This window comes from Mycoplasma sp. 06067-C1-B144P-99-0482-3 (assembly GCF_051053925.1).
GTDB classification, from domain to species: Bacteria; Bacillota_I; Bacilli_A; order Mycoplasmatales; family Mycoplasmataceae; genus Mycoplasma; species Mycoplasma leachii.
Genome location: NZ_CP144017.1, coordinates 980,414 through 1,095,756, shown reverse-complemented (window position 1 = coordinate 1,095,756; position 115,343 = coordinate 980,414). Strand labels below are relative to the sequence as shown.

The window sequence follows — 115,343 nt, the reverse complement described above, 5'->3', positions numbered from 1 at the left end:
AAAATAATCCTTATAAGATTTATTATTATTTAATTTAATTGCATAATAATGATCAAATAGAAAACTTAAATAATTATATTGAAACTCTTTAAGTTCTTTTGGGATTTCATTTTTGTTGTTAGCATCAGACCTTTTAAGATTTACTTGACTTATAATATTACTAATTGATTCAGAAAATCTAAAAATATTAACATCTTGTTGATTAAAATACACTTGGATATTAGATTCATTTAAAAAGATTTGGTTTAGTAAAACAATAGGTAAATAAACATCACTTTGATCTTTTAACATCTCAATGTTATAGTTTTTTAAATGATATTTAAATTCCTTGTTTAAGTTTTTATTCTCTAATCCTTTAAATTCTAATTGTAATTGTTCTTCACCACGCTCTTTGTTTTTTAAAATTTCAATAAAGATTTTATAATCTGAAACAGTTATGATCTGAGTTTTATAATCAAATTCTATATTGTAGATATTTTTTGAACTTTTTAAAGTTATAGTTGTTTTATCATCATTAAATTTATTTTCTATATTTTCATATTTTATTATAGGTTCAATACTTTTTAGAAACTCAACAACAGAAACATATCCAATATTTTTATATAAAAATAGCTTGATTTTATTATTTGTATTTTTAAGATCTTTTGCTAATGTATATAGTTTATGATCTGTTAAAATAATTTTTGGTTTTTCATTTTGATAAGAACTTAAACTAGCTAAATTACCACTTAAATTATTAGAGAATAAAAAAGAACTAAATAACCTTATTAAAAATAATTTCATAATAATTCCTTTCTATTTGTTTTGATCATTATTGATAACTGTTTGAATATAATCTAGATCAAAAAGTTTTTTAAAATCATAATCATTAGTTTTATCAAACTCTATATCTGGAGTTACTCCATATTCATAAGAGTTTCACTTTTGATCTGTTAAAGTATAAATTGAACTTTTTCTAATTATAGAACCAGTTGGCAGAATACTAATTCTAACTTCACTAGCTCCCCCACCAGAATTAAATCCAATAATTTTTGCTAATTTATTAGTTTTACTAATAGCTGCAAAAGAATTACCAGCTGAATAATTAATTGGTGAACTTAATATATAGTAATTAAAATCAAACTTTCCAACTTTTGATTGAATTTGTAAGATTTGTTTATCATTTGTAGTTGGATATAATTTATGATAATTATATTTTTGATCTGTTAAATATCCTAGTATCTGATAAACAGCTACAATACTACCGCCACGATTTAAGCTAAGATCAAAAACAACATTTTTTACAGTTTTTTTATTTTTAATTTCTTCAAGTTGTTTTTTAACTCCATCTACTGTATATCATTTATTAAAAATATCTATTTTAATAATTGCTGTTTTATTATCATTTGTATATCTAATATCTTTTTCATTTAAATTAGAAGCTAACTTAACAATATCTCGTTCATATTTTCTAAATTTAGCTACCCTATCAGTTCTTTGTTCATCATTATTAATTTCTAATTCAGAATCATTTGTATTTAAATCATAAATTGGTGATTGTAATAAGATCTTAGTATGAATATCATTTAAATCTCTTATTAAAAGATTAGTGGTCTTAAAATGTTTTAAGTCATCTGATAATAAATCATTTTTATATTTTTCTAAATAAGCTTGATATGATTTATCTAGTTTCATAGGATAAAAATTATCCAATAAAAAATATAAATAGTTATATTGAAATTTTTTTAGATGAGTTGATATTTTTAAGTTCTTTTTATTAGAAACTAGTGCTTTTTTAGTTTCATTATTTGAAGCATTTAAAAGTTCAAAGATTTCAAAAACTAAAACTTCCTTGTTATTAAAAAATATTTGTTTTTCAGATTCAGCCAAAAAGATTTGATTTAAAACTAATAAAGGTAAATATAATTTATTTTCTTTATTAAAAATAAAAATATCATATTTATTTAAATTTATAATTAAAGGTTTTTTTTCAAGTAATTTAAAATGATCAAAATATTCTAAATTAGACTCATTTTGATAAGGACTTAATAAATTATAAAAATTAACATTAGAAATAGTTATTTGTTGGGTTAAATAGTCAAATTTAATATATTCAGTTAAACTAAAATCTTTATGTTTATTTTTATTTTTTACTTGATATTTATTAGTTAGACTAATTGTTATTTGATTATTATTTGTTTTAGTTTCTAATAATTGAGTTAGACTGTATAAGTTATCATTATAAATTGTTTGATTTAAAATATCTTTTAAAAGATCTACATATTGTTCAAGATCAACATAATCAATATCTTGATGTTTAGTTAAATTAATTTGTTTATTCAAAAAATACACAGAACTAATTAAACTATTGATTTTATAAGATGAATTTAGAACTTGAAATTGGTTATTTAATTCATTAGTTATTTTTATAAAATTATTATTTTTAGTATCATTATTATTATCTTGTTTTTGAGTTGTATTTCTTTGGTTTTGATCAATTTTATTATTTTTTTGATTAGTATTATTGTTTAATTTATTATCTAGATCTTTATTTAATATATTAGAATTTGGACTTTTATTTATAATATTTGAACTACAACTTACTAAAAACGAACTTAATGTTAATGTTAAAATACTAGCACTTTTAAGCATATTAATCCTATCTTTAAACTTTCTATGTGTATTATATAATAAATCAAATTTCTAAATGGTTATTTAACAGTTTTTGAGTTGGATTAAATAATAATAGAGTTATTAATTTATATTAAAATATAATCTGTTAGGTATATATTATGAAAAAAATTCTAAGTTTAATTAGTTTAACTAGTTTAATTATTAGTTATTAGTTGTAATTACAAATCTATTTCAAAACCAAATACCATAGAAAGTCCATCTGTAATTAATAAAAATAATAAAGATAATAAAAAAACCAACTGAATTAAATAATCCAATGAACAACAACAATAATAATTCAGTTAAACCAAATATGTCATCAAATAATAAAAACCAAACCAACATCAATCAACTAAATTACCAAGATAATAAGATCTATGATCCTAATAAAGATAGTGTTTATTTTAGAGATTCTCACTTATTTAGTTTAGAGTTCTTATTAAATAATTCGGCTTATACTATTAGTAGATCTACAAATAAGTTTCATACAGCAACACATAATATAAATACTTTTTTAAAGACTGGTTATTATAATAATCCAGTTGATTTTAGAAGTGTTTATGACAATGAGACTGATAATAAATTTTGAGAGCATATTAAAAATAGAGCTTGATATGGTGATCTTGGTTTAAATGATGAACAAAAGACAGCTTTTTATAATGACCATCTTTCAATTAACGGAATGGTTAAACAAGAGTATTTAAATAAAATTTAATAAGAGTGAAATTAATCCTATTATTAATTTAAAATTTGATTTTAATGAATTAATTAGTAAAAACCCTTTTGGATATTTACCATCTAATTTAAGTCAATTGTTTTATTATATGAATTTTGAATCGATTTCTAAATTATTTAATATTACTAATATTAAAGATATTAAAGCTAATTTTGATGATCAAAATGGGGAATTTGAAATTTTATTAATTACTAATGATAAAAACTATTATCAAAAAATTGATAAAAATAATACTAATATGTTAAAAAAAGATCTAGATTATTATCAATATATTTATGATAGAAGTTTTAGTATTTTAATTTGATTTAATAAATGAAAAAGAGATGAATTTAGATTAAAAACTGATGAAATCACAAAAGATTATAAAAGTGGAACAGTTTGAGTTTTAGATAGAGTTATTAACAAAGATCTTGAAAAGGATGACTATTATGAATTGTTATTAGCTACAAACGTTCATGTTTTTAGTCTAGCAGAAGCTTTTGATAAATCTATTTATTTTACAAAAGATAGTAAACATCAATTTGCTGATAGTTGAAAAGCTGATTTTTTTGATAATGAAAATATAGATAATCCAAAAAATGCCAAGTTTATGACAACAAGAGCAAAACAAGAAAAATTAACATCAAATATTATCAATAACGTTACTGGTTCAACACCTACATTTAAAGCAGAAAGTCAATATTTACAAGCTGCTTATTATACACCAAGATACAAAGTTTCTGGTTTTAAAACAAATAATATACATACTGGACTTGTTTATATTGAAAACTTCGATCAAAGTACAAGATTAAGTTCAACTAAAAATGGTGGAGCTGATTTTGTAATCTTGAAATTACAAATTCAAAAAAATAAGTTAAAAAATATCCTACCTAAACTAGATAAAGTTATTAATACTGATGATGAAAAAGATTGATACATAGGTTTAGGAAAAGATGAATTATTTACACCACTAAAAACTCAATTTTATGCAGGTTATCCAGCAACACAATTAGCTATAGATAGAAGTTTAACATATAAGTTTCAAGCAAATAAATCATTTGGTGGAGTTATAAGTACTCAAAATAGATATGTTAAAGAAGATAATTTTCAAAGTCTATGAACTAAATATGATCCAGATGAAAATAAAGATTGAAACTCACATAATGATAATTGAACTAAATATACTGAACCCTTTATAGAAAATCAACACGGAATGTTAAAACGTGTTTTAACTCAACATTCAAGTTTATATACAAGAATCGAAAATGAAAGTGATGCTTTAGATGGTGGATCTTCAGGTTCAATGGCAATTGATTCATCTTTCAATTTAATTGGAATTAATTTCTTACTTTCAAAAGATGACACACATAACACTACTTCCAATGTAATTAGTTTAATTCAAGGTCAAAGTACTTATAGTGATGATTTTGATGGTAATTTAAGAACAGATTTTGTTAAAAAACTAAAAAAAGATAATTTATTCACTGTTAAATTAAATCCAAGAAATAGCTAGTTAAATCTATTTTAAGCACAACTTATTTGTGAACTAAAACATAAACATTAAAATATCCACAACTATACAGCGCATTTTGTTTTAAATAGCACAAAAGTGTGTAAAAAACTGGGTGTTTTTATGTTTTTTTATAGATCACATAAAAAAGAGAAGATATCATGGTTGTAATATTAAAAATAAAATAAGTAATAATACAAAAATACAATCGTTAAATTAACAAAAAATAAGAGCAGTTATAAAAAGATTTATGAATATAAAAACGATAAGAATTATAAAAAAAGAACCTTGATTTACATATAATAAATAGCAAATATGTTCCAAAAATAAACACCAACTGAGATAATAAAAAAACTACTATGATTATATGCTTGTTAAAAATTGTTTTAAAAATATTTTCATAAAAACAAATTCTATATGTTTTAATGACAATAGATTTAGAAAAGAACACACCAATTATTTAAAAAATAAAAACACACAATAGAATATGAAAAATTAAAAGATAAGTTTGAGCTATTATTTAGGTTCTAATCAAAATTTATATCAATTCGCATTTATAAAATATTCAAACAAAAATTAAAAATCAAACTAGTAACGAGTTTTATTAAGATGATTTATACAAAATGTAAGGTGTACAAAGAGTGATATTTCAATTTATGAAACAGAATTTATTAAAATGCTTTCTACAATTATTGGTTATAGAATAAAAAATAAATTCGAAAAAAGAGGTATCTTAAATGAAAAAACTTTTAGTGAAGCACTAAAAGTATTTAACTCTTATAAAAAATACAAAATAAATATTATAGGTGATTCTTGAATAGTTGGTAAAATTGCAAAAAAGGATGAAGAAATGATTTTATCTTGTCTTATGTAGTGTGTATTTTTGTAATTCTTTAATTATTGTATTGAAAGGTATTTATGTTTAACAAAAAACAGGATAATTTTAAAAAATCTTTAGATTATAAAAAACAAGATTATGTAATTAAAATAGCTAATACAAATCTTAATGAGTTAAATAGTTTTTTAGATACAAAAATAGGTTTAAATAGTAAAACTAGAGAAGATAATATTTCAAAATTTGGAACTAATCAAATTGTTGTTCAAAAATTTTCAATATTTAAAAAAATATTAGAGAGTTTAGTTGAACCTTTTAATTTGTTGTTGTGATTTATTGGAATTTTAGAATTTATTATTTATTTTTTATTTCAAAAAAACTGAATTACTTTAATCTCTGCTTTAATAATAATTTTTATGATTTTTTTAGCTTCTATTGTGGATTTTATTCAAGAATATAAAGCTTATAAACTTAATTTAAAACTAACTAAAATAATAGAAAATGATGTTTTTATAGTTAATCATGAAATAAATGATTTTAATTCATTAAATTATCAAAGTATTAAAGCTGATCTTATAAAAGAAAAACAATCACAACTAACAATAGGAGATGTTGTTTATTTAACAAAAGGAGATATTGTTCCTAGTGATTGTAGAGTAATTTGAGCTGAAAATCTTTATTTAGATGAATCAACTTTAACTGGTGAATCTAAAGCTATTAAAAAGCAAATTAATAACAATAATATTTCTTTTTTAGAATTACAAAATATTTTATATAAAGAAACTTTAGTAGTTTCTGGAAATTGTTTAGCTGTTGTAATTAATCTTAATAAAGATAATTATTCTAATTCATTATTAGATTTAATAAAAGATGATTTTATTACTGATTATGAAAAAGGAATTAATAAAGTTACTAAGATTTTAATTTATTTAATCTCTATTCTAGTATTTATTATTACTTTTATTTCTTTATTAAAGAGTGGAATTAGTAATTGAACTTCAAGTTTAGTATTTGGTTTGTCAATAGCTGTTTCACTAACCCCTGAAGCTTTACCTGCTATTATTTCATCTAATTTAAAACTAGCTTCAAAAAGATTATCTAAAAATAAAGTTGTTATTAAAAAACTATCGGTTATGCAAAATATTGGATCAGTTAATGTTTTAACAACTGATAAAACTGGAACTTTAACATTAGATAAAATTAATATTTGCACTTATTTAGATATTAATAATCATAAAAATAAATTATTAAAAGATTACTTTTTTTATAATGCTTATTTTCAAAATAACTTATTTGATAGTATTGATAAAGCTATTGTTGATGAATTTAAAACCAATTTAAATAATGTCAATTTTATTGATCAATTAAGTTTTGATCATAACTTTAGAATATCTTCAGCTTTAATTAAACTTAATCAATCTAATTTATTAATTACTAAAGGTAGTTTAGAAGAAATTTTAGAAATTACTAGTTTTATTAATATAAACAATCAAATTATTAGTTTAGATGAACAATATAAAAATAAAATTACAAATCAAGTTAATAGTTATACTAAAAAAGGTTATAAAGTTTTAATTTTAAGTTATAAACATTCCGATGTTATTGATAATAAAGATTTAATTTATTTAGGAATGATAGTGTTTAATGATCTTATTAGAGATAATGTTAGACAAGTTATTAAAACTTTTAAAGATTACAATATTGATATTAAAGTACTAAGTGGAGATAGTTTATATACTTGTAAAAATGTATGTAAACAAGTTGGAATTGATACTAATAGTAGTTTAATAGGAAAAGATCTTAATAAATTAAATGAAAATAATCTAAAAAATATTAGTCAGTCAGTAAATATATTTTATAAATTATCTCCTCTAGATAAAGCTAAAATAATAGATAGTTTGATGAACAATAACGTTGTAGCTTTTTTAGGTGATGGAGTTAATGATGCTATTGGTTTGAAAAAAGCTGATGTAGGAATTTCAGTAAATAATGCTTCTAGTTTAGCAAAACAATCTGCTGATGTTATTTTATTAGAAAAAGATTTAAATGCTTTAGAACATGCTTTTATTATTGGAAGAAAAACTTTTAGTAATGCGATTAAATACATTAAAATCACAGTTGCTTCTAATTTTGGAATTTTATTAACTTTACTATTAGCTACAATTTTTTTTAAATTTGAAGTAATGTCACCAATTCAGTTACTTATTCAAAATTTAATTTTTGATTTTGCAAATTTAATTTTTGTATTTGATAATGTTGATGAATCAACTATTAAAAAGCCACAAAAATGAAATATTAAATCAATTGTTCCTTTTGCTATATTTAATGGATTAACTCAAACTATAATTAGTTTTATTAACTTTATAATTTTATATTTTGGTTTTAAAATAAATGGATCAGATAAACATTCAATAGAGTTATTTCAAATTTGTTATTTTATTGAGTGTATATTAACTCATATTATGATTATTTTAGTTTTAAGAACACAAAAAGTATCGTTTTTTAAATCACTAGCTTCTAGTCAAATGCTAATTGGTATGTTATTTTTTAGTACTGTTCCATTTTTAATCGCTTTTATTAGTAGTAATTTTTCTAATAGCTTAGGCTTTAGTGTAATGGTTGCTAATTTAAATAATACTAATTTATCTTGATGGTTTTTAGTTTTATTATCTTTAGAAATACTAGCTTGAATTATTGGTGAATTAATTAAAAAATTATATTTAAAGATTTTTAAAAATTGATTATAATAACTATTATATTTTTTAATTTTATGATATTTTTAAAGTTAAAAGAAAGGTTTAATATATGAAAAACAAGTCTAGATTTTTTGAGTTTCTAACTTTGTTTATGATGTCTGTTGGGACGATTGTTGGATCTGGTATTTATGTTAAAAATAGAGATATTTTAATTGAAACACACAATCCAATCATTGCTATTGTATTATGAGCTGCAGTTGGAATTTCTTGTATAGCTGTAGTTTATTTATTTTTAGAAATATCTTCTTCTACAGAAAATGGAACTATTGGTTCTTGATCAAGAGCTTTTTTTGGACATAAAGTTGGTTCTTTTTTTGCTAATTTTCAAACAATGTTTTATGCTCCGGTTAACCAAGCAATTTTTACTTCAGCTTTATTAGCTTATTTTTTAAATATTTTTAATCTTAAGTTATATGGCTATCAATATTTATTAATTTTTTTATTAGTTGGTGCTGTTATTATCTTATTAACTAATATATTAAATGTATTTAGTATTAAAGGATCTAAAGCAATTCAAATTTTTGGAACAGGGTTTAAATTTTTTCCACTAATTATTGCACTTATTGCTGGATTTATTTTAGCTGATCATTTTGGTGCTTTGCAAAATAATGGGGTTAATGTTAGAGGAATAACTGATTCATCAAAGCAATGATCTCGTACTGATTTTGATCCATTGCTATTTTTTAGAGGTTTTGGTGGAATTTTATTTGCCTTTGATGGTTTTATTTATATTTGTAATTCCAAAAAAAGAGCAAAACACGCTGATGTTGTACCAATTGCTTTAGTTTCAGCTATGGCATTTGCTGCAGTGTTTTATTTAATAATGTCACTTTCTTTAATTTTAGGATCTCCAGATGGTTCTATTGAACAATTATTAGAAAGAGTATTTAATAATGGTCAACCATTAAAAAATCAAGTAAATCACACTGTTAAAGTGATAGTTGCAATTATTTCAATGATTATTTGTTTTTTAGGTTTAAATGCTTATTCTTATATTGGAATGGCTGGTTTAGAATCAGATGTTATTGATAAGTTAAGTTATGTAAAATCTGTTGATGATAAACACCGTTTTAAAAAAATTGGCTTAATTCAAGGTGTAATTTCATATGCAATTTTTGCAATTTTTATTATTGTTGGTGCAAGTTCAAGTATTAGGTTAAATAAACAAATTAATGTTATTGAAGCAACTGATTCAGCTTCAGGAATGTTGTATTTAATTCAAATTATGTCTTCAACTTGTTCTTGTTTATCATTTGCTATGATGGCTAGTTTGATAGTAGCCGCTCTCATTAATAGAAAAACTAACAAAGTTGAAGTTAAAAAAATTAAAGGATTTGTACCATTAGCAATTTTTGGATTGATTACTTTTATTTTCTTTTCATTAATGGGATTGTTTACTTTTATAGTTCCTTTAGGTGTTATTAGAAACGGGCATAGCTGATGAAAAGCTCAACATTCTCAAGGATCATTATTCTTATTGCTAATGGTTTTGGGTCTAATATTTGTTGCTATTCTTTGATATAATCAAAACAAAAGACTTATAGGAGGTCTTTGTTTAAAAAATGATAGCTTACAACAAAAAACAAGAACAAGATAATAATTTTGAACTAGAAAAACAAACAAAATATAGTAAAGTTCAAATGCTAAGACAATATTTTTTACTATCTACTAACAAAATCGCACTTTTAGCAACATTACTTGCTTTACAAATATTATTAACTTTATTTTCTAAATATGCAATGGGTGCTTTAGTACTTTTTGCAAGTGCACCTTATTTAAAATTAGAAATTAATTATTGAGTATCAGCTGTTGTTTTAATATCAACTAATTTATTTTGAGGTTTAATATTTACAGTTGCTTCTGTTTGAATGAGATTATTACTAGGAAGCGAACCTGTTGGACTATTATCATTAATGTTAGTTGATGGATCAGCAATTATAGGCTTTGCAATAATTTTTTTTATTGTTAAAAAAGTGTTTATTCATTCAAATAAATTAGAAGTTTTTATAAAATTTGAGATATTATTTGTTATTTTATCTTCAATATTTGCAACACTATTTGGTAGTTTGGTTGCATATGTAAGCAATGCTACATTTATATTTGAATTATATGGACAAAAACCAAATCCTGCTATATTGGGTATAACCTTTTTATTTACTATTATAAAGTTAGTAATTAATCATACAATATTTTGTTTAATATATAAAAGAGTAAAAGTGTTAGTAAAAAAATTAGCTAGAGCCTAGCGGCTCTTTTTTATTTATTAATAAAATATCTAGTTGTAATAACTGCGTGGGTTTTTAAACAAAATGAACCTTTAAATTTTTTAAGTTATAATAATCTTATAAAAGGAAATTAGAAAATTAAACTAATCCAATAAGCCTAATTTTTCTTTGAGTTCGAATGATATGCGATAACATTCATTCTTAACACCTGAGACAAGTCCTGATAGTTCATCGATTACTTCACTGGGCAATCCACTCGGGTGTTTTTTTAATGCTGTTAAGAGTCTTATCTAATACAGTATGAATTCATCTTGTTTTATTTATTGTTCCTAGGGTTTTTAAATCATGTTTTCTTTCTTTATCTAATTGTTTTCTTTTTGCTATATCAGCTATTCCTCAATCGTGAGATCCTTTTTCTAATATTTCAGCTTTAAAACGCATAGTTTCTGTTCTAAAGTATAGGCTCTCATCTGCATCTATAACAAATTCAATACTTTTGTTTTTGTTGAATTTATATCTATTCCCATTTTCATCAAATGCAGCATAATAATTCTTTTGATATTCAACCACTCCATTCATAATTTTTCTTTTAATAGGTATGTCAAAGAATGATTCAACTGCCTCATTTTCTAGTTTTCTAAAAACGCTTTCTTTTTCACGTATTTTACATATACTGTTTAAATATTCAATCAATTCGTCTTTTATAGCATTAGCTTCTTCAATTGTTTTTATATTCTTTTGTTTGAAATAAAAAGGAACACTCTTTTGCACTGTATCTCATTTTCTTTCTATGTGTGGCTTTGCATTAGCGTTTGATGAAGAAACCTTCTATACCCCTTTTTTCAAGCTCTAAACGCGTTCTAGAGTTGTTTATTTCATCTTTCTTAAAGTTAGTTCTATTATCAGTGATTATTCTCTTAGGATAACCGTATTTTTGAAAAACGTTTTCAAATATTCTTTGATATGAATTCAGAGATTCTTCTTGACTCTCAAAATAAATGTCTAATACTTTATTAGTTCCAACATCCACAACAGCGACACATGTTGCAATTGTATCGTTTTGAAAGTAGTAGTGAGTACATCCGTCAACTTCTAAAACTTGTCCAAATTTATAGTTATTAGCCGTTGCTAATCTATGTTTTTCTACTACTTTTGGTGTGTAAAATACTAAGTCTTTGCTGTACTTAATAATTTTGCTTTCTTCATTTTGTTTTCTTATTTTTTTTACTTCTTTTCTAGTTTTTCTCTTACAGTACGCACTAGCAAAACCCTGTTTTATTAATCTTTTATCTAAATTAGAATATGAAATCTTATAACCAAATTTTTTTCTAAACAACTATGATAATTTTTCAACGTCAAAAATGAACAACTATTGTTATTGTTCTCTCCTCCTGTTATTTTCATTTCTCCTTGATAAACTTCACCTAAGTTGTATATTGGTTTCATCACTATATTTTTGTGCATTCTTGTTATTTACATTTTTATGAGAAAGTATTATCTCCTTTCCGGTATTTATAAAATCAAGATATTCTTTCTTATATCTTTTTATAGTAGAAACAGATTTATTAAATTGCTTTGCTATTGATAAACATGATCTTTTAGGATCTTTTGCAAAGATATCTAATATACGTTTTTTAATTTCTGCATATGACTTATTGTCTAAAATAGTAAACATTCTAACCTCCTTTACCAATTATATGTTTTTGATCCAAAACATATAATTGGTAAGATATCATTTTGTTTGATATTCCAGATTTATTTATTTGTTGGCATAACAAGTGTAAAACTCGGGTTATAATTTTTATGTAAGAAATGTAAGAAAAATATAAAGAAGAGGTTTAGAAATATAAATTATGAAAATGAAAGCTTTAGTTTATCACGGGAAACATAATATTTCTCTTGAATTAGTTGATAAACCAAGAATTTTAAAACCTACAGATGCAATAGTAAAAGTAACAAGAACAACAATTTGTGGAACTGATTTAGGAATTTATAAAGGAAAAAATCCTGAAGTAGCAAGTGGTAGAATCTTAGGACATGAAGGAATCGGAATTGTTGAAGAAGTTGGAGAAAGCGTATCCAATGTTAAAGTCGGTGATGAGGTCTTAATTGGATGTATTACTCCTTGCGGAAAATGTGATAATTGCAGAAAACAATTATATTCACACTGTCGCGAAACAGAGGGTGGATGAAAACTTGGTTATATGATCAATGGAACACAAGCTGAATATGTAAGAGTTCCATTTGCAGATAATAGTTTATACAAATATCCACAAACAATTAACGATGAAATTGCAGTTATGCTATCAGATGCACTTCCTACAGGTCATGAAATTGGTGTGCAATATGGACATGTTAGTCCAGGAAAATCTGTTGCAATTATAGGAGCTGGACCAGTAGGGATGGGTACCCTATTAACTGCCCAATTGTATTCACCAGGGCATCTAATCGTAATTGATTTAGATAAAAATCGTTTAGAAATGGCTAGAAAATTAGGGGCTACACATACACTAGTACCAGATGAAAAATTATTTGATAATTTAAAAGAAATTGTTGGAGAAGATGGTGTTGATGTTGCAATTGAAGCAGTAGGGATTCCTCAAACTTGAGATGTTTGTCAGCAAATTGTTAAGGCAGGCGGAAATATTTCAATTGTTGGTGTGCATGGAAAACCAGTTAATTTCAATGTTCAAAATCTATGAATTAAAAACATTACATTAACAACAGGATTAGTTAATACAAATACATTGCCAATGTTAATTAATGCTGTTTCAACTGGAAAATTACCTGTTTCAGATTTAATTACACATAGATTTAATCTTTCAGATATGATGCAAGCTTATGAAACATTTATCAATGCATCAGATAATAAGACAATGAAAATATTTATTGATGCAACTAAATAAATTAATTGAAAAAATATAAAAGTATTTTTAAACATTTATTAAAAAATTCATACGCATAAAAATGCACTTGAACTTTCATTTATGGTACCACAGAAGAGCTGCTGTGGTATTTTTTTGTCTTAATATATTATTGTCATTTTATAATATAAAAGTTATACCCCATAATACTATACAAAATGTCGAATTTTGAACAATGTAGACATTTTTTTATTTATTTTTCTGACAAAGACTTAAAAAATGTTGCTAATGTCATCATAAAAAATTAATTTTATTTATTTTTCTATTAAAATTTTGTGTTATATATAGTTATAATGCTATATATTTAGGAGGATTTGAAAATGGCAATTCCAGTTGAGATAAGACAAGTTGAAAGACCTAAAAACACAGTTGTAAAGAACTACTTTGGAAAATTTAAAGTTGTTAAAAGAACCAGCAAATATGTGAATGGAAAAGCAATTCCAAAAGATTTGGCAATCGTTGGCGAAATAGTAGATTACAAATTTGTTCCTTTTGAAACACCTATCCCAGTAGGTACAAGATCTAAGAAAAATCAAGAAAAAACTGATATAAAAGACTATGGTAACATAGCAATTTTTACAAAAAATAGCAATGATATTTTGGAAAAATTACTAACACATTTTGATTCATCAACAGCTTACAAATTATATGTAATTGCTATTCTTAGATGTGCCTATCCAAAAGTCGTTAATCGTGATTTAAAGTTTTACTATGAAACTTCATTTATGTCTGAATTATTTAAAAAGGTTGGTTTATCTGAATCATTACTACCAGACTTCTTTGAAAAAACTGGTAGGGCATATTCAAATATACATAACTTCATGTTAGACAGAATAAATGAGTTCAAAGGTAGAGTGCAAATTATTGATGGCACACTTAAATCTTATAATTCAGATGAAGTAACTTTTTCTCAATGATCAAGAAAAGGGAAGGTTAAAGGTAGCAAAGATTTTACCTTACTTTACACTTGTGACTTATATACCAAAGAGCCAATTTATCACAGACCATACCAAGGAAATATGCTGGATTCGACTATTTTTGAGGACTTTTTGGAAAATGCGCCTAGCACTGGGGAAATATTAGTTGCTGATAAAGGTTTTAGAACTAAAGCAATTACAGAGCTTTTAGAACAGAATAAAAATGTTAAGTATCTTTTGGCATTAAAGAGAAATACAACATTAATTAGAGCAGAAAAACTTGATGAAAACTTGACCCCCTGTAAAAATTAAAGATAAGCAATTACTAGGGTCTAAAAAGCAAATAGATGGAAAGTTTTTTTATCTATTTAAAGACTTAGAAATAGCTGACAAAGAAAGTGTTGGAAACTATCAAAAGCATCTAAAAAGAAATACATTTAACATTGATGAATTCAATAAAAATAATCAATTTTTTGGAGTCATTGTTTTCGAATCCAATGTTGACCTTTCATTAGAGGATGTATACACACTGTATGATCAAAGATGAGAAATTGAAGAAATGTTTAACTTTTACAAAAATATTTTGGAACTATCAAAAACAAGAGTTCATTCAGAAATGAAAGTTTACACAACAGAGTTTATAAACTACTTGTCGCTAATAATTGCGACAAAAGTTAAGAACAATTTAATAAAACTAAATCTTCATCAAAACTACTTATTCAGACAGATTATAGAATATTTGAGGAGTTACAAAGTTGAAGTAATAAATGATACAGAATGAAAAAAACGCAAGGCGTTGAAATATGTTCAAGACCTTGCGGAATTGTTAGAAATATAGCATTACACTAAAACTTTTTTATTGAAACATTAAAATATATCAAGAATTGAAGTCTATTTTAAAAATATAGTGTCCAAAATTGGGAATTTTTAATTAATTATTAAACTAAATAATCATTGTTTAGTTTTTTATTTTCTAATTGTGGTTAAATTTTATTATTTGAATTAATATTATAAGCTATCGGGTAAACACATAAAATTAGAATGTCTTATCTAAATGAGCGTGGGTTTTTAAACAAAATGAACCTTTAATTTTTAAGTTATAATAATCTTATCAAAGGAAATTAGAAAATTAAACTAATCCAATAAGCCTAATTTTTCTTTGAGTTCGAATGATATGCGATAACATTCATTCTTAACACCTGAGACAAGTCCTGATAGTTCATCGACTACTTCACTGGGCAATCCACTCGGGTGTTTTTTAATGCTGTTAAGAGTCTTATCTAATACAGTATGAATTCATCTTGTTTTATTTATTGTTCCTAGGGTTTTTAAATCATGTTTTCTTTCTTTATCTAATTGTTTTCTTTTTGCTATATCAGCTATTCCTCAATCATGAGACCCTTTTTCTAATATTTCAGCTTTAAAACGCATAGTTTCTGTTCTAAAGTAGAACTTCTCATCTGCACCTATAACAAATTCAATACTTTTGTTTTTGTTGAACTTATATCTCTTCCCATTTTCATTAAATGCAGCATAATATTTTTTTAATATTCAACCACTCCGTTCATAATTTTTCTTTTAATAGGTATGTCAAAGAAGGATTCAACCGCCTCATTTTCTAGTTTTCTAAAAACGCTTTCTTTTTCACGTATTTTACATATACTGTTTAAATATTCAATCAATTCGTCTTTTATAGCATTAGCTTCTTCAATTGTTTTTATATTCTTTTGTTTGAAATAAAAAGGAACACTCTTTTGCACTGTATCTCATTTTCTTTCTATGTGTGGCTTTGCATTAGCGTTTGATGAAGAAACAACTTCTATACCCCTTTTTTCAAGCTCTAAACGCGTTCTAGAGTTGTTTATTTCATCTTTCTTAAAGTTAGTTCTATTATCAGTGATTATTCTCATAGGATAACCGTATTTTTGAAAAACGTTTTCAAATATTCTTTGATATGAATTCAGAGATTCTTCTTGACTCTCAAAATAAATGTCTAATACTTTATTAGTTCCAACATCCACAACAGCGACACATGTTGCAATTGTATCATTTTGAAAGTAGTAGTGAGTACATCCGTCAACTTCTAAAACTTGTCCAAATTTATAGTTATTAGCCGTTGCTAATCTATGTTTTTCTACTACTTTTGGTGTGTAAAATACTAAGTCTTTGCTGTACTTAATAATTTTGCTTTCTTCATTTTGTTTTCTTATTTTTTTTACTTCTTTTCTAGTTTTTCTCTTACAGTACGCACTAGCAAAACCCTGTTTTATTAATCTTTTATCTAAATTAGAATATGAAATCTTATAACCAAATTTTTTTCTAAACAACTATGATAATTTTTCAACGTCAAAAATGAACAACTATTGTTATTGTTCTCTCCTCCTGTTATTTTCATTTCTCCTTGATAAACTTCACCTAAGTTGTATATTGGTTTCATCACTATATTTTTGTGCATTCTTGTTATTTACATTTTTATGAGAAAGTATTATCTCCTTTCCGGTATTTATAAAATCAAGATATTCTTTCTTATATCTTTTTATAGTAGAAACAGATTTATTAAATTGCTTTGCTATTGATAAACATGATCTTTTAGGATCTTTTGCAAAGATATCTAATATACGTTTTTTAATTTCTGCATATGACTTATTGTCTAAAATAGTAAACATTCTAACCTCCTTTACCAATTATATGTTTTGGATCCAAAACATATAATTGGTAAGATATCATTTTGTTTAATAATCCAACGAAACAAAATATCTAGTTGTAATAACTGCTTATAATGTGTTATTATTTTCATTAATAGACTTAAACTTATGAGTATATATAAAAATAAAGGAAGGGAAATATGAAAAATAAAGGAAAATTATTAGAATTTTTAACTTTATTTGCAATGACAATAGGTTCTGTTGTTGGTGCTGGAGTTTATTTTAAAAATAAAGAAATTCTACTTGATACAAGAAACCCTATAATTGCCATTATTTTATGAATTATAGTTGGAACTGTTTGTGTATCAATGGTTTATTTGTTTTTAGAAATAGCATCATCTACTAGAAACGGTGGAAGTGGAACTATTGGAGTTTGAACTAAACTTTTTATTAATAGAAAAGTTGGATCATTTTTTGCAATTTTAAATGCCTTTTTTTATTTACCAGTAATGCAATCAATGTTTGTTTCATTTTTTATAACATTCATTTTGATGATGTTTAGTACTGCACAATTAAAAGGTATTCACTTTTTATTAATATTTTTATCAACTGGAATCGTAATTATAATTATTAATGCCTTAATTAATATTTTTAACTTATCAATATCTAGAAAATATCAAGCATTTGGAACTATTTTCAAATTTATACCTTTAGTTATAGCTCTTATTGCTGGTGTAGTTTTATTTGATAAAAATGGTGCTTTTTTAAGTGGTGGATTTGATACAACTACTCCAACTGGAGAAATAAAAAGAGAAGAATGATCAACAACCAACTTTAATCCATTGCTATTTTTTAGAGGTTTTGGTGGAATTTTATTTGCTTTTGATGGTTTTATTTTTATATGTAATTCACAAAGAAAAGCAAAACACAAAGATGTAGTTCCCAAAGCTTTAATTTTTGGAATGATTTTTGTTTCAGTATTTTATACTTTAATAGCAATTTCTTTATTAATGGGTTCACCAGATGGATCAATTGTTAAACTTTTAGAAAGATTGTTTAATGGTGGAAAAGTTGTTAAAGCCACTGATAGTAGTGTTGTTTCAAGAATTGCTAATATTTTAACATCAGTAATTATTATAGTAATATGTTCAATTGGATCTAATAATTTATCTTATGTATCATTTGTTGTTATTGAATCAGATATTATTGATGAATTATATTTACCATCACAAAAAGATATTTCATTGAAAAAAATAGGAATTATTCAAGCGTGTCTTGCTATTACTGTTTTTTCAACATTTATTCTTGTTGGAACTTTAGCTACAGTTGGATTAACAAATACAGCAACAGTTGAACAAGCAATTAGTTCAACTAATGGAGTAATTTATCCAATTCAAATAGTTGCAACTTCTAATGCTTGTTTATCATTTGTAATGATTGTTACATTAATTATTGGGGCGTTATTTAATAGAAAAACTAATAAAGTTGAAGTTGAAAAGAAAAAAGGATTTATAGTTTTAGGATCAATTGCAGCATCATGTCTAGTTTTATTTGTAACAATGAGCTTCTTTACTATTGTTGTTCCACTAGAAGTGCTAACTAAAAATACTAGTTGATTTAAAGCTAATTTCTATCAAGGTCCATTATTTGTTCTTTTAACTTTATTAGAACTTGTCTCAGTTTCTGCTTTTTGATTCATTCAAGAAAAAAGAAGAAAAAAATATGACTTAGAGAACTCAGAAGCACAAGTTAGTAAAAAACCTACAGCTTAATTCCCCCGAACCCCATATTCCGGACTAAAAATCCAGGAAATGGGGTTTTTATATGTCCAAATTAGATTTAGAAAAAAAGTTAAAAATTGTTAAAGAAGCTAAAAAACTTAATGTAAAAAGGAGCACTTATTTAGCAAATAAGTATAATATTTCAGATTCAACTGTAAAAAATTTAATTAATAGATTTGAAGCATTCGGAATTGAAGGACTTATTAATAAGGATAAAAAACCTTATTATAGTCCAAAATTAAAACTCAAAATTGTATTATATAAACTTAAAACTAATCAGTCTTATGATGAAATTGCAAGAAAATTTAATATTGTTTATTCATCAACTATAGCTGGATGATTTAAAAAGTATAAAGAATATGGATTTTTAGGGTTAAATAATAATATAGGGAGACCTAAGAAAAATATGAAAAACCCTAATAAAAAACCAACTAAAATAAAGAAATCTCAAGTAGAAATTAACAATGAACAACAGATTAAGGAATTAAAAGAATAAGTTGAATACTATAAGTTGGAGGCTGAATTCTGAAAAAAGTTCCATACCTTGTTGACAAAACAAAAATCAACAAGGAAAAAACAAAAGTAGTTTTAGAATTACTAAAAACACACAAAAAAGTTAAAATTTCTATTCTCTTAAAAATAGCCAAGCTGCCTAAATCTTCTTTTTATGAATGAAAACATAAGTTAGAAAATACAATAGATAAAAACAAAGAATTAAAGGAAATGATTGTTGATATTTTTAACAAATCATTTGAAACATATGGGTATAGAAGGCTAAAAATAGCTTTAGAATCAAAAGGATATATTGTTAATCACAAAAAAATTTTAAGGTTAACTAAAGAGCTTGGTGTTCAGTGTATCAAATTTAGAACAAAAAATGGAAGATATAGTTCTTATAAAGGAACTGTTGGAAAAATTGCAGATAATGTTTTAAAAAGAAATTTTCATTCTTTACAAGAAAACAAAGTTTGATGCACTGATGTAACAGAGTTTAAAGTTAATGGTCAAAAGTTATATTTATCACCAATTATTGATCTTTACAATGATGAAATTATTTCGTATTCGATTCAAACTAATCCTAACTTAAACTTAACAAATTCAATGCTAGAAAAAGCACTTAAAAAGGTTAAAAATACAAATGGTTTGTTAATTCACTCTGATCAGGGATTTCATTATCAACACATTAGCTGAGTTAAAAAACTAGAAGAAAATAACATAACACAAAGTATGTCTAGAAAAGGTAATTGCTTAGATAATGCTATTATAGAAAACTTCTTTGGTTTATTAAAACAAGAAATTTATTATGGTGAAAAATATAATTCAGTAGAAGAGTTAACTAAAAGGATTCATAAATATATTTATTGATATAACAACATAAGAATAAAAGAAAAATTAAAAGGATTGTCTCCTGTATAATCCAACTAAAAGGATTGTCTCCTGTACAATTCAGAAAACAATCCTGTTATAATATTGAAAAATTTTAGTCCGTGTTTATGGTAGCGGGGGGAATGTAGGTTTTATTTTTGTAAAATTTAGGTTTTATAATATATTTAGTGCAAAATATAATCTATTTTTTTAAAATTTATATGTATATTAAAAAAGGTGATATTATGAAACAAAAAACAATTAATCTTCCAAATATTTTAACAACAATTAGAATTGCTTTAGTACCAGTTATTATAATTTTATTATTAGTTAATCATTATATAAATGGGATTGTATTTAATAATTTTAGTAAATTTGCTTGATTTTTTTCAGGAGCTATTTTCATTATCGCTTCTTTGACTGATTTTTTAGATGGATGAATTGCTAGAAAGTATAATTTAGTAACTAATTTTGGTAAGTTTTTTGATCCAATTGCAGATAAACTATTAGTAAATGCTACTTTAATTTTATTTTCTAGTTTAGGAGTTTTGCCAATTTGAATGACAGTAGTTTTAATTTTAAGAGATACTTTTATTGACTTTATTAGAATGATTTTAAGTTCAAAAGGAATTACTCTAGCTGCTGGAATTGGTGGTAAATTAAAAACCACTTTTCAAATGATTGGATTATCATTATTATTTTTTATTAATTTAAAAGTATTTGGTTGAGTTGAGTTATATTGACAAAATCAATTAGTTTTACTTCCAATGTATGTTGGAACATTTTTTAGTATTTATAGTGGAGTTATTTACTTTTTAAGTGCAAAGCATAATTTATTTTAATGTTTAGTAATTGAGATATATTTTTAAATTATAAGAACTTTACTATAAATCAAGAAATAAAAAAAAGCTTAATCTTTATTATCAAATTTTAATAGAAGAAAACCAAAAATATAACTTAACAAGAATTACTGAACTAAATGAAGTTTTTGAAAAGCATTTTTTAGATTCTTTATTATTTGTTGAGCAATTTCAAATAATAGATCAAAAAATAGCTGATATCGGAACTGGTCCTGGATTTCCTGGAGTTGTTTTAAAAATCTTTTTTCCAAATATTAAATTAACTTTAATTGAATCTAATAATAAAAAGGTTAATTTTTTAAAATACTTAGTTAAAAGACTAAATTTAAATAATGTTGAGATTTTGAATAAAAGAGCTGAAGAATTAACAAATGATTATAAAGAACAATTTGATATAGTAATTTCTCGAGCTGTTGCCTATTTAGATATTATTTTAGAATTAGGTGTGCAATTAGTTAAAGTTAATGGCTCATTTATTTTATTAAAAGGACCTAAAGCTTATAAAGAAATTAAAGATTTAAAAAATAAAGATCAAAAAATGAACTTAAAATTAATTAATATTCAAGAATTAGAAGATACTGGGTTTGGAACTAGAATTAATTTGTTTTATAAAAAAATAGATCACACCAATAATTTATATCCAAGAAAATATCAACAAATTTTAAAAGAGAGTAAATAATATGAACTATGAAGAGCTTGAAATTGGAGATATTATAGAACTAAAAAAATCACATCCAAGTAAAACAATAAGATGAGAGTTAATTAGAATTGGAGCTAAATATAAATTTAGAAGTTGTGATCAATTTGATTTGTTCATTGAGCTAAGCCGACAAACTTTAAAGATACAATTAAAAAAAATTATTAAAAAAACTGTTAAATAAATTAAATCATTATTAAAAAATAGAAAGGTAAATAATATGGGATTACAAGTTGGGATTGTAGGCTTACCAAATGTTGGAAAATCTACATTATTTAATGCAATTACTAATTCAAAAGCTGAAGCTGCAAATTATCCTTTTGCAACTATTGAGCCAAATGTAGGGATTGTTGAAGTTCCAGACTATAGACTAGATGAACTATATAGAATTTTTAACTCTAAAAAAAGAGTAGCTACAACTATTGAATTTGTTGATATTGCAGGACTTATTGCTAGAGCTAGTCAAGGAGAAGGATTAGGCAATGCTTTTTTGGCAAATATTAGACAAACTGATGCTATTTGCCAAGTTGTTAGATGTTTTGATGATAAAGACATTATGCATGTAGAAAATAGTGTTGACCCAGTTAGAGATATTGAAATTATTAATTTAGAATTAATGTTAGCAGATCAAGCAACAGTTAAAAAGCGCTTAGATAAAATTTTACCTAAATTTAAATCAGGTGATAAACTAGCTAAAATTGAATATGATTTTTTAAATTATTTATTAGATACTTTAAATAAAGGAACTTTATTAAATAGTTTAGATTTAGATGAAGAACAAGCGGATCTTTTAAAAAGTTATCAATTACTAACTTCTAAACCAATTATTTATGTATGTAATGTTAGTGATACTGAATTATTAGAAGATAATGATTATGTTAAACAAGTTAAACAATTTGCTAGTAAATCAAATTCTCAAGTAGTTAAGATTTGTGCAAAAATAGAAGAAGATCTATCTGAGGCTTCAAAAGAAGAAAAAAGTGAATTTTTAAAAGAATTAGGAATTAAAGAATCTGGTTTAGATCAATTAATTAGAGCTGCTTATGATACTTTGGGATTACAAACATTTTTTACAGCAGGAGTTCAAGAAGTAAGAAGTTGACAATTTAAAAAAGGTTGAACTGCTCCTAAATGTGCTGGAGTGATTCATACTGACTTTTTTAAAGGATTTATTAAAGCAGATATTTATTCAATTAATGACTTGTTGTTATTAGGTAGTGAAAAAGCAATTAAAGAAGCTGGGAAAATGCGCTTAGAAGGAAAGACATACATAATGCAAGACGGAGATGTATGCTTTTTTAAATTTAATGTCTAGAAAAGAAAAACACCAATTAAGTTATCAAGGTAATCTGATAACTTATTATATATATTTTAAAAATCAAAAAAATACAATTTTAAGATTAATTGATAATCAAATAGTAATTAGTGCTCCAATTAATACACCTGTATATTTAATAGAACAATTTATTTATAAACATATATCTAGACTTGTAAAAATTCAAAATAATTATGAATTTTTAAGAGCTTATGATTTTTATACCAATAAGCCTTGAATTAAGATTTTTGAAAAATCGGTTGATATAGAGTTAGTTGATCAAAATATTCATACTAAAAAGATCAATAATAAAATCATTATTAAAAATTATTATGATAATGAAATTCAGTTAGAAAAAATTTATAATTTTTTAGCTAAAGAATATAAAAATTGATTTATTAATCAGACTTTAATATGAGCTGAAAAAATGAATCTTAGTTTTGAAAACATTAGTGTTAAAGTGATGAAAGCAAAATGAGGGTTGTGCTATTCAAAAAAAAGACATATAATTTATAATACTAAGCTCTTACATTTTAATTCTGAAATTATTGACTATGTAATAGTTCACGAATTAACTCATATTTTATATCCTAATCATTCAAAAGATTTTTGAAGACATGTGACTAATTATTTACCAAATTATAGAGAACTACAACAAAGTTTAAATTCTAAGGGAATTTAATTATTTGATGTATATTATTAACATTTTTTAAATACATATTAAAACTAAAAAATAGAAAGGGTTATTATGCATATTAAAGTTGAAAATACAGAAGTTAATAATCTTAATAGTAATATTAAAAGAAAAAAAAGATTAAAGATGATTTCTTCTTTTAGTATTCTTATTTTAATTATGCTTATTTTAATGCTAGTTTCTTGAATATTATATTGATCAAAAACTAAAACAGAGTTAGTTAAAACAATTAGTTTTGATGATTGAAAATATGATTCTGTCTTAAAACCAATATATGATAGTTGAACTAGTAAACATGCTGACTTAGATGCAGGTAATTCTCAAACTTGAATTGATTTTATGAATTCAAATTTATCACTTGGCTGAATTTATAATAATCAAGGTTGAGCAAAAGAAGATTATCTTATTCAACATAGCGGAGATGCTGTTTTTAAAGGATTAGCAACAATTCAACCAATTGGTTTAATTGATGTAATTTATGCTCCAATTAAAGGATTTGTTTTAAAATCAAATATTATAATTTTTACAATTTCAATTGGTGCTTTTTTATACATTTTGGTTTCAACAAAAGCTTTAGAAGGCTTTTCACAAGCTATTATTGCTAAATTAAAAGGAAAAGAAGCTTTTGCTATAATTCCTTTAATGTTGTTCTTTTCAATTTTTGGTTCAGTTGAAGGATTTGCTGAAGAAACATTAGGATTTTATATGATTTTTATTCCTATTATGTTAATGGCAGGATTTGATGTTTTTACAGGTGTTTTAATTTTAATGGTTGGTGCTGGAACCGGAGTAATTGGATCAACAGTTAATCCATTTGCAATACCAATTGCAGTTTCTGCTATTAATAGTGGTATTGATAGCTCTACAGTTAAATTAACAATTGGAGATGGATTAATTTGAAGAATAATTTGTTGATTATTATTAACTAGCTTTTCTACTACTTTTACGCTTTTATATGCTTTAAAAGTTAAAAAAAATCCTTCTAAATCTGTGACTTTTTCAACGCTAGAAGGAGATAAGGAATTTTTCTTAGCATATGTAAGCAAAACTATTAAATTAGATTGAAAAAAGAAAGTTTCTTTAGTTATTTTTGCAATTAGTTTTTTAGTAATGATTTTTTATTTAGTTGGATGAGATTCAATTTTTAATAGTACTAAAATGGCAGAACAAGCTGTTTGAATTAAAAGAAATATTCCTTATTTAACTGCTTTTATTCCAGGGTGAGGAAATGGTGATCTAGATAATGTTGCTGCATTTTTCTTGTTATCTTCAATTATATTAGCTATTGTTAATTCAATTGGTGAAACTGCATTTATTAAAAAATGATTTGAGGGAGCTTCAGATATTTTATCAGTAGCATTTATAATAGCAACAGCTGCTGGAGTTGGTTATATTTTAGTTCAAACTAATCTACAATTTTTATTTGTTAAAGGTATTTTGAGTTCAATTGGTGGAATTAATAATCAAATAGCTAAGGTTATTATTTTGTTTATAGTATTTATTCCATTAGCATTTTTAATTCCATCTTCATCTGGATTTGCAACAACTATTTTTCCACTTTTAGCTAAATCTTTAGTTGATAGTAAAACTAATCAATTACAAGCTTATGCTTCTTCTGGATCGATTATGGCATTTACTTTTGCGATAGGTTTAGTTAATTTGATTACTCCAACTTCAGGAGTTGTAATGGGAGTTTGTTCATTATCTAGAATGAGCTATGCTAAATATTTAAAAGCAATGTTACCAATAATTTCATACTTATTTATTTTATGTTTTATTCTTTTATTGATTGGTGGAACACTACCAAACTCAATATCTTAAAAAAGACTTACAAAAAAATGTAAGTCTTTTTTGTTCTTGCTTGGATTTTGTTATAATTTTATTTATAATTTTTATAAATAAGATTTTTAATTTTTAGAAAGATATTTTATGAAACTGAATGCTTTTAAATACTCACAATTTGCTTTTTATACTATTTTAAAGAAAAAAAGTTCAACACTTTTACCTGCTTTTACTTTAATTAGTTCATTAATTATTGGAATTATTTTAAAGTTTGTAGTTAATAATAAATACGTAGAGTTATTAAGTTTTTTATATGTTTTTATTTTAGTTACTTTAACTGTTGTTTTTAGTTGTATTAAAGCTTTAAATATTTTTAAAGACCTTGAGCAAGAAGGATTAGAAATAATTAGTTTATCAAAACCATTAACTAGAGAATCTTTAATTATTGGTAAATTATTATGCTTGACTTTTTTTGGATTAATTTGATCTTTAACTTTATTAATTAGTGGTTTTTTATCTTTATATGCAGTTTATTCATTTTTATATTTATTTTTAACTAGTTTATTATTAGGATTTGTTGGGTTAATTACTTATTTATTATTTAGTTTATTTACAGTTTTATTAAGTTATAAATTAGCTCAAAAAATATCTATGATTATTCCATTTGTTTTATTTATTCCTTTAAGTTTAACTGGGATGATTTTATCTATTAATGTTAAATCTAATGTTGATCAAGCTAGTTTTTATATTAATAAAGAATATAAAAACCATCATTCAGGAAACGAAGTAAATGTTGAACCTTATTATTTAAACAATCATAAAGATGAATTATTTTTAATACCAAATGGAGTTAATAATAAAGAGTTTAGTGTAGAACAAGTTAAATATTTAGAAGATGTAGTTAATTATTCAAATAGTTCTTCAAATATTTGACAAATTTATTCTTGATTATCAATTCCATATCAATTAGTTGATGTGTTTAATTTTAAAAATAAAAATTTATTTGCTTCATTATCAGATAAAAGTAATTCTAATTTAGATAAATATATTTATTATAACAATTTAGATGATATTTCTTATAAATATAAATTAGATAAAAAACCTAATCTTAAAAAATACAAAACAAGTAAAAACAGCACTTATAAATATATAGTTCCAGGTATTTTAAAATCTCATTCTATTCATAGTCAAAAAAATGATAATACTTCAGGTCATGAAGAAATAGTTGATTTTGATATTATTTATGCAGCTGAAGATGCTGATAATAAAGATAAAGAATTTTTAGAAGATAAAAACCAATTACATACTGATAATAAAACTAATTTAGTTGGAAGATTAAGATGAATTTATGTTTATGAAGCTTTAAGTGATCCTGTATTTAATCAAATAGCAAAAGAATTTGTTAATAGCTTTAATAAACAAATTAAAAAAACTAGTGATCTAAAACAAATTCATAAACAATTAATGGAATATTTATCTAAATACTTAAATAATAAAGAATCTAAGATTTATAGTTATAATAACAATAACATTACTATTTTTGATGAGTATGCTATTAAAAGACATAATAAATTACAATCACAAAATGAACGAATTTTATATTTTGCAATTAGTCTTTTAAACTATATTTACTTTAATCATACTGACTCATTAATTTATCAAGGGATGTTAAAAAACCCTGATGGTGACAATTTTGGAGATTTTCAAGTTAAATTAGATATTAATAGTTATAAATATAATATCGGTGGATATAGTAGCTATCAAACTCAATATGAAAAAAAGGATAAAGATACTAAAACTGTTTTAAGATTTAATCTAACTAAAAGTAATAATAACTACTTATTTGAATCAGCAAATGAATTATTTAGTATTAGTAGATCAAAAAGAGTAGTTAATAAGAATGTGTTATTTGTTTTATGAGTTATAGTTATTGGAATTGAATTATTAGTTGTGCTTGAGTTATATAGAAAAAAAGATTATAAGTAGAATTTAAAAAGGAGTTGTATGAAAAAGTTATTAATTGGTTTTTCAAGTATATTTACTTTTTTAACAGTTTCTTGTTCTACTAGTAAGCACACTAAAGTTGATGCAACTGTAAACAAAAATGAAAATAAGTTATATAAAAATAAATATATTAATGAATTATTGAATTTATATTTCACTGATTCCAAATTAAAAAATTCTTATATTAACAATCAAGAGAATATTTCTGATTCTAAATTTAGTGAATTAAAGTATGGGTTAACTTTTTATCCAATATTTATTCATAGAAGTTTAGATTATCATGTTGGTCAACATTATCGAGTAGTAATTCAAAAGGCAAAAAATTCACTAGAGCAAACTTTAAAAAATGATTGATATTGGGTTTTAGATAACATTACTCAATTTAAATACAATTTTAATCCCTATGGAGATTTATATAATAAATTTAATAAAGATGAACAACTTTTTAATCAAGTTGAAAAGGATTTGGGTTCACTAATCTCTAGTGTTAAAAATAAAAATGTTCAAAAAATTATAAAACTTTCTTTAAATAAATCTGTTAACAAAAGCATAAAAGATATTTATTCAAAAAAAGAAGCTTTGTACTTAGTATTTGATAATAATAAAGCTATTAAAATATGAAAGTATGAAAATAACAATAAAACTGAGTTTTTAATAACAACTGATTTATTTATTTTTAAAGATTCTATTGATTTAGAAAAGCAAATTAAAGAGTTAGAAGTCACTATTTTTGATAAAAGAAAAACTGAATATGATAATGCTTTAAAAAATAAAAAAGATAAAGAAGAAATCAAAAAAGTTAATGATAACAGTAATAATGCTAAGTTCATTGAATTTCATGCAACTAACCAATATAATGAGCGTTTAAAAGAGTCATTAGATGAAGTTAATAAAAATGGTTGAAAAATAGCTAGATTTAGTATGAGAGGTATTTATGAGCAGGAATAAAAAAACTCTTATTAGGATTTCGATTGGATTCACAATCTTACCTTTTTTGATTTTACCCGCTTTGTTTTTTACAAATAATAATCCTAAGAATTTAAATCTAGTTATACCATCTGGATTTGATGTTTATGATAATTTGAATAATGATAAAGAAACTAAAACTAAGAAATTATTAATGGCACTTATTGATGAAACTTTTAAGAATTCTAAGATTGAACAACAAGAATTTGTAAAAAAACAACAAGAACATAAAGAAATACTAGCATCTAAAGCTAAAGAGTTAACCTCTAAATATTTAAAAAATCAAAATTCAGAAAACTTAAAAGAAATAAAAGATTTTTATTCTGAAAATTGATTATTTGTTTTTAAAAATCTTGATAAATTTGAAGTAAAATTTGTTGATTTTTGAAAATTAAAAGCCAACAACAAAAAACAACTTCATTCTAAAGAATTTTTAAAAGCCATTGATAAAAAAGAAAAACCAAAGACTAACTATCTTTTTTCTGATAGTAATTTAGATTTAGTACAAACAGGAAAAGAAAATGAAGATTTGACAAATCTTAGTGTTATTTATTTAAAAAAAGATAAATTTATTATTAGAACTCTTGTTAAAAATGATAGTAAAAAATTAGAGATTGACAAGTTCATTTTGTTTTATGAGTCTCCAGTTACTAGAATTAATATAGATACAATTTCAGATGCAATACACCTTGGAGTTTTTCACAATCAACAAGATGCTTTCATTTCAACTTTTGAAAAGCATATAGTTAATGAGTATGGATATCCTTGAGATGGTATTTTATTGTGAAAGGAAAAATAATATGTTAAGATTTAAAAAAACTTTGTCGTTAATTTTACTATCCATTTTTTCAACTTTTAGCTTAACCACCATTTCTTGCTCTAATAATAAAAGTCAAAGTATTAATAGATTTTCTATTAAAAAAGACGAAAAAAAAGATAGTTGAGATCGTTTTGTTCAACGTGAATATGTTAATCAAATTTTAGATGTTATATTTGATAGTGATAAAGAAAAAATTAAAGAATATAAAGAGAACCAATTTAATATAAATGAAAAAGAATTGTTAAATAATTTAGATAAATATCTAACCTATGCTAACAATATAAACTCAGGATATGGTAGTGATGGTGGTTCATTTAACGATAATGAACCATATCCTGTTAGAAATTTTGCTACTAACTTAAACTCTATTTTTAGTCAAAATTGATTATGAACTTTATTTAACTTAGATAAGTTTAATTTCGTCTTACATAATATTTTTAATGGATTTAAAGCAAATGTAACTAGACTAGGAGAAGAAGCAGAAAAGAATGCAGTAGACTTTGGACTATTTAGAAAAATATATTCGAATAATATTTCTCAATTTGTTTTAGAAAAAAGAAAATCTTCTTATCTAGAACTTGTTTATTATAATTTTTATTTATTAACAGAAGATTGGCATATTTTAGAAATAAAACTAGAAAAAACACCTAAAAAACCTACTGTTGTAGAGCTTCTTGCTTATATAAATATCTATCCTAAGTTAACTAAGAGCAAATTAGATAGAGATGTATTTATTTTAGATGAATATGTTAATGCAGTAATTAGTGTTTCTAGAGATAGAACTTCTCCAGCATTGAACAAATTTAATGCTAAATTTGGTGGTTCACCATTAAGATATGTAATGTTTGAAGTAAATAGTAAATACCTAAACAAATAGCCAGATAATAGGCTATTTTTTATTATTTATTGTTATTTTATTTATAATTTTTATAAATAAGTATTACATTTATCAATTATTTATTTATAATTTTTATAATTAATAATATACAAATTTAACAAAAGGTTTATATGAAAATATCAATATTTAAATACTCTCAATTTCTTTTTTTTTACAATTTTATATAAAAAAAGTTCATATCTTTTACTTATATTTACTCTAGTGTTTTCAATTATTATAGGATTGATATTTAAATTTGTTATTGATGAAAAATATTTAAGATTATCAAGTTATTTATATATATTTTTATTACTAATTATTACTGTTATTTTTAGTGCAATTAAATCATTAAATATCTTTAAAGATTTAGATCAAGAAGGATTAGAAATCATTAGTTTTTCAAAACCAATTTCAAGAAATAGTTTAATATTAGGAAAATTATTGTGCTTAAGTTTTTATGGATTAATTTGATCAAGTATTTTATTAATTAGTTTTTTAGTTAGTTGGGACTGCTAATTATTCATTTATAAATTTAATACTAACTAGTTTATTATTATGATTTGTAGGATTAATTACTTATTTATTAATTAGTTTAATAACAACTATTTTAAGTTATAAGTTAACACAAAAAAAAGCATTAACTATTCCTTTAGTTTTATTTATATTTTTATCAATTATAGGAATGGTTTTATCAAGTAATACAACTTCAAATTTAAATAAAGTAGGATATTATTTAAATCAAAAATATCCATATCATCATTCAAATAATCAATTAAATGCAGAAGCTTGTTTTATTAATAAAGATGAATTATTAGTGATTCCAAATGGTAGTGAAAATAAAGAGTTTAATGATGAACAAGTCAAATATTTAAAAAAAAGCAACAGAACTTTCTAACAACTCTTCAACTTTATGAACAACTTATTCTTGATTTTCTATACCTTATCAATTGATTAATGTCTTTAATTTTAGAAATAAAAATATCTTTAATTAGTTTAGTAATTCTAGTTCTAATTTAAATAATTTTATTTATTATAATGATTTAGATGAGGAAGTAATTGTATTTAATATTAATGATATTAAAGATTTAGATAGTTTTAAAAATAAACAAGCTATTTACCTAGTTTATGATAAGTCTAAAGTTTTAAAGATCTTAAGATATGAAATTAATGATAAAACTTATTTTCAAATGTTTACTGATCTTTTGTGATTTAAAGATTATAAGAATCTAAAAGAGCAATTAGAACAAATTGAAAATAAAATTTTTAAAAAAAGAGATAATAAGTTTAATGAAGTTTTAAAAGAATATATTGAAGATTTAAATGAAGATTCTAATGATCAATTAAGTGAAAAATTAGAAAATATTTAAGAAGAATTCTTAGATAAAATAGATGAAATTTTTGAAGAACTATCACCAGACACTTATTCTATAAGAGAAATGAAAACATATAATGAACAATCAGTAATTAAAACCAACAACTTATTTATTAGAAATTTTAAAAATAAAACTGAATCAATTGATAAATGAAAAAAAGAACAATTAGAAAATATTGAACACTTTTTTAAAAAATTCTAATACTATTATGGTTAATGAAGAAGTTAAAAAAACTTTAAAGGAATTTGTTGAACAAATTAGTCAAAAATTAGAGAAGATAGATTTTGAAAAATATTAATATAAATACTGATGATAAAGGATAAGGTTAGAAAAGAATTTTTAAAAAAATATAAAAGTAAAAATGATGATATTTCATTTTATGAGCTTCATGCAAAACGTCAATATAATGATATTTTTATAGAAGTTTTAGATGAAATCAATAATATAAAAAGAAGTCAAGAAAGTAGGAATAATAACATAGATTTAGAAATAATTAGATATAGTATGAGGAATATTTATGAAAATGGATAAGAAAAAAATGCTTACCTATATCTCAATATTTTTTGCAATTATTCCTTTTGTTGTTTTACCTTTTTTTATTTATAAGTAAATTAATTACTTAATAAAAATAAAAAAAAAAGCAAATAGCTATTTGCTTTTTTTGATATTAAAAATTATCTTATTGCTCTAGAATTGCTTAAAATTTAAATAGATTAAGTAGAGAATATAATTAAAAATGGAAAACTTGAAAAACTAAGAATGAATAAGAATCTATTTTAAATATGTGTTTTTAAAATATAAATAAACACACATAAAAAAATGATTAAGTTTATATTTATTATTTTGTATAATTAAAATTTCATTAAATAGAATAAACTATTTGAGATTGTTCAAAATCATAATGAATTATTGACAAAAGTTAAGAAAGGATTAAATAAATTCATATGTTGCTAATAAAATTAGCAATTGAACAGACATAAATAATAAATTTCAAGCGTACCTATTAAATTTCAAACAATCCTACACAGCTGTTTTAATAATAGAGACTTAATGAGCAGTAAGTCTAAATTATTGCATTGTCATTCGAACAAATTATCAAAAAAACTTATCGTCTAGAATATTTATACAAGCATAACATGTCTTGTTTTTTTGGGTGTAAATTTTTTTTCAAAATTTACATTATTACAATATCAAATAAAACCATTTATGACAAGACAAATTTTATAAAATATTTAAATTATTCTTTATTTTCTTTTTTAGTGTTATTCTCAGTAGTTTTTTCTTCTTTAACATATTCTTTTCAAGTACCATCAGGTTGTTCATATTCTCTATAACCACATTTAGTTATAGTAAAGTTTGAACATCCTCTACCTCTATTAAATCTTGACTTAATATATACTAAATTAGCACCACATCTAGGACAAATTGCTTCAGTTTTAGCTTCACCAATTTCTTTTTTAACTTTAAAATTTAAAGCAGTATAAATGTCTTTTAATCAGTTAACATAGTCAAAATCACCTTTTGTAATTTCATCTAGTTTTTCTTCCATTTCAGCAGTGTAGTTTAAGTTAAAAAAGTCTAAATAATGGTCATATAAATATTCATTAGCTGAATATCCTTTGTTTGTAACAACAATTGGTTTTGATTTAGGATACTCAACATACTCACGATCTTTTAACTTAGTTAAAATTGGATTATAAGTAGATGGTCTACCAATACCTAAATTTTTTAATTCTTTAATTAAACTAGCTTGATTAAACATTTTAGGTGGGCTAGTTTTGGTATCTTCAATTTTAATAAATTTTTTAGAAATATTAATTTCAAAATCATTATTAAATTGATATTCTGGTTTATCATTTTTAGATTGAACAATTTCTTCACCATCATCAGTTAATTCAATATTTTCATCACTTGATGAGTGTTTAATTGCTTGATAACCTAGATCTTTAACTTCTTGTCATGATTGTTTGAATTCATAACCATTATTATTAAAAGTTCATCTATGATTAAAACCAGATGGACCTTTCATTAGAGATTTAATTGAGTTTCATCAAATTAAGTTATAAACCCTTTTTAATAAGTTATCTTCAATTTCTAAACTAGCTTTTTCAGGAGTTAGTCAAATGTTTGTTGGTCTAATTGATTCATGGGCCTCTTGACTATTTTGATCCTTTTTACCAACAATTGGATCTTTAAATAAATCAGAAGAATAATTTTTTGAAATATAATCTTTTACTTCATTTATAAATTGAGAAGAATATTTAACTGAATCTGTACGTATATAAGTAATATATCCTAATTCATATAATTTTTGAGCTGCTAAAGTTATTTGACTAGTACTTAATTTTAATTTAGTAAATCCATCTTGTAATAAACCAGCTGTTGAATAAGGTTTAAAACTTCTTGTTTCATAAGCAGTTGATTTATAATCAGTACATCTATAAACTTCACCCAATTCATCAACAATAATTTTTGCTTGTTTTTCATCAATATAATAAGTTTTTTCAGTATTAACTAAAACATTATTTTTGTCTTTATTTAAGTTTAAATTAATAGCTCTTTTTGATTCAATTACAAAAATCTTTTTATAAAGTACTTCTTTAAAGTTTTTAATTAGCATATCTCTTGTTGTTAAAATATTTAAAGCAGGAGTTTGTACTCTTCCAGCACTCATTAATCCAGTAGATTTTTGAAGTGATTTAGAAACTAAATAACCAATAATTTTATCTAGAATTTGTCTTGAAATTTGGGCATTTACTAAGTTCATATTAATATCTCTTAAATTATTAAATGCATTAGTTATTGCTTCACTAGTTATTTCATTAAATGTAATTCTTTTAATATTAGTATGATCTTTAAATAAATTGGCCAAATGATAAGCAATAGCTTCTCCTTCTCTATCTGGATCTGAAGCTAAAATGATTAAATCAGCAGTTTTACCTTCTTTTTTAATTTGACTAATTATTTTTTTTCTAGAACTTTCAATAACAAAATTAGGCTGCATAGTTTCTAAATCAATACCAAGCCCTCAAGCTCCTTTATCAGCAATACTATTAATATGACCACCACTAGCTAAAACAACAAATTCATTTTCTGGGAAACTTTCTTCTAAATAATGTTTTATTTTTTCTATTTTTGATGGTGACTCTAATAATACTAAAACTTTCATTTTTTCTCCTTACTCAACTTATTTAGATAACTCAAAAATTATATATTAAGAAATTAGATAAAGTAATTGATTTTTTTATTTTTTTATATTATTTAAATTTTTAGTAGTTTTTATTTATATTTGAATAAATCCTTTAGCTATTAATAAAAGTTATAATTAATTTATTAATTATAATTTAGGATTTAATTATGAATATTATTGAAAAGATTAAGCAAAATAAAATTAATTTATCTCCACAAGAATTAAAAGTGTGCGATTATATTCTAACTAACATTTCTGATTATCATAACTTTTCTGTTAAATCGATTTGCAAAAAACTAAATGTTCAACCCTCAGTAATTACTAAAACTTTAGTTAAACTTGAGATTGGTGGTTTAAAACAATTGATTTCTTATTTAGAAAATAATTCTAATTTTTTTAAAGATGAAACAAAACCATCTTTTGATAATATCATAGATGAATTTGAAAATAGATTAGAAGATTCACTAAAACAATTAAAAATTACTTTAGATATTAATTATTTAAAAGAAGTTGTTTGTAAACTTTTATCTAGTAAGAAAATTATTTTATTTTGTACTGGTAAAACTAAAATATTAGCTAATTTTTTATTTTTTCAATTGTTAGAATTAAATTTATCTGTTGAATTATTTTCTAATTTGTTTGATTCAAAAGCTTATAATGTTGATCAAGCTTGTATTATTGTAATTTCAACTTCTGGAAATAATAGTAAAATTAATCGCTATTTAAACTTTATTCATAAAAGAAATGCTAATGTAATTATCGCTATTACTTCTTCACCATTATTAAAAACTGATATACAAGTTGATTATCATATTCATGGTAGTGAAAATAACTTTTTTATAAATGATAATAGATCTAATCCAATGATTGAAAAATATAAAATTCAATATATTTTAGATTTAATCTTTTTATTAATTATTAATCAAATAGATTTAAATAATCTAAAATTTCAAGAAAAAGTAAAAACAACTAATTTAGTCTAGTTGTTTTACATTAAAAAAGGATATTATTATCCTTTTTTACTAATTATTTTCTATTCTAAATAATTTATCATTTTCAGATAACTCAATAATTATATTAGAAGAATCTAATATTTTTTGTGGAGTTTTATCTTTTAGTATTGGAACAATTAACTGAATGTTGTTTTTATTAACCAAATCTGGTAATTTAAGTAATTGATTATTATGCATTAATTCTTTTTTATCTGTTAATAAAAACCTAGGACATTTAATATTTTTTTGATCAGCATAAATAATATAAGAAATGTCAAAACAAACAATCTCACCTTGTTTTTTACCTGAACTATTACTTGTTTGGTTCATTTGAAATTCATAAAAATCAATGTTTTGTTTTTTATCTTTCTTTTTATCAAATTCTAAAACAAAACCATCATTATAAAAATTAGATGTTACTTTATAAAAAATATCATTAAATTGTTTTATTTGACTATCTATTTGATTCTTGATTTCATCAGAATAAAAAGTTTTTTCAAATTCCTCAACTTTTTGTCGAACTTGATTTAGTTTATTTTCAATTTCTAACACTTGTTCAAGTTGCTGTTCTTTTCTACCTTTTAGTTCTGATTCTTTTGAAATTGTATTAACAATTGATTCTATTGTTTTAAAAGATTCTTGTTTATGAACAATAATAGACAAATCTTCTTCTTTTTTTAATAACTTATTTAGTTTTTCTTTTTCACTTATTATTTGCTCATGTAAGCTAGGTAATTGTTGAGTAATGAATTTGATTTTCTCATCAGTCATACTATTATGAAAATTTAGTAACTGTTCAAATTCAATTTGCATATTATCATTAAATCTTTTTTGCTCTTGATAAATTTCTTTTAGTTCATCAAGATTTACGTTAAATTTCTGATTTTCTAGTTCTTTTTTAGATTCTAAAATTAAATTTTGTCTAAGTTCTAAATTACTGATTTTTGAACTAAGTTGATTTATTTTAAATTTAATTTGATTAAATTCATCTAGTTTCTTTTCAAAATTTGCATCTACACCAAGCAGTTTTTTTCTAGTTTTTAATTCTGAAATATGATTATCAAGTACATTAATAGTGTCTTTAATATTCTTAATGGTTTGTGTATTTAATAACTTAGATTCACTTCTTTTAAGATCGCTTAGTGATTTAAAAGACTTTCCTTTTTATCAAAACCTTTTAAATCAAAACCAAATAAGAATAAATTTAAAGATTCATTAACAGTCTTATTACCAAGTTTAATAGTGTTAAGTGTATTATTAATACTTTCTTCTTTATATCTCATATTACGTGAGATAAGTTGTAAAAAACTTAGATTATAATAACATTCTCTTTGAAAAAATAATCAAAATAATTTATTTTTTAATTCAGATTCACTTATTTGAGTATTATTGAATTTTAAAATAGCCTCGCTCTTTTTTAAAAAATTTCTTTCAATAACAATATCTTTTTCATTACTTTTAAAATCATTAGTTAATGTTAGTGTTATTAAAATCTTATTATCTATTAGAAAATTTTGTACTAATGTATCTACTTTTTTTTCTGTTTTCTTGATCTTTATAGATTTGTTCTGCCTTACCACCTAAACAGTAGTTGATTAATTTTAAAATAGTTGTTTTTCCTACATTATTACCAGTTGTTTTATCATCTTTTAAAGGAGTATTATCAACTATTAAATTAACACCTTTTGTAAAATTCAACTCTCTTATTAATTTTGTTGGAGTTGAAATTTTTAATTGTTTAATGAACATAATCTTACACAACCTTTATTATCCATTTTTATACATTCTATTATAAATAACCAATCTAAACATAATGTGTATAATGCCAAAGAAATCACATTTTCTTGATTGATATTAATAAACAATTCCATCATATGTATTTTGCTATGTTTTTTTAATTCCTTTAACACTATGTAAGCATTATAATAAACACTTGTCTTAGGATGGATATTTTTAGGTAATAACATTTTTATTCTCCTGGTTTTTTATATATTTTACATTTCATAAAAGCATCTACAACAATAACAGATAAAGAACTACGAATATTTTCTACACTAATATTTTTTATATTTAAATTAGAACTATTTTTTACAATATTTTCTAAATTCTAAATTATTTCTCAAAATATTTTTATTGGATCATCGTATTTACTTAACAATTCATAATATGTTCTACTTATTTGACTTATAACATTTTTACTAATATTTTTCCCTTGTTTTTCAAACTCTTCATAAACTTTAATTACTTTAGATATAGAACTAGCATTATTATAAATATAATTTCTGATTGAAAATAGATTATTATATACAATTTTTTCTTCTATGTTAAAAACTTTATTATTATTGTCTTCATATTGGTTATCCATTTTAGTTGACAAAATGTTAATAATTGTAGCAATATCAGATGAAAGAGTTTTAAAGTTAATTATATCTAGAGTTTCTTGGTTAAGATAGGTTAATAATTTTTCTAGTTTAATAATGTTTACTTCATATAAATGTTGTATTAAAAAAGAAACATCTCAAATATCTTTTTTTGGTTCAAAAAGTAATGTATTTGGTATTTGAAATTTTAATTTTTTAACATTTTTAATTTCTTGGTTAGAAATGCACAAAAATTTAAAATTATAGTTTTGATATTCATTTATATTTATTTTAGATAATGAATTTTGGATCTTATCTTTACTACAGGTTGCTGAAACTTGAATTAGTATCTTATTTTTCTTATCTATTAAATCAAAACCTGGATTATTAAAAATTACTGAGTTGTAATTAGATAATTCTAAATTAAAGATTGTATTTATAACATCAGTATATATTCTTTCTGCATTTAGATTTTCATCAGTTTTACCGATTTTTGATAAATTGGTAATATATGTTTGATATGTAGATAATCTTAATGCAATTCTTTCGATTAAAGAATTTTTACTTTCGCTCATAAATAAACCTCTTTTATTAAGAATAATTAGACATAATGTTAAATTTATATAAAAATTTTATTATATTAGCATGTTTATTTCATTATACTTTTAAATTAAAAATTGCGTTTCTTTAAGTTTAATTATCTAATGTTTTTACTATTTATTCTAGTATCACTTAAATTATCAATTAAGTTTTTATCTTTTAGCAAGAACTTTCCGTTAAAACCACTATAGGAATATATGAAAAATAGCTGAAATGCTATTTTTTTTGCCTATTTTGTCAAAATATCGATAAAACCTAGGATTTTTATAGAAAAAAATATATAAAAAAACAGCTAAAAACTATAGAAAAAGAACGAAAAATATAATACAATTATAGTGACTAAAGCACTACATAAGGAGAAGGAAAATGCCTATACCAAAAGAGATATTAGCTGTCGAAAGACCAAAAAAAACAAGAGTAAAGAAAAACGGAAATAGATATGATGTTATTAAAAGAACAAGTGTTTGAAAAAATGGAAAATCTGTTCCTGTAGAACTGGGTAAAATCGGTGAAATAATAAACTTTGAATATGTAGAAACTAAAACAAGTAGACTTAACTTTGCTTTGTGTGACATAAAACAATTCGGAAGAACTGAAATTGCTTATAAATTATCAAAAGATGTATTTGAAGATCTTTGCAAAGTTTATAATCCTTCAGATGCAAAAATAATTTATGCAATAGCAATTATTAGAGCAGCTTATGGAAATATCACTAATCGAGAAATTAATAGAAAATATCAATGTTCATTTTTCTCTGAACAATTTCCAGGTATAGGACTTTCATCTAGTAACATTTCAAGGTTTTTAGAAAAGTTAGGATATAACTACAGATGCATCAAACAATTCATTCAAAATAGAATCGATACTGTTTCTCCTGGATCTACTATTGTAATTGATGGTATGTTAAAAAAATGTAGTTCTAAAAGTTCTGATTTTACAAAATGATCGTGAAAAGCTAGAACTAAAGGGGGTGCAAAACATTTCTGTTCTATATGCTTTTGACCTAAACAAAAAAGAACCCATTGCAAGTAAGGTTTTTCAAGGAAACACACTAGATACAATGGCGTTCAATAGATTTATTGATGAATTTTCACTAAATAATTGCTTAATCATGGGAGATAAAGGAATTCTTTCTAAAGAAAGTTTAGATAAATTAAATACTCAAAAGAAAAATGTTAAAAATCTTTTCCCTATTAAAAGAAACGATAAAAGAATCAAAGCTTTAGAGTTATCTAAATATGAAATGACTTTCAATTCTGATGAAGATATTATTTTATGTAAAAAAGCAAAACTAGATCAAGGCGAATTTTTATATTCATTTAAAAGCACAAATGACTACAGCCAAGAAAGAAGAGCTTATTTAGATAAAGTTAATCGTGAACAAAGTTTTAATAACGAACTTTTACAAGAAAAAGAAAATCTTTTTGGAACAATTACTTTTATTTCCAACGAAGATTTATCTTTAAAACAAATATATGATCTTTGTGAATAAATTTGAATTTTTATCTTTTCAACGAATAAATAATATCTATGAGAAAAACAATTTAATATAACTTCTTTTAAAAATGATTTAGGATAATTTTTAATTTTAATCCTTTTAGCCTAACTTTTAATAATAGTTTTTGCTTTACTTTTTAGGGTTTTTAAAAATTCTAAGTTTTTAATCCAAAATGGTTAGAAACTATTATTTTTTTACATATTTTGTAAAAAATATAAAAATAATAATTTGTCATTTTTTATTACTGTTATTTATCAAAAATAAGATATAAGTAAGGAGGAAAAAAATAATATGAATTTTAAATCAAAATTTTCAAAAGACAGTATGAAATCTTGATTATCTTCATTTAGAGCTGGTTTAGAACAATTTGGTCGTGCTATTTTAGTTCCTGTTACTGTAATTCCTTTACTAGCTTTAATTGGTGCTATTGGATATACTGGACAAGCAGTTCTAGCACAAGTTTATCCTAAGGGTGGTGCTAAACCGCCAGTTGGATTAGCACTAGCTATTGATGCTATTAAAGATCTAGGGATGATAGCTATTACAAATATTGACTTTTTAGTTGCTATTGGATTAGCTGCTGGATTAGCAAAATCAGAAAAAGTTTCAGCAGCTTTATCTGGATTAATGGCATATGCTGCTATGCATTTAGCAACTGCTTTAATTTTAAAAATTGTTTATGGTGATCCTTCAAAAACAGAAATTGTCTTTGAAGGTGTTAAAAAAACTGTTAAAGATGTTTTTGGTTTAAAAATACGTTTTGGAGTATTGTCATTTCAATATAGTGCATTTGGTGGTATGTTAGCAGGACTATTAGGTTATACAGTTCACAAATACACTTATAAATTAAAATTCCCTGAAGTACTTTCATTTTTTGGAGGACCTAAATTTTCTCCAGTTGCATCAACTTTAGCTGGTTGAGTATTTGGTCTAGGTTTAGGTTATATTTGAGTTTATATTAATAAAGGTTTATATGCTAGTGGAGAAGGATTAAGAAAATTAGGTGCATTCTCACCATTCTTATATGCTTCAGCTGAGCGTGCCTTACTTCCATTTGGGATTCATCACGTATTAAACTTTTTTGTATATTATACTCCAATTGGAGCTAGATGAGTTGGACCAGATGGTAAAGCTATTGAAGGAGCTATTAATGTTGCTTTAGCAAAACTAGCAGCTGGTGAACAAATTTCAGCTAAAAATGATACTTGAGTTGTTAATGGTACTTATGTAACTAAAATTTTTAGTTTGACTGGTGCTACTTTAGCGATGTTTTTTGTAATACCAAAAGCTAATAGAAAAGTTTATGGTTCAGCTATTATTTCAGCTGGTGCAGTTTCCATGTTATCTGGAGTTACTGAGCCTATTGAATTTACATTTTTATTTGTTGCGCCTATTTTATATTTAATTCATATTTTCTTATCAGGATTCCAAAACATGATTATGTATTTATTAAATTTTGGATCTGTAACAACTAGAGGTAGTGGAATTATTACTTGATTAATTGTTAACCTTGCTAACTTTAGATTAATTCAAAATGTTTGAGGAACTTGAGTTGTTGGACCTATTATGGGTGGAATTTATTTTGCTGTATTCTACTTTATGATTAAAAAGTTTGATTACAAAACTCCAGGACGTCAAGAAGGTGGGTTAACTCATTTAGTAAGTAAAAAAGAATATAAAGAATTACAAAAAGAAAAAAGAAAAATTGAAAAACTAGAAGCAGAATCAGATAAAAAAGAATCTAAAAAAGATGAAATAAACGATGAGTTTATTAACAATATTATTATTGGTTGTGGTGGAGCTGAAAATATTAAAATCATGGCAAATTGTGTAACTAGATTAAGAGTGACAATGCATGATATTAGTAAATTTGATAAATCAATTATTGATAAAACTAAACCTTATGGATATAAAGAAATTTCAAATCAAGTACAAATTATTTATGGACCTAAAGTAACTAATATAGCTACTTTAGTTAGAGAAAAATTAGGAGTTGAGTCTTAATTAAGAATTAGACTATTATAAAAAATTCTTAAATTAAATAACTTAATTAGAAAAAAATAGAAAATAGAACAGAGGTATTAGATTGGAAAATAATTTTCAAAAGAAAAATCAGCATAAAATAAAAAAATTATTCATAAATGTTAGATCAAATTTAGAAAATTTTGGTCGTGCTATTTTAGTTCCTGTTACTGTAATTCCTTTACTAGCTTTAATTGGTGCTATTGGATATACTGGACAAGCAGTTCTAGCACAAGTTTATCCTAAAGGAATAGCAAAACCGCCAGTTGGATTAGCACTAGCTATTGATGCTATTAAAGATCTAGGGATGATAGCTATTACAAATATTGACTTTTTAGTTGCTATTGGATTAGCTGCTGGATTAGCAAAATCAGAAAAAGTTTCAGCAACTTTATCTGGATTAATGGCATATGCTGCTATGCATTTAGCAACTGCTTTAATTTTAAAAATTGTTTATGGTGATCCTTCAAAAACAGAAATTGTCTTTGAAGGTGTTAAAAAAACTGTTAAAGATGTTTTTGGTTTAAAAATACGTTTTGGAGTATTGTCATTTCAATATAGTGCATTTGGTGGTATGTTAGCAGGACTATTAGGTTATACAGTTCACAAATACACTTATAAATTAAAATTCCCTGAAGTACTTTCATTTTTTGGAGGACCTAAATTTTCTCCAGTTGCATCAACTTTAGCTGGTTGAGTATTTGGTTTAGGATTAGGTTATGTTTGAATTTATATAAGTAAAGGTTTAACTTATAGTGGTAATAGTTTACAAAAACTAGGTGCATTTTCTCCATTCTTATACTATTCACTTAATCGTGCTTTAATTCCATTTGGTCTGCATCAAGTTTTAAATTTCTTTATTTATTACACACCAGTTGGTGCGCAATGAATTGATCCTAATGGTAATCAAATTACTGGTATTTTAAACGTTTCTTTAGCTAAATTAGCATTTCAACAAAAAATCACAGCTCAAGATACATGAGCAACAAATGGTGTATTTGTTAATAATATGTTTAGTTTAACTGGTGCTGCGCTTGCAATGTTTTTTGTAATACCAAAAGCTAATAGAAAAGTATATGGATCTTCAATTATTTCAGCAGCAATAGTTTCATTTTTATCTGGAGTTACTGAACCTATTGAATTTACATTCTTATTTGTAGCTCCACTATTGTATGTATTTCATGCTTTATTTGCAGGATTACAAAATATGTTAATGTATTTATTTAACTTTGGATCTGTAACAACTAGAGGTAGTGGAATTATTACTTGATTAATTGTAAATCCAATTAACTATAAATTAATTTCTAATGTATGAGGTACATTAGTTCTAGGACCAATAATAGGAATAATTTATTTTGTTGTATTTTACTTTATGATTAAAAAATTCAACTATAAAACTCCAAGACGTCAAGAAGGTGGGTTAACTCATTTAGTAAGTAAAAAAGAATATAAAGAATTACAAAAAGAAAAAAGAGAAATTGAAAAACTAGAAGCAGAATCAGATAAAAAAGAATCTAAAAAAGATGAAATAAACGATGAGTTTATTAACAATATTATTATTGGTTGTGGTGGAGCTGAAAATATTAAAATCATGGCAAATTGTGTAACTAGATTAAGAGTGACAATGCATGATATTAGTAAGTTTGATAAATCAATTATTGATAAAACTAAACCTTATGGATATAAAGAAATTTCAAATCAAGTGCAAATTATTTATGGACCTAAAGTAACTAATATAGCTACTTTAGTTAGAGAAAAATTAGGAGTTGAGTCTTAATGCCTTGTGAAAATATTATTGACAAAATTTATTTAGGTGATCAATTTTCAAAACGATTAGTTAACCCTGATAAAGAATTAAAAATTAGTAATGTTTTTTACAATATTTTAAAAAAAGATACAAATAAAATATTGTATCAAACTAAAAATTTTGTTTTAACTAAAAATAAACTTGCAATTAATTTATTAGATTCTCATGATGTTAGAGACTTTAGTGATGATTTATTTATTCCTGCAATTAAGTTTTTAATAGAAAATCCAAATGATAAGAGTTTATATACTCATTGTCAGTTAGGTATTAGTAGAAGTGCTTCAACAATATTTATGTTTTTAGTAATTAAAGGAGTTATTGATAATAATCTAAATTTTGAACAAGCATTAGAAAAGTATGTAAAAGATATTTATCCTTTTATGAAAGTAAATTTAGGAGTTTATACTTATTTAAAAAATAATTACCCATTTTACAACATCAAATCTAAGTTAAATACAGATTGAAAGGATCTTAAATAATGATTTATATTGACTTTGATTGAAATATAGTAAATATTTGAGATGAAGATAAACTAATTAAATCTGAAAAAGCTTTAATATTAAGAGATCTTTTAACTAAAAACATTATTGCAATTGGTAATAATACTGATGAAGAGATGAGAAAACCTAAAAACTTTTTATCAATTAATTGTACAGAAAATAGAAAGATCACATCATTTGAAGATCTTGAGATTAGAATTAAAAAACTACTTGAAGATAACAACATTAAAGAATATAAATTAGTAAATAGATATAGTGAATATATACCTAATTTAAATACAATTAATGAAATTGAGTTTTTAAAAAAAATTAGTAAAGATTATGATTATTATGTTGAATTAAGAAATGATGAAATAGTAATTTTTAATAATTTAACTAATGAAATTAAAACTATAAAAAAAGGAAGAGCATATTTACAACATTATATTCAAAGTATTTTTTATTTAAACTATCAAGCAACTTTAAATACTAAAAAAAGTTGAGATCTAATTAAGTTAATTAATCAAAAACAAGAAATAAAAACAGTTGTATGTAGATCATTTATAACTGGAACTGATGTTGATATTCAAATTTTAAACAAAGACTTTTTAACTAATGTTTTTCAACAAGTTAATGTTGAAGTAAATAACTTATTAGATTTAACAAAAAAAATTAAATACGATCAAAAATACATGGAGAACTTTAACTGTGTCAGATAAATGAATACCCTTAGTAGTTAGTATAGTTTTTGGACTAATTTTATTAATAGTTGGAATAATTATTTATTTTGTAACTAAAAAGAAAAAAGAACAAAATCTACAAGTATATAAAAGTAAAAGTTCATTTGTTTCTATATTAGCAACTGCTTTTATTGTAGCTGGTGTTTTAGTAATTTTATTTGGAGTAATTAGTCCATTATTAAGTGGTTTTCGTAGTTAAAGTTAAACTCAATTCTATATAGAATTGAGTCCATAAATTATATAAAAGTTTCCCGAAAAATTAACTATATAAAAATGCAAAAATAAGCGGTTTGCATTATAGATTGTTATTTTCAGAAACTAAAACAAGAGTTTTAAAAACAAAGGCTCTTGTTTTTTTATCTTACTATTGAAAAAATCAGCAAAAAAATGTTTAAAAATTTACTTGTTTTTTAAAAAAAACTATATAAATAACTATATAAAGGAGTTAATATATATGCAGTACCAGCAGAAATTAGAGCAATATAAAGACCTAAAAGTACAGTTGTCAAAAAATCAGGTTCAATGTGAGCAGTTATTGAAAGAGTTGGATGCATTAGAAAAAATGGAAATAACCAACCAGTTGAAGGTAAAGTTATAGGACATATAATTGATGGGAAATTTGTGTCAAAAGAAAAACTGAAAATAACTGTTTCAATGAAAAATTTTGGCGACTATGAAATAGCAAAATCAGTTTCTAAGGATCTATTATTGACTGATTTAAGCAATGTGTATCCGCAGGATATGGCTAAACACATATATGTTATTGTTTACTTCGTTCTATAAATCCAAGAATGACAAATAACAAATTGGATGAAGTGTTTAATGAATTATTTATATCAGTTGAATGCCCAGAACTCAAACTTGGAAAAAATAATGTTTCATCATTAATAAAATGAATTGGAAAAGACTATTCTAAGGTGCTTAAATTTATTCAAAACAGGGTTAACAAAATTGATGAGAGCAACAAAATTGCAATTGATGGGATGTTAAAAAATAATAATAGTAGAATTAATTCTTTAAATGACTTTTCTTTCAAATCAAAGTTAAAAAATAGCAAAAACATATCTATATTAATTGCTTTTAATGTTACGACTAGAGATGTAATTTGTTCACTTCCATACTCAGGAAATTGTGTGGATGTCACTAGTTTTCCTGACTTTTTGGAGAAAACAGGAATAAATAATGGAATAACTATAGGTGACAAAGGCATAAATAGCAGTGCACTAATGTCCAATGTTGGCTTTATACATCCGCTCAAAAGATCACTAAAACTTTTAGAAGAAATTGATGCATACAATATGAAAGATAAAATAAACAGCAAAGATGAGCCAACATGATGTAAAAAGATATTTCACAATGGACTTTATTACTATGCTTTCAGGAACTTAAAACGCGCATCAAGGGAAGAACAAGACTTTATGTCTAGTAAAAAATTTTCAATTGAAAGATATGAAAAAATTAAGCACAAATTCGGAACAATTGTATATGTATTAGATCAAGATATCATCTGTGAAGATGCATTAAACTTATACAAGCAAAGATGAGAAATAGAACTTGTTAACGATTTTTATAAAAATACATTAGAGTTAGTAACTGTTAGACAACATGATGATTACAGTGTTTATGGTGATGAGTTTTTGAATATGCTTACCCTTATAATCGGAAACAGAATAAAGAATAAATTTGCTGACTCAAGAATTTTAGAGACTAAAACTTATCGCGATGTAATGAAAATATTTAAGCAATATAAAAAAATACAAATGCCATATAAAAATGACATTTGGTATGAAACTGAGCTACCTAAAAAGAGTATGGAACTTATTGAAAAAATCTTATATAGTTAATTTTCGGGAAACTTTTACTTAAACAAAGAATTGCATATGAATTTTATACACAAATTGATTTAAAAGGCAATTTTCCAAAAAATACAACTGATGCATATAAAAATGAATTCAAGAAATATATAGATAGTTTTAATAAAAAAATGCATCATCAACTGAGTTTGCTAAAAAACTTGATTTATCATGAAGTTTTCAGGAATTCTTTAGCCCACCAAAAGATTTGAGAAGAATGAAAATTATTTCTAATCTAACAACAGATACATTTAATTTCTTCTCACCAGTTATTTTTACTAAAAATATTATTATTATTATTATTATGGGTTTAGATAAAGATGACTGAAAAGAAAATACACGTCTAAAATTTGATGCAAGACTAATAGCACTTTCAACACACACCGAAAAATTTGGCAATAAAAAGATTCAATATGGTATTTATATTGAAACTAACGCAGATGAAAGTACGATTGAATTTAATGCACCGCTGGTGTTTAAAAAACTACCACAATAAAAGATTAAAAAATTAGGCTTATACATTCTAAAGTCCAATTTTTTTAATACCATAGTTTTAGTTAAGTAAAGAATTTTAAAATACATACTATATTTTGTATAAAAAAGTAAATATCTTTAAAAAGAGTTTATTTTTTGATAAAAATTTTGGAAAAATATTCAAAAAAAGACGAGATAATGGTTCTATCCCGTCTTCTATAGTACATATTTCTGGAACTTTTTATTTATTTTTTTCAGGCTTCTAATACTTTATTTTTGAATTTATATGTATGATCGAATATATTACTTGCTTTTTTTGCTACATTATTTTTAATTTTTCATTTTGACAAGTCTTGTGAAAATTTAGTCGCATGAGAGAACATTTCACCTAATTTCTCAACTTTCTCAACATTTCATTTGTCTATTTTTCCATTAAAAGATTTTGCATATTGAAACATTGATTCCATATCTATTACATTAGAAACATCTCAATCATTTAAATCTTGGTTAAAATTAAATGCATCACGGAACATTTCAGACATTTGTCTTACATTAGACACATTTCACGAATTAAGTGGTTGGTTAAAATTTTCTGCACCAATAAATAAACTTGTCATTATTTTTACATTTTTAGTATTTCATTTTGAAATATTTTGATTGAATTTTTTTGCTTCATAAAACATTGATTCCATATTTATTACATTAGAAACATTTCAGTTATCTAAATTTAAAACTTTTTCAAATTTAAAGTTTTGAAAAGCATTTTCTAGACTTTTAATTTTCAAAGGAAGATGTTTTGGAACTTTTTTTGTATTTTTTGGCATTTTATATATTTGTATTGTCTTTCCAAAATCATGATCAAGATATCTTTTTTTCAATGAATAACCTATTTGAGTAATAACTACATTTTGCTCTTCATTATTTAGTTCTGGAAACTTGTCATCTGGAACTGTAATGATCTTTTTTTCATTATTTTCAATATAATATTTTGTAGCCACTCTATCTTTTAAAACACTTCCCAAGTGTACATCGAATTCATAAGTCCCTAAACGTAATTTAACCTTATTTTTTGGGTTATTATTACCTTCTACAAAAATTGTATCTTCATCTCCATTAGCCAGTTCTAAGTTTTCAATTCCTTCTTCTTTAGCAAAAACTTTTATTTGGTTTAAGAAGTCTTTATGAGTGTGAAACGTTGCAAATGCGTCTTCTTGTTTTTTTACAATAGCTTTTATGACCTCAGAATTTTTTTTATCATTTTCAGTATTTATTGGTTTTGGTTCATTTTTTTGCTTTTCTTCATTATTTTTATCTTCTTCTTTTTCTTCTTTTTTAGGTGCTTCAGAAGGTTTTGTCTTTTCTTTTTCTTCTTTCTTCTCTTCAGTAGGCTTAACTTCTTCTTTTTTATCTGGAGTTTTTTGCGAAGTTTTATCACCACAAGCAATTACTGCAGCACTAGTTGTGGCAACTAAACCAACAGATCCTAATATTATTAATAATTTTTTCATATAATGTCATTTTCAATTGTTTGTTTATCTTTTGATAAGACAAATTATATATATATATATATATATAATGTCAATATATTTTTGATAGAACTGCTTTTAGAACCATTAGATATGAATAATTATAGAATATAAGATTATAGAAATGAACTTATGAGTAATCTTTAACAAGAAAAAAGCAAGATCTTGAAAATATCAAAATCTTGCTAATTTGTTTAGTATATAGTTTAAACTAAGTGTTTTAATTAATAAATATTGTATTATATTTTAGATTATTCGATTGTAAATTTAATTTTTAATGTACCAGGAGTTTTTGTTGACTTAACAGATCCAGATCCTTTTCTGTTCTCATAATCAACTTTTAATTGTCATAAATCCTTTTCTTCTTGACCTAAAATTTCTGCTATTTTTTTCTTAACTTTTAATTGAGAAACAGCATTATTTTCTTTTTTAAATTTACCCAAATCTAATGTATTAGAGAATGTGAATGTTAGAACATCAGAATACTTAGTAGATTTCACAATTGCTTTACCACCTTCATTCACGTATTCAATTTTTAAGTCTGTTAGTGTAGATATATCTGTATTTGTTAATTTTGCTATTTTCTTTTTAATATCATACTGTGAAAAACTATTATACTTATTTTCATCCTTAAAAAAGCCACCTAAGTCTAAATTTTGCATTGGAAACTTTGTTTCTTTTGATTTTTCATCTTCTTGCTCTTGTTTCTCTTTTAATTTCTTTTCTTCTTCTATTTTCTTCTTTTCTTCTTCATTCTAAAGTTTTTTCCTTTAATTTACTTGGTTTATATATAAATAATTCATCAATAATATTAATATGTTGTAAAAACAACTTATTTATACCATAAAACAAAAATACACAAAATATTTTTGTTGAAATTTAACAAACTAAAAGAAAATTATCCTAATTTATTAACAAAAGTGAAGTCTTGGGCTTCACCTAGTTATATAGGCAATTCTGTCTTGAAAATATCACATATTAAGGATGAATTAAATACTACAGAAGCCTATTTAATGCTATTGATAGTCATATTTTGTCAATAAAACCAGAATTTAGAAGGAGCAAGCAAATCATTTTAATAAAGTGATTAAAAATAACACAGTTGTATTTCAAAAACTAGTGAAAATCTGGTCATAATGCATCATGAAATTATGCAACTAATCCCGAGTATCGCCTAGATTCAAGCAATGATTGAGCAAACGGAATTAGATAGAAATAAAGAGTTTAAAGCAAAAACTGCTGAAGAACTAATAAAAGCATTTGAACAAACTAAAAATCAATAATTAGTTTACTAAAACAATAATAAAACAGACTTATTCGACAAGTCTGTTTTTTGATAACTAACCTTCTTTTATTGTGACTGTGCGTCTTGTGCCTGCTCATACAACAAAGATCTTTCACCCAATTCATACTATTCCAGCAACAAAAATGAAAGGGAAGAATGGTATAGAAACACACCATGCAGCAACGTTAATTTTCATATTGTTCATATATTTTGCTGTTAAGGATAGTGACATCAACACTGTCATAGGAAGCGCAAGGGCCATAAGAGCTATACAGCCAATTATTATTCCTGCTAACTGTCCTTGAGCAAATGAACCTCTTTTATAATAAATTATTGATGAGTGAATTAGGTATGGAAAGTAAAAGAGGGATACAACGCCACTTACAATTAAAATGTATCTCAATATTAAAATAAATTTTTTTCTGGCTATGGTCTGCAGTTATGTGTTCATGTCTAATAACGGTTACATTATTAGGATTTTGTGCCTGCCCAGCAACTGGTTGCTGAACATTAGCTTGAATATATATATATATATATATATATAATCTGTCTTATCAAAAGATAAACAACCAATTGTAAAGGACATTATATGAAAAAATTATTAACAATATTTGGTTCTATTAGTTTAATTAGTATGACTAGTATTACATCAATTGCTTGTAAAAATATAAATAAATCAAAAAAAGAAGACTCATCTAAATCCGACAGAACTCCAAAAACTCCTGAAAATGATTCAACTAAACCAGAAGAAAATCAACCTAAAAAACCAGATGATAAAAAACCTAATAATAACGATAATAGTTCAAATGATTCAAATAGTAATTCTAATCCGAATAATAAACCTGATTCAACTAAACCTAGTGAAGATCCTAAAAAACCAAATGAAAACACTCCAAAAACACCACCAAAACCAGATGAATCAAAACAACCAGATAACAACAATACAAATCCAGATAATTCGAATAACCCAGAAACTAAACCTGGTCCTAGTGAAAAACCACAATCTGATCAACCTACTGACCAACCTGAAAATTCTGAACAACCTAAAAGAACAAAAGAAGAAAATTTTAAGTTAATTAAAAAATATGGTGCAGAAGTTCTTAAATTGTTAAGTTCTTTTTCATCAGAAGATAAAATTGATCAACTTCAAAAGAAGCCAGAAAATTCTGAATTATTAAAATTAGTATCAAATATAAGTCAACTTTATAAAAAATTAGGTAATTTTACAACAATAGATGAATTTGAAAAAGAATTTAATTCTGATAATTGAAAAAATAAAAGTTCAAATGAATCATTTGATGAATTTTCAAAAGAGTTGTTTGAACAATGAGATAAGACTGTTACAGAGTATGAAAAACAAAAAGATAGTATTTTAAAGATATTAAAGCAATAGTATAGTTTAGATCATAAGAATAATACTTATTTACCCTAAAAACCCTTTATATGAAAAAAAATAAGAAAAGACTAAAGAAGCACCTAAAAAAGAAGAAAAATCTGAAGAAAAAATAGATTCTCCAAAAAATGACAAAAATCTAGGGAATTTTGAACCAGATAAGAGAAATATTTTGCCTCAAGCAACAATTAGAGAAGCAGTAACTAAAAAAATAAGTATTTCTCCATCAGAGTTACAAAAATTTGAAGTTGATTATGAAAAGAAAATAGTTAAGGTAATATCATCTAAATCAAACAATCAAGAAATAGAGTTCACATTTACTAGTTTTCTTGACTTAGGAAAAATTCAAAACACTATTAAGGATGGAAGATCTTATACAAATATCAAAAAAATTAAGGAAGCAATAGCTAAAAAAATGGGTGTTAAGCAAGATGAATTAAAGGAGTTAGATGTTAACATCAATGACACTGGAACTGTTCGTTCTACAAAATTTTTTGGTACATTAGCTTTTAAATTTTCTTCTAATGATACAAAATAAATGAAAAAGTAATATTTAAAAGTCTCTAGCATATGAAGTCTAGAGATTTTTTTGTTTTAAAGTAGTAATAATTTAACATACTTTTTAATTATTTAATTTTCTAAATGTTTTTTTGAATATTTTTTAAAGATAATTAGGAAAAAGTTTTTATTATTTTAAATAAATGGACACTGCAAATAACCATTATACTTTAAACTATTTTCTTAATCTAAATAATATAAATGTTGATTAAAAAGATAATAAATCTCATTCTGACAGTTTAACCATAAACTAGGCAAGCCAACTTAAACGTAAAAATATACTTGACATTATCGTGGGTTATTATACAAAATGGTACTATAAGTTATAATTATATTATCAAAGAAATTAGAGAATAATAGATCTATTCTAACAAGCCTAATTTATCTTTGAGTTCATGGGAAAACCTTGAACAATCACTTTTAACCCTCAATACGATTCCTGAGATCTCGTCAACTAACTCACTAGGTAATCCATTGGGGTATTTTTTTATGTATAAGAGTGTTTTGTCTAATCCACTATGAATTCTTCTTGTTTGGTTTATCATTGTTAGTATTTTTAAATCTTCTTTTCTACTTTCATCTAATTGTTTTCTTCTAACAAAATCAACTTCAACTCAATCAGTTGAACCAATTTCTAATGGCTTTGCAATATAGCGTTTAGTATCTGTTCTAAAGTAAAGTTGTTCATCTGAACCAATTACAAGTTGAATATTTTCTTTTTTATAAAATCTAAAACGTTTACCAAATTCATCGTATGGAGCATAAATTTTAGTTTTATACTCTGCTACACCATTTGCAAATTTTCTAGGTATAGGTAGGTCAAAGAATTTTTCAACTTCATTTTCACCTAGTTGTCTAAATGCATTATCTCTTTTTCTTTTTTTACATTTACTATTAACAAAATCTATTAATTTGTGTTTTATTTGATTTGCTTGTTCAATTGTTTTTATATCATTTTGTTTAAAGAAGAAAGGTGCATTTTTTTGGACTGTATCTCACATTCTTTCAACATGTGGTTTTGCATTAGCATTAGATGAAGAAATCACCTCTATACCCCTATTTTCAAGCTCTAAACGCGTTCTAGCGTTATTTCTTTCATCTTTTTTAAAATTAGCTCTATTATCAGTAATAATTCTTTGAGGATAGCCATAAGTTCTAAATATTGTTTCAAAAATTTTTTGATAAGAATTTAAAGATTCTTCGTATTCTTCAAAACACATATCAAGTATTTGATTAGTTCCAACATCAACAGCCATAACACATGTTGCTATTGTGTTATTTTGAAAATAATAATGAGTACATCCATCTACTTCTATTACCTGTCCAAATTTATAATTGTTTGCTACTGCTAGTCTGTGTTTTTCTACGTTTTTAGGCACATAAAAAACTAGCTCATTGCTATACCTAATTAATTTTCCTTCTTCTTGTTGTCTTCTTATTTTTTTAACTTCTTTTTTGGTTTTACGTTTGCAATAAGGGCTTGCATAACCTTGTTGTATTAGTCTCCTATTTAAAGTTGAATAAGAAATTTTATTTTTAGTGTTAGTTGACATAAGAGTGCTGTGATAGTTTTCTAAAGTTAAATAAGAACAACTAGCATTATTTACATCTCCACCAGTTATTTTTACTTGTTCTTGGTATTTTTCACCTAAATTATGTATTATCTCATCACTATATTTTTGAGCATTTTTATTATTAGTGTTTTTATGTGAAAGAATTAGCTCTGCTTCCTTGTTCTTTCATTTAATATATTCACTTTTATATTTTTTTACAGTAGAAAGTGATTTTTGAAACTGTATAGCGATTGATAACAACTTTCTGTTAGGCTCTTTTTCAAAAGTATCTATTATAAGTTTCTTTTTTTCATTAAACTTTTTATTTTCTTGGATAACAAACATTAGACCTCCTGTTCAATTATAAGACCACAGATCTGTGGTCTTATAATTGGTCTGGTACCATTTTGTTTAATAATCCAACTAAACGTAAAAATATACTTGACATTATATATATATATATATATAATGTATCTTGCCAAAAGATAAAAACCAATTGTAAAGGACATTATATGAAAAAATTATTAACAATATTAGGATCTGTTGGTTTAGTTGCCACAACTAGTGCTGCAGTAATTGCTTGTGGTGATAAAACTTCGCAAAAAACTCCAGATAAAAAAGAAGAAGTTAAGCCTACTGAAGAGAAGAAAGAAGAAAAAGAAAAGACAAAACCTTCTGAAGCACCTAAAAAAGAAGAAAAATCTGAAGAAAAAATAGATTCTCCAAAAAATGACAAAAATCTAGGGAATTTTGAACCAGATAAGAGAAATATTTTGCCTCAAGCAACAATTAGAGAAGCAGTAACTAAAAAAATAGGTATTTCTCCATCAGAGTTACAAAAATTTGAAGTTGATTATGAAAAGAAAATAGTTAAGGTAATATCATCTAAATCAAACAATCAAGAAATAGAGTTCACATTTACTAGTTTTCTTGACTTAGGAAAAATTCAAAACACTATTAAGGATGGAAGATCTTATACAAATATCAAAAAAATTAAGGAAGCAATAGCTAAAAAAATGGGTGTTAAGCAAGATGAATTAAAGGAGTTAGATGTTAACATCAATGACACTGGAACTGTTCGTTCTACAAAATTTTTTGGTACATTAGCTTTTAAATTTTCTTCTAATGATACAAAATAAATGAAAAAGTAATATTTAAAAGTCTCTAGCATATGAAGTCTAGAGATTTTTTTGTTTTAAAGTAGTAATAATTTAACATACTTTTTAATTATTTAATTTTCTAAATGTTTTTTTGAATATTTTTTAAAGATAATTAGGAAAAAGTTTTTATTATTTTAAATAAATGGACACTGCAAATAACCATTATACTTTAAACTATTTTCTTAATCTAAATAATATAAATGTTGATTAAAAAGATAATAAATCTCATTCTGACAGTTTAACCATAAACTAGGCAAGCCAACTTAAACGTAAAAATATACTTGACATTATATATATATATATATATATATATAATGTATCTTGCCAAAAGATAAAAACCAATTGTAAAGGACATTATATGAAAAAATTATTAACAATATTAGGATCTGTTGGTTTAGTTGCCACAACTAGTGCTGCAGTAATTGCTTGTGGTGATAAAACTTCGCAAAAAACTCCAGATAAAAAAGAAGAAGTTAAGCCTACTGAAGAGAAGAAAGAAGAAAAAGAAAAGACAAAACCTTCTGAAGCACCTAAAAAAGAAGAAAAATCTGAAGAAAAAATAGATTCTCCAAAAAATGACAAAAATCTAGGGAATTTTGAACCAGATAAGAGAAATATTTTGCCTCAAGCAACAATTAGAGAAGCAGTAACTAAAAAAATAAGTATTTCTCCATCAGAGTTACAAAAATTTGAAGTTGATTATGAAAAGAAAATAGTTAAGGTAATATCATCTAAATCAAACAATCAAGAAATAGAGTTCACATTTACTAGTTTTCTTGACTTAGGAAAAATTCAAAACACTATTAAGGATGGAAGATCTTATACAAATATCAAAAAAATTAAGGAAGCAATAGCTAAAAAAATGGGTGTTAAGCAAGATGAATTAAAGGAGTTAGATGTTAACATCAATGACACTGGAACTGTTCGTTCTACAAAATTTTTTGGTACATTAGCTTTTAAATTTTCTTCTAATGATACAAAATAAATGAAAAAGTAATATTTAAAAGTCTCTAGCATATGAAGTCTAGAGATTTTTTTGTTTTAAAGTAGTAATAATTTAACATACTTTTTAATTATTTAATTTTCTAAATGTTTTTTTGAATATTTTTTAAAGATAATTAGGAAAAAGTTTTTATTATTTTAAATAAATGGACACTGCAAATAACCATTATACTTTAAACTATTTTCTTAATCTAAATAATATAAATGTTGATTAAAAAGATAATAAATCTCATTCTGACAGTTTAACCATAAACTAGGCAAGCCAACTTAAACGTAAAAATATACTTGACATTATATATAATGTATCTTGCCAAAAGATAAAAACCAATTGTAAAGGACATTATATGAAAAAATTATTAACAATATTAGGATCTGTTGGTTTAGTTGCCACAACTAGTGCTGCAGTAATTGCTTGTGGTGATAAAACTTCGCAAAAAACTCCAGATAAAAAAGAAGAAGTTAAGCCTACTGAAGAGAAGAAAGAAGAAAAAGAAAAGACAAAACCTTCTGAAGCACCTAAAAAAGAAGAAAAATCTGAAGAAAAAATAGATTCTCCAAAAAATGACAAAAATCTAGGGAATTTTGAACCAGATAAGAGAAATATTTTGCCTCAAGCAACAATTAGAGAAGCAGTAACTAAAAAAATAGGTATTTCTCCATCAGAGTTACAAAAATTTGAAGTTGATTATGAAAAGAAAATAGTTAAGGTAATATCATCTAAATCAAACAATCAAGAAATAGAGTTCACATTTACTAGTTTTCTTGACTTAGGAAAAATTCAAAACACTATTAAGGATGGAAGATCTTATACAAATATCAAAAAAATTAAGGAAGCAATAGCTAAAAAAATGGGTGTTAAGCAAGATGAATTAAAGGAGTTAGATGTTAACATCAATGACACTGGAACTGTTCGTTCTACAAAATTTTTTGGTACATTAGCTTTTAAATTTTCTTCTAATGATACAAAATAAATGAAAAAGTAATATTTAAAAGTCTCTAGCATATGAAGTCTAGAGATTTTTTTGTTTTAAAGTAGTAATAATTTAACATACTTTTTAATTATTTAATTTTCTAAATGTTTTTTTGAATATTTTTTAAAGATAATTAGGAAAAAGTTTTTATTATTTTAAATAAATGGACACTGCAAATAACCATTATACTTTAAACTATTTTCTTAATCTAAATAATATAAATGTTGATTAAAAAGATAATAAATCTCATTCTGACAGTTTAACCATAAACTAGGCAAGCCAACTTAAACGTAAAAATATACTTGACATTATATATATATATATATATATATAATGTATCTTGCCAAAAGATAAAAACCAATTGTAAAGGACATTATATGAAAAAACTATTAACAATATTTGGTTCTATTAGTTTAATTAGTATGACTAGTATTACATCAATTGCTTGTAAAAATATAAATAAATCAAAAAAAGAAGACCCATCTAATAAAGAAAAAGACAAAAACAAAGAAGCTGATGATAATAAAGAACCTAAAGAAAATTCTGAACAAGCTGCTCCACCTGAAAATTCTGAACAACCTAGTCACTCACCTAGTCATTCAGAAACAAATACTCAACCTAATAAATCTGATTCAACTAAACCTAGTGAAAACCCTAAAAAACCAGATGATAAAAAACCTAATAATAACGATAATAGTTCAAATGATTCAAATAGTAATTCTAATCTGAATAATAAACCTGATTCAACTAAACCTAGTGAAGATCCTAAAAAACCAAATGAAAACACTCCAAAAACACCACCAAAACCAGATGAATCAAAACAACCAGATAACAACAATACAAATCCAGATAATTCGAATAACCCAGAAACTAAACCTGGTCCTAGTGAAAAACCACAATCTGATCAACCTACTGACCAACCTGAAAATTCTGAACAACCTAAAAGAACAAAAGAAGAAAATTTTAAGTTAATTAAAAAATATGGTGCAGAAGTTCTTAAATTGTTAAGTTCTTTTTCATCAGAAGATAAAATTGATCAACTTCAAAAGAAGCCAGAAAATTCTGAATTATTAAAATTAGTATGAAATATAAGTCAACTTTATAAAAAATTAGGTGATTTTACAACAATAGATGAATTTGAAAAAGAATTTAATTCTGATAATTGAAAAAATAAAAGTTCAAATGAATCATTTGATGAATTTTCAAAAGAGTTGTTTGAACAATGAGATAAGACTGTTACAGAGTATGAAAAACAAAAAGATAGTATTTTAAAGATATTAAAGCAATAGTATAGTTTAGATCATAAGAATAATACTTATTTACCCTAAAAACCCTTTATATGAAAAAAAATAAGAAAAGACTAAAGAAGAATCTAAAAAAGAAGAAAAATCTGAAGAAAAAATAGATTCTCCAAAAAATGACAAAAATCTAGGGAATTTTGAACCAGATAAGAGAAATATTTTGCCTCAAGCAACAATTAGAGAAGCAGTAACTAAAAAAATAAGTATTTCTCCATCAGAGTTACAAAAATTTGAAGTTGATTATGAAAAGAAAATAGTTAAGGTAATATCATCTAAATCAAACAATCAAGAAATAGAGTTCACATTTACTAGTTTTCTTGACTTAGGAAAAATTCAAAACACTATTAAGGATGGAAGATCTTATACAAATATCAAAAAAATTAAGGAAGCAATAGCTAAAAAAATGGGTGTTAAGCAAGATGAATTAAAGGAGTTAGATGTTAACATCAATGACACTGGAACTGTTCGTTCTACAAAATTTTCTGGTACATTAGCTTTTAAATTTTCTTCTAATGATACAAAATAAATGAAAAAGTAATATTTAAAAGTCTCTAGCATATGAAGTCTAGAGATTTTTTTGTTTTAAAGTAGTAATAATTTAACATACTTTTTAATTATTTAATTTTCTAAATGTTTTTTTGAATATTTTTTAAAGATAATTAGGAAAAAGTTTTTATTATTTTAAATAAATGTTTACTTGCAAATAACCATTATACTTTAAATTATTTTCTTTATCTAAATAATATAAAAGTTTAGCTAAGATAAAATATAGTTGTATATTTAGTGTATTAAATGTACAAAAAGGGGTGTTTTATTTGAAAATAATTATATTTGATAAGATAAAAGATCTACAAGAGTATTGTGCGCAATTATTTATAGATCAAGTAAAACAAAATCCATTTGCAAAAATTGGTTTTGCAACAGGAGTTAGTCCAATTGATTGTTATAAATTAATAATTAAATATTCAAAACAAAATAATATTTCATGAAAAAATGTAACTACATTTAACTTAGATGAATTTGTAAATATTAGTAAAGAACATAAACAAGCTTTTATTAAGCAAATGAAAGATAACTTATTTGATCATTTAGATATTGATTCTAAAAATATTAATTTTTTAGATTGCCAAACTAATGATCCTAAAAAAGAATGTCAAAGATATGAAAATTTAATAAGAAGTGTTGGTGGAATTGATTTTCAATACATCAGTTTAGGAATTAATGGTCATATGGCTTATAATGAGCCAAACACTAGTTTCAATACTGACACTCATTTTGTTAAATTAACTAAAGAAACTATTTTAGATATGGTTAATAAGAAAAAGTTTAATTCGCTAAATGATTGTCCAACTCATGCAATGACTATGGGAATTCAAACTTTATTAAATTGAACTAAAAAAGCAATTATGGTTTCATATGGAATTCATAAAGCTTTAGTTACTAAACAAATGATTGAAGATAAACCAAATGAACAAATTACAGCTTCATTTTTACAATTACATAAAGATTGTACTTATATACTTGATAAAGACGCAGCTAGCTTATTAGATAAAAAATATTTAGAAATTGCAGAAAGGAGATAACCTATGCATAATCTAAAAACAAAAACTAAAAAAGCCAATAGTTTTTATAATAATCTTTTAAATGCACTACAACGTTTAGGAAAAACTTTAATGTTTCCAATTGCAGTTTTACCAATTGCAGCTTTATTAGCTAGATTTGGTGCTTTAATTCAAGATCCACTAGCTAATGGAGGTTCAAATATTTCTGAAATTCAAAAATTCATAGGATTAGTTATAGCTACTCCTGGGCAAATTGTTTTTGATAATTTAGCAATAATTTTTGCTATTGGTATTAGTTTTGGATTAGCAAAAGATAATCGTGGAGAAGCTGCATTAGTTGGTGGAATTGTTTGATTTGGAATGACAGCTTTATTAAAAGAAGGTTTAATTCCAACATTTATTTGAAAAAATGTACTAACTTCAGATAAACTTTTAATTAAACAAGGTGAACAAATGGTTCCAGCTACTCAACTATTATATTTTTTAAAAAATAATACTGTTAAGTACCAATTGGATTCTGGAGTTGTTGGTGGTATTGTTGTTGGTTGTTTAGTTGCTTTAATCTATAACAAATATAAAGATGTAACTTTACCTCAGGCTCTTTCATTTTTTGGTGGAAGAAGATTTATTCCAATGTTAGGTGTTTTAATGATTGTTCCACTAGGTTTAGGTTTTGCTATCGTTTGACCTTGAGCACAATTTATTTTAATTAAAATAGGAACAACTTTATCTCAAGCAAATGGTTTTGCTAAGGGATTTGCAGTTGGAACTTATGGGTTTTTAAATAGAATTGTTCAACCATTTGGTTTACATCATATTTTAAATACATTTGTATGATTTCAATTACCAATTGAAGGTAAATTATTAGCTGATGGATCTACAGCAATAATTAATGGTGATATTACTGCATTTCAAAAAGGATTAATTGGTTCAGGGTTATTTACTTCTGGTTTTTTCCCTTTGTTTTTAGGGGGATTACCAGGAGTTGCTCTAGCCTTAATTTTAGTTTCAGATAAAGATAAAAAAAAGCAAATGACTGCTTTTTATGGGGGATCTGCTTTTGTTGCTTGAATTACTGGAATTGATGAACCTTTAATTTTTAACTTTATTTTTATTTCTCCAATTTTATATGTTTTAAACGCTTTATTTACAGGTATTTTTTATATGTTTGTAACTTGATCTCAAATTGCTTTAGGTATTGGATTTAGTGCTGGATTTATTGATTATGTAGTTTCGTTTTGAACTTCATGACAAATTTCAACAAAAATCGGATGATACGCTAACCCATTATGAATTTGAGTATTTGCTATTGCTATGTTTGGTTTATATTTTACAACATTTTACTTTTTAATTAAAAAGCTAAATATTCCAACCCCTGGTAGAGAAAATCAATTAGGATTTAAAAAAGAAGTTTTAGAACCAATAACAAGTAATAATAAACAAAATAAATATGAAATAATGGCTAAAAGAATTTTAGATATTGTTGGTGAAGATAATATTGAATTAGTTGAAAGTTGCTCTACAAGATTACGATTGACTGTAAAAAATAATTCAAAAACTGTGATTGATGATCAAAAAATTAAACAAATAGGAGCTTTTGGAGTAGTTAGATTAGGTAAAAATAATTATCAAATAATAATTGGAACTGATGTAGAACATGTTGCAGATAAGTTAAAAGAAATTCTAAATTAGTTTAATAATTATAAAGTTCAGAGTAAATCTGAACTTTTATTTTGTTTTTAGTGATATAGATTTGTTGTAATTTAAAAAAAAACTTAAAATTATTAAAGTAGTATAATCAAAAAGTTATTTAAGGAGAAATTATGTCATTTAGATTACGTTATGCACCATCACCAACTGGATTTTTACATATAGGAAACACTAGAACAGCTTTAATGAATTACTTATTTGCAAAACATTACAATGGTTCATTTATTGTAAGAATTGAAGATACTGATTTAGCAAGAAATGTTGACGGTGCTATTGAATCACAATTTGAAAATTTAAATTGATTAGGAATTTATGCTGATGAATCTATTTTTAATGTTGGTGATCAAAAATATGGTAAATATATGCAATCACAAAAATTTGATAGATACAAACAACTAGCTGAACAATTAGTTAATCAAAATAAAGCATATAGATGTTTTTGTAGTAGTGAAGAATTAGAAAAAGATTATGAAGACCAAACTAGTAAAGGAATTATTGCTACTAAATATTCACAAAAATGTTTATTTTTAACTCAAGATCAAATTAGCCAAAATCTAAAAGATAAAAAAGAATATTCAATTAGATTTAAAGTTCCACAAAATAAAGTATGAACAATTAATGATATTGTTAGAGGTGATGTTAGTTTTGATTCAAAAGATCTAGGTGATTTTGTAATTTTAAAAAGTAATGGTGTTGCTACTTATAATTTTGCAGTTGTAATTGATGATTATGATATGCAAATAACTCACGTTTTAAGAGGAGAAGAACATATTTCAAATACTCCAAGACAAATGATGATTTATGATGCTTTTAATTGAAATTATCCTAAGTTTGGTCATTTAACTTTAATTGTAGATAATACTGGTAAAAAGTTATCAAAAAGAAGTGGAAATGCTTTATTTTTTATAGAACAATACAAAAAACAAGGTTATTTATCACAAGCTATTTTTAACTATATTGCACTTTTAGGTTGATCTCCACCTGGTGAACAAGAAATTTTATCTCAAAATGAATTAATTAAAATTTTTGATGAAAAACGTTTTAGTAAATCTCCTTCAACTTTTGATATGGTTAAAATGAAATGAATTAATTCAGTTTATATGAAAAAACTAGAAGATAATGAATATTTAGAATTTGTTAAATCATTTATAAATAATAATAAATTTAACATTACTAGTAAATCTGAAGCTTGATTAAATCATTTGTTATTACTTTATAAAAAAGAATTAGAATATGCAGAACAAATTAATGATCATTTAGATTTATTCTTTAATAAAACTACACTTGATAATAATACAATTGATGTTTTAAACAATTTAACTAATTATAAAAATGTAGTTGAGATTTTTAAAAATCAAATTAATGATTTAAAAGATTGAACAATAGAAAATATTAAACAAATAATTAAAGATACTTCAACATTAGCAAATGTTAAAGGAAAAGATTTGTTTATGCCAATTAGAATTTTTGCAACTAAATCAGAACATGGACCCAGTTTAGCTGATGTAATTTATTTATTAGGAAAAACAACTGTTTTAAACAATATTAATTCATTAGAAAGATAGTTATGTATTTAAAAGTAATTAGAGATAATGTTCATGGTGATATTTATTTTGATGATGTAATTTATATTCAATTAATAAATACTTATGAAATGCAAAGATTAAGAAGAATTTTACAACTTGCAGGAACACAATTAGCTTATCCAAGTGCAACACATACTCGCTTTAGTCATTCTATTGGAACTTATTATATTTTAAAAGAGTTTTTTAAAAATAAAGCTTTTTTAAAAATAAGTAGTTATGAACAAAAACTAGTAAAAATAGCTGGATTATTACACGACATTGGACATGGCGCTTTTTCACATACTTTTGAAAAAATTACACATAAAAATCACGAACAATACACAAGTGAAATTATTTTAAATAAAAAAGGAAATATTTATCTAATTTTAAAAAAACATCATATAAATCCTCAAGATATTGTTGATATTATTAATGGAACTTATAAAAATAAAATTATTAATTTATTAGTAAGTTCACAAATTGATGCTGATAGATTTGATTATTTAAAAAGAGATTCAATTAGTTGTGGTGTTGATTATGCAACACTAGATTTTAAGTGAATGATTAGAAATGCTTTTATTATTGATGATAAAATAGTCTTTCCTAAAAAAACTATTTATGCAATTGAATCATATTTATTAGGTAGATATCATATGTACCAACAAGTTTATAATCATAAAACATCAACTATTTTTGATGCTATGCTTATTAGTTGGTTTAAAAGAGTTGTTGATTTATTTAACAAAAACTATCAGTTTAAAGATAATAGAATTATTGACTTTTTTTCACCATTATTCTACAATAGAAATATTAGTTTAGAATCTTATTTAAAAATAGATGATTATTTAATGTTTGACATTTTTAAAAATTGTAGTATTGAAACTGATGAAATATTAAGTGATCTATCTAAAAGACTAGTAGAACGTAAGTTATTCACTATTAGAGATGAATATCTAATAGATAAAAATGTCTTGATTAAAAAATTAAATAAATTAGGTTTAGATCCTAAGTATTATTTATTAGAAGCAAATATTAAGCCTTTAACTATGTATAATCCTATAATTAAAGATAATAAAGATGAAAATATCTATTTATATGATAATAATAATCATCAAATAAATGAACTAGGTTACTATAGTAAATTAGTGAAATTTTTTCAAAAAACTAATACTCAAAAAAAAGTGAAAAAAATTATTTTTCCAAAAGAAATAGTGTAGAATTTTTAATTGTGTAGGTGAAAATATGTCAAAAGTTAGAAATTTGGATTTAGTGCATTCGTATTTACAAAACACTAAAACACCTTCAAGTTTAGCTGAAATTTGAAAGTCAATCTCAAAAGATGTAATTAGTCAAAAAAAAGATGAAATCTCAGTAATTGCAGATCTATATGGAGATATGGTTCTTGATAATAGATTTGCTTTAACAACTGATAATTTATGAGCTTTAAGCTCTAATTCTTCAGTTGAAAATGTTAAAAAACAATACGATGATTTTATTAATGCTTCAGATCATAAACATAGATATGATGATTTAGATGATGAATTAGCAATAGATGATGATATGATGCTTGATGAAGATTATGATAATGATGACTTTACTCAAGATATAGATGATTTTGACGAAGATTTTGATGACATTGATAATTCATATATAGATGATGACGATGAATATAATCGATAATTAAAGGTTGTAAAACTGAGTTTTTATGACCTTTTTATTTTAATTAGTTGTTTATAATTAATTAAAATAATAAGTAAAGGAGAATAAATAGATGGCAAAGTTTATATTTGTAACTGGTGGAGTAGTTTCAGGTTTAGGAAAAGGAATTACAGCTAGTTCAATTGGTGCATTATTAAAAGCTAGTGGATTAAAAGTATTTATGCAAAAATTTGATCCATATTTAAATGTTGATCCAGGAACAATGTCTCCATATCAGCATGGTGAAGTTTTTGTTACAAAAGATGGTGGAGAAACTGATTTAGATTTAGGACATTATGAGCGTTTTATTGATGAAGAATTGACTAAATTATCTTCAACAACTTCTGGAAAAATTTATTTATCTGTAATTAAAGGTGAAAGAAAAGGAGGCACTAGTGGTAAAACTATTCAAGTAGTTCCTCATATAACTGATGCTATTAAAAATAAAGTTTATCAAGCAGCACAACAAAGCCAAGCTGATGTGATAATTTCAGAAATTGGTGGAACTGTTGGAGATATTGAATCTCAGCCTTTTATTGAAGCAATTAGACAAATTAGACTAGAACAAGGTAAAGAAAATGTAATGTTTGTTCATGTTGTTTTATTATTATGATTAGCTGCTTCAAAAGAATATAAAACTAAACCTATTCAAAATTCAGTAAAAGCAATGGCTAGTTTAGGAATTCAACCTGATGTTATAGTATGTAGAAGTGATTCAAGTTCACCAAAAGATATTAAAGAAAAAATTTCTTTATTTTGTAATGTTCCTATTACAAATATTATTGATGCAATTGATCAAGATTCAATTTATAGAGTTCCATTAGCTTTAGCAAAACAAAACCTTCAAGATATTATAATTGAACAGTTACAATTAAAAGCTAATGCTATAGATTTAACTTCATGAAAACAATTTAACAAAAAAATAGATTCATCTAGTCAAGAAATTGAAATTAGTTTTGTTGGTAAATATATAGAATTACAAGATGCATATTTATCAGTTTTAGAATCATTAAAAATAGCTGGTTGAGAATTTAATAAAAAAATTAAAATTAGATGAATTCAAGCAGAAAAATTAAATGAATCAAATTACAAAGAAATATTAAAAAATAGCCAAGGTATTTTAGTTCCAGGTGGATTTGGTAAAAGAGGAATTGAAGGAATGATGTTAGCTAGTAGGTATGCTAGAGATAATGATATTCCTTATTTAGGAATTTGTTTAGGAATGCAAATAGCTACAATTTCAATTGCAAGAGATTTATTAAATTGAACTGATGCTGATTCAACTGAATTTAATAAAAATACTACTCATCCAATTTTTGATTATATTAAAGGTATTGATAGAGATAATATTGGTGGAACTTTAAGATTAGGTACAATGGTTACTAAATTAGAAAAAAATTCATTAGTTTCTAAGTTGTATAATTCAGATGTTGCTTTAGAAAGACATAGACATAGATATGAATTTAATAATGAATATAAAAAAGATTTAGAAAGTGTTGGATTAAGATTTTCTGGAATTTATGAAGAAAAAAATTTAGTTGAAGTTATTGAAATGCCAAGTTTAAAATTTTTTGTTGCTAGTCAGTTTCATCCTGAATTTACTTCTCGTCCTAATAAGCCAACTCCTTTATTTAAAGGATTTATTAAAGCAATTATTGAAAATAATAAATAGTATCTTAATAATAAAGCTAAACTCACAATTTAATTGTGAGTTTTTATTTTAAATAGATATTGTAAAAATTTATTAAGTATGTTATAAATGAATTATAAAAAGTTTTAGTTAAGTTGTAGGTGTTTTATGAAAAAGTTGATGGTTACATTAGCGTCTTTTTTTATGTCCATTTTATTAATTACTTTTCTATCTTTTTTTAATTTTGATAACAATATAAAAAAATTGCTTTTCAACAGAATAAAAAAAGAAGAATACAAAGTTCATAAATATAAAGATAATAAAACAAGAACTGAGATTACAGATTTAGGATTTTATAAAAACGGTTCAACTATTACACTTATGCAAATTCCTTGACATGTAACTAAAGTTCCATCTACTTTACCAAAAGAAGTTAAAAGTTTACGTAATGCATTTGCTAATAGATTTGAACATCATAAAGAAGTAACTGGTTTTGAAACTTGAGATACGTCTGAAATAATTGATATGAGTTATACATTTTATAATAATGAAACAATTAACGCTGATTTATCTAGCTGAAAAACAGATAAAGTGACAAATATGCAAGGTATGTTTAAGAATGCTATCAAGTTTAACAATAATGGAAAACCATTGAAGTGAGACACTAGCAAAGTTACTTCAATGAATTCAATGTTTGATGGGGCAAAAAATTTTAATCAAAATTTAAGAAGTTGAGTAGTAGATGAGATTAAAGATAATAAAAATTTTTCTAGAGGAAGCGGTTTTTCTCATGAACCTAATAAAAGACCTGTTTGAAAACAACCAGAAATTAACGACCCAATTATTAAAAAACCAGAAACAAGAGTGCCTGAAGTAATTATTCATCCATCTCCACCAAAGCCTAAAGTTTAATATACCTTTAACTAGAATAATAACTCCTGCTACAAAATGATCTCCAATTTTAAAACCAACACCAGATTCAAAGAAAGGTTTAGAAATACCAAAAGCTAATTTGAGTACAACAAATCAACAATCTAAAAAGCTTTCAACTCCTGCAATTGTTGGTATTGTTGTTGGAAGTCAAGTTTTGTTAACCTCTTTAGCAGTTGGTACACCTTATTTAATTAAAAAATTTAAAAAGTAATTTTCCTTAGCAATTATGAAAAAAATAATTTTATTATTATTGCCTAACATATTAATTTTTACTTTCCTTACATTGTTGCCTATAAAATGGTCTAACAACATAATTTATCAGCAAAGTAGTTCTAGAAAAATAAATAGAAAAGATGAAAAAAGCCATGTATACAATACAGATAAAACAGAAATAACTGAAATTGGATATTGAACAAGAAATGGAGCTATTACAATAAAAGGAATACCAAAAACAGTTAAAAAAGTTTCTAGTTCTTTACCACCTGAGATTACAAGTCTTTATGGAGCTTTTTCCTATAGGAATACAGGTGATGTAATTGTAACCGGATTTGAAAGATGAGATACAAAGAACATTACTGATATGAGTTATGTTTTTTCAAATAATTCAATTGTTGATATTGATTTATCATTTTGGGATACTTCTAAAGTAACCAATATGAATGGTATGTTTAAAAATGCTATTAAATTCAATAATGGTGGTAAACCATTAAAATGAACTACTAGCAATGTAGAAACTATGGAATCTATGTTTGATGGAGCGACAAATTTTGATCAAAATTTAAAAGATTGAAAAGTGGATAGAGTTAAAAATAATAAAAATTTTTCTAGAGGAAGCGGTTTTTCTCATGAACCTAATAAAAGACCTGTTTGAAAACAACCAGAAATTAACGACCCAATTATTAAAAAACCAGAAACAAGAGTGCCTAAAGTAATTATTCATCCATCTCCACCAAAGCCTAAAGTTAATATACCTTGAACTAGAATAATAACTCCTGCTACAAAATATTCACCAACATTAAAACCAACACCAGATTCAAAGAAAGGTTTAGAAATACCAAAAGCTAATTTGAGTACAACAAATCAACAATCTAAAAAGCTTTCAACTCCTGCAATTGTTGGTATTGTTGTTGGAAGTCAAGTTTTGTTAACTTCTTTAGCAGTTAGTACACCTTATTTAATTAAAAGATTTAAAAAGTAATTTTAACCTAGTAAATACTAGGTTTTTCTATGTTTTTACTAACTAAATTACTAAGTATATTTGTACATTTACTAATTATGAACTTATATGTTGTCATTAAAACATTAGAAAATGATAATATTAAAATAGATTTAAATAAAGGAAGTAATATAATGCCAAAGTTATATCACAAAAAATTAGTTAATGCTAAACAAATGGTAAGTGATGCGCATAAAAAAAGATATGCAATAGGTCACTTTAATATTAATAATTTAGAATGAACAAAAGCAATTTTAGAAGCAGCTGAAGCTTCTAAAACACCAGTTATTATAGCTACGAGTGAAGGTGCTATAAAATATATGGGTGGTGTTAATGCTGTTGTAGGAATGGTTAATGGATTATTAGATTATTTAAATATTACAGTACCAGTTGCTTTACACTTAGATCATGGACAATCATTAGAAATGGCTAAAAAATGTATTTTAGCCGGTTATTCATCAGTAATGTTTGATGGTTCACATTTCCCGTATGAAGAAAATTTAAAAATGACTAAAGAATTGATTGAATTTGCTGAAGAATATGAAGTTTCAGTTGAAGCTGAAATTGGTTCAATTGGTGGAGAAGAAGATGGAGTTATTGGTCAAGGTGAATTAGGAGATCCACAACAAGCTGAGGAAATTTCAAAAACTGGAATTACTATGCTAGCTGCTGGAATTGGAAATATTCATGGTAAATATCCATCATGATGACAATCACTTTCATTTGAAACTTTAGAAAAATTACAACAAGCTTGCAAAATGCCAATGGTACTGCATGGTGGTTCAGGAATTCCACAAGATCAAGTTAAAAAAGCAATTTCTATGGGAATTTCAAAGATTAATGTAAATACTGAACTACAATTAGCTTTTAGAGATGCAACTAGAAAATATATTGAAGAAGAAAAAGATCTTGATGATTTTAAAAAGGGATTTGATCCTCGTAAATTACTAAAACCAGGATATGATGCTTTAAAAACTACATTTTTAGAATTAACAAGTTGATTTGGTTGTCAAGGAAAAGCTGAATAATTAATTTAAAAGTTGCTTTGTAATACAAGCAACTTTTTTAGTACTGAAAAAGGAAAATGAAAAAATAAATTTTCTATTTTTTGTCCTATTTTATTATTTTTTGTCCAGCATAAAATATAATAATCTTGAAAAGAGTTGAAATTATGAAAAAGGCAAATGTTTTAAATTTGATTAGATATCATATAGAAGAAAACGACATATCTTTTAGAAAAGAAGCATGTATTATAGCTGAAGAATTTTATAAAATGGGTGATGATGAATTAGGTGAATATGTTTTATTTATGTTAAGAGATGCAAATCATTTTGTTCCACAAATAGACGAAGAATATGATATTCAAATACCGTTTACTCAAAAAATAGAACTTGAAAAAAATAATGAGCCTTTACCACTTCCACAAGTTATAAGTGAAGAAATAAAAGGAGTTATTAATGCTATTAGTAAAAATAGAAGGATAAATAAGTTCTTATTTCAAGGTTTTCCTGGAACTGGAAAAACTGAAACTGTAAAACAAATAGCAAGAATACTAAATAGAAATCTTTTTATGGTTGATTTTAATAATCTAATTGATTCTCGTTTAGGTCAATCAAATAAAAACATTGCTGAGTTATTTCAAAAAATTAATGAAACTCCACATTCAAAAAAAATTATTATCTGTTTTGATGAAATTGATGCTTTGGCCTTAGATAGAACAAACAAAACTGATCTAAGAGAAATGGGTAGAGTAACAACTGCTGTTTTTCAGGGTTTAGATAAACTAGATTCTGATATTATTGTTTTTGCAACAACAAATCTTTTTAAACATTTTGATAAAGCTTTAATCAGAAGATTTGATCTTGTAATTGATTTTAATAGATATTCAAAAGAAGATATGTTAGATATAGCTGAAATTATATTAAAGCATTATATTAAAAAAGTAGATAACATTAAAAGTGAATTAAGATTATTTAGAAAAATTGTTTCATTATCAGACGAATTGATTTTTCCTGGTGATTTAAAAAATATTATTAAATCAAGTATTTATTTAAGTGATCCTAAAGAACAGTATGATTATTTAAAAAAGATTTATAAAAAAATAACTGATGATAAGTTTGACATTAAAGAGCTTAACAAACATAACTTTACTGTACGAGAAATCGAAATTTTAAAAGGTTTATCAAAAAGTAGTGTAGCTCTTAAAGTAAAGGAGCCAAACTTGAATGAATAATCTTATTATATTAAAAGGGGATTTTGAGCTAGGTAAAAATACTAAAAAATCTAGTGGTCTTGAAATACCAAAAATATCTACTATAAGAATAGAACATCTTGAAAAAATACTTAATGAATTAATAAAAGCATCTAGTTTTTGGAAAAAACAAAAAATAGATATTAATCCAATAATAAACGTTAAATATAAAAGAATTATTTCTAAAAGTAAAAGAATAAGTTATTTATTATTAAAAAAATTACAAAAAAATAATGAACATATTATAGGTTCAAGTTTTTTAGATGAATCAACTGAAAAAAAGTTAGTTAAAAAACAAGTTATTACTTATTATTTGACACAAAAAGATTTGCAAGAAGCAATAAAGAGATTAGATGCAATAATCAATATTTTAAATAAAAGTAATTTTAATCAAATTGATAATAATTTAATTAAGCTAATTTATAATGAAGAATATTTACCCATAAAAAAGGAAATTCAAAGACATGAATTTCTTAACAAAACGGTTTTTATATCAACTTTAGTGGATATTAACTATGTAGAAGAAATTTTTGTAAAAACTAACCATAGTGATAAGAATGTTGATAGTGTAGTAACTTTATATGATATAGGTATAAAAGCTGTTGATTTGCTAAATAAACTCGGAATTGATGTTAATATGTCAAATTTTATTGATGATCACACTTTGTTTTTAGATAGAGATCAGTATGATGAATTAAAAACTAGAGCACCTTTTTTAATATCTATGTCAGTTGAAGAACTTACTAAATTTGTAATAGATGATAAAGAAGAAAAAACAACAATAAGTGATATTATTTCTATACCAGATCCAACTGATGAACCAATAGTTGGCGTTATTGATACAATGTTTTGTAAAGATGTTTATTTTTCTAAATGAGTAGACTTTAGAAAAGAAATTTCTGATGATATTTTATTAGATTCTAAAGACTACGAGCATGGCACTCAAGTTAGTTCTATTATTGTTGATGGCCCATCTTTTAATAAGAAATTAGAAGATGGATGTGGAAGGTTTAGAGTTAGACACTTTGGTGTTATGCCACATTCTAGTGCAAATGCCTCAACTCTATTTAAAAAAATAAAATCAATTGTTACTAATAACTTGGATATAAAAGTTTGAAATTTATCACTAGGTTCAATTTATTCAGTTAATTCTAATTATATTTCATTATTAGGTTCTCTACTTGATCAATTACAGTATGAAAATGATGTTATTTTTATTGTTGCAGGTACTAATGATAGAGAATGTAAACAAAGAATAGTAGGTTCACCTGCTGATTCAATAAATTCAATTGTAGTTAATTCAGTAGATTTTAAAAATAAACCAGCAAATTATTCTCGCAAAGGGCCTGTATTAACATATTTTAATAAACCTGATATTAGTTATTATGGTGGAGTTGATAATAATAAAATTACTGTATGTGGTTGTTATGGAGAAGCAAAAGTTCAAGGCACTTCATTTGCTGCTCCATGAATTACTAGAAAAGTAGCTTATTTGATTTATAAAATGAATTACAGCAAAGAAGAAGCAAAAGCATTAATAATTGACTCAGCAATCAAATTTGATAGACAAGAAAATCATAATAGAGATCTTATTGGATATGGTGTAGTTCCTATACATATTAATGAAATACTACAATCAAAAAATAGTGATATAAAAGTTTTGTTATCATATAATACAAAAGTTTATTATACATATAATTACAACTTACCAATTCCAACTCAAAATAGTAAATTTCCTTTTATTGCAAAACTTACTTTTGTTTATTTTGCTGAATCACAAAGAAGACAAGGTGTTGACTATACACAAGATGAATTAGATATTCAATTTGGACCAATAAAAAATCAGTCTGAATCTATAAATGATATAAATGAGAACAATCAATCTAGTTCTAGTTCAAATACTTATATTTATGAAGATGAAGCTAGAAAAATATTTGCAAAATGAAACACTGTTAAATCTATAGTCAAATGATCTAAAACTCTTAAGGGTAATAAAAGACATTTTATAAAAACAACAAATAGTAGATGAGGTATTAGAGTAATTAGAAAAACTAGAACTGATAACATAAATAATAAATCAATAAAATTTAGTTTAGTTATAACTTTTAGATCAATTGATAATAAAAACAGAGTTGAAGAATTTATTAGTTTGTGTAATAAAAGCGATTATTGGGTTGCAAGCAAAGTTCAAATTAATAATAAAATTGATATTTATTCAAAATCAAATGAATATTTAGATTTTGAATAATCCATTTTTTAATAAAAAGACTCACATAAGTGAGTCAATTATAATTATTTGATTATTTATTTTTTGATTTGTTGAACTTGAGCTTGGATTTGAGCAAGTTTCTTATCTTTATTATTTAAATAGATTAATAAAGCACCAGCAGCAAATCCAACTAAACTAATAACAACAATCACTATCATTAAAATTTGATAGGCAAATTGATTGTTATAACCACCTTTTATTAGAGGATCAGCAACTTTATATTTAGCAATTAGAACTGCTTGTAATTGTTGAAATCAAGCATCTGGAGTAAAGGCTACAACACTAACAATTCCAACAGCTGAAGCATAATGTTTTCTATCAATTCCAATTTCAAACAAAGTAGCCCATCTATTAGTTACTAAACCTCAACATAAAGCGCCTAAACATAAAAAGAATGTATAAACAATAACTCTTACTGTTCATAAGTATCATTTAGGAGCTTTTTCTATTATTCAACCAACTTTGTGTCCAGGTAATAGTAAAACTGTTGTTACTAAAAAAGTTCCTATTAAGATACCAGTCATTAAGAATTTAACATATTTACCAGTTTTATCAGCTATTTTACCAGCAGGAGCTGAGAAAATAAATCTAAATAAATAAGTTCTTAATAATCCACCTATGAAGACAGCTATTGCTGAAACTTGAAGTGATACTTCTAAATAAGAAACTAAAATGCTTAACCCCATTTGATACATATAAACACCCATAACAACAAGTGATACTAATCAAATTTTTACATTTTTTAATATTCCAAATACATCTTTTATGTTAAATGAAGTGTTTTCTTCTTTTTCTGATTTATCTTCTTTAACTGTAAATATTAATAAAATAACAGTTATTGCGATTAATCCACAAAACATATAAATCATGATTGAAAAGTTTCATACACTAGGAGTTGAAATGTTTTTCCCAGCAAATAAAGGAGTTAATACAAAAAATAAAATATATCCAATTGAAACTAAAACTGTTCCTGCAAATCCATTAAAACTACCATGTATTCCATTTAAAATACCATTTTGCTCTGGTTTACCTTGTTGAGATAATAATTTTCATAATGGAGCTCAAAAAATGATTTTAGCAAAAGCTCAAATTGCATAAATAATACATAATTGAATAAAACGTGATTGAACACCAGCTTCATTTAAAATTGGACCATTAGCACTTTGAACTAAAGCTCCACCAGCAGTTAAACCAATTGATCCATATCAAGCTCCAGAAACTCCAAATGTTGCAAGACCTATAATAGTTAATCACTTAACACTAAGTTTATCTCCTAATATTGAACCAAAAAAATAAATTGCTAAAGAAATATAACCATAAATTGCACTAGCTTGAGATAAATGCTCAGTTTTTACTCCCAAATATAAACTTATTACTTCAGAACTCATAACGTTTCTTAAATAAGAAGGAAAAATAAACACTAAAGTATCTGAAACAGCTAGTAGCATAATAACAAATAATGTTTTTTTATTAAAAGTTTTAAAAGTTTTATTTATAAAATTTGTGAAAGGATTTGGTTTTGTTGTTTTTGTCATAGGACACTTACCTTTCTGTATGTAGGTAATTAATTAAAATTACCTACTATAATTGTAGTTGATCTAAAGTAGTCTAAACAAAGATTAATATATTTTCAATTTACTATTTTATTTGCAAGTATTTATACAGCTATTAGCATAAAATTAGATTATAAGGTTATATATTTAACCTTATACAATATAGAAAGGAATATGTTTTGGTTAAAAATAAAATATTTAAATTTGTTAAAGAAAATTTTGTTTTATTCATTTTAGCACTAGCTGATGTTGCTATTATGGCTATTCCGTTTTATATGGATAATTTTATTCCTAACATGAACTTAAATTTTAAATTAAATCAAGCCGACTATTCACAAGCGGGTGCTGTTTATGGTTTTGTTGCTATACCTTGTTATTTATTAGGATCATATCTAGGTGATAAGTTTAGAGCAAAATCATTAGTAGTTATTGGTATTTTAATTACTGGAGCACTTGGAGTTTGATATGTTTTAGTACCAGTTATTCCAATTATTGCTGGTAATAATAGTGCAACTCTTACTGGTGGTTTATTAATTGCTACAAAAGTGCAACTATATTTTATTTTTGGTGGATTTGCTTTTGCTACTTGTGCATTATTTTGAGCACCATTGTGAAAACTTGTTAAAAATCAAAATACTGAAGGTTTGCCTGAAGAATTAAAAGAAAAACAAGTTGGTAAAAATAATGGTATGCAAGGAGCATTAAATGGTCTTATTGGACTTACAATTGCTTTATTTGGTACTTTATTGTTATCTCTTCAAAATTCAGAAAAACTAGGAAAAATTGGTGGGGAACATGGAATTAGTATTGCATTTCTTATTTTAATTTCAGTTTATGCTGCATTAATTATAATTTCTGCAATTCTTGCTATCTTTTTTATTAAAGAACCTAAAGTTGAAGAGCCATTATCATTTTCAGTTAAAGCAATGGTTAATGTTTTAAAGCAAAAAAACATTTACTTATTATCTATTTTAGTTTTAGGTGTATATATGCTACAAATGGGTCTATCTTCATATGTTAACTATATGAGAAATATATTTTATGTTCCTGCAGTAGCTGTTATGATTATTGGGATTTTTAGAACCTATGTAATGCGTTTTATGATTTCTGGTTGATTTGGTAGATTTGCAGATAAACAAAAATCATATATTCCACTAATTCTTATTGGACTATTTATTGGTATGGTTCTAATTACTATTGGTATTGTTTTACCTGGATTTGCTAAAGATTATCCAAATGAAGAATCAATTAAAAAAACATCTGGAATTATTTTACAAGTTGCAGCTTGCTTTAACTTAATTTTAATGGGAGCTGTTACTTGAGCTGTTGTTACAATTAGATGATCTCCAATTGGAACTGATTTAAATATTCAAAATGATAGTTATGCAGCTGCTGTAAATATTGTTAGTGTTATTGCTTTTACTCCAGATGCATTCTTTAAACAAATAAGATCAGCAATTGAATCAAAACATCATATGCAAATAGATGGAGTTCAAGTTGCAGATAAACTAGGAAACCAATTAATTCTACTAGTTGTTGTTATTTTTGGATTTATTGGATTTTTAGCTGGAGTTGCTTTACACTTTTCACTAAAAGCTGATAAGAAAAAAATGATGTTATTAAATAAATAAAATTTCTATAATAAATTCTTAATAGATTAAATAGTAATCAACAAATAATTAATATTTAAAAAATTCATTTAAACAATTAAAAGAGGTGAATATAATGATCTTAGTAGCACACCGTGGTTTTAGAGGTCTTTATGGAGAAAACCGTGAATATGACTTTAAAAATGCACTAACAATTTGTAAAGCTGTTGAATTTGACATTAGATTAACAAAAGATGACAAAATTATTATTTTCCATGATCATAATTTTAAAAGAATTGGAAATTTAAATAGAGGTGTTAAAACTCTAACTTATGATGAAATTACAAAAATTCCTTATTTTGTAGAAAATCCATTGGCAACTCCTATTCTATTTGAAGTATTTATGGATAAATATTTTGACCAATATGAAATGATTAATGTTGAAATCAAACCAGATCATTACATTGAAGAAGAATTAGATATAATTTTTAATGCAATTAAAAAATACTGTAATAAAGGTGTTGAAATAATAGTTTCTTCATTTAGTCCAGTTGTATTAAAAGAAATTTTAAAAAGAAAAGAAAATTACTACAAATCAGGATATTTATTTGAGAAAATGTCTCAATTTGATGTTCAATCAGGTAAAAAATTTGATTTTTTACACCCTCCAATTACTTTATTAAAAAAACAATCTAATTGTGAATTATTTAAAAAATTAAATATTCCTTTAAATGTTTGAACATTTAAAAAAATGTCTGATGTAGAAACTATACATAAAATGTATAAAGATTTAATTAATGGTTATATTTCAGATTATCCTGACTTATATCCAAAAACTAACTAAATTTAAAAATTTAATAGTTTATTATTAAATAATAATCCAACTTTTTAACTTGGTAAATCTTTATTTTTGAGCATTTTATTGTATACTTTATTAGTAAATTAATATCATAATGATAACATAGCAAGGAGAATAACTATGCCAAAAATTGATATTCAACCAAAGTATTTTGACCAAGCAAAATTTATTTGTACAACTTGTACAAATGAATGAGTTTGTGGAACTTCTAAAGGTGAAGAAGTAAGAGTTGATGTATGTTCAAATTGTCATCCTTTCTACACTGGAGCTCAAACTTATGCTAATGTAGCTGGACGTGTTGAACAGTTTAAATCAAAATTTGCTAAAAGAGATACAATTAAAGCAGAAGCTCAAAAGCAATCTGCAGCTCAAAAAGCAAAAAACCAAGAAAACAAATAATTTGAGGTCTTAAGGACCTCTTTTATTTTTTAAATACATTAAAATAATAATAGTGCTAAGTGGAGGTTAATTTAATGTCATATAAAATTAAAGACCTAACCTTTCGTTCTAAAAAATCTAGTTTAGATAAAGTTAATTTAATTGCTGATGATGGTCATATTGTTGATATTGTTATTGATAATCAACAACAAATGAATTTTTTTAAAAAAGTTTTACTAGGTAAAAAGAAAAATAAAACAGGTAGATTTCAAATTGATGATTTTGATATTATTAATAGAGGCTTTACTAGAAAAAATGTAGAATTTATTAAACACGATACTTGAATACAACGTGTGATTCCAAGTAAATGAGTTCTAATTCTTTCTTTATTATTTGATCAAAACTTTTTAAGAAGTGCATCAGTTAAATATATTGGAAAGAAATATGAATATTTATCATTAGTTGCAAGTAAAGGTGAAGTTAATGATAAAAAACTTAGACAAAATATTGATAATTTAATCTCTGATTACATTAATACAAAAACTAGAGAAGAACAAAAAGCATTATATGATGCAATAAATGATTTAAAAAAACATAATCAAAAAAAATATCTTGAAATTCCTGAACAATGACCTATTCAGATAAAATTACTTTCTAAGGCAATAGAAAACTTAAAAACTGAACTAAGAACAGCTTCTATAATGTTAATGTTTCAACAAACTTTATGAGATAATGTTTATACTTTAAATGAACTTAGAGATAATTGTAGTTGTGAATATAATGCTAAACATTCATCTAATAAAAAACTTAAAAAAAGTTGAAAGAAATTCACTTACCAACAAACTTATTATGCTGTTAATAAACAATTAAAAATTATTAGTGCTAAAATTGTTGAATTAAGAACTAGCATTTTTTATAAAAATAGAAAATTAAATCAATTTAGAGCTCAATGAAATTTTGAGTTTCGTAAGTATCTTAAAGCATTAGCACTTTTAGAAAATGATAAATCAAAAAGATTTACATGAGCAGAACAAGACAAAAAACAAGAATATTTTATTGATTGAAGAAAAGCTAATCAGCAAACTTTAACTGATATTGAAAATAAACAAAAACAAGAATTTATAGAACCTATTAGAAATACTGCAAAAGCTCTTAGTGAAGAAATTATTTTTTTAATTCACCAATATCATGAAAGAGTTTTATCAGATGAATTAGAGTATGTTGAAAAACGTAAATTTTTAAATATGAAAAAGCAACAAAAGAAAGAAATTAAAAGCGTTTTTAAACAAGCTGTTGAAAAAATGACAAATAGTGTAAATAAGTACAACATAAAATTTGAATGATTTATTAAAAGTGGTGTTAAGTATTTATCATTAAATATTGTTTATTTAAAAATTTTAAAGGCAATTAATTTGTCAAAAAGAAATATTATTTTTTCAAATATTACAAAGCATTTATCAGAAAAAGAATTTTTCCAGTTATTTGAAACTATTAAAAGTATTAAAAATCATCATCTTTTAATGACTTTTATTTTTTTAAATGATTCAATTGAAGATGTATATAATTTAGATAAAAAAATTTATTTTGTTAATAATCAATTAGAAGTAAAACCAGAAACACAACAAGAAATAAAACAAGAACTAAAAGAAATGCCAATTATTGATATTTTTGATATTTTATTAAAAAGAAGTGAAAATAGTATTAATAAAATTAGTTATGAACTAATTGATAAAAATCAAATTAAAATTCAAGATAGAAGATGAATTTTAAATAATTGTATTTTAAAAAGTAATGGTTTTGTGTTTTTTAATCCTTTTAAAATTTCACTTGAATTTAAAAACCCAAATGATCTATGTTTAGAAGTTAAAATTATAAAATCTAAAAAATATGTTGATAAATTTATGCATTGTGCAATTACTAAAAATAAAGAAAAAATTTATTTTTATAATAAAGACAAAACTTTTATTGAAAATGAAAAAACTATGCTTTATATAAATAAAAATGCTATTAGTAATATTATTTAAAGGAGTTATATGTTAGATCAAAAAAAATCAAAACTATTATTAGATAAAATTAATCAATATCAAAATATTATTATTGCAAAACATAAACAACCAGATTGAGATGCTCAAGGTAGTGCAATTGGATTAGCAAACATTATTAATGATAATTTTAAAAATAAAACTACTTATGTAGTTGGGTCTAGAATTAGTGATGATAATAGTTTTTTTATTGATGAAACTGATTTAAATGATGAATTTGTTAAAAATAGTTTAATTATTACAGTTGATACAGCTACAAAAAAAAGAGTAGATTTTAATAGATTTGATTTAAGTTCTGATAGTTTTAAAATTGATCATCATATAAATGTTGAAGATTATTGTAATAATGATTTAATAGATGATAGTAGTATTTCAAATACTCAAGTTATTAGTTTATGGGCTTTAGAAAATAATTTATTTATTTCATCAATTGCTGCTTATAATTTATATTTAGGTTTATTAACTGATTCAAATAGATTTTTATATGATAAAACTAATCAAACAACTTTTTATGTTGCATCTAAGCTATTAGAAGCTGGAGCTAATTTAAAAAAAGCAAATGACTTTTTATATGTATCAGATCTAAAATTAAGACAATGAATGATGTATAGTTTTTCAAAAATGAAATTAACTAATACTGGTATTGCTTATATTGTTTTATTAGATGAAGATTTAAAAGGTTGAGATTTGAGTTATGAAGAAATTAAATTAGCACTTTCAGTTATGAGTGGAATTAAAGAAATTAAAATTTGATTTACAATTATACAAGTAGAAGATATTTTAAAAGTTTCATTAAGAAGTAGAGATTTTAGTATTGATAAAATTGCAAATAAATATAATGGTGGAGGTCATAAATTAGCTAGTGGAGCTGAAATTAGTTCATTAGATCAAATTAATGATTTAATTAATGACTTAGAACAACTAATTAAAGGAGAAGTGTAGTAATGATAGAATTAGATATTAATGAAATAGAAGCATATAATTCTAATAAAATGGGTTGAATTGAACTAATTACAGGTTGTATGTTTGCTGGAAAAACTGAAGAATTTATAAGACGATTAAAAGTATTAAGTTATGCTAAAAAAAGAGTATTGGCTTTTAAACCAAGTATTGATAATAGATATTCAGTTGAAAATATAATTTCACATTCAGGAAACAAACTAGATTCATATTTAGTAAAATCAAGTAATGAAATTAAACAAATAGTTGAAAAAGAAAATCAAATCCAACAAGTTGATGTTATAGGAATTGATGAAGTACAATTTTTTGATGAAAACGTTGTTGATATAGTTGAACAACTAGCAGATAATGGAATAATTGTGATTGTTAATGGATTAGATAAAGACTTTAGAGGACTACCATTTAAAAATGTAGATAAGTTACTAGTAAAAGCAGAATTTGTAACTAAACTAAGAGCTAGATGTCATTTATGTGGATCTTTTGCTAATAGATCTCAAAGAATTGTTAATGGGCAACCTGCTTTATGAAATTCTCCTTTAATTCTAGTTGATGGTAAAGAAAGTTATGAAGCAAGATGTAGAAAATGTTTTATAGCTCCTAAAAAGGATGTGTAATTATGAATGTTAAAACGTATGAAGCACTAGAAACAATGCAAAAAAGATTGTTTCAAATTCAAAAAGATTTAGAAGATGAAAATATTTTAAAAGATATTAAAAAGTTTACTGAACTAAACAAAGAAAAAGCTAATTTAGAAGAAGTTGTTGAAAAATTTGTTGAATATAAAAAAGCAGTTGATCATATAAAAGATGCAAAAGCTATTTTAGAAAATGAAAAAGATACTGAACTTATTGAATTAGCAAAAATTGAATTAGATGAAAATAACGATAAGGTTGAACATTTACAACAAGTGATTGAAGAAATGTTGTTACCAAAAGATCCAAATGATGAAAAAAATGTTATTGTTGAAATCAGAGGTGCTGCTGGTGGAGATGAAGCTAATATTTTTGCTGGTGATCTTTTAAGAATGTATAAACTTTATGCTGAAACTCAAAATTGAAAAATAAATATTTTAGAAGCATCTTTAGGTGAAGCTGGTGGTTATAGTCAAGTTGTGTTTATGATCAAGGGTGACAGAGTTTATTCTAAATTGAAATTTGAATCAGGTGCTCATCGTGTTCAACGTGTTCCAAAAACTGAAGCTAAAGGAAGAATTCAAACTTCAACAGCAACTGTTGCAGTTTTGCCTGAAATGAGTGAAGTTGAAATTGAAATTAGATCAAATGATCTAAGAATTGATACATATAGAGCTTCTGGGGCTGGTGGTCAACATGTTAATACTACTGATTCAGCAGTAAGAATTACACATTTACCAACAGGAATTGTTGTAACTAGTCAAGATGGAAGATCTCAACACGATAATAAAGATATAGCAATGACAATGTTAAGAGCAAAAGTTTATGAAGCTGAAGTTGAAAAACAACAAGCTCAAGCTGATGCAACAAGAAAAAATGCAGTTGGAACTGGTGCTAGATCTGAAAAAATTAGAACATATAATTACCCACAAAATCGTGTTACTGATCATAGAATCGGTTTAACTTTAAATAAATTAGATCAGGTTATGGAAGGTAATATTGATGAATTTATTATTGCTTTAATTAATGAAGAGCAACGTCAAAAAGTAGCTGAACAATTAAAAAACAATGAATAAAACTATTTTTAATATTTTAAAAGAGCTACAACAAACTAACATCAGTCTGAATAAGACTGATGTTTATCATATTTTAGAACATGTTTTAAATAAAAATTACCAATGAATTGTTAGTAATTTAGATTATGTTTTAACAAAAAAACAACTTTATAAATTAGATCAAATCTGAAAATTATTAGAAAAAAAATATCCTTTAGCATATATTTTAAAAAATAAATATTTTTATTCAAATAATTTTTTTATCAATAAAGATGTTTTAATTCCTAGAAGTGAATCAGAACTAATAATTGATTATGTTAGTGAGTTTATTAAAAATAATAATAATTTATTAATAGTTGATTTATGTACTGGTAGTGGGTGTTTAGGAATAAGTTGTGCTTTATTAAATAAACAAAATAAAGTGATTTTAACTGATATTTCATATAAGGCATTAAAAGTAGCGAATAAAAATATTAAAAGATTTAATTTAAAAAATACTACTTGTTTATCTGGTGATTTTATTAATGTTTTAATTAAAGATAATATTAAAGCAAATGTAATTATTTCTAATCCTCCATATATAGATATAAATGATCAAAATTTAGATAAAAACGTTATAGAATATGAACCAAGTATTGCTTTATTTGCACCAAACAAAGGTTTGTATTTTTATGAAATTCTAATTAAAAATATAGATAAAATAGTTGATGTTAATAAAAAGTTTTTAATAGTTTTAGAATTTGGATGATTACAAAAAGATTCAATAGAACAATTATTGATTAAGAATTGTTTAAAATATAATTGAGATTTTAAAAAAGACTATAACAATTATTGAAGAAATTTAATTATTAAAAATTTCTAAGGATGAATATGTGTAAAAATAAAAACTTCAAAATAAAAATAATAAATAATAAGTTTTCAATGAGAATTAAAGATAGTGATCCAAATATTGAAAAGAAAAACTTTTCAATTTATTTAAGATCTATTTTAGGATTAATTGTTTTTTTATTAGCATTATTACCTTTTTATGCTTATTTATATTTAATTTTTAAACATGATTCTTTAAGTTTTTATTTTACTAATTATAAAATCATCTCTAAACATATTAATTTGCCAAGTAAAGCTCAAATTTGAGGTTTAGCAATTTTAGCTTTAGTGTTTCTGGTGATTGTAATAGCAATGTTTATTAGTTTTAAAGCATTAGTGAATTTGTCAAATAATAAAAGATATAAAGAAACAATTATTGCTTTAATTATTATTTTTGGAATTTTAACTATTTTATTTCAAGGAATTTCACAATATTTTTATGGTTATTTTCAAGACTTTTTTAATTATCAAGTAATTACAGGTTTAGAAAATAAAATTGATGAGTTTAAAAAAATAACTACACAATTTATTGAGTTTGAAAAAAAGTCAAGTAGTATTTATAATTGAATTAATGTTAATAGTATTTGATGAATTATTTTTGTTCAAATTTTTTTAATGTTTGTTACAAGTATTTCTTTACAAAATATTACATTTTTTGAATATGTTGAAAATAGTGAAGATAAATATATTAACTATTTTGTACAAAAAAACAAAACAATTTATCAAAATAAAATTAAAACATATGTTAATAATATTTTTTCTTTTAAAGATAAAACTTTATCAAATTGATTAATTATTTTAGTATTAATGATTTGCTTTCCAATTTTAATTTATATTGTTGCTATTTCAACAAGAGGAAGTGAAAAATCATTAATTTATTGAACACATCAACTACCTAATTTATTAAATGATTATAAAGATTGAAATATTATTTTTGATCAGTATAAAAATCAATTAAATCTAACAAAAAGTAGTCCTTTACTAATTTTATCTTCACCAATTATTTTTTTAGGAATTATTTTATCAACTGTTTTATTTTTATTAGCAATTTCAATTAGAGGACAAAAATCATCTCAATTAGTTTTAAAAACTAAGTTTATTTTATTATTTAGTCAACTTGTTTTTTTAATACTAAGTATTTTTGTTTCACAACTAGAATTACATAAACTTTTAGTTTTATGAAATTCAAATGATCAAGATCAAATTATTGGATATAAATATGTTGAGGCAATAAAAAATGTAGTTGGAATAAAAGTATTTAATGATATTGATCAAAAACTATGTTTTTTAAATAATATTGATCAAAAAATTAATTCTATTTTTAATGATAGTTACATTATAAGTGTATGTATTACTTTTTTAACAGTTTCAACAATTACTGGGTTTTGTATTATTTTAAAAGGAATGCTAGATAAAAGATTAGCAATTGATTTTGTAAGAAATAAATTTAAAAATAAGAAAATATTTAGAAAATAGGTTTTATTATGTTAACAAATATTAAGATAAATAAAGCTATAAAATTGTTAAAAAATAATCAAATAGTTATTTTGCCAACTGATACTATTTATGGACTATCAGCTATTTATAGTTTAGAAAATCAAATCAAGATTAATGAGGTTAAAAAAGCTGATATAAATAAACCTTTAATAGTTTTAATATCTAGTTTAAATCAATTAAATGATTTAGATATTCTAGATTTAACTGATAAAAATTTTTTATTAAATACTGATCCAACAACTGTTATTTTTAAAACAACTACATCAAGTATTGCTATTAGATTAGTTAAAAGAGATGATATGAAACAAATTATTAATAATACTGGTCCTATTATTTCAACAAGTGTTAATATACATGGTTTTGATCCTTTAACTAATAAAAAAGATTTAATTAATTTTAATCAAAATATAGAAGTTTTTTTTGATAAAGAACTTAATAATAAACCATCAAAAATTTATAGTAGTATTTTAAAAAAATATTTAAGATAAAAACAAATTAGTAATTATTATATGTTGGTCTTCTAATAGCCAAGCGATTTCTAAAATTTAGAAATTTGTGGTAATATTTATATTGAATATAAAGGAACTCATATATATGAATTCACATAGTTTAGTTTTTAATTACAGAGATAATAAGCATTTTTTACAAGAAATGCACACAATCATTAAAAAAAGAGGATCAAAAACTTTTGAAGAGTGAATGATTAATAATAATTTTGATTCTGCATATGTTCCAGTAACTATTGTAAATGAAAGAAATGGTGTTTTAGCTGTTAGTGGTTTTATTAAAAGTAAAGCTATTATTAACAAGACTACTTTAAATACAATTTTGCTAACTAATACTTTTACAAAATCAAAAGAAAGCAACCCTTTAATGGTTGATGAATTAATTAAAAATGTTGTTAAAAAATATGAAAATATTTCTGATTTTATTTACACTTTTTCTAATGTAGAAAATGATGATGTTTTAATTAGAAATGGTTTTAAAAAAATAAAAGAGTATACTTACTTTATGCAATGAGATCCTAACAAAGATGCAAAATTAAGTGTTTTAAAAAGATTAGATTTAGATACTAATCAAGTTGATTTTGAGTTTGTTAAAGATGAATTATTTCATAGTAGTAAAAATAACTCTTTATTTTATATTAGAGAAGATGGGGCTTTATCAATTTATAGTTTATTAAAATATTATAGAAATAATGTGTTTTATATTTCTAATTTAGATGCAATTGTAATTTTTTCTATTAATAATAAAACATTTCAATTAATTGGTTTATATTCAAAAAATGAAATTGATGTTTTAGAGCTTTTAGAATCAATAGTACCAAAAGGTATTTTATTAATTGAATTTTATTTTGTACCAAACATTAAAAATAAATTTGTTGTTAAAGAGTTAAGAAAAGTAATGGCTGCTGATTGTCAGCATAGATCATTTTTATATGTAAAACAAAGCACAACTAATTTAGAAGTTTCTAAGTTTGTTGTCCCTTTATTAAATAGATTAAAATAATTAACTATATTACAAATTTATATTAAGATGAAATTATTGCTATTAATCTTTAATTAATTAAATAGGCTTATTTAAAATAAAGCCTATTTTTTTTATAAAATAAAAGTAATTTAGTGGTGATAAAATGAAAAGAAAAATTGTTAAAAAAAATTTAGCATTAGTAAAAAAGAAAAAGTTTTTTTTAGATTTTTTAAAAAATAATAATTTAGAAAATATTTATTTAAAAAATCATGATTTTAATAAGAAATCTAATATTTTATTAAATAACTTTATTATTATTTTAAAAATTCATAACTTAAATTATAAAAATTATTGAGCTAATATTTCTTTTATGAATTTTTGTATTTATTATCTTTATCATAATTTTTATCAAAGTTTATCTAATGTAAAACTTAAACAAATTAACTTAACTATAAATAAAATTGCAACAAATAGAAAATATAATAGTTTAGAAATAAATTATGAAAAACAACTATTAGAAATTGCAAAACAATATGATATTAAATTTTCAAATAGTTTTATAAACACTTATTTTAATAACCATCAAATTTATAATTATATTAGTAATAGTTTTAGTCAAATGTTTGATGAAAATAAAAAAACTCTTGCTTATAGTTATTGTTATTGATTAATTTTATTTGTTTATATTAAAAAATATTTAAGTTTAGAACTAGATTATAAATATTCATATAATTTATTTAATTTAGAAATGATTTGCAATGATCATTATATTAAAAATATTAGAAATTTAACTTTAAAGTACTTTAATCTTTTAATTATTAAAAACAATAAATGAATTAGTAAATTAGATATTAAAAGGAATAAAAAATAATGAAAAAACCAATTATTACAGTTTTGTCTTTAATTTTTATGTTTGGTTTAACTATCTTAGGTTTGTTATTATTAAATCTTTATTTTTTTACTTGACCTTTAATTGGATTTGGGATTTTTCATTTATTAGCTATTATTTGAGCTTTTATTGTATTAGCTGATAAAAAAAGAAGATTTGAAACTAGAATCAGATGATTTTGTTTTATTGTTGTTATTCCTATAATTGGAGTTTTATCTTATTTATTTTTTGGTAGATCTTATAAGTATAAAATCAATAAAAGTTACAAATTACCAGAAATTAAAAATAAGCACTTAGATAATGAATTAAAAGAGATTGATCAAATTTTAATTAATCAAGTACCACAATTTAAACGTGCTTTTAAAACAGCGATGATTTCTCAAACTAATAATATTTTTTTAAATAGTGAAGTTAAGTTTTTAAAAAATGGTAATGAATTATTTTTAAATTTATTTAAAGATATTAGTAATGCTAAAAGTCATATTTTATTAAATTTTTATATTTTTAAAGATGGTAAGTTATTAGAACAACTAACTAATTTATTAATTAAAAAGTTAAAAGAAAATGTTAAAGTTTATATAATTTATGATTTTGCAGGAAGTTATACTGTATTTGAAGAATCAAGATTAAAGTTATTAAAACATGGTTGTCAAATTGCTTGTTTTGCTCCAGTAAGATTTCCATTTATTAAATGAACAGCAAATTATAGAGATCATAGAAAAGATGTAGTAATTGATAATAAAATTGGTTATATTGGTGGAATTAATATTGGTGATGAATATATTAATTTAGATAATAAGTTTGGTTATTGAAATGATTGTTCTTTAAGAATTACAGGTAATGCTGTAAGTGAAATTCAACGTATTTTTATTAGTGATTATGATTTTTATAAACCTTTTAATAAAAAAAGATTAATAGAATCAAATTTAAATTTAAACACTATTTATCCAGTTAAATCAAAAAACCAATTAGTACAAATCGTTTCAAGTGGACCAAATCATGAAGAACCTTTACATTTATCTATTTTTATTAATTTAATTAATTCAGCTCAAAAAAGAATTTGAATCTCAACTCCATATTTTATTCCTCCTCAAGAAATTAGAACTGCTTTAATTAATGCTGCTAATTCAAAATTAGATGTAAGAATTTTAATTCCAGGTTTAACTGATAAAGCTTTTTTATTAGATCAAACAAAGCAATGAACTAGAGAATTATATAAAGCTGGAGTTAAAATCTATTCTATTAATAATGTTTTTAATCATAATAAAACTTATTTATTTGATGATGAAATTACATTTATTGGATCAACAAATCTTGATTTTAGAGCTTTATTTGCCGATCAACAAACAATGGGATTAATTTATTCTAAAAAATTAAACAATACAATTTCTAAAAAATTTGAACAAGATTTTAAAAACAGTTATTTATATGATCATTTACCAAATAAAAACATTAATTGATTTAGAAAAATCATAATTAAAATTTATAATATTATTCAACCTTTACTATAATTTTTTTAGTTTATAGAGATTATTTTTTATTCTTATTATTTTCCTACGTTTCCCACTTAGTCGCGAAAACACTCAGTTTTCAGCGACTATATTTTTTTATAAAAAAATATAATTTATTATGCTTTTATGCTTAAATATGATATAATAAAGACGTGAAGAAGTCAAGAAATGATGTAAAAAGACAATGAAGAACATCAATAGCAAGAGTTAAAAAAGGCGAATACTTATCAATTGGAGTGCCAAGACCAGATAACAAAGGTTTTGTATATAGATTAGGATATGGATATTTACATGAATTAAAACAATATCATGATGATCCGCTAGCAATTATCAAAGCAATTATTGCAAACTTTCCATTGTCTTGAACAAAAGAACAAGCAAGAACTAAATTAGATGAAAGGTTTAAAGGTTACGAAGTAGTTGAAAAACTATTTGATTATTTCAATATTTTTAATGATTGTTCTCCCACAAAATCGACAACATTAAAAGATGTTGTTTTACAGTTGATTTATCAAAGAATTAAAAATCCAATAAGTGTTTTTAACACTTATAAGACAGCAAAAAAAGAAAAAATAGACACTCATTCAAAAAATTCATTTTATAGATCATTAGACTATATAGCAAAAAACAAAGATGAAATTTTAAGAAATTTAAATGCAAAAATTTGTGCAAATACCAATAGAAAAATTGATGTATTATGATTTGACGCAACAACTACTTATTTTGAAACATTTTCTCGTGAAGGTTATAAAAAAACTGGTTATTCAAAAGATGGAAAATTTAAAGAAGACCAGATTGTTATAGGTATGGCAACTGATGAAAATGGAATACCGTTACACTACAAAATATTTCCAGGAAATGTTGCTGATTCAAATACTTTAATACCATTTATGCTTGAAATTGCAGATATTTATGAAGTTAACAGTGTAACTATAATTGCTGACAAAGGAATGAGTGTTAATAGAAATATTAGATTTTTAGAATCTAAGAATTGAAAATACATAATCTCATACAGAATGAAAGCTGGAAGCAAACAATTTAAAGAGTATATATTAGATGAAAAAGATTATATAAATGATGGTGGTTTGATATACAAAACTCGTGATATTGCATCTTCATACAATAAAAAAAGAATTAATGGACATTTTAGAAGACAAATAATTAGTTTTAGTCAAAAACGAGCAACTAAAGACAAAAACGATAGAGACATTTTAATTCAAAATTTCACTAAGAAAATGAATAAAGATAATCTTGTTTCTTGTGATGATTTAGCGGGATCTAAAAAATATAGATTCTTTAAACCTATAAACAAAGGTGCATTTTATGAACTTGACATAGAAAAAATACAAGAAGATCAAAAATATGATGGATACTATGTTTATGAAACAAACAGAACAGATTTATCAGTAAAAGAAGTTATTAATTTATATTCAAAACAATGACAAATTGAGTCTAATTTCAAGACATTAAAAGGTAAATTATCTCTTCGTCCAATGTATTTATCAACTTGAAACCATATTGTTGGTTACATTTGTTTATGTTTCATTTCATTAGTGTTTTTAAACTACATCATCTACATTCTAAATTCAAAATTAGGACTGACTGGAAAAAGCAAAATCACTGAGCATAAAGTGATTAATGTTATCAAAGAAGTTAAAGAAATTGAAGTATTTGTAAATAAACAAAAAATCGAAACTATACAAGTGTATAATGATGAGTTACAAGAAAGTTGGCAAACTTATCAAATATTATTAGAGCTTTTAACAAAAGAAAAAGTCACTTAGACATTACATTATAAAAAACATAACTTATGAGATCAAAAATTTACATAAGTATGTTTTTTTGTTTTATGCTTAAACTGGGAAACGTAGGTAATAGCGCTTATTTAGCGCTGTTTTTATTTGAAAATAAAATTTTATATATATATATATATATATATATATATAAAATTGAATTTAAACTTTATAATAATGTAAAAATTTTAAAAATCGTACATAATTAAACAAAAAACTATTTATAGGGTTGAACTAGCTTTTTATTTATTTAATTTTTGCTTTTCAAACTTATAAACCGCTAATTCTGAATCAGTTGCTAAAACAAAATGATTCTTTCCAACATGATGTCATGATGGTTGGTTGTTTTTATCATATTTATGAATGTTATGATCATAAATCGATCCAATTAAAGAACCTTTTTCACTTTCAATTGAAGGAACAGCATCTAATAAACTTTTAGTATAAGGATGATAAGCATTATTAATAATTTCATTAGTTGGTCCTATTTCTAATAAAACACCTTTATTAATTACAGCAATTCTATCTGAAATATACTCAACCATTCTTAAATCATGAGCAATAAATAATATAGTTAAATTATATTTTTTCTTTAACTCATTAAAAATATTAATAACTTGAGCTTGAATAGATACATCTAGTGCTGAAATTGGTTCATCAGCAATCAACAACTTAGGACGTAAAACAACAGATCGACAAATTCCTAAACGTTGTTGTTGACCACCAGAAAACTCTAAAGGATAACGAGACAATACACTTTCATCAAGTCCAACTTGCTTTAAAATTTCAACAATTAATCGTTGTTTACATTCTTTTTCACTTAATTCAACTAAAGTTTGTCTTTGTTTTTCTGATTCAATTAACTTGTTATAAAAGGGAGTAAAAAAATCTTTATCAGAATTTTTATACTCACCAAGTGTCTTTAATAAGTCTTTAAAAACAAGTTTATAAGAATTATCTAAATCATATGTTAATTTAGTCATTTGATCAGCATAATCAGGTATTTTAGTAGTTAATTTATCAAACTGATTAACTTGACTAACAATATTGTTATAAACTTTTTCATCAAAATCAGTAATATAAATTAATTTTGCATTTTTAGTATTTGATAATCCTTCACCAACTACAGTTTTAACATCTTTAAAAGGATTTAATGAATTAGTTGGATCTTGAAAAATCATTTGCACTTTATTAACCATAAAATTAATAATATCTTTATGCTTTTTACTAAATTTATTACCTCTATCAATATTTTTAGGAATAATTCTATCTAATATTTTAATTTGACCAAAACTATGGGGTGTTAATCCAATAATACTTCTTCCAATAGTTGATTTACCAGATCCAGATTCACCAACCAAACCTAGAACTTCTCCATCATAAATGTTTAAATTTAAATCTTTAATAGCAGTAAACTCTTTTGCACCAAACCCATAAACAATATCAAGGTTACGAATTTCAACAACGCTTTTTTTATCTTTATATGCATTTAACATTTTATTAGTACCTTTTCTAATTTGACGATATAAAACTTTTTTAAAAGGTTGTTTTTCAATATAATACTTACTCATTTATAACCTTTCTTGCTCTTGGTTTTTTAATAATTCTTTATTTTCTTTTATTTTTAGTGCAACTTTGTTATTTTGTTGTTCAGATTTAATTTTATAGTTGTTATAAACTTTATCATCTACAAAAATATCATCACCATAAAGAACATTAAGTGTTTTGTTATATTTTTTTCACAAATTCAAAATAGTTTTTGGCGGAGTATATTTAGGAGCTTGTGAACTTAATAAGTTACTTTTTACAAAATGAGTTGATGATATTTGATAAATTGGAGGCTCTTCAAAAAAATCAATATCTAATGCATAATCATTTCTAACAGCAAAAGCATCTCCTTGAATTTTATTTAAATTAGCTGGAACTGAACCACGAATAACTTCTAATTTTTCTCCTTTATTATAATCTGGCATTGAAGTTATCAATCCTCAAGTATAAGGATGTTGTGGGTTTAATAAAATCTCTTCTTTAGTTCCAGATTCAACAATTTGACCAGCATACATAATATTAATAAAATCAGCAATCGAAGCAACTACTCCTAAATCATGAGTAATAAAAGCAATAGCTATTTTAAATTGTTCTTGTAATTCTTTAATAACATCTAAAACTAAAGCTTGAACAGTTGGATCAAGTGCTGTTGTTGGTTCATCCATTACTAAAATTTTTGGTTTTAATGAAATAATACAAGCAATGGCAACACGTTGAATCATTCCTCCAGATAATTCATGAGGATATTTTTTCATAATAGCTTCAGGGTTATTAATTTTAGTTAGTTTTAAATAATTTAATGCTTGTTCATATGCTTGTTTTTTTGTTTGAACAATTTTACTTACTAACATACCTTCTATAATTTGATTTCCAATTTTCATAGTTGGATCTAATATAGACATTGGATTTTGAAACACAGCTGAAATAATTCTTCCACGTAATTTTGATTTTTCTCATTCAAGTTCATTAAAATTATGAACTTCTAATCCATACAATTTAACACTTCCAGATTCAATAATAGAATTAGAACCACTTAATCCATACAACAAAGAAGTAATTACTGATTTACCAGATCCAGATTCACCAATTAATGCATGAACTTTTCCTTCATAAATTTTTAAACTAGGTCCACGTAAAACTATATTTTTTTCTCTAGGATTAGCTGGATTTTTAAAAGATAAATAAACATCATCAATATGAGCAGCAACATTAACTAATTTTCCAAAAACTTCTTCTTGTTCAACGTTTTTAAAAATATCTACAGTTTGTTGATCATTATTTTTATTAAAAAGATTTTTAATAGTAACTAATTTATTTTTTCAATAATTTATAAACAATTGTAAATAAGACTTATTATTTTTATCTTTAATTTCAAATAAATCTAAAGGGGTTGGCATATTGTTATAAACAAGGGGTGTTTTAAACTTTTTACTATATCCTTGTTGGTTCTTAATTTCTACTTTCATATACTACCTATCTTTGTCTTAATAATGTATCTTGAACTGAGTTAGCCATTAATTGAATAGAAGTAGTTACTAATATTAACATAAATGAAGGAATTAAAACATATCTAGGAAATACAGTAAAGTTTTTAGATCCATCACTAATTAAATTGCCTAAAGTTGCAACATTTGGTATTGATAATCCAATAAATGCTAAAGAAGTTTCAGAAAGTATAATTCCTGGAATATGAAAAACAATTTCAGTAATTAATAAAGGTATTAAAACTGGTAAATAATTTAATAAAACTTTATAAGTTGGGGTTCCCAAAACTTTTGAAGCACTTACTCATTCAAATGATTTTGCTCTTAAAACTTGTGAACGCATTTGATTTGCAATTCCTGTTCAAGAAGTAAAAGATAATGCAAATACCATAACTCAAAATGTTGGCTTAATAATAATAGTAATAGTAATCAGAATAATAATAGAAGGTACATTTGAAATAATTTTAATAACAAAAGTCATTAATTTATCAAATATACGAAAATGACCCATCATAATTCCAATAAATAACCCAATAATTACTTGAATAAAAGTAGCTACAACAGATAAAGTTAATGAATATCTTAATCCATGTCATAATCTAGCTCACAAATCTCTACCTAGTGCATCAGTTCCTAAAATATGACCATTAGTAAAAAATGTTTCATTTCTATTTTCTACATTAATTGTTAGTGGATCTTTTGTAGTTAAAGGAATAATTAAAGATAAAATGATTAAACTTGACAAAATAACAAAACCAAAAACTCCAGAAAACGATCTTGAAAAACGGTAAAAGAATTCTACAAATGCATTTTTTTGATTATGCATTTTATTTGTTTCACTAAATTCTAATAAGTTACCAACTATTTGTCATTGTTGAAAAGCTAAAGGACGTAAAAGTTTATTAGGAGCTAAATTAAAACCATCAATATTAGTAGGACTTAATTCAACTCTTTTTTTACGATTATGTCAAGCTTTGAATAATTGAGATAATTTTGACATATTAAACTCTCTTTCTTACTCTTGGATCAATTACTTTATATAAAGCATCACGACATGTATATGACAAAATAGTTAATAGTGAAAATAAAATTACCATAAACAAAATAATATTAAAATCTTTTGAAGTAATTGCACTTAATAACAATCCTCCAGATCCAGTAATAAAGAAAATTTGTTCAATAAATAACGAACCAATAAAACTTCCAAAAATTACTACTGGAAAAAAAGTTGCTATTGGAAACAAAGCTGGTTTTAAAGCATGAGTTCAAACAAATCTACGCTTAGTTATTCCTTTTAAGTAAATAAATTTGCAATGTTGAGAATTTAATTCTCTATTTAGTTCAGTTCTAATATATTTAATATAAACAATAATAGAACCAAGAGATAAAGCAAAACCAGGAAGTATGTATGATGCTAAATTTGATTGATCAAAAATATATGGTATACCAGCAGATCTACCTAGTAATAACAATCATAAAGCAAAGACTAATGATGGAATTGATGAAAAAATTGAAACTAATACAGTTGCAATATGATCTGGAAGCTTATCTGGATTCATACCAACATAAACCCCTAGAGGTATTCCAATTAGTAAAGTTAACATTACTGAAAATATACCAATTAAAAAACTTTTATAAAATCTCACTCAAACAAAATCATTAATTTTTTCACCTGGAAATACAGATAAACTAATCCCAAAATCTAAATGTAGAATGTTGTATAAATAAATACCATATCTCACAAGCAATGGTTGGTTTAAACCATAATGTTCTTCAACAGCAGCTTTAGCAGCTTCATCAAGTCCAGCAGTTAATCCTGTGCTACCGGGTACTAAATTAATTAGAAAGAAAGTTGCAGTAATAACAATAAAAGCAACAATGAAAAATTCAATAAATATTCAGACAGTACGTAATAAAGAACTAATTCAAGGTGTTTTAATGTTAAAAATACGTTTATGTCAGGCAATATCGTATTTGATTTTATTACTAAAATCTACATATTGTTTATGCTCTATAGCATTTTTTGGTAATGTAGATAAATCATTAACAAAATTAGATTTTGTTTTTGATTTCATTATTCTCCCTCCTTAATATCAGTTGGTAATTTTGGATTTGGTGGAAAGGCTGTATCATATGCAAATTGTAATGAATAAGTAAATAAATTATTAGTTCCATTTACTCTTGAGATTTCTCAATAAGTATCAACTTCCATTAAAGGTACAACCGGAGCTGCATCACGAATAATTTTTTCTAAAGCTCCAATAATTCCAAACGAACTTTGCTCAGTTCAGCGTTCTTTTATTTCTTCAGCTGTAAATTGATTAGTAAAAAATGAATTAACACGTTCTGTATATTCGCTAAGTGTTTCAGTTTTAATTTCATTTTTATTATTTTTATATTTAGATTTTCTAAATGATAGTTCAAGAATTTTGTTTCATAATTTTTGATCAATACGTAGACGTTTTCTTAATTTTTCAGCTTCAATTTTATGTCTTTCATCAATAATTACGTTTCCAAACTCATCTAATTTATAACCAAATTGCTTAAAATATTGTTCATAAGTAAATGAACCAGATGGATTATTTCTAAATCCTGTAGTTTTTACATTTTTACTATCAATTCCATCAGTTCTAAAAAAGACTCTTACATAACTATAAGCATCAGATCCAAACGCATCAAAATTACGATACAATAAATCAAATTCACCTTTAGTTCTTGCATATTCATAAACATTTTCAGGCAAACTTTTAATTTCGATATTAATAAATCCATTAAATGCTTTTCTCATAAAGTCTTGTAAAGCAATACCAGCATTTTGTTGTTCATCAGTTGAATTTGAAATATATTTTAAAGTTATTGATTTAACATTAGGATGCTTTTGTTTAAACAAATCTAAATATTTTTTAGCAATATTTAAATCAAAACCTTTATCTGTTCTATCAACGTGTTCAAAATTATACGATTTTGATAAATGATCTATATGTTTATAATTTTGTACTGGAATTGGTTTTTTATCATCAACTTTTGTATACATTTCATCATGATCAAATGCGATCTCAATAGCATCTCCAAATGATGAGGAACCTTGACCAAATGCTGTTCAAGTAATAACTGGATATGATGAATTTCAACCAACAATATTTAACATTTCATCACGATTAATTGCATAATAAATCGCATTTCTTAAATCAGAATCATAAACATAACGTGAATCAGAGTTTTTATCTAAAGTCTCATATCTTTCTTGATCTAAATTAAAAGCTAGAGCAATTGTTCCAAAACCAGCAGTTTTTTTCATATACTTTCTATATTCTTCATTAGTTCAATAAGCTAATTGACTAATTGCTGGTATTCTAGTTGCAGCAATATACTTATCATCATATAAAGTAGCATTAATGTTAGGATTTGAACTAAAGAAAATTTTGATTTTATTTGAAATAGTTTTTGGTGCTAAATAATAATTTGGATTTTTACTTAACAATAAATATCCTTGAGGACCTAAAACTACTTCATCAAGATTAAATGCTCCAGTTGTTAAAAATCTTTCTTTAGTTAAACCAAAATCGTTAATTCCACCATTTAATTCAACAAATTTTCTATTAATTGGAAATAATGTTGATAACATATCTTGAACAACGTTTGAAACTGAAGTAGGTTCACTTGCTGAATATTCAACACGTAAAGAATATTCATCTAAAGCTAGTTCACGATGCCATCTATATTTTTTAGCATTAAAACTATCAATAAATTCATTTGATAAAGTATTAGTATTTCCATAAGCTTTATTTACTTCATTATTATAAGTTTTAGAATTACTTTCACTATAAGATACTGATAACTTATTCTTTAACTCTTTTGATTTTTTTAATAGTTCATCAAATTCTTTACTAAACTTTTGTCTAGGATCTGTAAATAAATATTTTTTAATTTTTACAGCTTTTCTTTGAGGAATTAATTTACGTTGTTCAACACTAAGATTTGGATTTAATCGTTCTAAGTTAGGAAGCATTATAATAGTTTCATCAGCATTTGGATCAAAATCAGGAGAATAAGGTACACTACTTAAAATTTCTTTATTTGAATAATTTCAATATAGCCTACCAGAATATAAACCTATTTTTTTAACTGCTTGTTGTAATTTATCTAAAACTTCTTTTTCTTCTTTTTTTATTTGTTCAATTTGTTGTTGAGTAAGTTTTTTATTACGATATTTATTACTATTTTTTAAAATGTGATCAATTTGAGATGCATATAATTTGTTTTTATAATTTGGATTAAAAACATCATATTGATATTTATTATCAATTTTTTTAAATTCAGGATATTGAAAAGGATTATTGTAAGTTACACCAAATTTACGTATATATTCATTTTGCAAATCAACAATAGTTTGTGCGTTTGCAAACTTACGTTGTAAGATGTTAGTTAATCTTTGCGAACCAGTTGATAAATCTAAAATATAATGAATAGCATCAATATAATCATCAGCAACTACTTCATCATTATTACTTCATCTACTTTGTCCATCATTTAATAAAATATTAGCTGATTGAACTTTATTATTACTTTCTAAAATACTTACAGGATGATAAGTACTTTTATCAGCACTTAAAGTTCCAGTAGTATTTCCAAAACCATCAAGTGCATAAAATCTACCAGTTGGATTTTTTGATGGCTCTTTAGTTTGAAAATACTTATCAATAGTTGTTATTCCTTTTTCAAAATCAGATTCAACTAATTTAACATCATTATTATATGTTCCCATTGGAATTTCAGGAATAGATAAAATTCTTTTTAAATTTTCACTAGGACCAGATTTTAATGGTGCTTCAACCAAACTTGGTAACACTTTACTAACAGATGCAAATTTAATGTAGTTTAAAGAGTTAATTGGTTCAGCTACTAAACCTAAATCATAATTACGAATAGTTTTTTTAGCTTTTAAATTAATAACAGCTAAAGGAACAATTATACTAACTAGAGCAGTTGAACCAGTAAAAAGAATTAAAAATTTAGTTATTTTTTTCATAATTCCTCCTATTTAACTCCATTAAATTGATCATAAACATAAAGTGTATTTTCATAATATTTAGTTCCATCTTTATCAACTTTAGCAACTTGTTTATTTTTTTGCATTCTAACTGGTGCTTGTGAAAATGTTTTTCCGTTTTCGGCAATTGATTCAAAATTACCTAAATCAGTTTTAATAATATCTTTAGTTCCATTTTGATCACTTGAAAAATAAACACTATATTTTTGACCTGGTGTTAATAAGGCGTTTTTATATTTTGACATTATTGCATAATCACTAACCCAAGAAACAAATCCTACTCCAGTATGTTGACCATTAATATCTTTATAGCTGTATTTTTCATGAGCTAAAGTGTGACGAATCTTATCTTTTTCTTTTTGAGTTTTAGCAGCTTCATACTTAGCTTCATTTTCAATATTTTGAGTTTTGTAATAAAACATATTACTACTAAATTGCTTATTAATTTTTATTGTTTTAATTTCACCAGTTTTTTGATTTTTAAATGCTAAATAATTTGCTTTATTTGCAACATCACTAGATAAATAACCAAACATTGCAACAGCATCTTTATTAGCATCTCTTCAAATACCACTTATATTACGTTTACCAACACCTTGTGATTGAATATAGAACTGTCAAAAAGCATTTACTCTTGAATCAACTTTTTTATTTTCTAAATCTTTAATTCTAATAGTGTCATCTTTTATTGGATTCCCATTATCATCATAAAGTTTAAAGTCTAAAAAGTCACGATATCATCTATCTTTAAACCAACCATTGTTAATTGATTGGAACTTTCCAAAATAACTATTATCATAGTTTGAATCATCACTTAAATTAGATTTTTGAGATAGTTTAGAATTACGATATTTTAAATTTAAAGCTTCAGCCTTATTTTTAGCTTCACTATCAACTAATTTCTCATAATCTAAAATAGCATTTACAATACCATTTCTTCCATCACGATCATTAATTTTAATTGCTCTTTTTTTTCATTTAGCAGTTGTAGTTCCATCAACAACATACTCTAAACCGGTTGTAGCTTCACTAATGTTTGATAAAAAGCTTGGCATATTTCCAAAATCATGATTGCTTGGTGAATAAGTAATTTGTAAATTATCACGATTAATTACTTCAGCAAAATTATAAGTATAATTTGAGAACAATTCATTAACTTTACGTTCAGTTTTTTTATAAAAGTAATCTAATACATCTCTAGTTGGAGAAGTGTGAAATTGAGCAGTTGCTAAAGAAGAAAAGATGCTTAATAAATCAAATTTTCTATTATAAATATGTGTCATAGTTTGATCTGTATAAAGTTGAGTTTTATTATCAAATACTAATGAATCAACTAAATTAAGTTGCTTAGTTTCAACATTTAAATCTTTTGCTAATTTTTTATATGCATTTAATAAATCATCAGTACTAATTTCTCACTTGCTTTTATCAGGATTTTTAATTTTAAACTTAGCTTTTTTAAAATCACCATAACCGTGTGTTGAATCAAAAATTCAGGCAAGATCATTATTACTTTCAATTTCATCAATTGAAAGCGCACTATTATACATTGCAAAATATGAAGAGCTAAATCTTCTCATAATTTCATTTGCTCAAATTTGTTCTGTTTTATCTGCATTAGCTTTTTGATAAAAAGTTTTAAATGCTTGTTTTTGATTTTCATTCATTGAAGATATTGAATCAAGTTTATTTATTACTTCTGTTTTATATTTTTCTTTAAACTTAGTAATATCAACTTTAGATTTTACATAATCAATACTTCAATCAACTCTATCTTGTTCTTGATTGTATTTAGCTTTTCTTAAATCTACTGTTACAAAATCTAACCAGTCATTATATTTATCAAATTCTAAACTATTATTAAAATTTTTAAATGTTCCAAATAAACCATTTAATACATTACTATCAAGTGTTTTTACTCTAGAATAATTTAATTGTAATTTAATAGGTTTTGCAAAGCCTTTATCTATTAAAAGATTAAAATCTACAAATTTTCCTTCACTATCTACCATATTTCAAACACCAGTTTTATTTGAACTATTTGATATAAATAAAGGAGTGTATTTAGATATTCATTTTAATACTTTTTTAGCTTCAAATATTTGTTCATAATATTTTGGCAAACTACTTAAAAAATATAAATCAGTATAAGCTTCTTGAAGTTTAACATTTGGCATATACATTTTATCTTTAGCAAGTCATAAAACTTGAGAAGATCCTGCATTAATAACGTTACCATATGTTACAAAACCAGCAGCATATAATGTTCGCAATATTGTTTTAAAATCTAGCTCATTACTATCTGTTGTTTTATAATTTGAAGGGTTTGCATAAATTAAACTAGATGGTGGGGTGGGAACTGAATTATAGTATCTATCAACTTTAGTACCATCTAAGTTATAATATTTTACTTTTGATATTTGACCATTTTCATCAAACTTATATGACCCTTTATCTACATCTCTATTTAAAACATAATCAGCATAAATATTTTTATACATTTCACTAACATTATTCGGTACTTTAGAACCAAAAATATTTTTAATTGCAGGATAGTTTAAATCAATTTTAGAATCTAAAGATATGCGTGTGTTTTCTTTATTTCATCCATTAATTGAATACTTATCAACAACTAGTGATTTAATTGTACTTTCTACAACCTTAATTTTTTCATTAATAAAATCTATTGTTTTTTGATCATTATATCCTGAGTTTTCATCTCTAAGATTTACACCAATAGGAACATTAATTATTGGAGAACCATCTTTGTTATAAACTAATACTTCATCAATTTTATAGTATTTACCTTCTGAATCTTTTTGACCTTTAACTACTATAGGTTCAACACTTTTACCATTATTTGAAATATTAAATCTAATTGGATTTCCTTTACCATCTTTTAAAATTCCATCTAACATTTTTAAAGATGCCGGTTGAAATCTTAATACACCTTTATCATCTTTATACATATACTTAACAACTTGATTTTGTTGTTTTGAACTATTAAAAGTTGGATTTAATGTACCTGAATAAAAATCAATTGCATTAGCAAGTCATAAATCAAATGCAGTTAATCACTTTTTATCATCATCAGTAGTTAAATTATTTTCTTTTTGTCTTTCTTTAACTGCTTCTAATAATCCAGCAAAATCTTGAAGAAATCTTCTTTTTTTGTTGCTTAATGCTTTTCTAATATCTGGATCTTCAATATCAACACCTCAAATATCAGAATCTTTTTCAATGCCTAGATTATCTTTAGTATCAAAGTTAATATTTCCATTTTTATCTTTTTTAGCAAAATTAAATACTGCATATTCTCCATAATCTTTTATTACTCCAAATTGATCCAAAAGACGTTTTGTTTCTAGTTCAATATGAGTACGTGCTTTTAAAAATAAATCAACAACTTCACGACTATAGTAATTACTAATATCAGGAGTTGCTCCAGGAGTTAATGCACTAATAAAGATTGGATCACTACCTTTATTTCCTAAATCCTGAGCACCATTTAAAGTAATATGATGTCCATATTCATGAGCTCCAACAAATTTTAAAAAGTCAGTTGATATACCTTTAAAGTTATTATCAGACATTTTTAAAATTGCTCATAAACCAATACGATCATCTTTTGTAAAACCTAAATATTTTCCATTTTCTAATTTATATTGCATCACACCATTTTCATCAAGAACTTTTTTAATATGAGATCCTTCTAATCATTGTGCAGCATAAGGTACTTTTTCTAATAATTCATCAATCAAATTTTCATAAGCATCTACATAAACATTAAATGTCTTTTCAAGCTTATTAGTAATAGGATTTCTCAAATCACTTTCTTCTTTTAAAACACTTGGAACAACTACTTTTTTATATCCTAAAACCGCAAATAAATCATTAGTTGCTCTAATAACATCTTTTTTAGCATTAGCATTAATAGAGATATTAATTCATTTATTTCCAAATTTCTCATTATTAGATGTTTTTTCTGTTTTAGTATCTCTAAGAGAAATCAATAAATTTTGTCCCTCTTTTTTAAGATTAAATAAATCTACTTTAAAAATAATTTTATTAATTTCTTCTTGACTAATATTAGGTTTTATAATATTTTTCTTAGTTAAAATATCAATTAGCTCAACTTTAGAACTTGCAACAATTAAATCATTTTCACTTTTTAATTCTTCATATTTTTTATTTTGAACCGCTACCCTAAAAAAATACAATAAAATAATCCACTAAATATTGATTGGTGTACAAGTTAAATACTTGTAGATATTTCAATAAACAGTGGGTTTTTTAATATATTTGTTGTGGTACTTAAAAATGTAAATATATTTTAAAAATAAACATATGTTTATAACCCCACTTAAAGTTAACACTAACTTTGGTGGGTTTTTTAAGTTTAATAGGTTTATTATTAAATTTTTATAAGTGTTTTAATTAACTGGAAATATTTGAGTTTATACCTTTATATAGTGTTTTTTATATCAGGGTATATACCTTGATATATCTTTTATAAGTTATTTACATAGAAAGAAAAATATAATATGATAAAAAAATTAGATATAAATAATAATGAACAAGAAACATTATTTAATAACTTGAAAAATAACAGTACAAGCTGTTATATTTTTGGTTTACCTGGAGTTGGTAAAACCTATTTTGTTAATAATTTAGTTAATCAAATGAAATTAGAATTTAATAATAATAATAATAAAGACTTTTGAAAAAAAACTGAATCATTGGATGTAGAATTTATTAATTTAGCTGAATTAGTTGAAAAAATTAAAAACTCTTGAAACTCAAAATTCACTGATTCAAAAGAAGTGTTACAAAATCAAATTAGAAGATTGATTACTTGTAAAGTTTTAGTTATTGATGATTTAGGAGTAGAAACTTTAAGTCAAGGAGTATATCCTTATATTTTTGAATTATTTGACAAAAGATATGACTTATTTACAAAAAAAGAATTAATAACTATTATAACTTCTAATTATTCACCAGAAAACTTAAAAAAATACTATAATAAAAAACTAGATGTAGTAAATGTTGAACGACTACTATCTAGGGTTTTTGGTTTACTTAATTATAATTTTATTAACTTTATCGGTACAGATAAAAGAAATAAAACATTAACTCAACCAATTAACCAAACTATTAAATCAAACACAAATATTGATAATATTAACAACAAAAACAAAACAACTAATTCATATATTAATTATGGAGTAATGAAAAATGACTTCTTTTCAAACATATTAAAATCACTAAAAAATGATAAATCACCTTATAAAAACGAAAAAATGTGAATTTTGAATTTACAAAACCAACAATATAAAGATGGTGACTTTTTAGTTAAAGGTTTAATTATACCAAGAAGTAGTATGGTTGAAACTAAAACTAGAACTGGATATCATATTTCTAATCCAGATAATACTAAAACAGTGTATGTATTACATAATTGAATTTATGATAAAGATAGTACAAAAGACTTTGTTTTAGTTGCAATACCTGAAAAGGTAAATAGTAATAACTTTAAAACATATTTAAGAACTAAAGGAAAAGGAAAATGTAAATTCTCAGATGCTAAAAAAACATTTTTACATCTTTTAGGTGTTGCTGCTTGTTGATTTAAACAGTTTAAAGAAAAATTAGAAAATATAAGTTCAGGTTTTGATTGAATTTTTGAAAAAACTAATAACTTAACAAATAAATTTAAACAACAGTTATTTAATAACTCATCTAATTTTGTTTTAAATACAGTTGGTTATAATCAAAATATCGAAGTTAAACCACAAGTCGAACCAGATAAAAAAGTTATAAAATATGAATATTTATCAAAAGAAATAGAAAATGTTTCTAATACATCTGAAAAAATAATTAATGATAAAACATTAACACAAATTAAAGATATCCAAAAATCTACTTCAGATGATGATAATTTAATCATTAAAACATATCATAAAAATGATATTGTAGATTTAAACGATGAAATTTTATTAAAAGCTATTCAACAATTTTTTGAAATTCCATCAAATAGTCTTGAAACAACCAAAATTCTAGTAGAAGATACACTAGACTTATGAGAACTGGAAGTAAAAATAAAAGATATTGCAGAGTTTTTACCTAGTTCTGTAAAACTTATAGATTAATCTACTCTTTATATTTTAGAAAATTAATATTTTATACCTAATTTACAAAAAATGTATTCTTATTTGTATTTAGGTCTTTTTGCTATACTCAACTTTTGATTTTTTTAGATTTTAATACTTTTAAAACATAAAAAACTAATAAATTTAACAATTTTTAATTTTAGTTTTACTCAGAATTAATTTTTTTAGTAAAAACTAAATTTTTAACTATAAATTTTTGGTATTTCCAATATAAGAATAATAATATAAGAATAATAATATAAGAATAATAATATAAGAATAATAATATAAGAATAATAATATAAGAATAATAATATAAGAATAATAATATAAGAATAATAATATAAGAATAATAATATAAAAAATAATACTAATATTTTTATATTAATATAATAGGTTTTTTCTTTTGTTTTTTTTGTTTTCTTCAGGTTTTGTTTTTAATAATTCATTCTTTTTTCATCTTTATCTTGAAATAATTTAATTTCTATGATAATATATTAATATATATTTATATTTTTAAGTACCACAACTCAACCAATAATATATTAAAAAGCATTATTTATAAGTAATGCCTTTTTGTCTTGCTTATAACAACCACTTAAAACCTGGTTGTTTTTTGTTTATTGACTTAATTTAAACCCAATACAACAGAAAGGGCTAACATATGAAAAAAATAGACTTCATTAGAAATGTTAAAGACAATTTAGATACAAATTACACCAACACTGAGCTTTGCCAAATATATGACACAATTGTTGACTCAATAAAATTACAAATTGCAGAAAATGGTGTTTTTAAAATCAATGGTTTAGGAAAATTTGTTCTAAAAACAGTTCCAGAAAGTCAAGGATTTAATTCAATAACTCGTGAACCTTTAACAATTCCAAAATACAAAACAATTAAGTTTAAAATATTTAAATCATTTAAAAAAGAACTTAATTAATATAGATTGGTATATCAAGGTATATACCTTAGACAAAAAGGGGGTATGCTCCTGCTTACTAAATTTTTTAATTTATTATTTTTCATAATCCCATTTTCTACAAATCAAACATTTAACTATCAGTTTGTTAATAATCAACAAGTTAATATTAAAAGTAATGTTAAAAACCAATTAGTTACTAAAGAACCCCAACTTACTTATTTTGAATTTAATAAACAATCTCCTATTGAATTAAATTCATTTAATCAAGATCCATATGATATTCAACTAAAAAATAATGACAAACAAAGCAAGTTTGGAATTATTACTAAAACAGCTATTTTGTCATTAAATTCTTATTTAGAAAAATCAATAAAAATACCAAAAGACACATCTTATATTAAATTATCTGAAACAGATTTTGCTTTTACAAGCAAATGAATTTCTTATAACAAAAAAACAGATTTGTCTGTTGGATTATATTTATGAAGATACCCAAACTTAACAAAAAGCATTGAATATCAATTAACTTATATAACTAATAACAGAAAGTTATTTAATTCTTCTTTTATAAATCTTGATTTTATTAGTAATCAAAACTACAAAAATTCAAATACTATAAGAGACTTTAAACAAACTTATCAATTTAAACATTTAAAAGAATATACAGATAGTAAAAACATAAATATAATTGCTGATTATGATTATACAAAAATAGTTGATTATTGAAATTTATATAGTAAATCTCAATTTAAACCAAGTAAGAGTTATATTGATTTAAATCAATTTACATTTAATCTTACAACTTATTTAACTTCCAATAAAAGCCATTTAAAAAAACTAATTGATAAAGACATTAAAACTAAACTTAAAACAAAAATTTCAATCAATTTTGATAACACAAATGATTATCAAATTGAAATTTTAGATAATAGTAGTTTGTCTTATAAATTAAATGATAATTCATTTAATAAATTAAAATTTTCTACTAAATCAGGTTTTACAGGACAACTCATTATTAAATCTCACCCAAATTCAAATATTTTAATTGGTAGCACAAAATTTGACATAAAAATTTTAAGTAATTCAATTTCTACTAATTTGAGTAAATGATTAATTGGTTTGACCATTACTAGTTTAGTTTTACTAATACTTATATCATTTATTATTTTTCAAAAAATAAAATTCTAAGAAAAACATTTAAACAACAGAAAGGATTTAATTATGAATACAAAAACAAATAAAAAAACAAATTATAAAACTGAAAAAATCGAATGTTTAGAAAAACCAATTAAAAGAATTTTTATTTCTGGTAGTGCTGATAAATATGATGGTTTTAAAAATGAAAATGATGCCAAATTATTTCTTCATACACTAGCATACAAGTTAGCAGAAAATAACTATCACATAGTTAATGGAAATGGTAAAGGAGTTGGAGATTTTTTACTTTCTGGAGTAACTGAATACTGTTTAAAAAATAATAAACAAATCTCAGATTATTTAACTATTATGTCATTTCCACAAAATAATATTTCAAAAGTAAATATAAAAGAACTTTATATGAAAAATAGAGAACAAATGGTAGAAAAATGTGATACTGCTGTTTTTGTTTTTGGAAATAAAAATAACAATATTGCAGAAGGAATGATGCAAGAATATGACTTAACAAAACAAAAAGGATTGAGTTTACTTCCTATAAAATTCACAGGTGGTAGTTCAGAGAAAATTTTTGAATTAGAATATCCAGACAATACTGAAATAGTTAAAAAAGCATTTAGCCTAATCAATGATAACTCTACTGATGATGTAAACAAACTAGTAGAAAACATTTTAGAAGCAATTAAATTATTGCAAATCTAAAATCACTGTCCAAATTCATTAGATTTATATCAAATAAAATCTAACAAATAAAAAAAGTATATCAAGTTATACACCTTGATATACCTATAGAAAGGATATTTATGTCAGAAAATATTAAACAAGCTATTTATAATTTTGATGAAACCGAATGTCTACAAATTGGGTATTTCACAAATGAAGCTGGCGAAATTCAAATCCAACATATGCCGATAACCATTAAAAAAGTACCAAAAGACTTACCTAAAGAAATTACAAGCTTATCTTTTGCTTTTAAAGGAAATAAAAACGAATTTGTTGATGGAATTCAATACTGAGATACATCAAACATTACCAATATGAGTTGAACTTTTAATAATGCTACTAAATTTAACCAAGATATTTCAATGTGAAATACTTCTAACGTTAAATTTATGAGCTTTATGTTTTATGGAGCAGAAAATTTTAACCAAGATATTTCAATGTGAAATACTTCTAATGCAACAAATATGTCAAATATGTTTTTCAATGCAAAAAACTTCAATCAACCCATTGGTAACTGAGATACTTCAAATGTAACAAATATGGCAGGTATGTTTTCTAGTGCTTATAGTTTTAACCAAGATATTTCAATGTGACACGTCTCTAATGTAACTGATATGAGTTATATGTTTTATGGAGCAGAAAATTTTAACCAAGATATTTTAATGTGAAATACTTCTAAAGTTAAATATATGAGTTTTATGTTTTATAATGCTACTTCATTTAACCAAGATTTATCTAAATGAGATACATCTAATGTAAATGCATTTGGACAAAATATTGGTGCTTCTAACCCCAACTGAAAACCAGAACACCAACCCCAATTTAACAAATAAAGGTATATCAAGTTATACACCTTGATATACCTAGAAAGGAAAATAAAAATTGAACATTAATAACATACAATTAAATTTTAATGCAGTTGGTGGTTCGATTAATGATTTAAAAACACCATTGAAATTAGCAGATGTTTTTAATAAACAAATGCAAACTATCTTAAATATAGTTTATCCAACAATAGCGGGTATTTTATTTCTTGCTATAATTATTCCCACTTTGTATTTTTACATAGGAAGAATTTTTAATCCCAAAATTCAAAAGAGTGTTTTATTGCAAAATTGAACTCATTTAGCAGGTTCAATTCTACTTTTAGTTATAGTTTATGCAGTTTTAACTTCAATTAATAAACTTTTAATAGAACCACAAACATTAAAACTAAAAGAACAAATTGAAGATAATACAATTGAACCTGGAACCCAATTTACCAGTGCTATACAACTGTTTACCTTTGTTATTGCAAATATTGCATTAACAATAATTATTGGTGTAGCACAACTTTCAATTTTAATTACTTATATAATATGACTTGTTAAAAAATCAAGTGGTAAAGATACAGATTTAGCAAACTTTTCAAAAGCATTATTTATAATGATTGGAGTTTTAGTACTAATGATTTTTGTGTATGTGGTTGCAAATATTGCTTTCAATCAATATTTAGTTTCAATATTTCAAAAACTAGCAGAAGCTGAATCATAATTGGTAAACACAAACAAGGCATATAGGTTTTTATCTTATATGCTTTTTTAAATAAGTATATCTAGGTATACACCTTGATATACCTTACATCACTTAATAACTAGAAAGGAAATATAACTATTGAAAAAATTATTAATATTACTTTCCACAATAACTTTATCAGTACCATTAACTACCTTAATTATATCTTGTAATGTTTGAAAACCTACTTCTTGAAGTTCCCCTAACCACAAAGAATTATCTGGTGATGAATTAAAAACTTCTATTGTGACCATCTGAAATAATTATTATAAAAACAAAATTAATTTAAATAAAACTTATGAAACTATTATCAAAAGTTTTCAATTATTTTTAGAAAGTTTAGAGTTTGATTTAAAAATAATTCTAAATGATTTAACACAATCCAAAAACCTATTCAGATTTGCTAATGAACAACTAAAACTAAAGGTTGATGTGAATTCAAAAAAAGATTTGTTTAGTTTAGAACTAGAATTAGGTAAACCTAAATATGAAAAAATATCAATTAATGTAAAAAATAATCTAAGTTTAGAAAGTATTCAAAAATATTTAAAAGATACGTTTGGTTATACTGACCAAAATATAAATGAAGTAGATATAAAATTAGAACAACTTACAATTATTGGTAAATACTCTAATAATAAACAAAAACTACACAAATTTAATTTAAAAAACCCTTTAGATTTAAAAGAAAACAAATTTGATGAAAAATTAGTTAATATAGCTGCTGAATATGCAAAAGAACATCTTAAAGAATATACATATAAAAGCTTTGATTTAGTTGAATGTTTAATATCACTTACATCCAATTCAATTAATTTACCAATTCAACTAAATCATCTTGCAACCATTAAACTGAACCCAATAGTTATAGAACCTAAACATATTTCACCACCAATATCAGAAACACAACACGACACATTTATGCAATAGATAATCCAACTAAAGTTGTCAAAATAGGTTGAAAAACTCTTAATGATGGTACAGTTCAAATTAAACCATTTAGACCATCCACAACTGAAGTTCCAAAAGAATTAACATCTGAAATCACAAGTTTAAAAGAAGCATTTGATGGACTTAAAAGCAAAATTGTAACTAACCTTGATAAATGAAATACATCAAACATTACTGATGTGTCAGGTATGTTCAAAGGTGCAAAAACATTTAGCCAACCACTAAACAATTGAAACACATCAAATGTAACTAATATGGAGTATATGTTTTATGGAGCAAAAAACTTCAACCAACCCATTGGTAACTGAGATACATCAAATGTTATTGATATGACAAATATGTTTGCCTTTACAAAAAAATTTAATCAAGACATTTCAAATTGAGATACATCAAATGTTGTAGATATGAGCGGAATGTTTTATAATGCTAAAAAATTTAACAAAGATCTTTCTAATTGAGATGTTTCAAATGTTAAGAATATGGAAAGTGTGTTTAAAGGATCTAAAAGTTTTAATAAACCTATAAGTAACTGAAATACTTCTAATGTAAAGGATATGAGCGGAATGTTTTGCTTTGCTGAATCATTTAACCAACCCATTGGTAACTGAGATACTTCAAATGTTACTGATATGGCTGCAATGTTTTATAAGGCTAAAAACTTTAATCAACCATTGAATAAATGAAACGTTAAAAATGTTGTTGAAATGGAAGATATGTTTGCTGGAGCTGAGTCATTTAATCAAGACATTTCAATGTGAAACACATCAAATGTAACTAATATGGAATATATGTTTGATAGAGCAGAAAGTTTTAACCAACCCATTGGTAGTTGAAACACATCAAATGTAACTAATATGGAGCATATGTTTGATGATGCTGTTTCATTCAATCAAGATTTATCAAAATGAAACACTTCAAAAGTAATAAATAAACATAACCAAAATATAGGTTTTGTTAACCCTAACTGAAAACCAAAACACCAACCCCAATTTAACAAATAAAGGTATATCAAGTTATACACCTTGATATACCTATAGAAGGGATTTAATTATGAAAGAAATAAAAACTATTTTATCTTATCCACAAATAATTCAAAAAAAACTAGAAGATGATAAATATGATTTATTTGATTCTATCATTCAAGAATTAAGAGATAAAGACATTATTGAAGAAAATTTAGAACAAATATACCGATTTAAACATGTAAGTGATTTTAGTTCTACTAAGTTATTAGATTTTTTAAAAAATCATAATTTAGGTGATTTTGAAGACTGAATTTATATTGATAAAAAAGAAAATAAATTAAAAGTTTATGAAAAAGCATATGCAGAAAGTATTATTTTAGCTGATGTATTAGTTGAACTTGCAAATCATATGGCAGATAAAAAAGATGAAATTTTAGATTTTGATCATAAAGAAATTACTTTAGACAAAGTAGACAAAAAATTATTAGAACTAGAATAAAAAAGTCACAACTTAATAAATAAAAAAATATTTCAAGATATCAAGTTATACACTTTGATATACCTATAGAAAGGATATTTATGGAAAAAGATTTTTTACTTTCAAAAATTTATAATTGATTATTTTTTATTTTTGAACTTTTGACTATAGTTTTTGGAACAATTTCTATTTTTAAAGAATCTTTAGTTTTCTTAATTTTAACTGGTGTATGTTGCTTCATCACCATTATATTTGATTATCTTTATGACAACAGAAAATATTATGAAATGAAAAGAAAATATACCTAAGATATAGTCTAACTGTTTCAAAAGTAAAAAATAAATAAAAAAATAGAAAGGAATATTAAATTGAAAGTTTTATTAATAGAACATATTTCAAATTTATCTAAAGATTTAATACTAGATAAAAATCAATTAATTACAAAAATTAATGATGAAATTCAAATTAAACAATTTTTACAAACTACAAAAAAAGTTCCTAGTGTTTTACCTAAAGAAATCACAAACTTAAAGACTGCATTTAAAGATAATGAAAATGAATTTATTGAGGGAATTCAAGACTGAGATACATCAAATGTAAAAAATATGCGTTATATGTTTAAAGGTGCAACTTCATTTGACCAACCCATTGGTAACTGAGATACTTCAAATGTTACTGATATGAGTGCAATGTTCTATGGTGCAAAATCTTTCAACCAAGATTTATCAAACTGAAATACTTCTAATGTCTGAAAATAAAGCCAACGTATCAATGTTTCTAATACAAATTGAAAAAAATAATATTGACTTAAATTTAGCAAAACAACTAGCTAAAAGATATATCAACTTATACACCTTTATATACCCTACATCACTTAATAACTAGAAAGGAGTTGATTAAATGTTTATAGATATAAAGGGTGCAATTTCAGATGGTTTTTGATGACTTTTTATTGGGTCTATACTGCATATATTTAATGGTATTGAAAAAGTTTTAAACTTTTTAATATTTGATTTAGGTGCACTCTTACTATTTGGTAAGTCAGGATTTAGAGAATTAAATTGAAATACTATACCTGTTCCTAAGGAATTTCTTTATTTTCTTGGTTTTGCAGCAATTGTAGGTTTAGCAGTTTTCTTCATTCAACTTATAAAAGGTTATTTTAAAGGTGGAGAGAGCTTAAAAACAAACTTTATAAATTCTATCAAAGGTTTTTGAAAAGCAACTTTTGCTTTACTTGTAATACCACTTTTATTAGTTGGAATAACATTTTTATTTCGTGGTGTTGGTTATTTAATAAATCTTATATTTAAAAATAATCAAGAAACATCTTTAACAGGACAATTATATTATTTTGGTTTTAGGAATAGTTATTTAAAATCAATATTCCTAAAACAATTTAATGAAAATAGTTTTTCAGCACCTTATCATTGATTGTATGGTGGTGATTGGTCTCCATTATTATCAATAATTGCTACTTGAGCGTGTGTTTTTTCTTTGTATAAAATCATCTCAAATATGGGAGTTAAATTAGAAAAAATGTTTGCTCTAGCATTAATTTCTCCTATACCAGCAATTATGCAAATTAGAGATAATGGTGAGAAACTAGCAAACTGAAAAAATGAATTTGAAAAGATTGTATTTGGTGTAATTGGTGGTTATTTTTCTTATTTTCTTTTTGAAAGATTATTAGAATATATTATGAAAATTGAAAATGTTCTTGCTTATAGTGGTAATTTAAATTCAACACTTATTTTAATTTTACAATTAGGTCTAATACTTGGACTAACTCGTTTAATTTTTAGTTTTTCTAATTATATTAGAGATTTATTTACATTTAATGCTACTTTGTCTTCTGAGATTTCAGATGGTCATTCAAACACTTCAAATCCAATAGCCAAAGTCTTGTCTTACACTCCTATTGGACTAGCAGCTTCAATAATTAAAAATACTTTCAATGCTAAATATAACAGACGAGCAACAGCAAAAGTAAATGAAAAAACCAAAATAAGAATGCAAAAAAAACGTATAAATCAAAACAAGAAGAAATGAGAAAAGACTTGAAAAACACACTAAAGAAAATCAATCAAAAGAAAATAAGGTATATCTAGGTATACACCTTTATATACCCTACATCACTATATAGAAAAGAAAAATAAAATGAAACAGCCTTTAATAACAAAAGCTTTTGGACAAGCAAAATTTAAAATATATGGTTTTAATATAATAGACTTGGGTTATATGTTTTTAGCAGTTATATTATCTTTAATAGTGGGTGTTTCTGTTTCAAACAATGTCTTTATTAAAATTGTTGCAATGCTAGGTATACTTATTGTTTTTGCAATAGGTTTAATACCAACACCAATTGGGATGATTTGAAAAATTCTTCCTAGTGTTATATTAAAATTTATTTCTAAAAATATATATGAATCAAAAGAAGAAATTGCAAATGAATTACCAATTAAAAAAATTGAAGTTGATTTTTTGATAAGTAAACAAAATACCAAAAATGTAGCATTTGAAGTAAATGGTATTGATTTATCAATTTTAGAAGACAAAGATGTTGAACTTAAAATAAAATTATATGAGCAATTTCTAAAGAGTTTAGATGTTGAAGTTTATCAAATTAAAATTGATAAGCAATTACAATTAGATAAATATGAACAATGATTAACTCAACACCAACAAGGTACTAAAAATGCTGAAAAAATTAAACAATTAGATGATTACATAAATCAAATTAAAGAAAAAGAACTTGAATATAATTCTAAATTTTATTTAGTTTTTTCAAGTAAAGACAATCAAAGTTTACAAAATGCAATTAAAAATTTAAAAATCTTTTTTAGCAAAATTGAATTGACATATAAACAATTAGAAAACTTTGAATTTATTAACTTACTAAAAGATATGTATTTTGACTTTGATAAGGATGATTTTACCCAACAAGATATAAAAGAACATATAGATAATATAGATTATTTATTAAGTTATGATAACTTAAAAATTAAAAATAATTATATGATTTTTGCAAATAACGAATATGAGACTTATATTTCTTGTAAAACATTAAAAGAATATGCTTCATCTCCTGATATAAGTTGATTTTTTGATATTTCAACAGAACGTGGAACAGTTGTATCTAGAATTTCTCCACTTAAACAACAGCAAATTAATAGAATGGTTAATAATGCTAATATAAAAGCAAGAGTTAATCAAAAACTTAATAAGCAAGTAAAATTAACTGATGTTATTACAGAAGAAGCAAACATTGATTCAATTCAAGAATTAGCAGCGAATCTAAAATTAGGTAATGAAAAATTATTTTTAATATCTACTACATTCATTAGCTTTGGTGATAGTTTATCGGATTTAAAAGAAAATGAAAACAATATAAAATTAGAACTTTCAAATAATGACTTTGTTTTATCTAATCAATCATTTAAACAATTTGAAACCTTTATAAACTCTTTTCCACTTGGTTTAGCTTCAAATAAAAATATAGTTTTAAAACAAGAAATAAGCTCATGAGCATTAGCAAATAGTTTTCCATTTGTAGATAACAATTGAACAGATATTAGTGGAATTTATTTTGGTGATACTTTGAATTACTCACCGTTTATCATTGATTTTTTCAAAAGAAAAAGTAATGTCTTAAATTGTAATGCTACTGTAATTGGTGCTAGTGGTTCTGGTAAAAGTGTAACTATGAAAAAACTAGTTAACTTTAATTGTGTTGCTGGTATTAAAACAATCATTTTTGACCCAGAAAGAACAGAATTTTTACCATTAATAAAAAAATGAAATGGTCAAATAATTAATGTTGCATTAGGTAATAAAACTAAAATTAACCCATTAGAGATATTTAAGAATGTTGAAAATGATAATTTAAATATTAACTCTATTATTTCAAATCACTTACAAGTATTAGAAGAGTGATTTTCAAATCTATTTTCTA

The 115,343-nt window shown here is 24.1% G+C and carries 95 protein-coding genes and 8 pseudogenes (2 of these 103 running past the window's edge); 77 read left to right on the top strand and 26 right to left on the bottom strand.

The genetic code is table 4. The features are described 5' to 3' along the window. Together V2P32_RS04815 and V2P32_RS04810 are read right to left on the bottom strand one after the other, a co-directional pair. Positions 1-783: the start of a S41 family peptidase gene (locus V2P32_RS04815; protein ID WP_434343539.1), read on the bottom strand. 1,284 nt of this gene lie to the left of the window's left edge; only the first 783 of its 2,067 coding nucleotides appear in the window; the start codon lies at positions 781-783; its stop codon lies off the left edge, out of view. A gap of 12 nt (positions 784-795) precedes the next feature. Next, positions 796-2,631 carry a S41 family peptidase gene (locus tag V2P32_RS04810; RefSeq protein ID WP_434343538.1) on the bottom strand — a complete coding sequence of 612 codons (1,836 nt, stop codon included), beginning with the start codon at positions 2,629-2,631 and terminating at the stop codon, positions 796-798. Positions 2,632-2,771: 140 nt separating this feature from the next. Between V2P32_RS04810 and V2P32_RS04805 the strand changes: the two are divergent. The 5 genes and pseudogenes from V2P32_RS04805 (at position 2,772) to V2P32_RS04785 (ending at position 10,714) form a co-directional block, all read left to right on the top strand. Then, positions 2,772-4,880: pseudogene (locus tag V2P32_RS04805) on the top strand (MAG2960 family serine endopeptidase lipoprotein). Between the two features lie 673 nt (positions 4,881-5,553). After that, positions 5,554-5,751, top strand: coding sequence for a hypothetical protein (locus V2P32_RS04800; RefSeq protein ID WP_434343537.1), 198 nt, complete (start codon positions 5,554-5,556; stop codon positions 5,749-5,751). A 44-nt stretch (positions 5,752-5,795) separates the two neighbouring features. Continuing rightward, positions 5,796-8,459, top strand: coding sequence for an HAD-IC family P-type ATPase (locus V2P32_RS04795; RefSeq protein WP_434343536.1), 2,664 nt, complete (start codon positions 5,796-5,798; stop codon positions 8,457-8,459). 58 nt (positions 8,460-8,517) lie between these two features. Then, the gene (locus V2P32_RS04790) at positions 8,518-10,065 is read left to right on the top strand and encodes an APC family permease (RefSeq protein WP_434343535.1); all 1,548 of its coding nucleotides are present in this window, start codon (positions 8,518-8,520) and stop codon (positions 10,063-10,065) included. Then, positions 10,031-10,714 carry an ECF transporter S component gene (locus V2P32_RS04785; RefSeq protein ID WP_434343534.1) on the top strand — a complete coding sequence of 228 codons (684 nt, stop codon included), beginning with the start codon at positions 10,031-10,033 and terminating at the stop codon, positions 10,712-10,714. Before V2P32_RS04790 ends, V2P32_RS04785 begins: the two co-directional genes overlap by 35 nt. Before the next feature lie 180 nt (positions 10,715-10,894). Here V2P32_RS04785 and V2P32_RS04780 read toward each other — a convergent pair whose 3' ends face one another. From V2P32_RS04780 to V2P32_RS04770, 3 genes are read right to left on the bottom strand one after another with little or no spacing between them, the layout of a single operon-like run. Beyond that, positions 10,895-11,464, bottom strand: coding sequence for a hypothetical protein (locus V2P32_RS04780; RefSeq protein WP_434343533.1), 570 nt, complete (start codon positions 11,462-11,464; stop codon positions 10,895-10,897). Between the two features lie 34 nt (positions 11,465-11,498). Continuing rightward, entirely contained in the window at positions 11,499-12,029 is a 531-nt protein-coding gene (locus tag V2P32_RS04775) for a hypothetical protein (protein ID WP_434343532.1), read from the bottom strand. Between the two features lie 39 nt (positions 12,030-12,068). Next, positions 12,069-12,368: a winged helix-turn-helix transcriptional regulator gene (locus V2P32_RS04770; RefSeq protein WP_434343526.1), complete on the bottom strand. Its 300-nt coding sequence runs from the start codon at positions 12,366-12,368 to the stop codon at positions 12,069-12,071. 178 nt (positions 12,369-12,546) lie between these two features. On the opposite strand from V2P32_RS04770, the gene V2P32_RS04765 reads away from it, so the two are divergent. The 3 genes from V2P32_RS04765 to V2P32_RS04755 all read left to right on the top strand — a co-directional run bounded on the left by V2P32_RS04765 (position 12,547) and on the right by V2P32_RS04755 (position 15,372). After that, positions 12,547-13,599 (top strand): zinc-dependent alcohol dehydrogenase family protein, encoded by a 1,053-nt coding sequence (locus V2P32_RS04765; protein ID WP_434343531.1) that lies wholly within the window; start codon positions 12,547-12,549, stop codon positions 13,597-13,599. A 338-nt stretch (positions 13,600-13,937) separates the two neighbouring features. Continuing rightward, entirely contained in the window at positions 13,938-14,846 is a 909-nt protein-coding gene (locus V2P32_RS04760) for a transposase (protein ID WP_434343530.1), read from the top strand. Next, positions 14,818-15,372 (top strand): transposase, encoded by a 555-nt coding sequence (locus V2P32_RS04755; RefSeq protein WP_434343529.1) that lies wholly within the window; start codon positions 14,818-14,820, stop codon positions 15,370-15,372. Before V2P32_RS04760 ends, V2P32_RS04755 begins: the two co-directional genes overlap by 29 nt. A gap of 296 nt (positions 15,373-15,668) precedes the next feature. On the opposite strand, the gene V2P32_RS04750 is transcribed toward V2P32_RS04755, so the two are convergent. The 3 genes from V2P32_RS04750 to V2P32_RS04740 all read right to left on the bottom strand — a co-directional run bounded on the left by V2P32_RS04750 (position 15,669) and on the right by V2P32_RS04740 (position 17,200). Continuing rightward, positions 15,669-15,965: a hypothetical protein gene (locus V2P32_RS04750; protein ID WP_434343528.1), complete on the bottom strand. Its 297-nt coding sequence runs from the start codon at positions 15,963-15,965 to the stop codon at positions 15,669-15,671. A gap of 113 nt (positions 15,966-16,078) precedes the next feature. Further along, positions 16,079-16,861, bottom strand: coding sequence for a hypothetical protein (locus tag V2P32_RS04745; protein ID WP_434343527.1), 783 nt, complete (start codon positions 16,859-16,861; stop codon positions 16,079-16,081). A gap of 39 nt (positions 16,862-16,900) precedes the next feature. After that, entirely contained in the window at positions 16,901-17,200 is a 300-nt protein-coding gene (locus V2P32_RS04740) for a winged helix-turn-helix transcriptional regulator (protein ID WP_434343526.1), read from the bottom strand. Between the two features lie 179 nt (positions 17,201-17,379). Here V2P32_RS04740 and V2P32_RS04735 point away from each other — a divergent pair, with 179 nt between their 5' ends. The 17 genes and pseudogenes from V2P32_RS04735 to V2P32_RS04655 all read left to right on the top strand — a co-directional run bounded on the left by V2P32_RS04735 (position 17,380) and on the right by V2P32_RS04655 (position 32,244). Then, positions 17,380-18,951, top strand: coding sequence for an APC family permease (locus V2P32_RS04735; protein WP_434343525.1), 1,572 nt, complete (start codon positions 17,380-17,382; stop codon positions 18,949-18,951). 52 nt (positions 18,952-19,003) lie between these two features. Continuing rightward, positions 19,004-20,376 (top strand): annotated as a pseudogene (locus V2P32_RS04730) (IS3 family transposase). 194 nt (positions 20,377-20,570) lie between these two features. After that, positions 20,571-21,167, top strand: a complete 597-nt coding sequence (gene pgsA / locus V2P32_RS04725; RefSeq protein ID WP_434343524.1) for a CDP-diacylglycerol--glycerol-3-phosphate 3-phosphatidyltransferase — start codon at positions 20,571-20,573, stop codon at positions 21,165-21,167. Next, a pseudogene (gene rsmG / locus V2P32_RS04720) lies at positions 21,167-21,864 on the top strand (16S rRNA (guanine(527)-N(7))-methyltransferase RsmG). Before pgsA ends, rsmG begins: the two are co-directional and overlap by 1 nt. Before the next feature lies 1 nt (position 21,865). Then, positions 21,866-22,066, top strand: coding sequence for a DUF951 domain-containing protein (locus tag V2P32_RS04715; RefSeq protein ID WP_107669340.1), 201 nt, complete (start codon positions 21,866-21,868; stop codon positions 22,064-22,066). A gap of 36 nt (positions 22,067-22,102) precedes the next feature. Continuing rightward, the gene (gene ychF, locus V2P32_RS04710) at positions 22,103-23,197 is read left to right on the top strand and encodes a redox-regulated ATPase YchF (RefSeq protein WP_434343523.1); all 1,095 of its coding nucleotides are present in this window, start codon (positions 22,103-22,105) and stop codon (positions 23,195-23,197) included. Continuing rightward, on the top strand, positions 23,169-23,879 hold the full coding sequence (locus V2P32_RS04705) for a SprT family zinc-dependent metalloprotease (protein WP_434343522.1): 711 nt from the start codon (positions 23,169-23,171) through the stop codon (positions 23,877-23,879). Before ychF ends, V2P32_RS04705 begins: the two co-directional genes overlap by 29 nt. A 66-nt stretch (positions 23,880-23,945) precedes the next feature. Then, positions 23,946-25,712, top strand: coding sequence for a YfcC family protein (locus tag V2P32_RS04700; RefSeq protein WP_434343521.1), 1,767 nt, complete (start codon positions 23,946-23,948; stop codon positions 25,710-25,712). A gap of 108 nt (positions 25,713-25,820) precedes the next feature. Further along, the gene (locus V2P32_RS04695) at positions 25,821-27,659 is read left to right on the top strand and encodes an ABC transporter permease (protein ID WP_434343520.1); all 1,839 of its coding nucleotides are present in this window, start codon (positions 25,821-25,823) and stop codon (positions 27,657-27,659) included. An 18-nt stretch (positions 27,660-27,677) separates the two neighbouring features. Continuing rightward, the gene (locus V2P32_RS04690; protein WP_434343519.1) at positions 27,678-28,625 is read left to right on the top strand and encodes an aromatic motif membrane protein; all 948 of its coding nucleotides are present in this window, start codon (positions 27,678-27,680) and stop codon (positions 28,623-28,625) included. Then, a complete protein-coding gene (locus V2P32_RS04685) occupies positions 28,612-29,442 on the top strand; it encodes an aromatic motif membrane protein (RefSeq protein WP_434343518.1) in 831 nt (276 codons plus the stop codon). Before V2P32_RS04690 ends, V2P32_RS04685 begins: the two co-directional genes overlap by 14 nt. A gap of 1 nt (position 29,443) precedes the next feature. Beyond that, complete coding sequence (locus V2P32_RS04680; RefSeq protein ID WP_434325757.1) at positions 29,444-30,340, top strand: aromatic motif membrane protein; 897 nt, start codon at positions 29,444-29,446, stop codon at positions 30,338-30,340. Positions 30,341-30,583: 243 nt separating this feature from the next. Then, positions 30,584-30,856: a hypothetical protein gene (locus tag V2P32_RS04675; protein ID WP_434343517.1), complete on the top strand. Its 273-nt coding sequence runs from the start codon at positions 30,584-30,586 to the stop codon at positions 30,854-30,856. 166 nt (positions 30,857-31,022) lie between these two features. Then, entirely contained in the window at positions 31,023-31,235 is a 213-nt protein-coding gene (locus V2P32_RS04670; protein ID WP_434343516.1) for a hypothetical protein, read from the top strand. A gap of 292 nt (positions 31,236-31,527) precedes the next feature. Continuing rightward, complete coding sequence (locus V2P32_RS04665; protein WP_434343515.1) at positions 31,528-31,707, top strand: hypothetical protein; 180 nt, start codon at positions 31,528-31,530, stop codon at positions 31,705-31,707. Positions 31,708-31,776: 69 nt separating this feature from the next. Further along, positions 31,777-31,914 carry a hypothetical protein gene (locus V2P32_RS04660; protein ID WP_434343514.1) on the top strand — a complete coding sequence of 46 codons (138 nt, stop codon included), beginning with the start codon at positions 31,777-31,779 and terminating at the stop codon, positions 31,912-31,914. 108 nt (positions 31,915-32,022) lie between these two features. Beyond that, positions 32,023-32,244 carry a hypothetical protein gene (locus V2P32_RS04655; RefSeq protein WP_434343513.1) on the top strand — a complete coding sequence of 74 codons (222 nt, stop codon included), beginning with the start codon at positions 32,023-32,025 and terminating at the stop codon, positions 32,242-32,244. Positions 32,245-32,950: 706 nt separating this feature from the next. Here V2P32_RS04655 and V2P32_RS04650 read toward each other — a convergent pair. Next, positions 32,951-34,882, bottom strand: a complete 1,932-nt coding sequence (locus tag V2P32_RS04650) for a DNA topoisomerase (RefSeq protein ID WP_434343512.1) — start codon at positions 34,880-34,882, stop codon at positions 32,951-32,953. A gap of 188 nt (positions 34,883-35,070) precedes the next feature. On the opposite strand from V2P32_RS04650, the gene V2P32_RS04645 reads away from it, so the two are divergent. Further along, positions 35,071-35,886, top strand: a complete 816-nt coding sequence (locus tag V2P32_RS04645) for a MurR/RpiR family transcriptional regulator (RefSeq protein ID WP_434343511.1) — start codon at positions 35,071-35,073, stop codon at positions 35,884-35,886. A 39-nt stretch (positions 35,887-35,925) separates the two neighbouring features. On the opposite strand, the gene V2P32_RS04640 is transcribed toward V2P32_RS04645, so the two are convergent. The 4 genes from V2P32_RS04640 to V2P32_RS04625 form a co-directional block, all read right to left on the bottom strand. After that, positions 35,926-36,708: a DUF2326 domain-containing protein gene (locus tag V2P32_RS04640; RefSeq protein WP_434343510.1), complete on the bottom strand. Its 783-nt coding sequence runs from the start codon at positions 36,706-36,708 to the stop codon at positions 35,926-35,928. Positions 36,709-37,392: 684 nt separating this feature from the next. Next, positions 37,393-37,644: a hypothetical protein gene (locus V2P32_RS04635; protein WP_434343509.1), complete on the bottom strand. Its 252-nt coding sequence runs from the start codon at positions 37,642-37,644 to the stop codon at positions 37,393-37,395. Further along, positions 37,626-37,862, bottom strand: coding sequence for an ABC-three component system middle component 6 (locus V2P32_RS04630; protein ID WP_041159750.1), 237 nt, complete (start codon positions 37,860-37,862; stop codon positions 37,626-37,628). The genes V2P32_RS04635 and V2P32_RS04630 overlap by 19 nt, the downstream gene beginning before the upstream one ends. Before the next feature lie 140 nt (positions 37,863-38,002). Next, the gene (locus tag V2P32_RS04625; RefSeq protein ID WP_434343508.1) at positions 38,003-38,830 is read right to left on the bottom strand and encodes an ABC-three component system protein; all 828 of its coding nucleotides are present in this window, start codon (positions 38,828-38,830) and stop codon (positions 38,003-38,005) included. Positions 38,831-39,221: 391 nt separating this feature from the next. On the opposite strand from V2P32_RS04625, the pseudogene V2P32_RS04620 reads away from it, so the two are divergent. From V2P32_RS04620 to V2P32_RS04585, 8 genes and pseudogenes are all read left to right on the top strand, one after another. Continuing rightward, positions 39,222-40,338, top strand: a pseudogene (locus V2P32_RS04620) (transposase); the annotation flags it as partial. Positions 40,339-40,644: 306 nt separating this feature from the next. After that, positions 40,645-42,357, top strand: coding sequence for a PTS transporter subunit EIIC (locus V2P32_RS04615; protein ID WP_434343507.1), 1,713 nt, complete (start codon positions 40,645-40,647; stop codon positions 42,355-42,357). Positions 42,358-42,439: 82 nt separating this feature from the next. Beyond that, positions 42,440-44,152, top strand: a complete 1,713-nt coding sequence (locus V2P32_RS04610; RefSeq protein ID WP_434343506.1) for a PTS transporter subunit EIIC — start codon at positions 42,440-42,442, stop codon at positions 44,150-44,152. Beyond that, a complete protein-coding gene (locus V2P32_RS04605) occupies positions 44,152-44,661 on the top strand; it encodes a dual specificity phosphatase, catalytic domain protein (RefSeq protein WP_434343505.1) in 510 nt (169 codons plus the stop codon). The genes V2P32_RS04610 and V2P32_RS04605 overlap by 1 nt, the downstream gene beginning before the upstream one ends. Then, positions 44,661-45,380: a hypothetical protein gene (locus tag V2P32_RS04600; protein ID WP_434343504.1), complete on the top strand. Its 720-nt coding sequence runs from the start codon at positions 44,661-44,663 to the stop codon at positions 45,378-45,380. Before V2P32_RS04605 ends, V2P32_RS04600 begins: the two co-directional genes overlap by 1 nt. Beyond that, positions 45,370-45,600 carry a hypothetical protein gene (locus V2P32_RS04595; RefSeq protein WP_434343503.1) on the top strand — a complete coding sequence of 77 codons (231 nt, stop codon included), beginning with the start codon at positions 45,370-45,372 and terminating at the stop codon, positions 45,598-45,600. Before V2P32_RS04600 ends, V2P32_RS04595 begins: the two co-directional genes overlap by 11 nt. Positions 45,601-45,851: 251 nt before the next feature. Further along, positions 45,852-47,245 (top strand): annotated as a pseudogene (locus V2P32_RS04590) (transposase). A gap of 226 nt (positions 47,246-47,471) precedes the next feature. Continuing rightward, the gene (locus V2P32_RS04585; RefSeq protein WP_434343502.1) at positions 47,472-47,750 is read left to right on the top strand and encodes a hypothetical protein; all 279 of its coding nucleotides are present in this window, start codon (positions 47,472-47,474) and stop codon (positions 47,748-47,750) included. Between the two features lie 223 nt (positions 47,751-47,973). On the opposite strand, the gene V2P32_RS04580 is transcribed toward V2P32_RS04585, so the two are convergent. The 4 genes from V2P32_RS04580 to V2P32_RS04565 all read right to left on the bottom strand — a co-directional run bounded on the left by V2P32_RS04580 (position 47,974) and on the right by V2P32_RS04565 (position 50,744). Further along, on the bottom strand, positions 47,974-49,236 hold the full coding sequence (locus V2P32_RS04580; protein WP_434343501.1) for a BspA family leucine-rich repeat surface protein: 1,263 nt from the start codon (positions 49,234-49,236) through the stop codon (positions 47,974-47,976). Positions 49,237-49,505: 269 nt separating this feature from the next. After that, positions 49,506-49,916 carry a hypothetical protein gene (locus V2P32_RS04575; protein WP_434343500.1) on the bottom strand — a complete coding sequence of 137 codons (411 nt, stop codon included), beginning with the start codon at positions 49,914-49,916 and terminating at the stop codon, positions 49,506-49,508. Then, on the bottom strand, positions 49,885-50,085 hold the full coding sequence (locus V2P32_RS04570; RefSeq protein WP_434343499.1) for a hypothetical protein: 201 nt from the start codon (positions 50,083-50,085) through the stop codon (positions 49,885-49,887). The genes V2P32_RS04575 and V2P32_RS04570 overlap by 32 nt, the downstream gene beginning before the upstream one ends. A 509-nt stretch (positions 50,086-50,594) precedes the next feature. Beyond that, positions 50,595-50,744 (bottom strand): hypothetical protein, encoded by a 150-nt coding sequence (locus V2P32_RS04565; protein ID WP_434343498.1) that lies wholly within the window; start codon positions 50,742-50,744, stop codon positions 50,595-50,597. 462 nt (positions 50,745-51,206) lie between these two features. Between V2P32_RS04565 and V2P32_RS04560 the strand changes: the two are divergent. Next, positions 51,207-51,557, top strand: a pseudogene (locus V2P32_RS04560) (hypothetical protein); the annotation flags it as partial. Between the two features lie 547 nt (positions 51,558-52,104). Continuing rightward, positions 52,105-52,470, top strand: a complete 366-nt coding sequence (locus V2P32_RS04555; RefSeq protein WP_434343497.1) for a hypothetical protein — start codon at positions 52,105-52,107, stop codon at positions 52,468-52,470. Between the two features lie 382 nt (positions 52,471-52,852). On the opposite strand, the gene V2P32_RS04550 is transcribed toward V2P32_RS04555, so the two are convergent. Then, the gene (locus tag V2P32_RS04550) at positions 52,853-54,388 is read right to left on the bottom strand and encodes a hypothetical protein (protein ID WP_434343361.1); all 1,536 of its coding nucleotides are present in this window, start codon (positions 54,386-54,388) and stop codon (positions 52,853-52,855) included. A 167-nt stretch (positions 54,389-54,555) separates the two neighbouring features. Between V2P32_RS04550 and V2P32_RS04545 the strand changes: the two genes are divergently transcribed. The 15 genes and pseudogenes from V2P32_RS04545 (at position 54,556) to V2P32_RS04475 (ending at position 73,290) form a co-directional block, all read left to right on the top strand. After that, positions 54,556-55,182, top strand: coding sequence for a lipoprotein (locus tag V2P32_RS04545; protein WP_434343495.1), 627 nt, complete (start codon positions 54,556-54,558; stop codon positions 55,180-55,182). Positions 55,183-55,561: 379 nt separating this feature from the next. Continuing rightward, the gene (locus V2P32_RS04540; RefSeq protein WP_434343496.1) at positions 55,562-56,188 is read left to right on the top strand and encodes a lipoprotein; all 627 of its coding nucleotides are present in this window, start codon (positions 55,562-55,564) and stop codon (positions 56,186-56,188) included. Positions 56,189-56,549: 361 nt separating this feature from the next. Next, a complete protein-coding gene (locus V2P32_RS04535) occupies positions 56,550-57,176 on the top strand; it encodes a lipoprotein (protein WP_434343495.1) in 627 nt (208 codons plus the stop codon). Between the two features lie 1,461 nt (positions 57,177-58,637). Beyond that, positions 58,638-59,003, top strand: a complete 366-nt coding sequence (locus tag V2P32_RS04530) for a hypothetical protein (RefSeq protein ID WP_434343494.1) — start codon at positions 58,638-58,640, stop codon at positions 59,001-59,003. Positions 59,004-59,283: 280 nt separating this feature from the next. After that, entirely contained in the window at positions 59,284-60,060 is a 777-nt protein-coding gene (locus V2P32_RS04525; protein ID WP_434343493.1) for a glucosamine-6-phosphate deaminase, read from the top strand. A 3-nt stretch (positions 60,061-60,063) separates the two neighbouring features. Then, positions 60,064-61,731 carry a PTS transporter subunit EIIC gene (locus V2P32_RS04520; protein WP_434343492.1) on the top strand — a complete coding sequence of 556 codons (1,668 nt, stop codon included), beginning with the start codon at positions 60,064-60,066 and terminating at the stop codon, positions 61,729-61,731. A gap of 131 nt (positions 61,732-61,862) precedes the next feature. Then, positions 61,863-63,314 (top strand): glutamate--tRNA ligase, encoded by a 1,452-nt coding sequence (gene gltX / locus V2P32_RS04515; RefSeq protein ID WP_434343491.1) that lies wholly within the window; start codon positions 61,863-61,865, stop codon positions 63,312-63,314. A gap of 2 nt (positions 63,315-63,316) precedes the next feature. Continuing rightward, positions 63,317-64,531, top strand: a complete 1,215-nt coding sequence (locus V2P32_RS04510) for an HD domain-containing protein (protein WP_434343490.1) — start codon at positions 63,317-63,319, stop codon at positions 64,529-64,531. 25 nt (positions 64,532-64,556) lie between these two features. Further along, positions 64,557-64,994, top strand: coding sequence for a DNA-directed RNA polymerase subunit delta (gene rpoE / locus V2P32_RS04505; protein ID WP_434343489.1), 438 nt, complete (start codon positions 64,557-64,559; stop codon positions 64,992-64,994). Between the two features lie 91 nt (positions 64,995-65,085). Continuing rightward, on the top strand, positions 65,086-66,684 hold the full coding sequence (locus V2P32_RS04500) for a CTP synthase (protein WP_434343488.1): 1,599 nt from the start codon (positions 65,086-65,088) through the stop codon (positions 66,682-66,684). 126 nt (positions 66,685-66,810) lie between these two features. Then, positions 66,811-67,786 (top strand): annotated as a pseudogene (locus V2P32_RS04495) (BspA family leucine-rich repeat surface protein). Positions 67,787-67,801: 15 nt separating this feature from the next. Continuing rightward, the gene (locus V2P32_RS04490) at positions 67,802-68,773 is read left to right on the top strand and encodes a BspA family leucine-rich repeat surface protein (protein WP_434343487.1); all 972 of its coding nucleotides are present in this window, start codon (positions 67,802-67,804) and stop codon (positions 68,771-68,773) included. Between the two features lie 152 nt (positions 68,774-68,925). Then, the gene (gene fba, locus V2P32_RS04485; RefSeq protein WP_434343998.1) at positions 68,926-69,819 is read left to right on the top strand and encodes a class II fructose-1,6-bisphosphate aldolase; all 894 of its coding nucleotides are present in this window, start codon (positions 68,926-68,928) and stop codon (positions 69,817-69,819) included. Positions 69,820-69,962: 143 nt separating this feature from the next. Next, complete coding sequence (locus V2P32_RS04480; protein ID WP_434343486.1) at positions 69,963-71,024, top strand: AAA family ATPase; 1,062 nt, start codon at positions 69,963-69,965, stop codon at positions 71,022-71,024. Then, entirely contained in the window at positions 71,017-73,290 is a 2,274-nt protein-coding gene (locus tag V2P32_RS04475; RefSeq protein ID WP_434343485.1) for a S8 family peptidase, read from the top strand. The genes V2P32_RS04480 and V2P32_RS04475 overlap by 8 nt, the downstream gene beginning before the upstream one ends. Positions 73,291-73,346: 56 nt before the next feature. Here the strand turns inward: V2P32_RS04475 and V2P32_RS04470 are convergent, their stop codons facing one another. After that, on the bottom strand, positions 73,347-74,846 hold the full coding sequence (locus V2P32_RS04470; protein WP_434343484.1) for an MFS transporter: 1,500 nt from the start codon (positions 74,844-74,846) through the stop codon (positions 73,347-73,349). 197 nt (positions 74,847-75,043) lie between these two features. Between V2P32_RS04470 and V2P32_RS04465 the strand changes: the two genes are divergently transcribed. The 14 genes from V2P32_RS04465 to V2P32_RS04400 all read left to right on the top strand — a co-directional run bounded on the left by V2P32_RS04465 (position 75,044) and on the right by V2P32_RS04400 (position 90,397). Further along, entirely contained in the window at positions 75,044-76,495 is a 1,452-nt protein-coding gene (locus V2P32_RS04465; RefSeq protein ID WP_434343483.1) for a hypothetical protein, read from the top strand. A 94-nt stretch (positions 76,496-76,589) separates the two neighbouring features. Next, positions 76,590-77,297, top strand: coding sequence for a glycerophosphodiester phosphodiesterase (locus V2P32_RS04460; RefSeq protein WP_434343482.1), 708 nt, complete (start codon positions 76,590-76,592; stop codon positions 77,295-77,297). A gap of 135 nt (positions 77,298-77,432) precedes the next feature. Continuing rightward, positions 77,433-77,711 (top strand): 50S ribosomal protein L31, encoded by a 279-nt coding sequence (gene rpmE, locus V2P32_RS04455; RefSeq protein WP_013447505.1) that lies wholly within the window; start codon positions 77,433-77,435, stop codon positions 77,709-77,711. 74 nt (positions 77,712-77,785) lie between these two features. After that, positions 77,786-79,714, top strand: coding sequence for a hypothetical protein (locus V2P32_RS04450; RefSeq protein WP_434343481.1), 1,929 nt, complete (start codon positions 77,786-77,788; stop codon positions 79,712-79,714). A gap of 9 nt (positions 79,715-79,723) precedes the next feature. Then, on the top strand, positions 79,724-80,674 hold the full coding sequence (locus V2P32_RS04445) for a DHH family phosphoesterase (protein ID WP_434343480.1): 951 nt from the start codon (positions 79,724-79,726) through the stop codon (positions 80,672-80,674). Positions 80,675-80,676: 2 nt separating this feature from the next. Further along, complete coding sequence (locus tag V2P32_RS04440; RefSeq protein ID WP_434343479.1) at positions 80,677-81,306, top strand: thymidine kinase; 630 nt, start codon at positions 80,677-80,679, stop codon at positions 81,304-81,306. A 2-nt stretch (positions 81,307-81,308) separates the two neighbouring features. After that, positions 81,309-82,400: a peptide chain release factor 1 gene (gene prfA / locus V2P32_RS04435; protein ID WP_434343478.1), complete on the top strand. Its 1,092-nt coding sequence runs from the start codon at positions 81,309-81,311 to the stop codon at positions 82,398-82,400. Next, positions 82,393-83,241 (top strand): peptide chain release factor N(5)-glutamine methyltransferase, encoded by an 849-nt coding sequence (gene prmC, locus V2P32_RS04430; RefSeq protein WP_434343477.1) that lies wholly within the window; start codon positions 82,393-82,395, stop codon positions 83,239-83,241. The genes prfA and prmC overlap by 8 nt, the downstream gene beginning before the upstream one ends. Before the next feature lie 8 nt (positions 83,242-83,249). After that, positions 83,250-84,722, top strand: a complete 1,473-nt coding sequence (locus V2P32_RS04425; RefSeq protein ID WP_434343476.1) for a hypothetical protein — start codon at positions 83,250-83,252, stop codon at positions 84,720-84,722. Positions 84,723-84,730: 8 nt separating this feature from the next. Beyond that, positions 84,731-85,231, top strand: coding sequence for an L-threonylcarbamoyladenylate synthase (locus V2P32_RS04420; protein WP_434343475.1), 501 nt, complete (start codon positions 84,731-84,733; stop codon positions 85,229-85,231). Positions 85,232-85,337: 106 nt separating this feature from the next. Then, positions 85,338-86,252 (top strand): hypothetical protein, encoded by a 915-nt coding sequence (locus tag V2P32_RS04415; RefSeq protein WP_434343474.1) that lies wholly within the window; start codon positions 85,338-85,340, stop codon positions 86,250-86,252. Between the two features lie 124 nt (positions 86,253-86,376). Continuing rightward, the gene (locus V2P32_RS04410; RefSeq protein WP_434343473.1) at positions 86,377-87,084 is read left to right on the top strand and encodes a hypothetical protein; all 708 of its coding nucleotides are present in this window, start codon (positions 86,377-86,379) and stop codon (positions 87,082-87,084) included. Continuing rightward, entirely contained in the window at positions 87,084-88,613 is a 1,530-nt protein-coding gene (gene cls / locus V2P32_RS04405; RefSeq protein ID WP_434343472.1) for a cardiolipin synthase, read from the top strand. The genes V2P32_RS04410 and cls overlap by 1 nt, the downstream gene beginning before the upstream one ends. A 152-nt stretch (positions 88,614-88,765) precedes the next feature. Further along, on the top strand, positions 88,766-90,397 hold the full coding sequence (locus V2P32_RS04400) for an IS1634 family transposase (RefSeq protein ID WP_434343471.1): 1,632 nt from the start codon (positions 88,766-88,768) through the stop codon (positions 90,395-90,397). A 251-nt stretch (positions 90,398-90,648) separates the two neighbouring features. On the opposite strand, the gene V2P32_RS04395 is transcribed toward V2P32_RS04400, so the two are convergent. From V2P32_RS04395 to V2P32_RS04370, 6 genes and pseudogenes are all read right to left on the bottom strand, one after another. Continuing rightward, a complete protein-coding gene (locus tag V2P32_RS04395) occupies positions 90,649-91,977 on the bottom strand; it encodes an ABC transporter ATP-binding protein (RefSeq protein ID WP_434343470.1) in 1,329 nt (442 codons plus the stop codon). Beyond that, positions 91,978-93,420: an ABC transporter ATP-binding protein gene (locus V2P32_RS04390; RefSeq protein WP_434343469.1), complete on the bottom strand. Its 1,443-nt coding sequence runs from the start codon at positions 93,418-93,420 to the stop codon at positions 91,978-91,980. Between the two features lie 7 nt (positions 93,421-93,427). Then, positions 93,428-94,438 (bottom strand): ABC transporter permease, encoded by a 1,011-nt coding sequence (locus V2P32_RS04385; protein WP_434343468.1) that lies wholly within the window; start codon positions 94,436-94,438, stop codon positions 93,428-93,430. Between the two features lies 1 nt (position 94,439). Next, positions 94,440-95,513 (bottom strand): ABC transporter permease, encoded by a 1,074-nt coding sequence (locus V2P32_RS04380; RefSeq protein WP_434343467.1) that lies wholly within the window; start codon positions 95,511-95,513, stop codon positions 94,440-94,442. After that, positions 95,513-98,467 carry an ABC transporter substrate-binding protein gene (locus tag V2P32_RS04375; protein ID WP_434343466.1) on the bottom strand — a complete coding sequence of 985 codons (2,955 nt, stop codon included), beginning with the start codon at positions 98,465-98,467 and terminating at the stop codon, positions 95,513-95,515. Before V2P32_RS04375 ends, V2P32_RS04380 begins: the two co-directional genes overlap by 1 nt. Before the next feature lie 8 nt (positions 98,468-98,475). Then, positions 98,476-102,675 (bottom strand): annotated as a pseudogene (locus V2P32_RS04370) (hypothetical protein); the annotation flags it as partial. Between the two features lie 357 nt (positions 102,676-103,032). Between V2P32_RS04370 and V2P32_RS04365 the strand changes: the two are divergent. From V2P32_RS04365 to V2P32_RS04335, 7 genes are all read left to right on the top strand, one after another. Next, positions 103,033-104,637: an ATP-binding protein gene (locus V2P32_RS04365; RefSeq protein ID WP_434343465.1), complete on the top strand. Its 1,605-nt coding sequence runs from the start codon at positions 103,033-103,035 to the stop codon at positions 104,635-104,637. Between the two features lie 664 nt (positions 104,638-105,301). After that, complete coding sequence (locus V2P32_RS04360; protein WP_434343464.1) at positions 105,302-105,580, top strand: HU family DNA-binding protein; 279 nt, start codon at positions 105,302-105,304, stop codon at positions 105,578-105,580. 45 nt (positions 105,581-105,625) lie between these two features. Next, on the top strand, positions 105,626-106,750 hold the full coding sequence (locus V2P32_RS04355; protein ID WP_434343463.1) for a hypothetical protein: 1,125 nt from the start codon (positions 105,626-105,628) through the stop codon (positions 106,748-106,750). A gap of 33 nt (positions 106,751-106,783) precedes the next feature. Continuing rightward, the gene (locus tag V2P32_RS04350) at positions 106,784-107,419 is read left to right on the top strand and encodes a hypothetical protein (protein WP_434343462.1); all 636 of its coding nucleotides are present in this window, start codon (positions 106,784-106,786) and stop codon (positions 107,417-107,419) included. A 101-nt stretch (positions 107,420-107,520) separates the two neighbouring features. Then, the gene (locus V2P32_RS04345; RefSeq protein WP_434343461.1) at positions 107,521-108,273 is read left to right on the top strand and encodes a BspA family leucine-rich repeat surface protein; all 753 of its coding nucleotides are present in this window, start codon (positions 107,521-107,523) and stop codon (positions 108,271-108,273) included. Positions 108,274-108,322: 49 nt separating this feature from the next. Next, positions 108,323-108,973: a hypothetical protein gene (locus V2P32_RS04340; RefSeq protein WP_011387063.1), complete on the top strand. Its 651-nt coding sequence runs from the start codon at positions 108,323-108,325 to the stop codon at positions 108,971-108,973. Between the two features lie 120 nt (positions 108,974-109,093). Continuing rightward, complete coding sequence (locus tag V2P32_RS04335; protein ID WP_434343460.1) at positions 109,094-109,924, top strand: hypothetical protein; 831 nt, start codon at positions 109,094-109,096, stop codon at positions 109,922-109,924. On the opposite strand, the gene V2P32_RS04330 is transcribed toward V2P32_RS04335, so the two are convergent. Continuing rightward, complete coding sequence (locus V2P32_RS04330) at positions 109,914-110,141, bottom strand: hypothetical protein (RefSeq protein ID WP_155104997.1); 228 nt, start codon at positions 110,139-110,141, stop codon at positions 109,914-109,916. The two genes, V2P32_RS04335 and V2P32_RS04330, sit on opposite strands and share 11 nt — an antisense overlap. On the opposite strand from V2P32_RS04330, the gene V2P32_RS04325 reads away from it, so the two are divergent. The 5 genes from V2P32_RS04325 to V2P32_RS04305 all read left to right on the top strand — a co-directional run. Further along, the gene (locus V2P32_RS04325; RefSeq protein ID WP_434343983.1) at positions 110,038-110,946 is read left to right on the top strand and encodes a BspA family leucine-rich repeat surface protein; all 909 of its coding nucleotides are present in this window, start codon (positions 110,038-110,040) and stop codon (positions 110,944-110,946) included. The genes V2P32_RS04330 and V2P32_RS04325 overlap by 104 nt on opposite strands. Positions 110,947-110,995: 49 nt before the next feature. Continuing rightward, positions 110,996-111,409, top strand: coding sequence for a hypothetical protein (locus tag V2P32_RS04320; RefSeq protein ID WP_011387066.1), 414 nt, complete (start codon positions 110,996-110,998; stop codon positions 111,407-111,409). A 347-nt stretch (positions 111,410-111,756) separates the two neighbouring features. After that, positions 111,757-112,146 (top strand): BspA family leucine-rich repeat surface protein, encoded by a 390-nt coding sequence (locus tag V2P32_RS04315; RefSeq protein WP_011387068.1) that lies wholly within the window; start codon positions 111,757-111,759, stop codon positions 112,144-112,146. Positions 112,147-112,288: 142 nt separating this feature from the next. After that, complete coding sequence (locus V2P32_RS04310; protein ID WP_434343459.1) at positions 112,289-113,464, top strand: Mbov_0396 family ICE element transmembrane protein; 1,176 nt, start codon at positions 112,289-112,291, stop codon at positions 113,462-113,464. Positions 113,465-113,548: 84 nt separating this feature from the next. Further along, positions 113,549-115,343 carry the 5' portion of an Mbov_0397 family ICE element conjugal transfer ATPase gene (locus tag V2P32_RS04305; RefSeq protein ID WP_434343458.1) on the top strand. 797 nt of this gene lie beyond the right edge of the window, so the window shows 1,795 of its 2,592 coding nt (coding positions 1-1,795); it begins with the start codon at positions 113,549-113,551; its stop codon lies off the right edge, out of view.